This window comes from Gluconacetobacter azotocaptans (assembly GCF_014174355.1).
Lineage (GTDB): Bacteria > Pseudomonadota > Alphaproteobacteria > Acetobacterales > Acetobacteraceae > Gluconacetobacter > Gluconacetobacter azotocaptans.
In genome coordinates this window covers 1-114,196 of record NZ_JABEQF010000007.1, presented here as the reverse complement: position 1 = coordinate 114,196, position 114,196 = coordinate 1, and the positions used below count along the sequence as shown (strand labels likewise).

General features: G+C 66.8%; 105 protein-coding genes, 1 tRNA gene, 1 other RNA gene and 1 pseudogene (1 of these 108 cut by a window edge). 44 read left to right on the top strand and 64 right to left on the bottom strand.

The window, feature by feature from the left end; all coding sequences use genetic code 11:
- The 23 genes from HLH34_RS11520 to rnpB all read right to left on the bottom strand — a co-directional run.
- A protein-coding gene (locus HLH34_RS11520) for a hypothetical protein (RefSeq protein WP_220792146.1) crosses the window boundary here: on the bottom strand, positions 1-456 show its 5' portion. Its footprint begins 102 nt before the window's first position; 456 of the gene's 558 nt are visible here — the first part of the coding sequence; the start codon lies at positions 454-456; its stop codon lies off the left edge, out of view.
- A 10-nt stretch (positions 457-466) separates the two neighbouring features.
- The gene (locus HLH34_RS11515) at positions 467-1,813 is read right to left on the bottom strand and encodes a hemolysin family protein (RefSeq protein ID WP_183119721.1); all 1,347 of its coding nucleotides are present in this window, start codon (positions 1,811-1,813) and stop codon (positions 467-469) included.
- A gap of 163 nt (positions 1,814-1,976) precedes the next feature.
- The gene (gene ligA, locus HLH34_RS11510) at positions 1,977-4,091 is read right to left on the bottom strand and encodes an NAD-dependent DNA ligase LigA (RefSeq protein WP_183119720.1); all 2,115 of its coding nucleotides are present in this window, start codon (positions 4,089-4,091) and stop codon (positions 1,977-1,979) included.
- A gap of 7 nt (positions 4,092-4,098) precedes the next feature.
- Positions 4,099-5,823 (bottom strand): DNA repair protein RecN, encoded by a 1,725-nt coding sequence (gene recN / locus HLH34_RS11505; protein ID WP_183119719.1) that lies wholly within the window; start codon positions 5,821-5,823, stop codon positions 4,099-4,101.
- 40 nt (positions 5,824-5,863) lie between these two features.
- Complete coding sequence (locus HLH34_RS11500) at positions 5,864-6,685, bottom strand: outer membrane protein assembly factor BamD (RefSeq protein WP_240162070.1); 822 nt, start codon at positions 6,683-6,685, stop codon at positions 5,864-5,866.
- A gap of 177 nt (positions 6,686-6,862) precedes the next feature.
- Positions 6,863-7,771 carry a UDP-3-O-acyl-N-acetylglucosamine deacetylase gene (lpxC, locus tag HLH34_RS11495; protein WP_373318617.1) on the bottom strand — a complete coding sequence of 303 codons (909 nt, stop codon included), beginning with the start codon at positions 7,769-7,771 and terminating at the stop codon, positions 6,863-6,865.
- 284 nt (positions 7,772-8,055) lie between these two features.
- Entirely contained in the window at positions 8,056-9,486 is a 1,431-nt protein-coding gene (ftsZ, locus tag HLH34_RS11490; protein ID WP_183119717.1) for a cell division protein FtsZ, read from the bottom strand.
- Between the two features lie 78 nt (positions 9,487-9,564).
- Positions 9,565-10,965, bottom strand: coding sequence for a cell division protein FtsA (ftsA, locus tag HLH34_RS11485; RefSeq protein WP_183119716.1), 1,401 nt, complete (start codon positions 10,963-10,965; stop codon positions 9,565-9,567).
- The gene (locus tag HLH34_RS11480; protein ID WP_183119715.1) at positions 10,962-11,894 is read right to left on the bottom strand and encodes a cell division protein FtsQ/DivIB; all 933 of its coding nucleotides are present in this window, start codon (positions 11,892-11,894) and stop codon (positions 10,962-10,964) included. The genes ftsA and HLH34_RS11480 overlap by 4 nt, the downstream gene beginning before the upstream one ends.
- Positions 11,891-12,847, bottom strand: a complete 957-nt coding sequence (locus HLH34_RS11475; protein WP_183119714.1) for a D-alanine--D-alanine ligase — start codon at positions 12,845-12,847, stop codon at positions 11,891-11,893. The genes HLH34_RS11480 and HLH34_RS11475 overlap by 4 nt, the downstream gene beginning before the upstream one ends.
- A complete protein-coding gene (gene murB / locus HLH34_RS11470) occupies positions 12,844-13,782 on the bottom strand; it encodes a UDP-N-acetylmuramate dehydrogenase (RefSeq protein WP_183119713.1) in 939 nt (312 codons plus the stop codon). The genes HLH34_RS11475 and murB overlap by 4 nt, the downstream gene beginning before the upstream one ends.
- Positions 13,779-15,224, bottom strand: coding sequence for a UDP-N-acetylmuramate--L-alanine ligase (gene murC, locus HLH34_RS11465; protein WP_183119712.1), 1,446 nt, complete (start codon positions 15,222-15,224; stop codon positions 13,779-13,781). Before murC ends, murB begins: the two co-directional genes overlap by 4 nt.
- Complete coding sequence (gene murG / locus HLH34_RS11460; protein ID WP_183119711.1) at positions 15,221-16,390, bottom strand: undecaprenyldiphospho-muramoylpentapeptide beta-N-acetylglucosaminyltransferase; 1,170 nt, start codon at positions 16,388-16,390, stop codon at positions 15,221-15,223. Before murG ends, murC begins: the two co-directional genes overlap by 4 nt.
- A complete protein-coding gene (locus HLH34_RS11455) occupies positions 16,387-17,562 on the bottom strand; it encodes an FtsW/RodA/SpoVE family cell cycle protein (RefSeq protein WP_183119774.1) in 1,176 nt (391 codons plus the stop codon). The genes murG and HLH34_RS11455 overlap by 4 nt, the downstream gene beginning before the upstream one ends.
- Complete coding sequence (gene murD / locus HLH34_RS11450; RefSeq protein WP_183119710.1) at positions 17,562-18,944, bottom strand: UDP-N-acetylmuramoyl-L-alanine--D-glutamate ligase; 1,383 nt, start codon at positions 18,942-18,944, stop codon at positions 17,562-17,564. The genes HLH34_RS11455 and murD overlap by 1 nt, the downstream gene beginning before the upstream one ends.
- Positions 18,941-20,032 carry a phospho-N-acetylmuramoyl-pentapeptide-transferase gene (gene mraY / locus HLH34_RS11445; RefSeq protein WP_183119709.1) on the bottom strand — a complete coding sequence of 364 codons (1,092 nt, stop codon included), beginning with the start codon at positions 20,030-20,032 and terminating at the stop codon, positions 18,941-18,943. The genes murD and mraY overlap by 4 nt, the downstream gene beginning before the upstream one ends.
- Complete coding sequence (locus HLH34_RS11440; RefSeq protein WP_183119708.1) at positions 20,032-21,420, bottom strand: UDP-N-acetylmuramoyl-tripeptide--D-alanyl-D-alanine ligase; 1,389 nt, start codon at positions 21,418-21,420, stop codon at positions 20,032-20,034. The genes mraY and HLH34_RS11440 overlap by 1 nt, the downstream gene beginning before the upstream one ends.
- The gene (locus HLH34_RS11435) at positions 21,417-22,898 is read right to left on the bottom strand and encodes a UDP-N-acetylmuramoyl-L-alanyl-D-glutamate--2,6-diaminopimelate ligase (protein ID WP_183119707.1); all 1,482 of its coding nucleotides are present in this window, start codon (positions 22,896-22,898) and stop codon (positions 21,417-21,419) included. Before HLH34_RS11435 ends, HLH34_RS11440 begins: the two co-directional genes overlap by 4 nt.
- Entirely contained in the window at positions 22,895-24,925 is a 2,031-nt protein-coding gene (locus tag HLH34_RS11430) for a peptidoglycan D,D-transpeptidase FtsI family protein (protein WP_244959887.1), read from the bottom strand. Before HLH34_RS11430 ends, HLH34_RS11435 begins: the two co-directional genes overlap by 4 nt.
- Positions 24,926-25,015: 90 nt before the next feature.
- Positions 25,016-25,864 carry a cell division protein FtsL gene (gene ftsL, locus HLH34_RS11425; RefSeq protein ID WP_183119705.1) on the bottom strand — a complete coding sequence of 283 codons (849 nt, stop codon included), beginning with the start codon at positions 25,862-25,864 and terminating at the stop codon, positions 25,016-25,018.
- Positions 25,861-26,868 (bottom strand): 16S rRNA (cytosine(1402)-N(4))-methyltransferase RsmH, encoded by a 1,008-nt coding sequence (rsmH, locus tag HLH34_RS11420; RefSeq protein ID WP_183119704.1) that lies wholly within the window; start codon positions 26,866-26,868, stop codon positions 25,861-25,863. The genes ftsL and rsmH overlap by 4 nt, the downstream gene beginning before the upstream one ends.
- Complete coding sequence (gene mraZ / locus HLH34_RS11415; RefSeq protein WP_183119703.1) at positions 26,865-27,338, bottom strand: division/cell wall cluster transcriptional repressor MraZ; 474 nt, start codon at positions 27,336-27,338, stop codon at positions 26,865-26,867. The genes rsmH and mraZ overlap by 4 nt, the downstream gene beginning before the upstream one ends.
- Before the next feature lie 318 nt (positions 27,339-27,656).
- Positions 27,657-28,071: RNase P RNA component class A (gene rnpB, locus HLH34_RS11410), an RNA gene on the bottom strand.
- Between the two features lie 86 nt (positions 28,072-28,157).
- Between rnpB and HLH34_RS11405 the strand changes: the two genes are divergently transcribed.
- Entirely contained in the window at positions 28,158-29,117 is a 960-nt protein-coding gene (locus HLH34_RS11405; protein WP_183119702.1) for an alpha/beta hydrolase, read from the top strand.
- A 27-nt stretch (positions 29,118-29,144) separates the two neighbouring features.
- Here HLH34_RS11405 and petA read toward each other — a convergent pair whose 3' ends face one another.
- The 3 genes from petA to zwf form a co-directional block, all read right to left on the bottom strand.
- Positions 29,145-29,807 (bottom strand): ubiquinol-cytochrome c reductase iron-sulfur subunit, encoded by a 663-nt coding sequence (gene petA, locus HLH34_RS11400; RefSeq protein WP_183119701.1) that lies wholly within the window; start codon positions 29,805-29,807, stop codon positions 29,145-29,147.
- Between the two features lie 83 nt (positions 29,808-29,890).
- Positions 29,891-30,331, bottom strand: a complete 441-nt coding sequence (locus tag HLH34_RS11395; protein ID WP_183119700.1) for a hypothetical protein — start codon at positions 30,329-30,331, stop codon at positions 29,891-29,893.
- Positions 30,332-30,336: 5 nt separating this feature from the next.
- A complete protein-coding gene (gene zwf, locus HLH34_RS11390) occupies positions 30,337-31,815 on the bottom strand; it encodes a glucose-6-phosphate dehydrogenase (protein ID WP_183119699.1) in 1,479 nt (492 codons plus the stop codon).
- Between the two features lie 254 nt (positions 31,816-32,069).
- On the opposite strand from zwf, the gene HLH34_RS11385 reads away from it, so the two are divergent.
- Together HLH34_RS11385 and HLH34_RS11380 are read left to right on the top strand one after the other, a co-directional pair.
- On the top strand, positions 32,070-32,342 hold the full coding sequence (locus HLH34_RS11385; protein ID WP_182944311.1) for a DUF2312 domain-containing protein: 273 nt from the start codon (positions 32,070-32,072) through the stop codon (positions 32,340-32,342).
- A gap of 98 nt (positions 32,343-32,440) precedes the next feature.
- Positions 32,441-33,145: a hypothetical protein gene (locus tag HLH34_RS11380; RefSeq protein WP_183119698.1), complete on the top strand. Its 705-nt coding sequence runs from the start codon at positions 32,441-32,443 to the stop codon at positions 33,143-33,145.
- Positions 33,146-33,280: 135 nt separating this feature from the next.
- Here the strand turns inward: HLH34_RS11380 and proB are convergent, their stop codons facing one another.
- From proB to rplU, 4 genes are all read right to left on the bottom strand, one after another.
- Positions 33,281-34,408 carry a glutamate 5-kinase gene (proB, locus tag HLH34_RS11375; protein WP_183119697.1) on the bottom strand — a complete coding sequence of 376 codons (1,128 nt, stop codon included), beginning with the start codon at positions 34,406-34,408 and terminating at the stop codon, positions 33,281-33,283.
- Complete coding sequence (gene obgE / locus HLH34_RS11370) at positions 34,405-35,472, bottom strand: GTPase ObgE (RefSeq protein ID WP_183119696.1); 1,068 nt, start codon at positions 35,470-35,472, stop codon at positions 34,405-34,407. Before obgE ends, proB begins: the two co-directional genes overlap by 4 nt.
- Positions 35,473-35,596: 124 nt before the next feature.
- Positions 35,597-35,866, bottom strand: a complete 270-nt coding sequence (rpmA, locus tag HLH34_RS11365; RefSeq protein WP_182944307.1) for a 50S ribosomal protein L27 — start codon at positions 35,864-35,866, stop codon at positions 35,597-35,599.
- Between the two features lie 69 nt (positions 35,867-35,935).
- Positions 35,936-36,250 (bottom strand): 50S ribosomal protein L21, encoded by a 315-nt coding sequence (gene rplU, locus HLH34_RS11360; protein ID WP_183119695.1) that lies wholly within the window; start codon positions 36,248-36,250, stop codon positions 35,936-35,938.
- Positions 36,251-36,520: 270 nt separating this feature from the next.
- On the opposite strand from rplU, the gene HLH34_RS11355 reads away from it, so the two are divergent.
- A tRNA-Ser gene (locus HLH34_RS11355) sits at positions 36,521-36,610 on the top strand.
- 97 nt (positions 36,611-36,707) lie between these two features.
- Here the strand turns inward: HLH34_RS11355 and HLH34_RS11350 are convergent.
- Positions 36,708-37,468: pseudogene (locus tag HLH34_RS11350) on the bottom strand (aldo/keto reductase).
- 98 nt (positions 37,469-37,566) lie between these two features.
- Positions 37,567-39,108, bottom strand: coding sequence for a hopanoid C-3 methylase HpnR (gene hpnR / locus HLH34_RS11345; protein WP_183119694.1), 1,542 nt, complete (start codon positions 39,106-39,108; stop codon positions 37,567-37,569).
- Between the two features lie 434 nt (positions 39,109-39,542).
- Here hpnR and HLH34_RS11340 point away from each other — a divergent pair, with 434 nt between their 5' ends.
- A complete protein-coding gene (locus tag HLH34_RS11340) occupies positions 39,543-39,935 on the top strand; it encodes an ArsC/Spx/MgsR family protein (protein WP_183119693.1) in 393 nt (130 codons plus the stop codon).
- Positions 39,936-39,963: 28 nt separating this feature from the next.
- Here HLH34_RS11340 and guaD read toward each other — a convergent pair whose 3' ends face one another.
- From guaD to HLH34_RS11320, 4 genes are all read right to left on the bottom strand, one after another.
- Positions 39,964-41,328: a guanine deaminase gene (gene guaD / locus HLH34_RS11335; RefSeq protein ID WP_183119692.1), complete on the bottom strand. Its 1,365-nt coding sequence runs from the start codon at positions 41,326-41,328 to the stop codon at positions 39,964-39,966.
- A 69-nt stretch (positions 41,329-41,397) separates the two neighbouring features.
- Positions 41,398-43,557: an FUSC family protein gene (locus HLH34_RS11330; RefSeq protein WP_373318579.1), complete on the bottom strand. Its 2,160-nt coding sequence runs from the start codon at positions 43,555-43,557 to the stop codon at positions 41,398-41,400.
- Between the two features lie 234 nt (positions 43,558-43,791).
- Positions 43,792-44,481 (bottom strand): glutathione binding-like protein, encoded by a 690-nt coding sequence (locus HLH34_RS11325; RefSeq protein WP_183119690.1) that lies wholly within the window; start codon positions 44,479-44,481, stop codon positions 43,792-43,794.
- An 89-nt stretch (positions 44,482-44,570) separates the two neighbouring features.
- Positions 44,571-45,518: a ribokinase gene (locus HLH34_RS11320; protein WP_183119773.1), complete on the bottom strand. Its 948-nt coding sequence runs from the start codon at positions 45,516-45,518 to the stop codon at positions 44,571-44,573.
- A gap of 133 nt (positions 45,519-45,651) precedes the next feature.
- Between HLH34_RS11320 and HLH34_RS11315 the strand changes: the two genes are divergently transcribed.
- From HLH34_RS11315 to HLH34_RS11295, 5 genes are all read left to right on the top strand, one after another.
- Complete coding sequence (locus HLH34_RS11315) at positions 45,652-46,128, top strand: MucR family transcriptional regulator (protein WP_183119689.1); 477 nt, start codon at positions 45,652-45,654, stop codon at positions 46,126-46,128.
- Between the two features lie 42 nt (positions 46,129-46,170).
- The gene (gene sppA / locus HLH34_RS11310; protein WP_183119688.1) at positions 46,171-47,112 is read left to right on the top strand and encodes a signal peptide peptidase SppA; all 942 of its coding nucleotides are present in this window, start codon (positions 46,171-46,173) and stop codon (positions 47,110-47,112) included.
- 20 nt (positions 47,113-47,132) lie between these two features.
- The gene (gene ihfB, locus HLH34_RS11305) at positions 47,133-47,432 is read left to right on the top strand and encodes an integration host factor subunit beta (protein ID WP_183119687.1); all 300 of its coding nucleotides are present in this window, start codon (positions 47,133-47,135) and stop codon (positions 47,430-47,432) included.
- A 155-nt stretch (positions 47,433-47,587) separates the two neighbouring features.
- Complete coding sequence (locus HLH34_RS11300; RefSeq protein ID WP_183119686.1) at positions 47,588-47,878, top strand: hypothetical protein; 291 nt, start codon at positions 47,588-47,590, stop codon at positions 47,876-47,878.
- Positions 47,879-48,037: 159 nt separating this feature from the next.
- Complete coding sequence (locus tag HLH34_RS11295) at positions 48,038-48,247, top strand: hypothetical protein (protein WP_183119685.1); 210 nt, start codon at positions 48,038-48,040, stop codon at positions 48,245-48,247.
- Positions 48,248-48,414: 167 nt separating this feature from the next.
- On the opposite strand, the gene HLH34_RS11290 is transcribed toward HLH34_RS11295, so the two are convergent.
- Together HLH34_RS11290 and trxB are read right to left on the bottom strand one after the other, a co-directional pair.
- A complete protein-coding gene (locus HLH34_RS11290; RefSeq protein ID WP_183119684.1) occupies positions 48,415-49,299 on the bottom strand; it encodes a LysR family transcriptional regulator in 885 nt (294 codons plus the stop codon).
- 88 nt (positions 49,300-49,387) lie between these two features.
- Entirely contained in the window at positions 49,388-50,350 is a 963-nt protein-coding gene (gene trxB, locus HLH34_RS11285; RefSeq protein ID WP_183119683.1) for a thioredoxin-disulfide reductase, read from the bottom strand.
- Positions 50,351-50,488: 138 nt separating this feature from the next.
- Here trxB and HLH34_RS11280 point away from each other — a divergent pair, with 138 nt between their 5' ends.
- Genes HLH34_RS11280 through HLH34_RS11270 form a run of 3 tightly spaced genes read left to right on the top strand, consistent with a single transcriptional unit; the run spans position 50,489 to position 53,654 of the window.
- Complete coding sequence (locus HLH34_RS11280) at positions 50,489-50,980, top strand: Lrp/AsnC family transcriptional regulator (protein WP_183119682.1); 492 nt, start codon at positions 50,489-50,491, stop codon at positions 50,978-50,980.
- A gap of 41 nt (positions 50,981-51,021) precedes the next feature.
- Positions 51,022-52,161, top strand: a complete 1,140-nt coding sequence (locus tag HLH34_RS11275; protein WP_244959892.1) for a glycosyltransferase — start codon at positions 51,022-51,024, stop codon at positions 52,159-52,161.
- Positions 52,158-53,654 (top strand): glycosyltransferase family 39 protein, encoded by a 1,497-nt coding sequence (locus HLH34_RS11270; RefSeq protein WP_244959885.1) that lies wholly within the window; start codon positions 52,158-52,160, stop codon positions 53,652-53,654. The genes HLH34_RS11275 and HLH34_RS11270 overlap by 4 nt, the downstream gene beginning before the upstream one ends.
- Positions 53,655-53,664: 10 nt before the next feature.
- Here the strand turns inward: HLH34_RS11270 and HLH34_RS11265 are convergent, their stop codons facing one another.
- From HLH34_RS11265 to HLH34_RS11250, 4 genes are all read right to left on the bottom strand, one after another.
- Entirely contained in the window at positions 53,665-54,018 is a 354-nt protein-coding gene (locus HLH34_RS11265) for a response regulator transcription factor (RefSeq protein WP_183119680.1), read from the bottom strand.
- Complete coding sequence (locus HLH34_RS11260; RefSeq protein WP_183119679.1) at positions 54,015-54,533, bottom strand: NUDIX hydrolase; 519 nt, start codon at positions 54,531-54,533, stop codon at positions 54,015-54,017. The genes HLH34_RS11265 and HLH34_RS11260 overlap by 4 nt, the downstream gene beginning before the upstream one ends.
- Before the next feature lie 85 nt (positions 54,534-54,618).
- Positions 54,619-56,601, bottom strand: a complete 1,983-nt coding sequence (locus HLH34_RS11255) for a CocE/NonD family hydrolase (RefSeq protein ID WP_183119678.1) — start codon at positions 56,599-56,601, stop codon at positions 54,619-54,621.
- A 72-nt stretch (positions 56,602-56,673) separates the two neighbouring features.
- The gene (locus HLH34_RS11250; RefSeq protein WP_244959883.1) at positions 56,674-57,132 is read right to left on the bottom strand and encodes a hypothetical protein; all 459 of its coding nucleotides are present in this window, start codon (positions 57,130-57,132) and stop codon (positions 56,674-56,676) included.
- 197 nt (positions 57,133-57,329) lie between these two features.
- On the opposite strand from HLH34_RS11250, the gene guaA reads away from it, so the two are divergent.
- The 4 genes from guaA to HLH34_RS11230 all read left to right on the top strand — a co-directional run bounded on the left by guaA (position 57,330) and on the right by HLH34_RS11230 (position 60,376).
- Positions 57,330-58,943, top strand: coding sequence for a glutamine-hydrolyzing GMP synthase (guaA, locus tag HLH34_RS11245; protein WP_244959881.1), 1,614 nt, complete (start codon positions 57,330-57,332; stop codon positions 58,941-58,943).
- 221 nt (positions 58,944-59,164) lie between these two features.
- Positions 59,165-59,863 carry an Arm DNA-binding domain-containing protein gene (locus HLH34_RS19430; RefSeq protein ID WP_244959879.1) on the top strand — a complete coding sequence of 233 codons (699 nt, stop codon included), beginning with the start codon at positions 59,165-59,167 and terminating at the stop codon, positions 59,861-59,863.
- On the top strand, positions 59,830-60,156 hold the full coding sequence (locus HLH34_RS11235; RefSeq protein WP_183119677.1) for a conjugal transfer protein TraD: 327 nt from the start codon (positions 59,830-59,832) through the stop codon (positions 60,154-60,156). Before HLH34_RS19430 ends, HLH34_RS11235 begins: the two co-directional genes overlap by 34 nt.
- A gap of 1 nt (position 60,157) precedes the next feature.
- Positions 60,158-60,376, top strand: coding sequence for a conjugal transfer protein TraD (locus HLH34_RS11230; protein ID WP_183119676.1), 219 nt, complete (start codon positions 60,158-60,160; stop codon positions 60,374-60,376).
- Positions 60,377-60,421: 45 nt separating this feature from the next.
- On the opposite strand, the gene HLH34_RS11225 is transcribed toward HLH34_RS11230, so the two are convergent.
- Positions 60,422-61,348 carry a nucleotidyl transferase AbiEii/AbiGii toxin family protein gene (locus tag HLH34_RS11225; RefSeq protein ID WP_183119675.1) on the bottom strand — a complete coding sequence of 309 codons (927 nt, stop codon included), beginning with the start codon at positions 61,346-61,348 and terminating at the stop codon, positions 60,422-60,424.
- Positions 61,345-62,133, bottom strand: coding sequence for a type IV toxin-antitoxin system AbiEi family antitoxin (locus HLH34_RS11220; RefSeq protein WP_183119674.1), 789 nt, complete (start codon positions 62,131-62,133; stop codon positions 61,345-61,347). The genes HLH34_RS11225 and HLH34_RS11220 overlap by 4 nt, the downstream gene beginning before the upstream one ends.
- Before the next feature lie 349 nt (positions 62,134-62,482).
- Between HLH34_RS11220 and HLH34_RS11215 the strand changes: the two genes are divergently transcribed.
- From HLH34_RS11215 to HLH34_RS11170, 10 genes are all read left to right on the top strand, one after another.
- Positions 62,483-62,689: a type II toxin-antitoxin system Phd/YefM family antitoxin gene (locus tag HLH34_RS11215; protein WP_183119673.1), complete on the top strand. Its 207-nt coding sequence runs from the start codon at positions 62,483-62,485 to the stop codon at positions 62,687-62,689.
- Positions 62,690-62,791: 102 nt separating this feature from the next.
- The gene (locus HLH34_RS11210; protein WP_183119672.1) at positions 62,792-65,551 is read left to right on the top strand and encodes a type I restriction endonuclease subunit R; all 2,760 of its coding nucleotides are present in this window, start codon (positions 62,792-62,794) and stop codon (positions 65,549-65,551) included.
- On the top strand, positions 65,548-67,035 hold the full coding sequence (locus HLH34_RS11205) for a restriction endonuclease subunit S (RefSeq protein ID WP_183119671.1): 1,488 nt from the start codon (positions 65,548-65,550) through the stop codon (positions 67,033-67,035). Before HLH34_RS11210 ends, HLH34_RS11205 begins: the two co-directional genes overlap by 4 nt.
- Entirely contained in the window at positions 67,032-68,522 is a 1,491-nt protein-coding gene (locus tag HLH34_RS11200; protein WP_183119670.1) for a type I restriction-modification system subunit M, read from the top strand. Before HLH34_RS11205 ends, HLH34_RS11200 begins: the two co-directional genes overlap by 4 nt.
- 39 nt (positions 68,523-68,561) lie before the next feature.
- A complete protein-coding gene (locus HLH34_RS11195; RefSeq protein WP_183119669.1) occupies positions 68,562-68,798 on the top strand; it encodes a hypothetical protein in 237 nt (78 codons plus the stop codon).
- A 126-nt stretch (positions 68,799-68,924) separates the two neighbouring features.
- Complete coding sequence (locus HLH34_RS11190; RefSeq protein WP_183119668.1) at positions 68,925-69,527, top strand: DUF6680 family protein; 603 nt, start codon at positions 68,925-68,927, stop codon at positions 69,525-69,527.
- Between the two features lie 913 nt (positions 69,528-70,440).
- Positions 70,441-71,481, top strand: coding sequence for an NAD(P)-dependent alcohol dehydrogenase (locus tag HLH34_RS11185; RefSeq protein WP_183119769.1), 1,041 nt, complete (start codon positions 70,441-70,443; stop codon positions 71,479-71,481).
- A 62-nt stretch (positions 71,482-71,543) separates the two neighbouring features.
- Positions 71,544-72,512 carry an AraC family transcriptional regulator gene (locus tag HLH34_RS11180; RefSeq protein ID WP_183119667.1) on the top strand — a complete coding sequence of 323 codons (969 nt, stop codon included), beginning with the start codon at positions 71,544-71,546 and terminating at the stop codon, positions 72,510-72,512.
- Positions 72,513-72,532: 20 nt separating this feature from the next.
- The gene (locus HLH34_RS11175) at positions 72,533-73,324 is read left to right on the top strand and encodes an SDR family NAD(P)-dependent oxidoreductase (protein ID WP_183119666.1); all 792 of its coding nucleotides are present in this window, start codon (positions 72,533-72,535) and stop codon (positions 73,322-73,324) included.
- A 63-nt stretch (positions 73,325-73,387) separates the two neighbouring features.
- The gene (locus tag HLH34_RS11170; protein WP_183119665.1) at positions 73,388-74,311 is read left to right on the top strand and encodes an ABC transporter substrate-binding protein; all 924 of its coding nucleotides are present in this window, start codon (positions 73,388-73,390) and stop codon (positions 74,309-74,311) included.
- 236 nt (positions 74,312-74,547) lie between these two features.
- On the opposite strand, the gene HLH34_RS11165 is transcribed toward HLH34_RS11170, so the two are convergent.
- The 4 genes from HLH34_RS11165 to HLH34_RS11150 form a co-directional block, all read right to left on the bottom strand.
- Positions 74,548-76,845 (bottom strand): TonB-dependent receptor, encoded by a 2,298-nt coding sequence (locus HLH34_RS11165; protein ID WP_183119664.1) that lies wholly within the window; start codon positions 76,843-76,845, stop codon positions 74,548-74,550.
- 163 nt (positions 76,846-77,008) lie between these two features.
- Positions 77,009-78,259 carry an oxalate/formate MFS antiporter gene (oxlT, locus tag HLH34_RS11160; protein WP_183119663.1) on the bottom strand — a complete coding sequence of 417 codons (1,251 nt, stop codon included), beginning with the start codon at positions 78,257-78,259 and terminating at the stop codon, positions 77,009-77,011.
- Positions 78,260-78,493: 234 nt separating this feature from the next.
- On the bottom strand, positions 78,494-79,297 hold the full coding sequence (locus HLH34_RS11155; RefSeq protein WP_183119768.1) for an SDR family NAD(P)-dependent oxidoreductase: 804 nt from the start codon (positions 79,295-79,297) through the stop codon (positions 78,494-78,496).
- Between the two features lie 281 nt (positions 79,298-79,578).
- Complete coding sequence (locus tag HLH34_RS11150; protein ID WP_183119767.1) at positions 79,579-80,265, bottom strand: HAD-IA family hydrolase; 687 nt, start codon at positions 80,263-80,265, stop codon at positions 79,579-79,581.
- Between the two features lie 236 nt (positions 80,266-80,501).
- On the opposite strand from HLH34_RS11150, the gene HLH34_RS11145 reads away from it, so the two are divergent.
- Positions 80,502-80,855: an arsenate reductase gene (locus HLH34_RS11145; protein ID WP_183119662.1), complete on the top strand. Its 354-nt coding sequence runs from the start codon at positions 80,502-80,504 to the stop codon at positions 80,853-80,855.
- Positions 80,856-80,887: 32 nt separating this feature from the next.
- On the opposite strand, the gene HLH34_RS11140 is transcribed toward HLH34_RS11145, so the two are convergent.
- Positions 80,888-81,100, bottom strand: coding sequence for a heavy-metal-associated domain-containing protein (locus HLH34_RS11140; RefSeq protein WP_304608203.1), 213 nt, complete (start codon positions 81,098-81,100; stop codon positions 80,888-80,890).
- A 50-nt stretch (positions 81,101-81,150) separates the two neighbouring features.
- Positions 81,151-83,562 carry a heavy metal translocating P-type ATPase gene (locus HLH34_RS11135; RefSeq protein ID WP_183119661.1) on the bottom strand — a complete coding sequence of 804 codons (2,412 nt, stop codon included), beginning with the start codon at positions 83,560-83,562 and terminating at the stop codon, positions 81,151-81,153.
- 267 nt (positions 83,563-83,829) lie between these two features.
- On the opposite strand from HLH34_RS11135, the gene HLH34_RS11130 reads away from it, so the two are divergent.
- Entirely contained in the window at positions 83,830-84,126 is a 297-nt protein-coding gene (locus HLH34_RS11130) for a hypothetical protein (protein ID WP_182944283.1), read from the top strand.
- 9 nt (positions 84,127-84,135) lie between these two features.
- On the opposite strand, the gene HLH34_RS11125 is transcribed toward HLH34_RS11130, so the two are convergent.
- On the bottom strand, positions 84,136-84,705 hold the full coding sequence (locus tag HLH34_RS11125; RefSeq protein ID WP_183119660.1) for an HNH endonuclease: 570 nt from the start codon (positions 84,703-84,705) through the stop codon (positions 84,136-84,138).
- Positions 84,706-84,879: 174 nt separating this feature from the next.
- Here HLH34_RS11125 and gluQRS point away from each other — a divergent pair, with 174 nt between their 5' ends.
- The 3 genes from gluQRS (at position 84,880) to HLH34_RS11110 (ending at position 88,318) form a co-directional block, all read left to right on the top strand.
- Complete coding sequence (gene gluQRS, locus HLH34_RS11120; RefSeq protein ID WP_183119659.1) at positions 84,880-85,782, top strand: tRNA glutamyl-Q(34) synthetase GluQRS; 903 nt, start codon at positions 84,880-84,882, stop codon at positions 85,780-85,782.
- 106 nt (positions 85,783-85,888) lie between these two features.
- Positions 85,889-87,091 carry a pyridoxal phosphate-dependent aminotransferase gene (locus HLH34_RS11115; protein WP_183119658.1) on the top strand — a complete coding sequence of 401 codons (1,203 nt, stop codon included), beginning with the start codon at positions 85,889-85,891 and terminating at the stop codon, positions 87,089-87,091.
- A gap of 12 nt (positions 87,092-87,103) precedes the next feature.
- Positions 87,104-88,318, top strand: a complete 1,215-nt coding sequence (locus HLH34_RS11110) for a pyridoxal phosphate-dependent aminotransferase (protein WP_220792142.1) — start codon at positions 87,104-87,106, stop codon at positions 88,316-88,318.
- Positions 88,319-88,424: 106 nt separating this feature from the next.
- Here HLH34_RS11110 and mtnK read toward each other — a convergent pair whose 3' ends face one another.
- The 4 genes from mtnK to HLH34_RS11090 form a co-directional block, all read right to left on the bottom strand.
- Positions 88,425-89,678 carry an S-methyl-5-thioribose kinase gene (gene mtnK / locus HLH34_RS11105; protein WP_183119657.1) on the bottom strand — a complete coding sequence of 418 codons (1,254 nt, stop codon included), beginning with the start codon at positions 89,676-89,678 and terminating at the stop codon, positions 88,425-88,427.
- A gap of 20 nt (positions 89,679-89,698) precedes the next feature.
- Positions 89,699-91,186, bottom strand: coding sequence for an MFS transporter (locus HLH34_RS11100; RefSeq protein ID WP_183119656.1), 1,488 nt, complete (start codon positions 91,184-91,186; stop codon positions 89,699-89,701).
- A gap of 147 nt (positions 91,187-91,333) precedes the next feature.
- Positions 91,334-91,786: a hypothetical protein gene (locus HLH34_RS11095; protein WP_244959877.1), complete on the bottom strand. Its 453-nt coding sequence runs from the start codon at positions 91,784-91,786 to the stop codon at positions 91,334-91,336.
- A gap of 31 nt (positions 91,787-91,817) precedes the next feature.
- Entirely contained in the window at positions 91,818-92,492 is a 675-nt protein-coding gene (locus HLH34_RS11090) for a hypothetical protein (RefSeq protein WP_183119655.1), read from the bottom strand.
- Between the two features lie 776 nt (positions 92,493-93,268).
- Between HLH34_RS11090 and HLH34_RS11085 the strand changes: the two genes are divergently transcribed.
- Entirely contained in the window at positions 93,269-93,817 is a 549-nt protein-coding gene (locus HLH34_RS11085) for a gluconokinase (RefSeq protein WP_240161982.1), read from the top strand.
- A gap of 6 nt (positions 93,818-93,823) precedes the next feature.
- On the opposite strand, the gene HLH34_RS11080 is transcribed toward HLH34_RS11085, so the two are convergent.
- From HLH34_RS11080 to pip, 4 genes are all read right to left on the bottom strand, one after another.
- Positions 93,824-95,317, bottom strand: coding sequence for a hypothetical protein (locus HLH34_RS11080; protein ID WP_183119653.1), 1,494 nt, complete (start codon positions 95,315-95,317; stop codon positions 93,824-93,826).
- 48 nt (positions 95,318-95,365) lie between these two features.
- Positions 95,366-95,938 carry a cob(I)yrinic acid a,c-diamide adenosyltransferase gene (locus HLH34_RS11075; protein WP_183119652.1) on the bottom strand — a complete coding sequence of 191 codons (573 nt, stop codon included), beginning with the start codon at positions 95,936-95,938 and terminating at the stop codon, positions 95,366-95,368.
- Positions 95,939-95,989: 51 nt separating this feature from the next.
- Entirely contained in the window at positions 95,990-96,553 is a 564-nt protein-coding gene (locus tag HLH34_RS11070; RefSeq protein WP_183119651.1) for a DUF4142 domain-containing protein, read from the bottom strand.
- 117 nt (positions 96,554-96,670) lie between these two features.
- Positions 96,671-97,618, bottom strand: coding sequence for a prolyl aminopeptidase (gene pip / locus HLH34_RS11065; protein WP_183119650.1), 948 nt, complete (start codon positions 97,616-97,618; stop codon positions 96,671-96,673).
- Positions 97,619-97,666: 48 nt separating this feature from the next.
- Between pip and HLH34_RS11060 the strand changes: the two genes are divergently transcribed.
- Entirely contained in the window at positions 97,667-98,074 is a 408-nt protein-coding gene (locus tag HLH34_RS11060; RefSeq protein ID WP_183119649.1) for a DUF423 domain-containing protein, read from the top strand.
- A gap of 4 nt (positions 98,075-98,078) precedes the next feature.
- Positions 98,079-99,053, top strand: coding sequence for an SAM-dependent methyltransferase (locus HLH34_RS11055; RefSeq protein WP_183119648.1), 975 nt, complete (start codon positions 98,079-98,081; stop codon positions 99,051-99,053).
- Here the strand turns inward: HLH34_RS11055 and HLH34_RS11050 are convergent.
- Positions 99,050-99,349, bottom strand: coding sequence for a hypothetical protein (locus tag HLH34_RS11050; RefSeq protein ID WP_183119647.1), 300 nt, complete (start codon positions 99,347-99,349; stop codon positions 99,050-99,052). The genes HLH34_RS11055 and HLH34_RS11050 overlap by 4 nt on opposite strands.
- A gap of 130 nt (positions 99,350-99,479) precedes the next feature.
- On the opposite strand from HLH34_RS11050, the gene HLH34_RS11045 reads away from it, so the two are divergent.
- Entirely contained in the window at positions 99,480-99,995 is a 516-nt protein-coding gene (locus tag HLH34_RS11045) for a thioredoxin family protein (RefSeq protein WP_244959875.1), read from the top strand.
- 31 nt (positions 99,996-100,026) lie between these two features.
- On the opposite strand, the gene HLH34_RS11040 is transcribed toward HLH34_RS11045, so the two are convergent.
- From HLH34_RS11040 to HLH34_RS11030, 3 genes are all read right to left on the bottom strand, one after another.
- Positions 100,027-101,703 (bottom strand): M3 family oligoendopeptidase, encoded by a 1,677-nt coding sequence (locus tag HLH34_RS11040; protein WP_183119646.1) that lies wholly within the window; start codon positions 101,701-101,703, stop codon positions 100,027-100,029.
- 63 nt (positions 101,704-101,766) lie between these two features.
- Positions 101,767-102,750, bottom strand: coding sequence for an LLM class flavin-dependent oxidoreductase (locus HLH34_RS11035; protein ID WP_183119645.1), 984 nt, complete (start codon positions 102,748-102,750; stop codon positions 101,767-101,769).
- Positions 102,751-102,792: 42 nt separating this feature from the next.
- Complete coding sequence (locus HLH34_RS11030; protein ID WP_244959873.1) at positions 102,793-104,712, bottom strand: OPT family oligopeptide transporter; 1,920 nt, start codon at positions 104,710-104,712, stop codon at positions 102,793-102,795.
- 418 nt (positions 104,713-105,130) lie between these two features.
- Here HLH34_RS11030 and HLH34_RS11025 point away from each other — a divergent pair, with 418 nt between their 5' ends.
- The gene (locus HLH34_RS11025; RefSeq protein ID WP_240161979.1) at positions 105,131-106,759 is read left to right on the top strand and encodes an OprO/OprP family phosphate-selective porin; all 1,629 of its coding nucleotides are present in this window, start codon (positions 105,131-105,133) and stop codon (positions 106,757-106,759) included.
- 141 nt (positions 106,760-106,900) lie between these two features.
- Positions 106,901-107,935 (top strand): sulfate ABC transporter substrate-binding protein, encoded by a 1,035-nt coding sequence (locus HLH34_RS11020; protein WP_183119642.1) that lies wholly within the window; start codon positions 106,901-106,903, stop codon positions 107,933-107,935.
- 72 nt (positions 107,936-108,007) lie between these two features.
- Here HLH34_RS11020 and HLH34_RS11015 read toward each other — a convergent pair whose 3' ends face one another.
- Entirely contained in the window at positions 108,008-108,655 is a 648-nt protein-coding gene (locus HLH34_RS11015) for a hypothetical protein (RefSeq protein WP_244959871.1), read from the bottom strand.
- 203 nt (positions 108,656-108,858) lie between these two features.
- On the opposite strand from HLH34_RS11015, the gene ispH reads away from it, so the two are divergent.
- The 6 genes from ispH to HLH34_RS10985 are packed head-to-tail and all read left to right on the top strand — an operon-like array spanning position 108,859 to position 113,860.
- A complete protein-coding gene (gene ispH / locus HLH34_RS11010; RefSeq protein WP_183119641.1) occupies positions 108,859-109,857 on the top strand; it encodes a 4-hydroxy-3-methylbut-2-enyl diphosphate reductase in 999 nt (332 codons plus the stop codon).
- Between the two features lie 15 nt (positions 109,858-109,872).
- The gene (locus HLH34_RS11005; RefSeq protein WP_183119640.1) at positions 109,873-110,850 is read left to right on the top strand and encodes a homoserine kinase; all 978 of its coding nucleotides are present in this window, start codon (positions 109,873-109,875) and stop codon (positions 110,848-110,850) included.
- Positions 110,840-111,346, top strand: coding sequence for a ribonuclease HI (gene rnhA / locus HLH34_RS11000; RefSeq protein WP_183119639.1), 507 nt, complete (start codon positions 110,840-110,842; stop codon positions 111,344-111,346). Before HLH34_RS11005 ends, rnhA begins: the two co-directional genes overlap by 11 nt.
- The gene (locus HLH34_RS10995) at positions 111,343-112,092 is read left to right on the top strand and encodes an ABC transporter ATP-binding protein (RefSeq protein WP_183119638.1); all 750 of its coding nucleotides are present in this window, start codon (positions 111,343-111,345) and stop codon (positions 112,090-112,092) included. The genes rnhA and HLH34_RS10995 overlap by 4 nt, the downstream gene beginning before the upstream one ends.
- Positions 112,089-112,859 carry an ABC transporter permease gene (locus HLH34_RS10990; RefSeq protein ID WP_183119637.1) on the top strand — a complete coding sequence of 257 codons (771 nt, stop codon included), beginning with the start codon at positions 112,089-112,091 and terminating at the stop codon, positions 112,857-112,859. Before HLH34_RS10995 ends, HLH34_RS10990 begins: the two co-directional genes overlap by 4 nt.
- Positions 112,860-112,912: 53 nt before the next feature.
- Positions 112,913-113,860 (top strand): nucleoside hydrolase, encoded by a 948-nt coding sequence (locus tag HLH34_RS10985; protein WP_183119636.1) that lies wholly within the window; start codon positions 112,913-112,915, stop codon positions 113,858-113,860.
- Positions 113,861-114,196 lie beyond the last annotated feature (336 nt).

The window sequence follows — 114,196 nt, the reverse complement described above, 5'->3', positions numbered from 1 at the left end:
ACCGCCAATCAGGCGCCACCGGTTCACGTAAGTATCTTCGGGATATCGATAGACCATCTCGAAGCCGTCTTTGTGACTGACGCCATTGCCAGTGGCCGTGAACGTTCCCCCGAAACTGTCCGCCCAGAAACCGACAATCTGCTCGGCGGCATTTCCTGTCGAAGGCTTGCCACCGCCGAAAATCAGATGGGCGGAGTAGCGATCATGAGCGTCGGCTTTCGCGCTGCTATCAACATCGACGACGAACATCGCGTCCTGCACGATGGGCTTCGCGCTGAGTGTGATGGTGACGGGCTTGCCCATCACTTCCCCATCACCTTGCCAGCAGCCCTTCAGGGCACTTACGGCGGGTGGCAGCTGTGCGGCGCCAGGTTCGGCCGCGTTCGCGACAGAGGCGGCCAACACGATCGTCGCCCATACGCTCCCCACCCGTCTCGGCGTCACTTTTCCCGCCACGACGGCCTCCTTACGGCAGATCGATGTCCAGGCGGCGGGGGCGGCGGGTGACCAGAAGCTGGTTGATGCGGAATCCTTCGACGTCCACGACCTCGAACAGGAAATGCGCGGCCTCGACGCGGTCGGCCTTGCGGGCCATACGGCGCAGGCGATGCATGACGAAACCGCCGATGGTATCGAAATTATGGCCGTCGGCCAGGGCGGCGATGCCCAGTTCGCGGGTCACGTCGCCGATCGGCGCGGCGCCGTCGATCAGCCAGGAATTTTCGTCGCGGCGGACGATCGCCTGTTCCTCGAACGGGTTGGCCAGTCCGTCCATCAGCGCGCCCATGATGTCCTTGAACGTGATCAGCCCGACGACCAGCCCGTACTCGTTGACGATCAGGGCGAAGCCCGCGCCGTGGGTGTCGAACTGCGCCAGCGTGTCCCACAGATTGAGCGTATCGGGCAGCGACAGCACGTCGCGGCGCATCCGGTAGATCTGGCCCGATGCCGGCAGGCTGGTGCCGGCGGGCTCGCTGACCGGCCCGTCCTCGACCACCGCCGCCAGAACGTCCTCGGCCCGGATCGAGCCGATGACATTGTCCAGGCCGCCGTCGCAGAGCGGGTAGCGCGAATAGGGGCGCACGCGAACCTTGTCGCGCTGGATCTCGGCGCTTTCCTGCACGTCGAGGAACACGATCTCGTCCCGGGGGGTCATCGCCGAGGTGACCGAACGGTCCTGCAGGCCCAGCACGTTCTGGATCATCTGGTGTTCCTGCTCCAGCAGGATGCCCGATGCCGTGCCGGCCGCCAGGATGGCGCGCAGATCCTCGGGCGTGACGGGATCGACCGCCGACGAGGCCGGGATCTTCAGCGCGCGCAGGATGACGTCCGAGATTTTGGAGAAGATCCAGACGGCCGGATAAAGCACCCGCAGCGCCAGCGCGGGAAACCAGCCGATGGCCAGGGCCACGCGGTCCGGCGCGTTCATCGCGATCCGCTTGGGCAGCAGGTCGGCGAACAGCACGAACAGGCCCGTCACCACCAGGAACGAGACGGTGGAGGCGACATGCCCGGCCAGCGTGTCCTCGAGGCCGAACGAATGCAGGATCTGCCCCAGCGGCGGCGTGATCAGTTCGCTGCTGATGACGCCGCCCAGCACGCCGACCGCGTTCAGGCAGATTTGCAGGACGGTCATCACCTGGCCGCTGTTGCGGCGCAGGCGCAGGAAATTGACCGCGCGGGTATCGCCGGCCTCGGCGCGGGTGCGCAGCCGCACATCGCGCGCCGCGGCGAACGAGATTTCGGACAGCGAGATCAGGATGCTGACGGCAATCAGCAGGACGATGGCGACCAGCCCGACAAGCAGGATCACGACCGTGCCCCCCGAATGCCGCCACGCCCGGTCGCGGGCGAGGGGACGGGGCGGCGCGGAAGGGGGGGACGGACGGTCCCGGCGACGGAATGAGGCATGCGGCACACAGCATAGCGCATCTTTCACCCCTGCCGCCAGTCGGCGCGGGCGCTTGTGCGATCTACTATGCCGGCGGCAGGCCCGCCAATTCGCGCCACCCGGCCTCGTCCAGCGTGTCGATGCCCAGTTCCGCCGCCTTGCGCGCCTTCGATCCGGCATCGGCGCCCAGCACCACAAGGTCGGTCTTCTTCGACACGCTGTCGGTTACGCGCGCGCCCAGGCGTTCGGCCACCGCCTTGGCTTCGGGGCGGGACATGGTCACAAGCGTGCCGGTGAAGACGATGGTGCGGCCGGACAGGGTGCCTTCGGCCGGGGTTTCCTCATCCTCGATGCGCGTCAGCATCGCCGTCAGGTCATGCAGGGTGGCGATGTTGTGGTCTTCGAGGAAGAAGGCCGCCAGTTCGTCGGCGATGGCCGATCCGATTCCGGTGATCGACCCCAGCGCCAGCCGTTCGTCCGACCCCACGGTGGTGGCGCGCCGCATCTGCTCGAACCAGTTGGCGTATGACCCGTAGTGCCGCGCCAGCAGGCGCGCGTTGCTGGCGCCGATCCGGCGGATGCCCAGCGCATAGATGAAGCGCGCCAGCCCAATGGTCTGCCGCGCCCGGACCGCGGCCGTCAGGTTGCGGGCGGAGAGCGGGCCCCAGCCCTCGCGCCGGGCGATCTCTTCTTCATGGTCGGGCAGGCGGAAGATGTCGGCCGGCGTCTTCAGCAGCCCGTCGGTATGGAATTCGACGATGGTGCGTGCGCCCAGCCCGTCGATGTCGAAGGCGTCGCGCGACACGAAATGGATCAGCCGTTCCACCACCTGTGCCGGGCAGGTCAGGCCGCCGGTGCAGCGCCAGACGACCTCGCCCGGCGGGCGCTCGGCCCGGGAGTGGCAGATCGGGCATTCGTGCGGGAAGACGAAGGGTTCCTCGCGCGGCGGATCGTCGGCGCCCGGCGGCACGACCCCCAGCACCTGCGGAATGACGTCGCCCGCGCGCTGGATCTGCACCAGATCGCCCTCGCGGATGTCCTTGCGGGCGATCTCGTCCTCGTTATGCAGGGTGGCGCGGGTGACGATGACGCCGCCGACATTCACCGGCTCCAGGGTCGCGACGGGGGTCAGGGCGCCGGTGCGGCCGACCTGGATGCCGATGCGCAGCAGGCGCGTGATCGCCTGTTCGGCCGGGAATTTCCACGCGATGGCCCAGCGCGGCGCGCGCCCGACGAAGCCCAGGCGATCCTGCAACGCCAGGTCGTCGATCTTGTACACCACGCCGTCGATATCGTATTCGAGGCCCGACCGTTCGCGGGCGATGTGGTCCATGAAGGATTCGGCGGCGACGGCGCTTTCGACGAGGCGCGACAGCGGATTGACGCTAAATCCCCATTGGCGCAGGCGCGCCAGATAGTCCCAATGCGTGCCGGCCACCCGGCCGCTGGCGAACCCCTGCGCGTAGGCGAACAGCGAAAGCGGCCTGCGGGCGGTGACGGCGGGGTCAAGCTGGCGCAGCGACCCGGCCGCCGCGTTGCGCGGATTGGCGAACAGCTTGTGCCCGGCGGCGGCCTGGTCGGCATTGATGGCCAGGAAGGCGGATTTGGACAGGAAGACCTCGCCCCGGATTTCGATCAGCGCGGGCGCGTCGCCTTTCAGCCGCAGGGGCAGGTCGCGCAGGGTGCGCAAATTGGCGGTGACGTCCTCGCCCTCGGTTCCGTCGCCGCGCGTGGTGCCCCGGACGAAGCGGCCGTTTTCATAGGTCAGGCTGATCGACAGCCCGTCGATCTTGGGTTCCGCGACGAAGCGCAGCGCCTGGGTGCGGTCCTCGTCCAGCCCCAGGAAGCGGGCGGCACGGGTGACGAAGGATTCGAAATCGGCGCGGTCGAACACATTGTCCAGCGACAGCATGGGCACCAGGTGGCGGTGCCGTCCGAATGCGGCGGCGGGGGCCGCGCCGAAGCGCAGCGACGGGCTGTCGTCGCGGCGCAGGCCGGGGAAGCGGGTTTCGATGTCATCGTTGCGGCGGCGCAGCGCGTCATACTGCGCGTCGGTGACCTCGGGGGCGTCTTCTTCGTAATAGGCGCGGTCCAGGCGGCGGATCTCGTGGGCCAGGCGCTCCAGTTCGGTGCGGGCCTGGTCCTCGCTCAGGCGGGCGGGGTCCAGCGTGGCCGGATCCGAGGCGGTGTCGGGGGACATTGCGTTCTCACCCTTGCAGAAGACTGTCGGCGGCCGCCCGCGCGGCCTCGGTAATGATGTCGCCGGCCAGCATCCGGGCAATTTCCTCGCGGCGCGCTTCTGCCGGCAACGGCTCGGCGCGGGTTTCCGTCCGCCCCTTCACGACCGATTTGCTGATGCGCAGATGGGCGTTGCCACGGGCCGCGACCTGCGGGCTGTGGGTGACGACCAGTACCTGCACGTCCTGACCGACCCGGGACAGCCTGTCGCCGATGGCCGAGGCCGTTGCCCCGCCCACGCCCGAATCGACCTCGTCGAACACCAGGGTCGGCACGGCGGAGCGCCCGGCCAGTACGACCTTGAGCGCCAGCATCAGGCGCGACAATTCGCCGCCCGACGCGACCTTTGCCAGCGGGCCGGGGGGCTGGCCGGGGTTGGCGGCGATCTGGAAGGCCGCCTGTTCGCGCCCGCGCACGTTCCAGGCCTCGGGCGCCAGCGGTACCAGCGAGATGATGAAGCGTGCGCGTTCCAGCCGCAAAGGGCGCAGTTCCGCCGTCACGGCCTGTTCCAGGCGGCGGGCGGTCTTCTCGCGCGCGGCGGTCAGGCCCTGGGCCGCGGCCTCGAAGCGGGCGCGGGTGTCGCGCATCGTGGCCTCCAGCGCGCCGATGCGGGCATTGCCCGAATCCAGCGCCGCCAGCCGGCTGGCGAAGGCGGCCAGCAATCCCGGCAGTTCGGGGACCGATACGCCGTGCTTGCGGGCGGCGGCACGCAGGGCGAACAGCCGTTCCTCGGTCTGTTCCAGCAGGCGGGGGTCGCCTTCGGACTCCGCGGCGAGGCGCGAGAGCATCGTCTCGGCCTCGGCCAGGGCTTCCTCGGCGCGTTCCAGTGCGGCGAGGGCATCCTGCGCCATGGCCTGCTGTTCGGCGCCCGGCTGGTCGTGCCCGCCATCGCCGGCACCCGGCGCGGGCAGCAGGCGCTGCAAGGTGCGGCTGGCGTTGCGCAGGGCGGCCGCCGGCCCGCTGGCGCGCCGGTCGCGCGGCGTCAGGTCCGCCAAGGCGGCCGCGATGGCCTCGGCGCGCCGTTCGCCCTGTTGCAGGGACTGGCGCAGGCCGGCCAGATGCGTTTCCTCGTCGTCCTGCGGGGCAAGGGCGGACAGATCGTCCACCGCCTGGCGCAGCCAGTCTTCCTCGCGCGCCGCACTTTCCATGGCGGCGCGGGCGGCGGCCAGTTCCGCCGTGGCCTCGATCCAGGCGCGGTAGGCGATGGCCGTGTCGTCGCGCAGCGCCTGCGGCACGCCGAACGCATCCAGCAGGTCCAGATGGGTGGACGGGTCGGCCAGCCCCATCTGTTCGTGCTGGCCCTGGATTTCGACCAGCAGCGCCGCTGCCCGGCGCAGCAGGTTCACGCCCGCCGGCTGGTCGTTGATATAGGCGCGCGATCGGCCGTCGGCGGCGACGATCCGGCGCAGGACGATCGGTTCGTGCGGGTCGTCGATCACGATGCCCTGTTCGCCCAGCAGGCCGTGCAGCGGATGGTCGGGCGCGATTTCGAAGCACGCCGACACGCTGGCCTGCTCGGCGCCGGCGCGGACCAGGCTGGCGCTGGCGCGGTCGCCCAGCGCCAGGCCCAGACTGTCCAGCAGGATGGACTTGCCCGCGCCGGTTTCGCCCGTCAGCACTGTCAGGCCGGGGGAAAAAGGCAGATCGAGCTTCTCGATCAGAACGACGTCCCGGATCGAGAGGCGGGTCAGCATGGGAAGGGCGCGCGCGAGAGGGGGCGGGGCCGCACGCGGGTCAGAAGACCGCGTGCCACGCGCGCGAGAAGAAGCCGCGCCGCGCGGGTGTGCCGCCATCGTGCTGCGACGAGGTCGGGGCCGGCATGTTGGCCGCCAGCAGATGTTCGCTGCGCAGCATGTTGTAGCTGTAGCGGTACCATTTGCTGCCAGGATAGTTGAAGGACAGCACCGACGCCGAGCGGCGCGCCTGTTCGGTCAGGCCCAGATCCAGATAGACTTCGACCAGCCGTTCGAGGGCCTCGGGGACATGGTTGGTGGTCTGGAAATCCTGGATCACGCGCTGGTAGCGATTGACCGCGGCCTCGTAATTGCGCTGCTGCTGGTAGAAGCGGCCGACCAGCATTTCCTTGCCGGCCAGATGGTCGCGGCAGAGATCGACCTTGAGCTGCGCATCGCGGGCGTAGGGCGACTGCGGGAAGCGGGTGATGACTTCTTCCAGCGCGTTCATGGCCTCGATGGTGCCCTGCTGGTCGCGCTGCACGTCGGCCACCTGTTCGTAGTAGCACAGGGCGCGCAGGTAGAAGGCGTAGGCGGCGTCGGGGCTGGTGGGATGCAGTTCCAGGAAGCGGTCCAGCTGCTGCACGGCATCGGGGTATTTATCCTGCAGATAGTCGGCATAGCCTTCCATCAGCTGCGCGTTGGCCGTGTAGCCCGAATAGGGATAATTCTGCTGCAGGACCTCGAACTCGGCCGCGGCAAGCGCGTAACGCTGGCTGCGCAGGGCGTCGATGCCGTTATTGTAGAGCGTGTCGGCCGACGCCATGTGCGACACCATCTCGTCCGCCGACTTCTTGCCGGCGCAGGCCGCAAGCAACAGCATGACGGAAAGTGAGGCGAGTCGGACGGCATTGCGGCCCGTCGGACGGTCAGCGAAGGGGGATCGAAATCTGCGCAATGACATGCCGGCTCTTCCAGTTCGGTCTGCCTTATATCATGCGGCGGGCCGGGGTGAAGGCCGTGTCGTCGTTTTCGTTGCCAGCGTGGCCGAATTTGCCCGTCATGCGGCCACACGCAGGGCCTGCGCCTGGGGGGGGCGGGTGCGGACGCGCCATGCACCGCGATCGGCGAACAATGTCCGCAGCAGCCGGTTGTTCAGGGCATGGCCGGATTTATGGCCCGCGAACACGCCGGTGAGCACGCCACCGGCCAGGTACAGGTCGCCGACCGCGTCGATCATCTTGTGACGGACGAATTCGTCCGGACGGCGCAGGCCGCACGGGTTGAGGACGGTATCGCCGTCCACCACGATCGCATTGTCCAGCGACCCGCCGCGCGCCAGGCCGGCGGCGTGCAGCGCCTCGATTTCCTGACGCAGGGTGAAGGTCCGGCAATTTGCGATGTCCCGCCGGAACACCTGCGGGTCGAAGCGCATGGCGAAGGTCTGCGCGCCGATCGCCGAGGCGGCAAAATCGATCGTCATCGTCATCGACAATCCGGCCTCGCGCCCCGGGCGGAGTTCGGCGAAGGCGTCGCCGTCGGCGACGCGGACCGGGCGCAGGATCTCGATGACCGTGCGGGGGGCCGTCTGTTCCACATGCCCCGCGCAGTCGAGCAGGAAAACGAAATCGGCGGCCGATCCGTCGAAGACCGGAACCTCGGGCCCGTCGACATCGACATAGGCATTGTCGACGCCGCCCGCCGACAGGGCGGACATCAGATGTTCGATCGTCGCGACCCGCAGGGCGGGATCGTGCGGATCGGCGATGACGGTGCTGAGGCGGGTGTCGGCGACACGGTCGAAGCGGGCGGGAATGCCGCGCCCGTCCATGTCGGTGCGCCGGAAGACGATGCCGGTATGCTCCGGCGCCGGATGCAGGGCCAGGGTGATCCGTCGCCCGGTATGCAGCCCGGTTCCGACACAGGAAATGGACTGACGCAGCGTCTGCTGGCGCGCCGTGCGGGACACGGGGCGGTTGGCGCCCTCACGGCCCGGTATGTCGGCCGTAGGGCTATCGGGAGGCGTCGGGCCACGGTTCGGGAGCGCCACCGAGGTTGCCAGCATACCGTCCATCTGCGTCCCCTGCGTTGATTATTGTTTAGTCGTTACAGGAACGACAGTCTGATCTCTAACGGGAACGGAGGGCTGCGGCCAGTCAATCATTATTGCCGTCTGTTACGGCGTAACATACTGATAAAGAACGAGATAAACCCGCAATGCCCAAGGTGGGCACTGCGGGTGCAAGACGGGGGTCAGGGCTGGCGGCGCAGGAAGGCCGGAATGTCCAGCCCGACCTCGTCGGCCGTGGCCTGCCGCACGGCCGGGGCGGGTTCATGCTCCGGCAGGGCGGGCTCGGCGCGCGGGGCCTCCGGCGCCGGGGGGCCGCCCCGGCGCAGTACGCCGGTGACGATGTTGAACAGGCTGTTGCCGCGCTGGGGCGCGGGCTGCGTGTCTTCGGGACGCGGGGCCTCGGAAAACAGGGGCGAACGCGGCGACGGGCGGGCGCCGTGCTGCGCCACCTGGGGCGGCACCGAATGGGGCGAAGGCGCGCCGACCGGCGCCGCGTTGACGAAGTTCGGCGTCTGGTGGCGCGGCGGGGCCTGCGGGGGCTCGGCCGAGGGATGGTGCGTGGCGGCATCAGGGGCCGCCGGGGCGGCCTGCGCCGCCTCGGGTGCGGCCTCGGGGTGAATCGGTTCGGCCGTACGGATCACCGGGGTGTCGATGCCGGTGGCCACGACCGAGACCCGGATGCTGCCGTTCAGCGAGGGGTCGATCGCCGAGCCGAAGATGATGTTGGCGTCGTCGGCGACTTCCTCGCGGATGCGGTTGGCGGCCTGGTCGACCTCGTACAGCGTCAGGTCCTCGCCGCCGGTGATGTTGATCAGCAGGCCGCGCGCGCCGGCCATCGAGGTGTCTTCCAGCAGCGGGTTGGAAATGGCGTCCTCGGCGGCGGAAATGGCTCGGTTCTCGCCCTCGGCTTCGCCGGTGCCCATCATCGCCTTGCCCATTTCGGCCATCACGGTCCGGATGTCGGCGAAATCGAGATTGACCAGGCCCGGCGCCATCATCAGGTCGGTCACGCCGCGCACGCCCATGTACAGGACGTTGTCGGCCATCTTGAACGCATCCTTCCAACTGGTGCGCTCGTTGGCCAGGCGGAAGAGGTTCTGGTTGGGGATGACGATCAGCGTATCGACATACTGCTGCAGTTCCGCGATGCCGCTGTCGGCGGATTTGGAACGGCGCACGCCTTCGAACGTGAAGGGCTTGGTGACGACGCCCACCGTCAGGATGCCGCGTTCGCGCGCCATGCGCGCGATCACCGGGGCCGCGCCGGTGCCCGTGCCGCCACCCATGCCGGCGGTGATGAACACCATGTGCGCGCCGTCGAGGTGCCGGGCGAGTTCGTCCGCCGCTTCCTCGGCCGCGGCGCGCCCGATTTCAGGCTTCGCCCCGGCGCCCAGGCCCTGCGTCAGATGCGGGCCGAGCTGAATCCGGCGATCGGCCTTGCTGTGGGACAATTGCTGCGCGTCGGTGTTCGCCACCACGAATTCCACGCCCTGCAACTGGGACTGGATCATGTTGTCGACCGCATTCGTGCCGCCCCCACCGACGCCGATCACGGTGATCCGCGGCGTGAAGTCGGAATGATTCTGCTGCGGGATGGAGAGGTTAAGGGTCATGGGCGTCTCCCGGGACGAGTCGTAAGAGTACGGTTACCGATTCGCGCGTTTTTAAGGGCAACAGTCTGAAGGATTTTACTATACCCTGTCGCGTATGAATTCGACGATGCGGCGCAGCATTCCTGGCGCGCGCGGTTCGGAAAAATCGATGTCGCCCAGCGCGCCGCCGCCGCCCGCCGCCCAGGCCAGCAGGCCGGCCGACGTGGCGAAGGACGGCCAGGCCGCCGGGTCTTCGGGCAGGCCGCGAATTCCGGTCGGCCGGCCCAGGCGGACCTGGCGGTTGAGGATGCGCGCGGCCATGTTGCCCACGCCATCCAGCAGCGATGCGCCGCCCGTCAGCACCACGCGCCCGTCGGTGGCTCGGCCCACGCCGGCGGATTCCAGCCTGTCGCGCACCATTTCAAGCGTTTCCTCGATTCGCGGTCGAATGATCGAAACGACTTTGGACCGGGAAATATTGACGAATTGATGGTCGTCGTCGCCGATCAGCTGCACCGGCAGAAGGTCCAGATCGTCGTCGGCGGACAGTTCGGCCGAGCCGTACATGGTCTTGAGCCATTCCGCGCTGTCGATGGAGGTGGACAGCACATGCGCGATGTCGCGGGTGACGTGCTGCCCGCCCACCGGCAGGCAGGCGGTGTGCAGCAGCTGCCCTTCGCCGAAGATGGCGATCGAGGTCGTGCCGCCGCCCATGTCCACCACCGTCACGCCCAGGTCGCGCTCGGTGGCGTCCAGCACCGACAGGCCCGAGGCGAGGGGGGCGGATACCAGTTCCTCGATCTTCAGTTCGGCCCGCGACAGCACCGTCTCCAGATTGCGCAGCGCGGTGGTCGAGGCGTCGATGACATGCAGCCGTGAGGTCAGCTGGTCGCACAGATGGCCGCGTGGATCGGCGACGCCGGCCGTTTCGTCCACCGAGAAATCGAGCGGCAGCGTATGGATGGTCGAGCGGCCCTCGCTCATCGCGCGCATCCGCCCTTCGGTGACCACGCGGCGGACGTCGGCTTCCGTGATCTCGCGCCCGCCGACCGGCCAGCGGACGTTGAACAGGCGGCTTTCGGGGTGGCCGCTGGACAGGTTGACGTAGATCTTGTCCAGCCGCCGTTCGGCCGCGTCCTCGGCCTGGCCGACGGCGGCGCGGATGGCGCCCTCGGCCGCGCGCAGATCGACGATGCCGCCCGACTTCACGCCGTGCGACCGGCGCCAGCCATGGCCCAGCACCCGCAGCGTGCCGTCGGGCTCGCCCCGGCCGATCAGGCAGATGACCTTGGTCGACCCGATATCCAGCACGCCGAACGTGCCCGGCCGCCAGATGCGCGGCGGCGTCGGTTCGTCCGGCGGCGGCAGGGCGATGACCCGGCCGCCCGCAGGGCCGGCCACCAGGGCGGTCTGCTGGTCCTTGCGGCGCGCGCGGCGGCGGCGGGCGGGCCGCGTCGGCGTCTGCTCCGAGGTCGGGGGGGCGACGATCAGATCGTTCATGTGCGCCTCCGTGGGGCGGGATCGGCGCCGGCGGGCGGCGGGTTCGGGGCGGTGGGGGGCGCCGCGCCGTCGGCCGTCTTGCCGGCGGCCGGCTTTCCGTCGGGGCCGGGGGCGGCGTCGGCGGGGGGCTGCTGCACCACCAGGCGGTCCGGCAGGCGCATGTCGATGCTGATGACCGGGCGGTCCAGCAGCTTCATGCCGGCCTGCAAATCGGCAAGGCGGCGCAGGGCCGGAATTTCCTCGCCCTCGGGCAGCAGGACCGTCGTGCCGTCGCGCAGCAGCAGGTTCCAGCGGCGCTGGCCGACGCGGATCGCGGCGGTGACATGGCTCTGGACCACCGGTTGGGCGGTCAGCGCGTCGAACAGGGCGGCCGCCGCGACGTTGGCGTCCGGCCCGACCACCAGCGGCAGCTGAAGGAACGCCTGCGCGTCCTTGCCGGTCATGCCCTGGTCGCGCACCTGGGCGCCGGCACGGTCGATCAGCATGAAGCGGCCCTGATTCTGCCAGACGGCAAAGGGGCGGCGTTCGGTCAGGCGCACCACGATGGTGCCGGGCAGATGCCGCTCGACCACCGACCGGTCGACGAAGGGCAGCGCGTCGATTCGCCGGCGGGCGGCCTCGACGGAAAAGCCCAGCACGGGATCGCCGACCCGCACGCCCAGCGCGTCCTGCAAGGCGGCCTCGGTCGTCAGGTTGCGGCCGCTGATGGTGATCGCGGTGATGCGCAGCGGCAGCAGGCTGACCAGCTTCGCGCGGATCGGGGCGAAGCGCTCTTCGGAGCGCATGTCGCGCAGCACGGCGGCGGCGCCGACTGCACCGGCGGCCAGCACGAGGACAAGCAGGACCGGCCGCACCATCCGGCGTTGCCGCCGGACGAAGATCGACAGCCGTGACGGCCGGTCATTGCGATTGTCCCCGTGGCGCGTCATGTGCGGCAGGTTGCGTGCTCGACCATCCAGCGGCACAGCGTGCCGTAGGAAATGCCGCAGGCATTGGCCTGTTCGGGCAGCAGCGAGGTGGCGGTCATGCCGGGCTGGGTGTTGACCTCCAGGATCACCAGCCGCCCCGGCCCGTCGCCGCAGGCGGTGTCGTCATAGCGGAAATCGGTGCGCGACGCGCCGGCACAGCCAAGTGCCTGGTGCGCGACGACGGCGATGCGCAGGGCCTGGGCGAACGCATCGGGATGGATCTGCGCGGGCAGGACGTGGCGCGAGCCACCTTCCTGGTATTTCGCGGCATAGTCGTAGAATTCGTGCGCGGCGCCGGGGTTGGGCGTGATGTCGGTGACCGTCAGCGCCCGGTCGCCCATCACGCCCACCGTCAGTTCGCGGCCGGGGATGAATTCCTCGACCAGCGCCTTCGGGCCATAGGTCCAGGCGTCGGCGATGGCGGCGCGGCGGTTGGAGCCCGGGCGCACGATGTCCACCCCCACCGACGACCCCTCGTTCAGCGGCTTGATGACGTAGGGCGTGGGCAGGGGGTCGGCGGCCGGAAAATCGGCGATGTCGATGACGCCGCCCGCCGCGACGGGCAGGCCGGCGGCGGTGAACACCGCGCGGGCGGCGGCCTTGTCCATCGCCACCGCGGACGCGCGGACGCCGGAATGGGTGTAGGGGATGTTCATCCAGTCCAGCACGCCCTGGATGGACCCGTCCTCGCCGAAGCGGCCGTGCAGGGCGTTGAACACGACGTCGGGTCGGTGGGCGGTCAGGTCGGCGACGATGGCGCCCAGGTCGGTGCCGGCGTCCAGCACGCGGACGTCGTAGCCTTCCTCGCGCAGGGCGGCGCTGATGCCCCGGCCGCTGGACAGGCTGACCTCGCGTTCGGCGGACAGGCCGCCGGTCAGGACGGTGATGCTCCGGGCCGGGTGCGGGGCGGTCATGGCGCGTCTCCTGTCGTCGGGGCGGCGGGGCGGCCGATCCGCTTGATTTCCCAGTCCAGCGTCACGCCGGTCCGTTCGCGGACGCGCCGGCGGACGGTCTCGCCCAGCGTTTCCAGGTCGGCGGCGGTCGCCGAACCGGTGTTGAGCATGAAATTGCAGTGCTTCTCGCTGATCTGCGCGCCGCCCAGGGTCAGGCCCCGGCAGCCCGCCGCGTCGATCAGTTCCCACGCCTTGCGGTCCGAGATCGCGGCGTCGGGATTGCGGAAGGTCGACCCGCCGGTCCGGGCCCGCGTGGGCTGGGCGGCCTCGCGCGAGTCGCGGATCTGGGCGATGGCCTGCCGGATGGCGGCCGGCGCGGCAGGGGTGCCGTGCAGGCGGGCGCGGGTGACGACCGACCCGGCCGGCAGGGCCGAACGGCGATAGCCGAAGCCCAGCGCGGGCCCGGACAGCCGTACGCCGTTGCCGTCGCGCGTCACGATGTCGGCCCAATCCAGTACGGTCGCGATGTCCGACCCGTAGGCCCCGGCATTCATCGCCACGGCCCCGCCGATCGAGCCGGGGATGCCGGCCAGGAATTCCAGGCCTTTCAGCCCGGCGTCCGCCGCGTGTTCGGCAACGGTCATGTCCAGGCAGGCGCCGCCGACCACCAGCCCGTTGTCCTCGACCACGATGTCCGAGAACCCGCGGCCCAGGCGGATGACGACCCCGTCGATGCCGCCGTCGCGCACGATGACGTTGGAGCACGCGCCGAGCACGGTCACCGGCATGTCGGGCGGCAAATGGCCCAGGCAGGTGGCCAGATCCCGCGCGTCGGCCGGTTGCAGCAGCGCCTCGGCGGCCCCGCCGACGCGGAACCAGGTGCGCGGACCCAACGGCGCGTCGTCGGCCAGGCGGCCGCGCAGGTCCGGCAGCAGGGCGCGCAATCCCGCCATCATGCCGCGAAATCCCCCTTTCGCCCTGGGCTGGCCGGCGCCTGGAGGGCCGCGAGTTCCTTCGGCAGGGCCTGCGCCCAGTTGGTGATGTTTCCCGCACCCAGGCAGACGACGAAATCGCCGGGGCGGGCGACGGCGTGGATCATTTCCGCCAGATGTTCCGGGCCCGGCAGCGGCACGACCGAGCGATGGCCGCGTTCGCGCAGGCCCTCGACCAGCGCGTCGCGGTCTATGCCCGCGATCGGGGCCTCGCCCGCCGCGTAGACGTCGGCCACCACCACCGTGCCGGCGTCGTTCATGCAGGTGCAGAACTCGCCGAACAGGGTTTGCAGGCGGGAATAGCGATGGGGCTGGACCACCGCGATGACGTTGCGCGCGCCCGCCTGCCGCGCGGCCTTCAGCACGGCGGCGATTTCCACCGGATGGTGGCCGTAATCGTCGATGATGGTGATGCCCCCGGTTTCGCCCGTGCGGGTGAACCGCCGCTTGACGCCCCGGAACCCGGCGAAGGCCGAGCGGATGGTGGCGTCGTCGATTTCCATCTCCACCCCCACGGCGATCGCGGCCAGGGCGTTCTGCACGTTGTGATGGCCCAGCATCGGCAGGCGGAACGGCCCGGCGCGGCGGGTGCGGTTGCGGGTGCGGTTGGTCACCACGACCTCGAACGTCGCGCCCAGCTTGTCGGTGATGATCTTTTCCGCGCGGATGTCGGCCTGGGGCGAGAAGCCGTAGGTGACGATCCGGTGGTCCGACAGGCGGGGGATCATCTGCTGCACCGCCGGATGGTCGATGCACAGGACCGCGAAGCCGTAGAACGGGATGTTGGACACGAACTGGTCGTACGCGGCCTGCATTGCCTCGGCCGTGCCCCAATGGTCCAGATGCTCGGGGTCCATGTTGGTGACCACGGTGATGACCGAGGGCAGGCGCAGGAAGGATCCGTCGCTTTCGTCGGCCTCGACCACCATCCAGTCGCCCGAGCCCATGCGGGTGTTGGTGCCGTACGCCTCGATGATGCCGCCGTTGATGACGGTGGGGTCCAGGTGGGCGGCTTCCAGCACGGCGGCGACCAGGCTGGTCGTCGTCGTCTTGCCGTGGGTGCCGCCGACGGCCACCGACCAGCGCAGGCGCATCAGCTCGGCCAGCATTTCGGCCCGGCGGACGACGGGGATCAGGCGCGCGCGCGCCGCCACCACTTCGGGGTTGTCGCGGCGGACGGCGGTCGATGTCACCACGACCTGGGCCGCGCCCAGATTGGCGGCGTCATGGCCGATGGTCACCGCGATGCCGGCCGCGCGTAGGCGCAGCACATTGGCATTCTCGGCGATGTCCGAGCCCTGGACGGCATAGCCCAGCATGTGCAGCACCTCGGCGATGCCGGACATGCCGATGCCGCCGATCCCGACGAAATGGATGGTGCCGATGGAAAGGGGCAGGGCTCTCATGCGTGGGTCTCCGTCTTCGCGCCTGTCGGATAGGCGGGGCGGGGCTGCGGATGCAAGCATCCTTCGATCAGGTCGGCGAACAGGCGCGCGGCATCGGGGCGGGCAAGGGTGCGGGCGGCGCGGGCGGCGGCGGCCAGGCCGTCCGGTTCGTCCAGCAGGGCGCCGATCCGCGCCGCCAGGGCCGGGGGGGTGAAATCGGGCTGGCGGATCATCCAGGCGGCGCCGGCCTCGACCAGGGCGGCGGCGTTGGCGCCCTGTTCGTCGCTGGCCGCGATCGGCAGCGGCACCAGGATGGCGGGGCGCCCCGCATCGGCCAGTTCCGCGACCGACGAACCGCCCGCGCGCCCGATCACCAGATGCGCGGCCCCCAGCAGCCCGGCCACGTCCGAAAAGAACGGCGAGACCGTGGCCGGGATGCCCAGGTCCGCATAGGCGGCGCGGACCCGATCGACATCCTCGGCGCGGGCCTGCTGGGTGACGTGCAGGCGCGCGCGATGGGGGGCCGGCAGCAGCGCGAGGGCGGCGGGCACGACGTCGCTGAACACCCGCGCGCCCAGCGACCCGCCCCAGACCAGCAGCCGCACGGCCTCGCCCGGCGGGACATAGGGCTGGTCGTGCAGGGCCGCGATCGCATCGCGCACCGGCATGCCGGTCAGCGCCGGCGCGGCCCCGGCCGGCAGCCGGGCGACCCGCGCGAACGAGGTCGCGATGCCGTCGGCGAAGCGCGCCAGCATCGCGTTGGCCTGCCCCAGCACCGCGTTGCCTTCGTGGATGAAGATCAGCGGCCGTGTCCGGCCCAGCAGGCGCGCGCCCAGCAGCGGCGGGACCGACGGGTAGCCGCCGAACCCGACCACCGCCGCGGCATCCAGCCGACGCAGGATCGCCCGCGCCTGCACCGCGCCGCGCGCCAGCGCCACGGCGGCGCGCAGGCCGCGCGACAGGCCGCGCCCGGCGATGCCGGCCCCCGGCAGGACGAATTGCGGGCCACCGGCGAACACGCCCTCGGTCCGTTGGCCGGCGCGGCGGTCGGTCATCAGCGCGATGGCGTGGCCGCGCGACGCCAGTTCCCGTGCCAGGGCCTCGGCGGGGATGAAATGGCCGCCGGTTCCCCCGGCGGCGATGACGATCGGGCGGCGGCCCGTGGCGATATCCGGATGCGCGCTCATGCCGTGGCCCTTCGCAGCCCCGGGGCAGGGATCGGGGCCACGCGGCCGCGCGGAATCCGGCTTTCGCCCACGCGGTGGCGCGTCAGGGCCAGCACCATGCCGATGGTCAGCGCCACCGACATCGCCGACGACCCGCCATAGGAAATGAACGGCAGGGTCATGCCCTTGGTCGGGATCAGATGCAGGGTGGAGCCCATGTTGACGAAGGCCTGCAGGCCGAAGCCCGTGATGAGCCCGGTCGAGGCCACCACGACGAACGGATCGTCCTCGCGCAGCAGTTTCAGCAGGGTCCGCACGACGATCAGGCAGAACACGCCGATGATGAACAGGCAGATCAGCATGCCGAATTCCTCGCCCGCGACGGCGAAGACGAAATCGGCGTGCGCGTCGGGCAGCAGGTCCTTCACCCGGCCTTCGCCGGGGCCGCGTCCCATCAGGCCGCCGTTGCCGAAGGCGCGCAGTGCGGTGTCGATCTGGTAATGATCGCCGACATTGGGGTGCAGGAAGCGTTCCACGCGCGAGCGCACATGCGGAAACACCATGTAGGCGCCCAGGAACGCCGCGATCATGCAGCCGACGCCGGCGCCGACGAAAAACAGGTTCAGCCCGTCGATGAACAGCTGCGCCAGGAAGACGGTGGTGATGACGCTGAGCATGCCGATGTCGGGCTGCGATTTCAGCAGCAGCAGGATGGCGGCGAACAGGCCCAGCGCGATGGGCATGCCGGGGAACAGGCGACGCGTGCGGCGTTCGGTCAGCAGCCACGCGGTGACGACGGCGAAGCAGGGCTTGAGGAATTCCGACGGCTGGACCGACATCATCGGCAGGGCGATCCAGCGCCGGGCACCCTTGATCTCCACCCCATGGACCAGCGTCAGCGCGGTGGCGGCGACGGCCAGGACGAACCCCACGGCCGCCAGCCGCCTGACCCCCCGGGGCGAGAGCAGCGACGTACCCGTCACGATCAGCCCCGCCAGAGTCAGGAAGACCACCTGCTTCAGGATGAACATGTCGCGCGACGCGCCGATGCGGGTGGCGACCGCGGGGCTTGCCGCCAGCATCAGCACGTAGCCGAAGCCGATCAGCACGCCGACGCAGCACAGCGTCACCCGGTCGACATTGCGCCACCAGCGCGCGAGATAGGACGTGTCGACGCGCGACATGCCGGCCATCATTCGGTCTCCCCTGTCGGATGCAGCTTGCGGACCAAGTCCGCGAAATGCTGGCCGCGATGCTCGAAACTTCTGAACTGGTCGAAGCTGGCGCAGGCGGGCGACAGCAGAACCGCCGGCACATGGCCCGCGCGCGCGGCGGCGAAGGCGCCGGGCACCGCGCGGTCCAGCGTCTCGGCGATGGTGTGCGGCACGCCATGCGCGGCCAGCGTCCGGGCCAGTCCGGCGGCGTCCCGGCCGATCAGGAAGGCATGCGCGATGCGGGGGAAGAACGGCGCCAGATCCTCGATCCCGCCGGCCTTGGCGGTGCCGCCGGCGATCCAGACCAGCCGGTCGTAGCATCCCAGCGCCCGCGACGCCGCGTCGGCGTTCGTCGCCTTGCTGTCGTCGACGAAGCGGATACCGTCGATGGTGTCGATCAGCTTCTGCCGGTGCGCCAGGCCGGGGAAACTGCGCAGGGCGGCGGCGATGTCCGCGCGCGGCGCGCCCAGCGACAGCGCCATGACCACGGCGGCCGCCGCGTTTTCCGCATTATGGGCGCCGGGCAGGGAAGGGGCGTCGGCCAGGGTCGCGATCGGGCCGGCACCGTCGCGCAGCAGGCCGCCCGCGCCGGTCAGGTCGGCGGCCACGGTGCCGGACACGGTCATCGTCGGAATGCCCTGCGCCGCCAGTTCGTCGCGCAGCGCCGTATCCGAAACGTCGTCAGTGCCGATCACCGCCAGGTCGTCCGCTGTCTGCCGGTCGAAGATGTGCAGCTTGGCACGCCGGTAGCCGTCCATGTCGCCGTGGCGGTCCAGATGGTCCGGCGTCAGGTTCAGCAGGCACGCGGCGTCGAAGCGCAGGCTGTGCAGCCGTTCGAGCATGTAGGACGACATTTCCAGCACATACACGCCGTCGTCGGGCAGCAGCGGCAGCGACAAGGCGGCCGGGCCCAGATTGCCGCCGGCCGCGACCGGAATGCCGCAGGCCAGCAGAATATGGGCCAGCAGCGCAGTGGTGGTGGATTTGCCGTTCGTGCCGGTGATGCCGGCGAAGCGCGCGCGCGATCCTGCCCGGCGCACGGCCTGGAACAGCAGTTCCGCGTCCGACAGGATGGGGATAGCGGCCTGGCGCGCCATCAGGGCGACGGGATGGGGCTGGGGCAGCACATGCGCGATGCCGGGCGACAGCACCAGCGCGTCGAACCCTGCCAGCGTATCGAACGGCGCCACCCCGACGCCGGCGACATCGTCCACCGCCGCGCGGGCGGCGGGGCCGTCGTCCCAGGCCTGGACCCGGGCCCCCATCGCGACCAGCGCGCGGACGGCGGGCGCGCCGTTGCGGCCCAGGCCCAGGACCGCGAAGCGGCGTCCGGCGAACAGGTCGGGGGGGAAGGCGGTCATCGCAGCTTCAGCGTGGCAAGGCCACACAGCCCCAGGACGATGGAGACGATCCAGAACCGGATCACGATCTTCGGTTCCTGCCAGCCCTTCTTTTCGAAATGATGGTGCAGCGGCGCCATCAGGAACACCCGCCGTCCGGTGCGGCGGAACCAGAAGACCTGGATGATGACCGACAGGGTTTCGACCACGAACAGGCCGCCGACGATGCACAGCACCAGCTCGTGCTTCACCGCGACCGCGACCGCGCCCAGCGCGCCGCCCAGCGACAGCGACCCCGTGTCGCCCATGAACACGGCGGCCGGCGGCGCGTTGAACCACAGGAAGCCCAGGCCGGCCCCCACCAGGGCCGAGCAGAAGACGCACAGCTCCCCCGTCCCCGGCACGGCGTGCAGTTGCAGGTAATCGGCGAAGACATGGTTGCCGACCAGATAGGCGATCAGCGCGAACACCAGGGCTGCGATCACCACCGGCACGATGGCCAGCCCGTCCAGCCCGTCGGTGAAATTGACCGCGTTGCCGAAGCCCGTGATCGTGATCATGGCGAACAGCGGGAAGGCGAAGCCCAGCGGCAGCAGCCAGTCCTTCAGGAAGGGGAAGGCCAGATGGTTGGCCAGGTCGGCGGGCATCAGGCTTTGCAGCCAGAAACCGCCGACCAGCGACGCCGCGAATTCGCAGCCCAGGCGCATCCGCTTGGATACGCCCGCCGTGTTGCGGCGCGACAGCTTCAGGTAATCGTCGGCGAACCCCACGGCGCCGAAGCACAGCGTGACCAGCAGCACCGCCCAGACATAGCCGCTGGTCAGGTCGGCCCACAGCAGGGTTGAGCCGAACAGGGCGGCCAGGATCAGTACGCCGCCCATGGTGGGGGTGCCTGCCTTTTCCAGGATATGCCGTTCCGGCCCCAGGGCGCGGATCGGCTGGCCTTCGCGCTGGATCCGGCGCAGTTGCGCGATCAGCGGGTTGCCCAGCACCAGCGAGATCAGCAGCGCCGTCAGGCACGCCGACCCGGCGCGAAAGGTGATGTAGCGGAACAGGTTCAGGATGGAGACGTGGGCCGCGGCGTGATGCTGGATCAGGTTGTACAGCATCAGGCCGCGCCTCGCGCCGAAAGGACGGCGACGACGTCGCGCATGCGGCTGCCGAGGCTGCCCTTGACCAGGACGACATCGTCCTGGCCGAGCGCGTCACGGACCAGAGGCGCGAGCGTCGCCGCATCGGGCGCCCATGCGCCCCGGCGGGAGGGAGGGGTCAGGTCAAACAGATATTTCATATTGGGGCCGGCGCAGAAAACGAGGTCCGCATTGTCAAGGAGGGCGGGAAGGAGGGATTCATGTTCGGCGCGGGCGAAGGCGCCGAGTTCGCGAATATCGCCCAGCACCGCCACCCGCCGCGCGGCGGGCAGCAGGCCCAGTACCGCGAGCGACGCGCGGATGGACAGGGTGGAGGCATTGTAGCTTTCGTCCAGCAGGGCGGCCCGGCCGTCCAGGATGGACGCCAGCGCGCCGCGCCCCGATCCGGGCCGGAAATCGGCCAGCGTTGTGGCGGCACGGGCGACATCCGCGCCCAGCGCCGCGACGGCCGCCAGGGCCGTCGTGGCGTTGCGCGCCAGATGCCGCCCCGGCGCGTTCAGCCGGACCGGCATCGGCCGGCCGCCCATGGTGTTGCTGAGGGTAACAGTGAAGTCGCTGCCGTCGGCGGCCAGCCGCAGGTCGGACAGGCGGGCATCGCTGCCCGGTTGCGCGCCGCTGGTCCACAGGCGCGCGCCTGCCTGCGCCGCCCGTTCGGCGAAGACGGGCAGGCCGGTCGCGTCGTCGGGGACGATGGCCGTGCCGCCGGGCGGCAACGCCGCGATCAGGTCGGATTTTTCCAGTGCGATGGCGTCCAGGCTGCCCATATGGCCCAGATGCGCCCCGGCGATGGTGGTGACGATCGCGACCTCGGGCCGGATCAGGGCGGCCAGCGGTGCGATTTCGCCCGGATGGTTCATTCCGGCCTCGGCCACGCAGAACATCGCGTCGGCCGGCAGCCGCGCCAGGGTCAGCGGGACGCCCCAATGGTTGTTGTAGGACGCGACCGCACCATGGGTCGGGCCGATGGCCGCCAGCGCCAGGCGCAGCATGTCCTTGGTCGTGGTCTTGCCCACGCTGCCGGTGACGGCGATCATGCGCCCGCCGAAGCGCGCGCGGGCAAAGCGGCCCAGGTCGTGCAGGGCCGTCATCGTGTCGGCCACGCGCAGCAGGCGCGGATCGTCGATGCCGGTGGCATCATGCACCAGCACGGCGGCGGCGCCCTTGTCCAGCGCCGTGCGGACATGGGCGTGGCCGTCGCTGGCCTCGCCGACCAGGGCGATGAACAGGTCGCCCGGCGCCAGGGTGCGGGTATCGATCGACACGCCGGTCGCGGCGATGGCGGTGTCGCCTGCGAACGTGCCGCCTGTCGCCGCTTGCAAGGCGTCACGGGTCCACAACACGGTCATGCCGGCACGCCGGCCAGATGGCGGATGACCGACACGTCGTCGAACGGCAGGGTCGTGGTCCCGATGGTCTGGCCCTGTTCGTGGCCCTTGCCGGCGACGACCAGCACGTCGCCGGCGCGCAGCATCGACAGGCCCTCGGCGATGGCGCGGGCACGGTCGCCGATGTCCAGGGCGCCGGGGGCGCCGGCCAGGACCTCGCCCCGGATGAAGGCCGGATCCTCGGTGCGGGGGTTGTCGTCGGTCACGATGGCGATGTCGGCGCGCCGCGTCGCCTCCTGGCCCATCAGGGGGCGCTTGCCGCGATCGCGGTCCCCGCCGGCGCCGAAGACGGCGATCAGCCGGCCCGTCGCATGCGGCCGCAGCGCGTCCAGCAGCCGCGCCAGCGCGTCGGGTGTATGGGCATAATCGACATAGGCCGCCGCCCCGTTCGGCAGCAGGGCGGCGCGCTCCATCCGGCCGCGCACGCCGGTCAAGGCCGACAGTGCATCGATCGCACGCGCCAGCCCTTCGGCCCCCGGCGCGGCCAGGGCGGCGGCCAGCAGGGCGTTGTCGGCCTGGAATCGGCCGGGTAGCGCCAGGACGATGTCGCGCACCGTGCCGCCCACCGCTACCCGCAGGTGCTGGCCTTCCGGCAGCGGGCTGCTGTCCAGCAGGCGGATCGCGTCGCCGGCCTCGCCGACCAGACGCAAGTTCAGCCGGCGGCGGGTCGCGACGTCGCGCAGCGCGTCCAGTGTCGCGCCGTCCATGTCCGCGTTGGCGGCGGCCAGCGCGCCTTCGGGCAGCAGCGTGTCGAACAGGCGCAGCTTGGCGGCGCGATAGGCGTCCAGCGTGCCATGATAATCCAGATGGTCGCGCGTCAGGTTGGTGAAGCCCGCGGCCGCGAGGCGCAGCCCGTCCAGGCGGCACTGCTCCAGTCCGTGCGACGAGGCCTCGATCGCGACGTCGGTGACGCCGCCTTGCGCCATCGCGGCCAGGGCGGTCGCCAGCCCGACGCTGTCCGGGGTGGTCAGCGCCGGGCCGCAATCGGGCAGGGGAACGCCGGCGATCAGGCCCAGCGTGCCGATGCTGGCGGCCTGGCGCGCCTGATGCGTCCAGATCTGGCGCAGGAAATCGACGGTGCTGGTCTTGCCGTTGGTGCCGGTGACGGCGACCACATGCCCGGGCTGGGCCCCGGCGAACGACGCCGCCAGACGCGCCAGGGCCTGGCGTGGGTCGTCCACCCGGATCAGCGGGCGCGCCGGCACGTCCACCGGCCAGACGGTGTCGCGCGGGGCGATAATCGCGGCCGCCCCGGCGGCGACGGCGGCGGGAATGAAGGCGCGGCCGTCGGCCCGGGTGCCGGGAATGGCGACGAACAGCGTGCCCGGCCCGACGCGGCGGCTGTCGGCGGTGACGCCCGAAATCGCCGGATCGGCCGCGTCGGCGGGGGTCGCGATGGAAAAATCCGACTTGGCCAGCAACTGGAACAGGCGGGTCATCCGCGCGACTCCGCGATATCGGCCGGGGCCGCGCGTTCGGGCCGCTCGGCCCGCGCGGTGTGCAGGCGCGCACGCGGCGGGGCATCGGCCACCGTCAGGTCGCCATGCCGGCGGCCTTTCTTCTCGGGTTTCGGCAGGTTGCGCGGATCGCCCGGATCGTTGCCCGGCCCCAGCGGGCGATAACCGCGCGGCACCGCCGGTTCCATGGGAATGGCCAACGCGTCGTCCACGGCCTGCGCGTTGGCCGTATCGGGGAACAGGCCCAGCATCGGGCCGATGCGCGTCACGATCTTCGACACAGTGGGCGCGGCGTTCCATGCCGCTGTCGTCCAGCCATGGGTCTGCGGCGTGGCCTTGGGGCTGTCGAGCATGACATAGACCGCGTAATGCGGTGCGTTCATCGGGAAGATTCCAGTAAAAGCCGCGATGTTGACATGTTTCAGATAGCCGCCGTGCGGGCCGATCTTCTCGGCGGTACCGGTCTTGCCGCCAACGAAATAGCCGGGGGATTCGGCCGTCTTGCCGGTGCCCTTGGTCACGTCCAGGCGCAGCATGCGCCGCAGCAGCGCCGAATTTTCGGGCGAGATCACACGGCGGCCTTCCGGCGCGGGCACGGCATCTGATGCGGCATCCGGTGCGGTGGCCGGCAGGGCGCCGGGCTGGGCGGTCTGCGGGCCCAGGCTGGCCAGCGTGGCCTGCGGGCCGCTCTCCGCAGGCGCCGCGTCGCGTGACAGCAGGGTCGGACGGACCAGGATGCCGCCATTCACCGTCGCGGCGGTGCCGCGCACGATCGCCAGAGGCGGCTCGGCCATGCCATGGCCGAACCCCACCGTCATGACCGTGGCGATGCCCCAGTTGCGCAGGGCGGGCACGATGGGGTGGGCCGATTCCGGAAGTTCGATCGGTACCGGCGCGAAGAACCCCATGGCGCGCAGCCAGTCCTGCTGCCGCTGGGCGCCGACATCCAGCGCGATATGCGCCGCCGCAGGGTTGGACGAATAGGCCATCACCTCGGTCAGGGACAGCCACGGTGAGAAATGGTCCGACTTCATGTCCGAGATGGTGAAGCGGCCGATATGGATGGGGACGCTGGAAAACCGGTCCCAGATATGGGCGACGCCCAGTTGCAGGGCCATCGCGGCGGTCTGGAGCTTGAAGGTCGAACCGGGTTCGTACATGCCGGTGACGGCACGGTTGAAGCGCGCGTCGGGGTCGGCGCGGCCGAAATCGTTGGCGTCGTAGTCCGGCAGGCTGACCATGGCGACGATCTCGCCGGTGTTGACGTCCATGACGATGGCGCTGGCGCCGATGGCCTGGAACGTGTCCTTGGCCGCCGCCAGTTCGTCGCGCACCACGGCCTCGATCCGCACGTCCAGCGACAGGCGCAAGGGCGTGCGGTCGCCATCCAGGCGCTTGTCCAGGAAGCGTTCCACCCCGGCGACGCCGTGATCGTCGATGTCGACCGCGCCCAGGATGTGGCTGGCCACCTTGCCCAGCGGATAATGACGCCGCTCGCCCGGTTCGAAATAGATTCCGGGAATCCCCAGATTATTGATCGCGACTTCCTGCATCGGCGTGATGTCGCGCGCCAGGTAGATGAACTGTTTTTTGGTCGACAGGCGGCGGATCGTCTCGGTCACGTCCAGCGTGGGCAGGACGGTCTTGAGCTTGCGCGCCGCGTCCTCGGGTTCGATCATTTCCTGGGGGTTGGCGTAGACCTGGGCCACCGGCAGCGAAATGGCCAGGACCTGGCCATTGCGGTCGATGATCGAGGCGCGATGGACCTGCGGCAACGCGAAATCGCCGGCCATCATGCCCTTGGGGTCGCTTTTGGGGATGTCGGGGACCTGCGGGGCGATCTGCCGCCGTTCGGGCGCCATCGGCATGAGGACGGTGGCGGCCGCCAGCTTCAGCGCCACGGCGCCGAACAGCACGCAGAAACCGGCGGACACACCCAGCAGGCGCGTCTGCGTTCGTTCGCGCGCGGTGCGGGTGCGCAGATCGTCGCCCGTGACCCGCACGTCCATCCGCGGGGGGCGGGAGGGCCCGTTCCGCCTGGTATCTGGTGTGTCGGTCGGGCCGTTGATCATGTTGCCTGCGCGGTTTGCGTTAGGTCATCAGTTGCTGACGGGAACGGGTGGAGGAAGGGCGCCTGAACGGGTGAAACCCAGCGAGGACCCCATGCCATACCCCCTTGCCTCCTGATACGGGGCTGGGGGGGCGGCCGGTCGCCAGGCCGCCACGGCGATGGGCGCCGGATGCGGGGGATGGTAAGCCGCCATCCGGGTGGCCGGGGCGGCAGGCGGTAGCACGGGGCGCTGGGCACGGGCAACGGTAAGGGCGGCACGGTGGTCGATGCTATGCGCCAAATCGGGCGAAATGGCGGCGGGCCGGGCAGAATGAGGCGCGGCGCGCGACGCGACCTCCTGCACCGGGGGGGATGCGGCCTCGGCCATCATGACCGGGCGCTCGGGCCGGGCCGGACGAGCGGCGGCCACGCGGACGGGTTCGGCGACGGGCGCATGCGCCGCGGGCGGCAGCGCCGCCGAAATCGCGGGTGCGGCCTGGGCCGCGGCCATGCGTGCGGGCGCTTCGGCCGGTGCGTGCGACGGCGCGGCCGCCGCCAGGGTCGCGCCGATCGTCGCCCGCGGGTTGGCCACCGGCAGCGGCTTCGATCCGGGGGCGGGCAGGCGGTCAGCCAGCGACGCCATCTGAATGAACTGCGTCGGCGCCATCGGCCGGACCCCGGGCAGGAAACGGGCGGACAGCGTCTGAAGCCGATCCGGCTGGTTCAGCAGCGCCCATTCCGCGCGCATCATCGCGGTCTGTTCGCGGATATGCTGCGTGTCGGCGACGATGTGCGAGATCTGCTGGTCCAGCAGGGTCGTCTGATGCTTCTTGGAATAGAGGAACAGCCCGGACAGACCGGCCATCACGGCGCAGAGGAAGGTGAAGGACCGGATCATGGGCGGCGTTCCGTGCTCAGGGGGGCTGATGTCAGACTCTCGGCAGTCGGCAGGCGTTCGATCCCGCGCAGGCGCGCGCTGCGGGCGCGGGGGTTGGCGCGGCATTCCGCGTCGGTGGGGCGCAGGGCCTTGGTGGTCAGCAGCCGGAATTCCGGCACCTCCTGCCCCGCGCGCATGGCGCCGGGGTCGTGACGCGAGGGCGCGGGCACCCGACCGGCGGCGCGGTTCATCGCCCGCTTGACCAGGCGGTCTTCCAGCGAATGGAACGACACGACGACCAGCCGGCCGCCGGGCGACAGCATCTCCATGGCCTGTTCCAGGCCCGAGACGATCTGCCCCAGTTCGTCATTCACATGGATGCGGATGCCCTGGAACGACCGTGTGGCGGGGTCGATGCCCGAGCGGTCGCCCGGCACGACCGAGCGGATGATCTCGGCCAGGCGGAACGTGGTCAGGATCGGGGCTTCGGCCCGCGCGGCGACGATGGCGCCGGCGACGCGGCGCGAGCGTCGTTCCTCGCCATATTCATAGATGATGTTCGCCAGGTCGGTTTCCGCCATGGTGTTGACGATGTCGGCCGCCGTCGGGCCGGTGTCGCCCATGCGCATGTCCAGCGGCCCGTCCGTCCGGAACGAGAACCCACGCTCGACCTCGTCCAGCTGGAAGGACGACACGCCCAGGTCCAGCACGACGCCATCCAGCATCGGCGCGTCGCGCTGCGCCAGCAGGTCGCGCATCTCGCCGAAGCCGCCCTGCACCATATGCAGGCGCGATGTTCCGTCGGGCGCGCGCAGTTCGGCCTGCAGCGCCTCGCCCCGTCGGATGGCGGCCGGGTCGCGGTCGATGGCCCACAGCGTGCAGCGCGCGGCCGACAGGATGGCGCGGGCGTAGCCGCCACCGCCGAACGTGCCGTCCAGATAGGTCGCGCCGTCGCGGGGGGCCAGCATGTCCAGCACCTCGGGCAGCATGACCGGGATGTGGCCAGGGGTGGGCAGGGCGGTCATTGCGCCGTCTCTCCGTTGCCGCCCCGTGCCGGCAGCGCCACCTGGCGCGAGCGCGTCCGGGCTTCGGCGCGCCGGCGTTCGGCGGCGGCGGGTTCCCAGATCTGGAAGATGCGGCCCAGCCCCATGAACGCCACGCTGTCGGTCAGGCCGGCATGTTCCTTCAGCGTGTCGGGCAGGACGATCCGCCCCTCGCGGTCCGAATCCGCGGGATAGGCGTCGGCGTACAGCGCCGCGGCCATGTCGTCATGGTCGTCCGAGAACATGTCCAGCCGGTCGAGCGGCTGGCTGAGGGCGGCGAAGGTGGCGGGCGGCCAGGCCTCGATGCATGGATGCTGATGCGAGGGACGCAGGATGACCAGGGACTCGCCGGCGGCGGCCTGCGCACGCAACGCCGTACGGAAGCTCGCGGGGATCGAGACGCGCCCCTTGGCGTCGAGGCGGTTCTGGTGGGTGCCAAGGAACACACTCACGCTACGCGATGCCCCCCTTGGCTGATGTCGTGCGACGCGGCGCGTCAATTCCGTGCGCGTCGCGCGCTGCGGCTGTCGTCCGGGTTTTCATGGGATATCATGGGATTTTATGGGACGTCAAATTAAACACACCGAAATTCTGGCGGAAAACCGCTGTTTTTCGCTGGTCGGGCAAGTTCCCGTCTCAACCCCGTAAATTATGGTGCGTCCAGACGGGATCGGGGTGCCGCGAATACGGATGTTTACGTTATGTTCTATTTATGAACGCCCGGATAACGCGGTATCCGGGCCTGAAAAGGGAAGGGGAAAAGGGAGAAAAACGCCAGATGGTCTGTAAGCCGGGTTCTGTCCACCTTCTGACGAAGGGGGGCGACCATTCCTCTGGGACGCGCCTTGCGGCACGCCTCACGCGACCAACCCGAACGACGGGGCGGAGACCCCCGACGATCCCGCCCGAAGGCGACCCGTCTGTCGTTCCTATTCGGTCTTGCTCCCGGTGGGGTTTGCCCTGCCGCCTGCGTTACCGCACGCGCGGTGCGCTCTTACCGCACCGTTTCACCCTTGCCCGCACCATCTCCGGCGAACCGGAATGCCGTGGGGGCGGTTTGTTTTCTGTGGCACTTTCCCTGGGGTCGCCCCCGCCGGCCGTTAGCCGGCACCGTTCCTCCGTGGAGCCCGGACTTTCCTCCATCGCATGGAAAATCCATGCAACAGCGGTCGCCCGACCATCTGGCCTGCGGAAACTGACGATGCCGTCGGCTTGCGTCAAGGGGGAATGCGCCGCATCAAGGACGGGTAACGGGATGGAGGGGTGCTGGAATGGCTCTCGGACCGGAACGGCGCGCGGGGCCCGGCTTTGTGGCGCGCCTTCTGCTGCGGCATCTGGCCAGTCGGGCCACCACGCACGCACGCGTGCCCCATTCGCTGGAGAGTATCCGGCGATTGCTGGACCGTCCGTGCTTCCCGCAACGCCTGTCCAGCCTGCCGCTGCGTCGCGTGCTGCATCTGCGCGTGCCCGGCGCGACCGAACTGCGGCCCGCGCGGCTTTACATTCCCCATGGGCGCGTCCGGGGGGTGGTCCTGTTCATGCATGGCGGCGGATTCGTCCATTGCGGGCTGAATTCGCATCATGGGATCTGCTGTCGCCTGGCGCGGGCCTCGGGGGCCGCGGTCCTGTCATATGACTATCGCCTGGCGCCCGAACATCGCTTTCCCGCGGCGGTCGAGGATTGCCGGGCCGCGCTGGCGTGGCTGGCGGGCGAAGCCTGGCGCTGGGGTGGGCGCGTGGCGGTCGCGGGCGACAGCGCGGGCGGCAATCTGGCGGCCGTTCTGGCGCTGCTGGCGCGCGACGGGGGCGGCCCCGACCTGGCGATGCAGTTGCTGTACTACCCGTCCTTATATGGCGCGCGCGATGTGCCGTCGCGCCAGACCTACGGCCATGGCTATATGCTGACGACCCGGCTGCTGGAATGGTACGCGCAGCAATATGTCCGCACGCCCGACGATCTGCGCGATCCGCTGGTCGCGCCGATTTTCGCGCCGTCGCTGTCGGGGGTGGCGCCGGCGGTGATCGTGCCGGCCGAGTGCGACCCGCTACATGACGAGGGCACGGGTTATGCCGAGGCCCTGCGCGCGGTGGACGTGCCCGTGACGGTGCGATGCTTTCCCGGCACGATCCACGGCTATCTGAACCTGTATTCGGTCATGCCGTGGGGAAAGGCGGCCATCCGTTTCGGCGGCAGGCAGTTGCGCGCCGCCTTCGCTCCGAACCGGTCCTGAAAGTCGGTCTGTCGGCGATCCGGCGCGTCAGATCTGCAGGATGCTGGAAAAATCGAAATCCGATCCGGGCGGATTCTGCCCGATGCGGATCGTTGTCGGGTTGGGCATCGAATAAGGGGGGACGGGCAGGTTGTACGGCGCGGGCGCGCCGATGAAGACCCGTCCGGCCAGGTCGAATTTCGACCCGTGGCAGGGGCAGGCATAACCGCCCGGCCAGTTGGCGATGGGCGTGCTGGGGTCCGGCGTGGGGGCGTAGGTCGGCACGCAGCCCAGATGGGTGCAGATCCCCACTACGACCCCGAATTCGGGGGCGATGGAACGATGCCAGTTGGTGGCGTAGGGCGGCTGCTGGACCATGCCGGACGCCCCGTCGCGCAGGCGGCCCTTCAGCGAGGCTTCCTGCAGTCGCGCCAGGGACTCCGGCGTGCGGTGGGTGATGAAAACCGGGTTGCCGTGCCATACCACGGTAATCTGCTGGCCTGGCGGCAGCTTGGAGACATCGACGTCGATCGGCGCGTGCGCGGCGGCGGCGTCGCCCGGCCGCAGGCTGTCGAGGAACGGCCAGGCGAACGCGGCCACCCCCGCCCCGGCGGTGGCCACCGTCACCAGCGCCAGGAAATCGCGCCGCCCGGCGGCGGGGGCGGTGTCGGCCGGTAGCGGTCCGGTCCGGGTCTGTCCGGTCGTCGTCATCTATGTCCTGCAAGCCGTATGTCGGGGGCAACGCCCCTTAGGTAACTGTCTCGCCGCCCCCGCAGCAAGGGGGGCGGTCGAAGCTAGCGGGGAAGGGCGTGGAATTGCCCGGGCGAGCCCCAGTCGGTCTGCGCGGTCTGCCCCAGCCGGTCGATCTTCAGCGTGAACAGCTTGGGCAGCGTGCCCTTGGGGCCGGGGCAGTGTCCCGAATGCTTTTCCATCACGTCGAAGCGCACCGCGTCCGGCGGGTCGCTGCCGTTGACGATGAACAGCAGGCAATCCCCGCGCGTGTCGGTCATGCCGTTATGCGTCACCACGGTACGGAAATGTTCGACCAGCGCGGTGTCGTCGAACCAGTTGGCATGGCGGAAGGTGATCTGGTCCGCCGCCTGGTCCAGCCAGCCCATGCGCGCGCTGATCATCGCCAGCAGCGCCAGGGGCACGACCATCAACACACGCCTGATGATGCGCTTGCGCATCGTCAGGCGCGGGCGCCGTCCGGAAAGGGCAGGGTCGCGGGCCATGCCGGTTATACCATGTCCTCGTGCCACTGATGGCCGCTGCGCGCCAGCAGCGCGGTCGCCGCCGCCGGGCCCCAGCTACCGGCCGGATAGAGTTCCAGCGGCACCTTGTCCTCGCTCCAGCCCTTCAGGATCGGATCGGCCCAGCGCCATGCGGCCTCGACCTCGTCACGGCGGATGAACAGCACCGGGTCGCCGCGCACGACGTCCAGCAGCAGTCGCTCGTAGGCGTCGGGATAGCGGGTGCTGAACGCCGTTTCGAAGGCGATGTCGATGTCGGCCCGGCGCAGGGCCAGCGAATCGGTCGGCGTCGGGTCCTTGGTCGATACCGACAGGGTCACGCCCTCATCGGGCTGGATGCGGATGACCAGCCGGTTGGCGTCGGGGCGGGTCGGGAAGATCGACCACGGGGCGGCCTTGAACTGGATGACGATCTCGCTGCACTTCTCGGCCATCCGCTTGCCGGACCGCAGGTAGAACGGGACCGTGCCCCAGCGCCAGGAATGGATTTCCGCCCGGATGGCGACGTAGGTCTCGGTGGTGCTGGTCGCGTCCTGGCCCAGATCCTCCAAGTAGCTCGGCAGGGTCTTGTCGCCGTTCCGGCCGCGCGCGTACTGGCCGCGCACCGTATAGGTGGCGACGTCCTCGGGTGCGATGGGGCGCAGGGCGTGCAGCACTTTCAGCTTCTCGTTGCGCAGGCTGTCGGCTTCCAGCGAGCCCGGGGGGTCCATCGCCACCAGGCACAGCACCTGCAGAAGGTGATTCTGGATCATGTCGCGCAGCGCGCCGGACTTGTCATAGTACGGGCCGCGTCCCTCGACGCCCACCGTCTCGGCCGCCGTGATCTGGATGTACTCGATCGCATCGCTGGACCACAGCCGCTCGAACACCGGATTGGCGAAGCGCAGCGCGATCAGGTTCTGGACCGTTTCCTTGCCCAGATAATGGTCGATGCGGAAGATATGGTTTTCCGGGAAGTGCTTGCCGACGCCGTCGTTGATGGCGTCGGCGCTGGTCAGGTCGGTGCCGATCGGCTTTTCCAGCACCACGCGGGACTGCGGGGTCACCAGGCCCTGGTTGCTCAGGTTCTCGCAGATCTGGCCGTACAGGCCGGGCGCGGTCGCCAGGTAGTAGACGCGGATCCGGTCCTCGGGCGCGTCGGCCAGCAGGGATTTCAGCGCGGGCCAGGTGCTGTCGGCCTCGGCGCCGTTCAGGCTGACGTAATGGACCAGGTCCAGGAAACGGCGCGCCGTGTCTTCGTTCAGATCGTCCGGCTTGACGAAGCTCCGCAGCGCCTTCTCGGCGCGGGCCCGATAGTCCTCGCGCGACAGCGGCGAGCGCGCGGTGCCGATGATGCGGGACTCATCGGGGACCTGTCCGTCGCGATACCGGTAGTACAGCGCCGGCAGCAATTTGCGCATCGTCAGATCGCCGGTGGCCCCGAATACGATGTAGTCGAAAATATCCACGGGTGGGAGCTGAGCCATCGAAGCGGCCTCCTGCAAGGTTCTGATTGTTGCAATTGGGCGGCGCGCGGGCGCGCGTAGGCCGGCACCCTTGCCGTGGAGACGACCTGCCTTTGTCCGGTTTGGGCCGAGCCCCCCTTGGCTGTCAAGTTGCCATTGACCGGCCGCCACCGTCACGATAAGCCCGCCGTTCCCATCGCGCCCGGCCTGGTTTTTCATGCCTGCCGGGCCGGACGGGCGAGGTTCCAACCACGATGCTGGAGGCATGCGGTTCCATGGATGCGGAAAATTTTGCAGGCGACGACAAGGCTGCGGTCGGTGGAATCGCGGCAGACCGGCTGCGCAGCATCATCGAGCGGGTCGAGCGCCTGGAAGAAGAACGCAAGGCCCTGGCCGGCGACATCAAGGACATCTTCACCGAGGCGAAGTCCGCCGGTTTCGACGTGAAGGTCATCCGCCAGATCATCCGCCAGCGCAAGCAGGAGCCCGCCGAGGTGGAAGAGCAGGAGACCCTGCTGGATATCTATCGTCGCGCCCTGGGAATGTGACATTCTGGGCATGTGACGTTCAACGGGATCCTTGCGCCGGGCGAGGCTGATCTGGTCAGGCTGACGCGCGGATCCGTTCATTTCCTGGTCGTATGCCGATGCCGTTCCCGTTTTCCGACTGGATGCCCTGGTGGCTACAACTGGCGCTTCTGATTGGCGGTGCGCTGTTCGCGTTCGTCTGGCTGCTGATGCCCTTCGCCGTGTTCGGCCTCAAAGGCCGGCTGGATGCGATCGCGCTGCAGCTTGAAGATCTGCAGGCCGAATTGCGGGTCCTGGCCCTGCCGCCCGAGGACAGGCGCTCCGCAATGCCGGCCCCGCCGCGCGCGGCCCCCGCCCCGGTGGTGGAGCCCGTGCCCGTGCCGACGCGCCCGGCCGAGCCCCCGGTCGGCGGCCGGGCCAGCGATGCGTACGCGCCACGCCCCGAACGTCCGGCGGCGCCCCGTCCCACCCGGTTCGATCCCCCGCCTGTACCCGAGGCCCCACGCACGCCACCGGTGGAACCCCCGCCGGCCACGCCGCCGCGCCCCGTGATCCGGGCCCCGCTGGACGACGCCCGGCCCATGCCCTGGCACGACCGGCCGGTGGCTCCGCCGCGCGAACCTCCGCCGCCGGCCCGCCCGGCCCCGCCGGTCGAGCGCGCGCCAATGGCCGATCGTGGGGTCGACCCCCGGCACGCTGAACCGAGGCCGATCGATTCCAGGCAGATTGGCCGGGAGGCGGTCGATCGCGCCCGGGCCGATGACGAATGGGCCGCGCGGCGCCCCCGCTCGGAGCCGACCCTGCGCTGGCCGCCGCGCCCCTGAACCCCGCCAAAGGGCAGCGCCCTTTGGAGACCCAGTCGTTTATTTATGAGCGGGGTCCAGGGCCTCGGGCCCTGGTGGGTTCGGGCAACGTCCGACCTGTTCTGCCGGGTTTTCGTCGGCGTAGGCAGGTAGGGGCTATCTCAAGACCAGATCGTCGCGGTGGATCATTTCGTCGCGGCCGCGCCAGCCCAGCAGGCCCTCGATATCGTCCGAACGGTGGCCTGCGATCTGGCGGGCGTCGGCGGCGCTGTAGGCCGACAGGCCGCGTGCGACCTCCCGCCCGTCGCGATCCGTCACCAGCACCAGGTCCCCGCGGTCGAACGTGCCGGTGATGGTCTGGACGCCGGCCGGCAGCAGGGATGATCCGGCCGCCAGGGCCTGGCATGCGCCTTCGTCGATTCCAAGTCGTCCGGCCGGGGTCAGCCCACCCGCGATCCAGCGCTTGCGGGCCGATCGTCCGTCGGGCGCGGGCAGGAACCACGAACAGCGCGCGCCGTCCAGCAGGCGCGCCAGCGGCCGCATATCCTTGCCGATGGTGATGGCCATGGCGCACCCGGCCTGCGTCGCGATTCGCGCCGCCATCAGCTTGGTCCGCATTCCGCCCGAGGAATAGCCCGGCGGCGGCGCGCCGCCCATGGCCTCGATCTCGTCGGTCAGCGCGGCAATGACGGGCAGGTGTCGCGCGTCGGGGTCGGTGCGGGGGTCGGCGGTATACAACCCGTCGATGTCCGACAGCAGGACCAGCTGGTCGGCGCCCGTCATCTCGGCCACGCGGGCGGCGAGGCGGTCGTTGTCGCCGAAGCGGATCTCGGTCGTCGCGATCGCGTCGTTCTCGTTGATGATGGGAACGCAGCCCAGGCCCAGCAGTGTATCCAGCGTTGCGCGGGCATTGAGGTAGCGGCGCCGGTCCTCGGTATCGCCCGGGGTCAGCAGCAACTGGGCCGCGACCAGCCCATGGGTCGACAGCGCGTCGGCCCAGGCCTGGGCCAGGCGGATCTGTCCGACCGAGGCCGCGGCCTGCTTTTCCTCCAGCCGCAGGGTGGGGCGGGTCAGACCCAGGCTGTGCCGTGCCAGCGCGATCGCGCCGGAGGAGACGACGATGACATCCGTCCCGTTGGCCCGCAGGGCGGCGATGTCGCGGGCGACGCTGTCCAGCCATGCCGTGCGCGGCGCCGCTTGCTCGGGATCGACCACCAGCGCGCTGCCGATTTTCACGACGACGCGGCGGGCGGCCTTCAGCTCGGGCAGGGCAGGGGACGTCATGTCGCGGCGCCGTGGTCCGTGGCGGCATGGTCCGAGGTGCCGGGGGCGGTGCCTGCCTCGCGTTCTGCCGCGCGGGTGGCGGTGACGCGGTCCTGAAGCAGGCGCAGCACGGCGTCCACGCCCTGGTGGGTGGCGCCGGACAGAGTGACCACCGGCTGGCCGCTGGCCTTTTCCAGCGCCCGGCGGCGGCTGCTGATCTGCTGCGGCGTCATGGCGTCGGTCTTGTTCAGGGCGATGATTTCCGGCTTGTGGGCCAGGTTGCCGCCATATTCTTCCAGCTCGTGGCGGATGGTGCGCCAGGCCTCCACGACATTGCCTGCAGCCCCGTCGATCAGATGCAGCAGGACCGCGCAGCGTTCGACATGGCCCAGGAAGCGGTCGCCCAGCCCGGCACCTTCATGCGCGCCTTCGATCAGGCCGGGAATGTCGGCGATCACGAATTCCTCGGCCACCGACAGCCGTACGACGCCCAATTGGGGGTGCAGGGTGGTGAAGGGGTAATCCGCGATTTTGGGCCGCGCGGCGGACACGACCGACAGGAAGGTGGATTTCCCGGCATTCGGCAGGCCGACCAGCCCGACATCGGCGATCAGCTTCAGCCGTAGCCAGACCCAGCGTTCTTCGCCGGGCCATCCCTTGTCGGCGCGGCGGGGGGCGCGGTTGGTGCTGGTCTTGAAATGGGCGTTGCCGTGGCCGCCGTCGCCGCCGTGGCACAGGACGATGCGCTTGCCGGGCTGGTCGAGGTCGGCCAGCATGGTTTCGCGGTCCTCATCGAAGATCTGGGTGCCGATCGGCACCTGGATCACCACCGGCGGCGAGGCTGCGCCGGTCCGGTCGGAGCCTGCCCCGTTGCCGCCCTTGCGGGCGCGGAAATGCTGGGTGTAGCGGAAATCGATCAGGGTGTTCAGATTATCCGCGGCCTCGAACACGATGTCGCCGCCGCGTCCGCCGCGCCCACCGTCGGGACCGCCGAATTCGATGTATTTCTCGCGCCGGAAGGCGACGACGCCATCGCCGCCATCGCCGGATTTCACGTAGATTTTGGCTTGATCGAGGAATTTCATCGTCACTGATCCGGTCGGGATGAAACGGCGCAGGCCGCGTACATCCGGTATATAGGACGCAAAAAGGGCCGGTCACGAGGACCGGCCCTTTCCGGGTCGAAAGCGGTCCCGAAAGCGGGAGTGCTTATTCGGCGGCGATCGGCAGGGCTTCGACCGAGACGTGCACGCGGCCTTCGGCGCGACGCTCGAACTTCACCTGGCCGTCGACCAGCGCGAAGATCGTGTGGTCGCGGCCGAGGCCGACATTGCGGCCCGGCTTCATCTTCGTGCCGCGCTGGCGGATGATGATGTTGCCGGCGATCACGCTCTCGCCACCGAACTTCTTGACGCCGAGACGTCGGCCCGCGCTATCGCGGCCGTTGCGGGACGAACCGCCTGCCTTTTTTTGTGCCATTGCCTGAACTCCTGAATCTGGTCTGACCTGATGATCCTGTCCGGGGCGTCACTGCGCCCCGCGGCGGATTCAGGCGGCGTTGATCGCGGCGATGCGCAGCACGGTCACCGGCTGGCGATGGCCGTTCTTGCGGCGGCTGTTCTGCCGGCGGCGCTTCTTGAAGATGATGACCGTATCCAGACGGTCCTGCGCAATGACCGTCGCGGTGACGGTCGCGCCGGCAACAATCGGGGCGCCGATGGTGGTGCCGCCTTCGCCGCCGACGGCGAGGATTTCCGTGAAGGTCACGGTGGAACCGGCTTCGGCGTCGAGCTTCTCGACCTTGAGCACGGTGTCCGGGGAAACGCGATACTGCTTTCCGCCAGTGCGGATGACTGCGAACATCTTACCTGTCTTTCCGATCTCTCGGCGCGTGCGGCCCCGTGTGGAGCAGGCGACGCAACCCAGTCGCTTTTTATCTTTGGCCATGCGGACATGGCGGCCCCCCGTCTGCGCGGGGGCGAGGTGCGGCTTTTACGGCCACCGCCCCGTCCGCGTCAACCCGCTTTTGCCGGGCGGGGCGGGCGAGGGCGCATTATGCGGAAAAAACGCCCCAAGGTGTCTTGCGCGTGGTGCGGACCCACCCTATAAGCCCGATCCATCGTCGCTGCCAATGGAGAGGTGCCGGAGCGGTCGATCGGGGCGGTCTCGAAAACCGTTGTGCGTGCAAGCGTACCGTGGGTTCGAATCCCACCCTCTCCGCCATAATTTTTCTTTATATCAATGCGTCGGGCGGGCCAGGCTATCGGCTCTGGCGTACGCAGGACGGCACGGAAGCGCCGGCAATCAGCGCCGTCCCGGGTCAGAATTCCTCGTACCGTGCCGGATCCTGGTCGAACGTCCGCCCGTCTGGACGGGCCAGCGTCGCGATGGATGCCATGTCCTCGTCGGTCAGCGAAAAATCGAAAATCGACATGTTCTCGATCTGCCGCGCGCGTGACGCCGCCTTGGGAATCGGGATCACGCCCACCTGATGATGCCAGCGCAGCAGCACCTGCGGGATCGACTTGCCCAGACGTTTGGCGATGTCCCCCAGCAGCGGATCCGAGATCAGCTTGTTGGCGCGCCCCAGCGGGCTCCAGGCCTGGGTGGCGATGCCGTGCGCGGCATGCCAGGCGCGCAATTCATTCTGCGGGAAATAAGGCGATAGTTCGACCTGGTTGATGCTCGGGGCGACGCCGGTTTCGTCGATGAGGCGCTGGATGTAGTCCGGTAGGAAATTGCACACCGCAATCGAGCGGATCATCCCGCGCTTCCTGGCCTCGATCAGGGCGCGCCAGGCCTCGACGTAACGATCCTGCGCCGGATTGGGCCAGTGGATGTAATAGAGATCGTAATAGTCGAGCTGGGCGCGATACAGCGATTCCTCGACCGTCGCGATGGCCTCGTCGAAAGCGTGATGGCGTCCGGGCAGCTTGGAGGCGATCCGCAGATCCTGTCGCGCGATGCCGCTGTCGCGCCCCTGATGCTGTCCGCGCCGGACGCGCCATTCAGCCTGTATGTCCCGAAGGCAAGCGCAGGAACGGTCGTGTCGTCATTGAGGATGAGATCCGGAATGGTCATGCGGCATGCCCCTTTCATCGGTCTGATCGATCAATTGTCGTCTTCGCCCTGAACGATGACGGTCTTTCATGAAATGTCCAGCACTCGCGAGGTCGGCGCTATCCGGCCGGCGTCATGCGGGTTTCGTCTACGAACCGCTCGGTCGCATCGTCGATGGTGCGGCTGCGCCGTCCGACGGGGGCGTGGACGTACAGGGCCTTGCGGTCGATCTTTTCCGTTGCCTCGGGCTGCGGCGGCATTTCATAGCGCGGTACGCGGCGATGGTCGGCCAGTTGCAGCTTCGGATTGAAGACCGAATTGAATTTCCAGATCATGGTCAGGAAATTCGTCTGTCCGCGCAGGGCCAGGCGCAGGGCGATGCCCATCGTGTCCTTGATCGCGCTCCAGCCCAGATGCTTCTGGTTCAGCACCTGCTGCGTTTTTACCAGCTCCTCATAGAATTCTTCCAGCGGCAGGGTGGTGGGCAGCACCGCGTGCTGGATGTCGAACAGCCGATAATCCCGCGTCGTCAGGCGCCGGGCCTCGCGATGCCAGATTTCCGTGCCTGGGTACGGCGTCGTCACAGAGATATTCACGATATCCGGAATTTCCAGGCACCATTGGCGGATGACTTCGAAGCGCTGCCGGTCCCACGACGGATCGGCGATGATGTTGATCGCGACGATCAGGCCCAGCGACCGCGCGAATTCCAGCGCCTCGAAATTCCGGTCCAGCGACACGCGCTTGCGGAAATGCTTCAACCCTTCCTCATCCACGGCCTCCATGCCGATGAAGATGTAGCTGAGCCCGAGTTCCTTCCAGAACCGGAAGACCTCCTTGTTGCGCAGCAGCACGTCGGCGCGGGTTTCCAGGTAATATTCCTTGCGGATGCCGCGGCGCCTGATTTCCTCGCCGATGGCCATGCCGTGTTCGGCATGGACGAAGGCCACGTCGTCGACGATGAAAATGCCCGGTTCGCGGATCGCCTCCAGTTCGTCGGCGATCACGCGCGGGCTGGCGGTGCGGTAGGACCGGCCGTAAAAGGTCCAGGCGCTGCAGAAGGTGCAATCCCACGGGCATCCGCGCGCGAATTCGATCGACGCCGCCGGGTCGAGCGTGCCGATGAAATATTTCCGCCGGTGCCGCAGCAGGTCTCGTGCCGGCCTGATCTCGTCCAGCGAGGAGACGAAGACCGGTGGCGGCCCTTCGCCCGTCATGGTCACGACGCCGGGGACGGTGGTGATGTCCTCCCCGGCCTGCCGCGCGTCCAGCAGGCGTCCGATGGTGGCGTCGCCTTCGCCTTTCAGGATGCAGTCGATGGCGCCTTCGGCCAGGGTCAGTACGTCGCGGGCGATGAACGATACCGAATGGCCGCCGACGAACAGGAAAACACCGGGCATGCGGGCGCGCGTCTCGCGGCACAGATCGACGATTTCCGGGATGTTGGCCAGGTAACTCCCGGAAAAACAGACGGCGTGGGGCCGGAATTCCTCGATCATCCGCCAATAGTCGCGGTGTGTCTCCACCTGCAGGTCGATGATCTGTACGGTGTGACCGGCCTGCCGCGCCGCCCCTGCGACCAGTTCCAGCCCCAGCGGTTCCAGGCGCAGGAAAACCTTCGTGTACATCAGGGCGCTGGGATGGACGGCGAGTATTCTCATTTCTGACACCTCGATCTGCGCGAACCTGAGCGCAGCGGAATGAAGTGGAAGCAATGCCGGCAGGCACTATGTGCCCGTTCGGTCAATGACGTGTCGCAGACATGAGTATTTTTTTCAGACGGATCCGGATCTGTCATCCGGGCCATGCGTAATGGCACCTATGCGCAAGGGGCGGAAACCCGTATTTGAGGAATTTCCGTCCCGATTATTCTCTTAGGCGATCAATTTCGCCACTGTATATTGTGGCTTAAACCTGAAGGTCGCCAGTGAATTCATGAAGATGTGAACAGGCCATGCTGTTCTGTCATGCGGGGCGCCCTATCGTGGGGTGGACGACCCATGGCAGGATAAAAGCGGAAACGCGGTCGGCCCTATGAGAATATAGTTGTCCCGCGTGACGAGGCGACACGATTCAGCACGCTGCAGGAGGGGACGTGGAGATCGTTTTTTTCGAAAAGCCTGGTTGCGGGGGGAATGCCCGTCAGAAGGCGGCTTTATGTGCAGCCGGATACAAGGTCGTCCCCCGTAGCCTGTTGGCCGAACCCTGGACAGCCGCGCGTTTGCGCCTCTTCTTCGGTGATTTGCCGGTAAAAGAATGGTTCAACATGTCCGCACCGGCCGTCAAATCGGGGACGGTGCGGCCCGAAGCGCTGACCGCTGAAGCCGCCCTGTCATCGATGCTGCAGCAGCCGCTGCTTATTCGCCGCCCTCTGCTGGAGGCAGGCGAACGCCGGTGTGCGGGTTTTGCGGCAGCCGACCTTAAATCGCGATTGGGTCTGGAACTGTGCGAGACGGTACCCGATGGATGCGCGCACCCGTCCGCCTGATGGTTCGGCGGCGTCTCTCCACACGGCTTTATAACTGTCTCGCCAACCCGCTGGCCTGAGGGTCGTCCCGGTCGTGGACCAGTTCGCCGGCCACGTAGGTGGCGCGCACGCTGCGGTCGTCGCCCAGCATCATCAGCACGAACAGCAGGTCCTCGATCGTCTCGCAGGTCTCGGCGCGCTGGGCCAGCAAGGGGGTCGCCTTCGGGTCAAGCACGCACAGGTCGGCCTCCATGCCCACCGCCAGGGTGCCGATCCGGTCGTCCAGGTACAGCGACCGCGCGCCCCCCGCCGTAGCCAGCCAGAAAGCCTGTGCGGGATGCAGCTTGCGCCCGGTCGCCTGCGCGACCTTGTACGCCTCGTTCAGCGAACCGAGCTGCGACAGGCTTGTGCCCGCGCCGATATCGGTGCCCAGGCCGACGCGCACCGGGCGCCGGGCATCCACGGCGTCGAACAGGCGGAACGACCCGCTGCCCAGGAACAGGTTGGAGGTCGGGCAGTGCGCCAGCGCGCTGCCGGCGTGGTGGCAGGTGCAGAAATCGTCCTCGGCGACATGGACCGCGTGGCCCAGGACGCTGCGCGGCCCCACCAGGCCCGTATGGGCGTAGACATCCAGATAGGACCGCCGGTTCGGGAACAACTGGCGGATCCACTCGATTTCGGCCGTGTTCTCGGCCAGGTGGGTCTGCATGAACAGGCCCTCGCGCTGGCGCAGCAGGGTGCCGGCAAGGTCGAGCTGTTCCTCGGTGCTGGTGGCGGCGAAGCGCGGCGTCACGGCATACATCTGCCGCCCGCGTCCGTGCCATCGGTCGATCAGCGCCAGTGATTCGTCGTATCCCCCCTGCGCGGTGTCACGCAGATTGTCGGGAGCGTTGCGGTCCATCAGCACCTTGCCGGCCACCATGCGCGTGTTCAGGCGCGCCGATTCGGCGAAGAACGCTTCGACCGATTGCGGGTGGACGGTGCAGTAGACGGCGGCAGTGGTGGTGCCGGCGCGCAGCAGTTCGCGCAGGAAGCGGCGGGCGACGGTGCAGGCATGGGCCGGATCGGCGAATTTGGCCTCGGTGGGGAAGGTGTAGCGTTCCAGCCATTCCAGAAGCTGTTCGCCATAAGCCGCGATCATCGGCAACTGCGGGTAATGGACGTGCGTGTCCACGAATCCGGCCGACAGGATGGAGTTGGCATAGGTGGTGACCGGCGTGCCTGCGGGGATCGTATGGCGCAGGGCCTCGAACGGGCCGAACCGGCTGATCCGCCCGTCCTCGATCAGAATCAGGGCGTCGGCCTCGTGCACCAGGGCGTGGGCAGGGTCGTCCAGGAACGGGTCGGCGCGGAAGGTGATGGCCCGTCCGCGCAGGGCGCGGGTGGCGGGGCGGGACGGCGGGGGCTGGGTCATCTGTGGGGCTCGGCGCTGGATCGGCGATGAAGGGGTTGTGCCCGTTTCAGCGACCCGGCGAAAGCCGCGTCATGCCCCGGTGAGGCGATAGGGGCGGGAGGCGTCGAGGAAGGCGGCATTGGCGTCGAGTTCGTACGAAATCACCAGCAGGTAGGCGATGGCGCGGGTCATTTCGATGCGTGCGCTGATATTGGTCTCGCGCGCTTCGATCCGGCGCAGGCTGGCCGTGGCGGCGCGCGCGGTCCTGGCGGTCCGGCCGTAGCGGCCGGTGAACTGCGCCATGCGGCCCAGGACCAGCAGAAGGGGGCGACGCGCCTGAAGCGGCAACTGGTCCCGGGCCAGTACGGTACGCAGCCGGATGATGTTCAGGCCGATGGTCATCGCCGACAGGGTGCCTTGCAGATAGGCCTCGATCGTCGGCGTCGGCGTGGGGCCGGCATGCCGGATCAGGCGCGAAAACCGGTCGGTGTTGCGGCCGATCCAGTCCCGGACATGCGGCACGGGCGTCGCCGACGCCAGGTGGCGAAGATCGTGCAGGTTGCGGTTGCGCATCCGCCACCGTTCGTCGGCGCTGTCGAACGGCAGGATGGTCCTGAAGATCAGAACGGCGAAGCCGATGCTGCACAGCAGGGCGAAGGAGGCGTTGAAATACGCGATTTCGTTCAGGCGCCCCTGGTTGGACGGCCCTACCAGGTTCGGCAGGAACAGCGTGTAGGCCGCCGCCGCGCCGGCGGTCGCGGGGTTGCGGGTGGCCAGGCCGCCGGCGATCATCGGCAGCGTAAGACAGGCGGCCAGCATTTCATATTCGGCCGGGCGCGGCAGGATCAGCATCACCAGCACGAACGAGACCCCCACGGCCCAGACCGCGCCGCGCAGGAAGTTCATCGTGCCGACGACCGGATTTTCGCGCGTTGCGAACAGGCCGCAGGTGACGGCCACCATGGTGATGAAGCCCAGGCCGTTGGGCCAGGACGTGACCTCCCAGATCAGGCCGGCCGAGGTGATGGCGATGGCGGCGCGAATGCCGTTATGCGCCGCTTCCTTCAGGTCGCGGTGTGATTGCAGGCGGAAATGGAAATGATCGCCGCGTATGGTGTGCTGGCTGGCGTCGAATTCCTCGATCGCCTGCTGCAGTTCGGCCAGCAGTTCTTCCAGGGCGCTGTGCAGGATGCGCAGGTCCAGCAGGGCCTGGATTTCGGGGCTGGCGGGGGGATGCTGGCCGTTGGCCTCCTCGGTCAGGGCGTTGACGACCTGCTGGCGGCAGACGGCGCGCAACGATCGCAGATCCTCGATCACCAGGGGAACGTCGTCGTCATTTTGCAGGCGCGGCGCCAGGGCCAGCAGGAAGGTCCGTACCAGCAGCGACGTCTCGACGAAGGCCTGGGGGGGCGCGCCCAGCGCCTTCATGCGCGCCGTCATGCCCAGCCCGCGCGACAGCAGGACCGACACGGCCGCCAGCGCCGCGCGGGCATGGTCGCCCTCGTGCCCGTGCGGGCCCATTTCGATCTCGCTGAACTCGATCTGGTCGTTGATCGACAGCAGCGCGCCGAACAGGGCGCGGGATCGGACGAAAGCCTGCTCGTCCCCCGCCAGCAGGTCCGCGATGGCGACCGACGCGCTGGACAGCGCGGTCTGCAGCTTTTCGCGGATATTGCGGCGCGCGGTCTGGGCCAGATTGTGGGAGAACAGGCCCGCGATCAGGCTTTCGCAGACGAGGCCCAGGATGATGTAAGTCGAGCGCGACATCGCGATCATGAAGACGTCGTCCGGGCTGCGAATCGCATCCAGCGCAATGATGGCGCAAGTATAGCCCGACAGGACCAGCGCGTAGGACCGGAAGTTCCGCACCAGCGTCGCCAGCCCGCAGCACAGGCCGATCCAGATCCCGATGGCCGGGAAGAACAGCCAGGGCGCCTGGGGGAAGGCCGCGATCAGGGCCACGGCCGATACCGCGCCGACGGCCGTGCCCACCAGACGCCAGCGCGCCTTGGACAGGCTTTCGCCGCGCGACCCCTGGGCGACGATCCAGACCGTCATCGGTGCCCATTGCGGGCTGTCCAGTTCCATCCACAGCGCCACGACCAGCGCCAGCAGCGCCGCGACCGTGGTCCGGATGGCAAAACCCAGGGCGTCGGCCTTGGGGGCGTACAGCCATTTCAGGCGGTTCAACCGGTCATGGCCCGGTGGACGGATGGTACGCGGACGCCACAGTGACAGGCGAAGCAACAAGGCGGAAACGGAACTCTGGGCGACAGGCACGATGCACGGCTTCCGGCACGACGGGGGACATGTGGTGATAGAACAGAAGGCGTCGGGCGGTAACGATGGCGGGCGCGCATATCAGTCATCAGTCATCTGCGTCCAGGCATGTGCCCTGGAGCCGAAGTGGATGCGGATCATGACGCGGAAAGGGGGCAGGAGTTTGTCGGGCGGGCAAGGCAGCCCGCCCGACCGGGGGTGGGATCAGTCGAGGGTGGCGTAGATCGCCGCGCGGTCGGCGGGGTCGCGCACCGGGGGCGTGCCGTTGCGCACCGCATCGACCAGGCCGTACGCCCGCCGGGTCGCCGGGCGGGCCGCGATACGCTCGTGCCACAGGCGCAGATTGGGGAACTGCGTCAGGTCCTGACCCTGGTTCGTCGGCAGAATCCAGGGATAGCAGGCCATGTCGGCGATGGTGTAGCTGTCGCCGACGATGAAGTCGCGGCCTGTCAGATGGCGGTCGAGCACGCCGTACAGGCGCTGCGTTTCCTTGGTGTAGCGTTCGATCGCATAAGGGATCTTCTCGGGCGCATAGAGGCGGAAATGGTGGTTCTGCCCGGCCATGGGGCCCAGGCCGCCCATCTGCCAGAACAGCCAGGTCATGGTTTCCGTTTCCGCGCGCAGGCCGGTGGGCAGGAACTGGCCTGTCTTGCGGCCGAGGTAATAGAGAATCGATCCGGATTCGAACATCGGGATCGCCGGGCCGCCATCGGCCGGGTCATTGTCCACGATGGCGGGAATGCGGTTGTTCGGTGCGATCTTCAGGAAGTCCGGAGCGAATTGTTCCCCCTTGCCGATGTTCACCGGGAACAGCCGGTAGGGCAGGCCGGTTTCCTCGAGGAACAGCGTGATCTTGTGGCCGTTGGGCGTGGTCCAGTAGTACAGGTCGATCATGATGCCTCCTGACGCCTGCCGCGGCAGGCTTCCGGTGTGTCAGGCGGCGATCATGTACCCAAACGGCGCCCCCTGCCAAAGCCGGCCTTTCAAGGTTGACCGGCCAGCAGGGCTTCGACTTCCGCCAGGGTGGGGGCGGCTTCGGATGCACCCTTGCGGGTGGTGGCCAGGGCGCCGCAGGCGGCGGCGAAACGCGTCGCGTGGCCCAGGTCCATTCCCCGTGACAGGGCGACCGCCAGCCCGCCATTGAAGCAATCCCCCGCCGCCACGCTGTCGATGGCCGCCACCCGGAACGGCGGGACGAATCCGTGCCCCCCGGCGTCGGAGAACACGACGCCCCGGGCGCCGAGCTTGACGATGGCGCGTTCCAGGCCGCGCGCATGCAGGCGCCGCGCGGCTTCCAGCGCGCTGTCGACATCATGCGGGCGCAGGCCGGTCAGCAATTCGGTCTCGGTCTCGTTGGGGGTCATCACGCCGGCCAGCCCGAACAGCGCGTCGGGCAGGCCGGCGGCGGGGACCGGCGCCGGGTCCAGCACCAGCATCGCCCCGATCGCGGCGATTCGGCGGGCGGCGGCCAGGATGACATCCATCGGGATTTCGCATTGCATCAGCACGACGGCGTTCGCCGACAACAGTGGAACCAGCCGCTCGACGTCCGATTCGTCCATGGTCATGTTGGCGCCACCGGCAACGGCGATGCTGTTTTCCCCCGCGGCATCGGTGCAGATCATCGCCAGACCGGTCATGTCCTGAGGCGTGCGCAGCAGATGGTCGGAATTGACGCCCTCGCGCAGCAGGGCCGCACGCGCGTAATCGGCGAACATGTCGTCCCCCGTGCGGCCGGCGAGCACGACCGAGGCCCCCAGGCGCGCGACCGCGACCGCCTGGTTGGCGCCCTTGCCGCCCAGCCCCAGATGCGCGCCCAGGGCGTGCAGCGTTTCGCCGGGGGCCGGCAGGTGCTTCAGGCGCGCCACTACGTCGATATTGACGCTGCCGAATACAACCAAGGGTGGATTTATACTTTCAGGATGGGGTATGGTTATCATGGAATCCGCTGCAATCAGGAAAGGGCGTTGTATTAATTATTTGGTGTTGATACAATTTGAAAGTTGACCACAAAAAATTTCAATACGAAGAAACTTTAAACAGAATAACAGAATGGAAAACAGTATGTCTGAAATTGAGCAGGATGCCCCCTTGCTGGAGCTTACGGCGCAGATCGTGTCGGCTCATGTCTCGAATAACACTGTCGTGCCCGACGGGGTTCCGGACTTGATCCGGCAGGTTTACCAGGCGCTGACATCCCTGGGCCAGGTGGCGCCGGAACCCGAGAAGCTGCAGCCCGCGGTACCCATCAAGCGTTCGGTCTTCCCCGACTATATCGTCTGCCTGGAGGATGGAAAGAAGCTGAAGATGCTGAAGCGCCATCTGCAGAGCGCCTATGGCATGACGCCGGAACAGTATCGCGAGCGCTGGGGCCTGCCCTCGGATTATCCGATGGTCGCCCCCAACTATGCCGAGCGCCGGTCCACCCTGGCGCGCGAAATCGGGCTGGGTCGCAAGATCACCGCCGTGACCGAGGAGGCTCCGGCCGCCGAGGATGTGGGCAAGCCGGCCCGGCGCGGCCGCAAGGCCGCCGCGCAGTAATCGCGATGCGCGTTGGGCAGGTCCTGGGAGGGATCGGGCGCAATGGCGCCTGATCCCGACCTTGTCGTCGACCGGTTGCGCCTGAAACGGCGCCTGCTGGTGTGGCGGGTGGCGGCCGTCGCCGCCTTTGTGCTGGCGCTGGTCGGTGCCGGCAGCCATTCGCTGTTCCATGCGGGCGGCGTGGTGCAGCGCGATCGTCTTGTGCGCTTGCGAATCACCGGAGTGATCGGTGCCGACAATCGCAAGCAACTGGACCTGATCGACCGTGCGACGACCGAGAAGTCGGTCCGGGGCATGATTCTGGTCGTCGATAGTCCCGGTGGGTCGGTCAGCGGGGGCGAAGCCCTGCATGACGCGATTGCCCGGTTCGCCGCCCGCAAGCCGGTGGCGGTTTCGATGGGAGGAGTCGCGGCGTCGGCGGGGTACATGATCTCGGTTCCCGGCCAGCGCCTGTTCGCCGCGCAATCGACGCTGACGGGGTCGATCGGCGTGATCATGGAGGCGCCGGATGTCTCGGGCCTGCTGGACCGCGTCGGCGTCAAGGTGGATCAGCTGGTGTCCGGGCCGATGAAGGGGCAGCCTTCTGCGGTGCAGCCGCTGTCGCCCGAAGGGCGCCAGATGCTTCAGGGCGTGGTGGCCGATCTGTTCGACCAGTTCGTGACCATGGTGGCCCAGGGCCGCCATATGCCGGTCGAGCGGGTGCGGGCACTGGCGGATGGCCGTCCCTATACGGGGCGGCAGGCGCTGGCGCTGGGTCTGGTCGACCAGATCGGGACCGAGGCCGATGCGAAGGCGTGGCTGATCAAGACGCTGCATCTGCCGGAGGCCGTCGCCGTTACTGATCTGAGGATCCGTTCGGCACGGCCGTGGCTGCGCCGTGCGATCGGTGGTATGCTGGGTTTGATTCTGGATGACGAGTGGACAGGAAGTGTGCTTTCGCAAGGCGTTGCGCTTGACGGGGCCGTTGCGATCTGGAAACCTTAAGCCGCATTCGGGAGGGATGGATGACCAAATCGGAGCTGATCGCCGAACTTGCGGCGGCGAATCCGCACCTTCTCGGTCGTGACGTTGAATTGATCGTCCAGACGATCTTCAACGAGATCAGCGCCGCCCTGGCCCGGGGTGATCGGGTGGAATTGCGGGGCTTTGGTGCCTTTACGGTCAAGAAGCGTGATGCCCGCACCGGACGCAATCCCCGCACCGGCGACATGGTGTCGGTGGACGAAAAACTCGTCCCCTTCTTCAAGGCCGGCAAGGAATTGCGCGAGAGGGTGAATCATCAGACCCTCTCGACGGATGAGTGAGCGGCCGCTTCAACAAGCCTGCTGAGAAACGAATTTGGAACCGATCCCTGAGCCTTTCCGGTAACGGTTCCGGGGGGGCTGCTTTCCCCATGAATGTTCTTGGTATGTTCCCATTGCTGCTGCTATGAATCCTTTTCTATGGAAGAGGCTGGGCCATGAAAGGGCGCGGGGTGCGGGACGTGATCTCGGTTCTTCTTATGATTGCTGTCATGGCGGTGGGCGTCGTGGGGCCGGCGTGGGCAGGTCAGGTCCGGCATGTCCACACTCACAGGTCGGGTCTGGCCGCGCATCTGTGCGCGAGCCACGATGCCGTCATCGCGGCGCCGGGCCACAAGCTGCGTGTCATCGGTCGGCATCGTTACTTCGCGCCGATCGGGCAGGCGATGTTCTATCGCGACCTTTCGCGCCGTTGTCAGCTCAAGCGGACCGGTCACCGCCACAGCTAGGTCAGGTACCCGGGGACGCGCCGCGACGGGCATGATCCATGACGTGTGCTCTCTGGTTTTTTGTTTTATGAAGCCTCTTCAGATGGTTCGACGGGCCGTACCTGCCTTTGGGGCGAGGCCTGGACGCGGCCTGTTTTGACGGTGTGAGGGAGACGGACGATGGCCGATCAGCGCGCGCAGGGCAGTATGGGAAAGCAGGCATATGAGGCGCGGCGCGCCGCCAAGGCCGGGGTCAGCCTGGATAAATGGCTGACCCAGAAGGACGACCAGAAGATCGTCGTTGCGGCAGCGGCGCGGCCGAACCCGCTTTTGGTGCAGATCAAGGCCGGCTGGCGCCGCCTGATGGACCGGGCACATCGGCCGCTGTAGGGGGCCGAGGCCCTGGCCCCCGATCATGGATAACAGATCGGTTTCCAGAGGCCCGTGGCCTTTGGCGGGTTTCAGGGCAGAGCCCTGAGACGGCCTTCGGTCGAACAGTCACAAAAAGGGCGACCGATGCGGTCGCCCTTTCTTCAGACCGTGTGATGCTGCGCCGTTCAGTGGCGCCCGTTGATTTCCGCCAGCAGGAAATCACGGAAGACGGCGACGCGCTTGGAGGTGCGAAGTTCCTCGGGATACACGAAATAGGCGTCGACCGTCGGCACGGTGACCTCGGTCAGGATCTTGACCAGATTCGGGTGCTGCGCCGCCGCATACAGGGGAATCGACCCGATTCCGACGCCTGTGGCGATGGCGGAGGCCATGGCGGCGAGGCTGTTGACCTCGACCCGTGCGGGGCGCTTCTCGTCCGCCGGAACGCCGGCCTCGGCCAGCCAGTTGATGTGCGGGACCGGCGGGTGATAGCCGCCGAACAGGACCAGCTTGTGCTTCGACAAGTCGTCGAGCGTGGTGGGGGTGCCGAATTCCTCGAGATAGCTGGGGGAGGCATAGATCGGCAGCGGAAAATCCGCCAGATGGCGCTGGATCAGGTCTGGCTGGCGCGGCGGATGCATCCGCACCGCGACATCGGCTTCGCGCATGCCAAGGTCGAGATCATTGTCCTCGAGGATGAGGGTGATGATGATGTCGGGATTGGCGTCCATGAAGCGGTGCAGGCGCGGCGTCAGCCAGCAGGTTCCGAAGCCGGACGTGGTGGTCACGCGCAGGCGGCCGGCGGCCTTTTCCTTGCTTTCGGTCAGCAACGACTGGGTCATCGCCAGCTTGGAAAAGACTTCCCGCACCGTCTGGTTCAGGGTTTCGCCCTGTTCCGTCAGGATCAGCCCCCGCGCGTGCCGGTGGAAAAGGGGAACCTGGAGGGCTTCCTCCAGCGCCGAAATCTGACGGGAAACCGCAGACTGGCTCAGATTCAGCACATCACCCGCATGGGTGAACGACCCGGCTTCGGCCACCGCATGGAAAATCCGGAGTTTGTCCCAGTCCACGCATTTACTCCGATTCTGTCTGCGCCATTGGCGAATTCAATGTATCTTGGTGACGGAAGTAAAAGGTCGGGTCAAGGAATTAAGGTATTCAGTCCGAAATTCCCGCCAGGTAACGTTCCGCCTCCAGCGCCGCCATGCAGCCCGTTCCGGCGGCGGTCACCGCCTGGCGGAAAATGCGGTCCTGCACGTCGCCCGCCGCGAACACACCGGGAACCGAGGTGCGCGTGCCGCCCGGCGGGGTGACGATATACCCTTCGTCGTCTGTTTCGACCTGATCGCGGAATATTGCGGTGTTCGGGGTGTGGCCGATGGCGATGAAGACGCCGTCCACCGCCAGCTGTTCGCGCTGCCCGGTCACGGTGTCGCGCACGTTCAGCCCCGTAACGACGGCGGGGGTGGCGTCGGCGACGATGTCGTCGACGACGGTGTTCCATTTCACCGAGATCTTGGGGTTGGCGAACAGCCGGTCCTGCAGGATGCGTTCGGCGCGCAAATGGTCGCGACGGTGGATCAGCGTGACGTGGCTGGCGTGATGGGTGAGGTACAGGGCTTCCTCGACCGCGGTGTTGCCGCCGCCGACCACAGCCACCGTGCGCCCGCGATAGAAGAACCCGTCACAGGTGGCGCAGGCCGAAACCCCGGCGCCCTGATAGCGGGACTCGCCGGGGATGCCCAGCCACCGGGCCTGCGCGCCCGTCGCGATGACGACGGACCGCGCCAGGTAGACATCGCCCGAATCGCCGGTCAGCCGGAAGGGCGCATCCGGGCCGCCCCGGCCCTTCATGTCGCATTCGGTGATGATGTCGTGGACGATCCGCGTCCCCACATGGGCCGCCTGGGCGGCCATCTGCTCCATCAGTTCGGGGCCCTGGATGCCGCGGGCGAAGCCGGGATAATTCTCCACGTCCGTGGTGATCATCAGTTGCCCCCCGGGCTGGAGGCCGGCGACGAGGACGGGCTTGAGGTTGGCGCGCGCGGCATAGATCGCGGCCGTATAGCCGGCGGGTCCGGCCCCGATGACGAGCAGGTCGGTGGAGATTGTCTGGGTCATTGACTCGGCGTCGATGTGATCGTGATGCAGGGGATATGGCCGCCCAATGCGCGGGGCACAAGACGAATGACGTTTCGGGGTGGCCTTTTCCCGGCGGGACGCTTGCAATATCCTGCCGTCTGGATGTTTGAGACGGAAATGACTGAAGTGATGGACCTGGATGCGATTGACCGTCGGATCGTCGCCGAACTCCAGGCGGATGGCCGCATGACCAACGTGGAACTGGCGCGCCGGGTCGGGATTTCCGCCCCGCCCTGCCTGCGCCGCGTGCGGCGGCTGGAGGAAGAAGGGCTGATCCGCGGCTATCATGCCGATACCGATGCCGCGCTGCTGGGGTGGACGATCACGCTGTTCGCACTGATCGGGCTGGACAGCCAGAAGGAAAGCGTCCTGGCGGCCTTCGAGGCCCAGGTCGCCGACTGGCCGGAAGTCCGGGAATGCCACATGATCCGGGGCGGCGGCGATTTCCTGGTGCGGCTGGTGGCGCGCGACGCCGCGCATGAAAACCAGTTGACCCGCCGCCTGACCGAAAGCCCGCATGTCAGCCGGGTGCAGACCCTGCAGACCATCCGGACCTCGCTCAGCCGCGCGGGGGTGCCGGTGTCGCCGCACGGCATGGCGATGCCATGACGGCAATCGTACCTCCCATGGTCGACGATCCGACCGCAGGGATGCGGCGCGACGTGGACCCCCGGGGGGGGCACGGGGCGGCGGACACGGCACGCTCGCCCGTCGACATCAGCATCGTCGTTCCCTGCTACAACGAACGGGCGAATGTCCGGCCGCTGGTCGCCGCCCTGTCGGTGGCACTGCGGGGCCGGTCGTGGGAGGTGGTCTTCGTCGATGACAACTCGCCCGACGGTACGATCGACGAAATCCGTGCCCTTGCCGAAATGGACGCCCGCGTGCGCGGTATCCTGCGTATCGGCCGGCGCGGCCTGTCCTCGGCGGTGATCGAGGGGGTGCTGTCGTCCTCGGCGCCGATCGTCGCCGTCATGGACGGCGACATGCAGCATGACGAAACCTGCCTGGGCGCGCTGATCGATGCGGTGGCGCGGGACGGGTACGACATCGCCGTCGGCAGCCGGCATGTCCCGGGTGGTGACAATGCGGGGCTGGCGAACGGCTGGCGGACGTTCCTGTCGGATGGGGGCATCCGGCTGGTGCAGACGCTTCTGCCGGTGCGGCTGGGCGACCCGATGAGCGGCTTCTTCGCGATGCGGCGCGATGTGTTCGAACGCGCAGTGCCCCGCCTGTCGGGGACGGGCTTCAAGATCCTGCTCGACGTGTTCCTGTCGGCCGCTGAACGGCCGCGCGTGCTGGAGGTGCCCTTCATCTTCCGCCCCCGCGCGGCGGGGGAAAGCAAGCTGGACGCGCTGGTCCTGCTGCAGTTCCTGGCGATGATGCTGGACAAGTTCTGCCGGGGCTTCCTGCCGATCCGCTTCCTCGGCTTCTGCTGCGTCGGGCTGGTCGGCATCCTGGTCAATCTGGCGGTCCTGGGCATCGCGCACCGGTGCGGCGTCGGCTTTGCCGAGGGGCAGGGGATCGGGACCTTCGTCGCCATGGTCGCGAATTTCTGGATGAACAATGCGCTGACCTACCGCGACTGCCGCCTGCGCGGCGGGCGGATGTGGGGCGGGCTGGTGCTGTTCCTGCTGATCTGTTCGGTGGGGGCGGTCGCCGATATCGGCATCGCCCGCGCGATGTTCAGCAACGACGGCCGGTGGAACCAGGCGGGCGCGGCCGGGGCGGCGATTGCCGTGGTCTGGAACTATGCCGTGTCGTCCACCCTGATCTGGCGGGTGCGTTGAACCATTCCTGGGGCGGGCGGGTAGACATGCGGGTGTGGGGCGGGGTTGCCCTGCTGGCCCTGACCCTGGTGCGGTGCATCGTGGCCGCCCAGGCCCCGCTATCGCCGGACGAAGCCTATTACTGGGTGTGGTCGCGGGTGCCGGCGGCCGGATATCTGGACCATCCGCCGATGGTGGCGGTGTGGATCAGGGCGGGCACGGCCCTGCTGGGCGACACGCCGCTGGGCATCCGGCTGCTGGCGCCGCTTGCGGCGGCGATGGGGACCCTGCTGGTCGCCGCCGCCGCGCGGGACCTGGCGGCCGGCCCGGCGGGCACTGCAGCCACGGGGAACGGGGCGGCGGCCGGGCGGATGGTGCGTGCGGGCGTGCTGCTGAACGCCACGCTGGCGCTGGGGGTCGGCGCCGTGACCATGACCCCGGATACGCCGCTGCTGTTCTTCATCGTGCTGGCGTTGTGGGCGCTGGGGCGGCTGATGGCCACCGGGCGCGGGGCCTGGTGGCTGGTGGTGGGCATTGCGCTGGGGCTGGCCTGCGACAGCAAATATACCGCCGTCCTGCCCGGGGCGGGGCTGGCGCTGTGGCTGTTCGGCAGCCGGCAGGGGCGGCTGTGGCTGTGCACGCCCTATCCGTGGTGCGCGGGGCTGCTGGTGCTGGCGTTGTTCACGCCCGTTGTCCTGTGGAACGCGGGGCATCACTGGGCCAGCTTCGTCCGCCAGGGCGGGCGGGCCGGAGACTGGCGTCCGGCGCGGGCGGCGCAATTCCTGGGAGAACTGGCGGGCGGGCAGGTCGGCCTGGCGACGCCGCTGGTCTTCGTGTTCATGGCCGGGGGGCTGTGGCGGGCGGTGCGCCATGCGCGGCAGGCGCCCGTATCCGCACTGCTGGCCTGCTGGACCATCCTGCCGATCGTGGTGTTCGTGCAGCACGCGCTGGGCGACCGGGTGCAGGCGAACTGGCCGGTGCTGCTCTATCCCGGTCTGGCGATCGCGGCCGCGTCGCTGGCGTGGCGCGGCTGGATGGGGGCGTCGGCCCTGGGGCTGGCGCTGGGGGCAGTGGTTTATGTGCAATCCACGCTGGCGCCGTTTTCGCTGTCGCCGCATCTCGACATCACCCTGCGGCAGATGGCGGGCTGGCCGGATCTGGCCCGCGCGGTGGACGACATGACTCCGCCCGGCGGGTTCGTGGCGGCCGACGAGTACGGCATGGCATCGGAACTGGCGCTGGTGCTGCCGCACCGGCGGGTGATCGGGATCGAATCGCGCTGGGCCCTGTTCGACCTGCCGCGCGCCACGAGGGGCGAGGGCGTGTTCCTGTGCAGCATGCGGCGGGTGCGGGACCTGGATACCCAGGCCTTCGCCCGCATCACGCGGGTCGGCACCGTGGCGCGCGGACGGGCGGGGCGTGTGGCCGAACGCTATGCCGTGTTCCGCGTCGTCCTGGCCCCGCCGGCATCGGGGGATGGCGTGGCCGTGGTCCTGCCGTCCGGCCGTCCCTGAGCCTTTGCGGTCAGACGGGCGGCAGCAAGGCCTTGATCCGGTCCAGCAGGGCCCGGATCCGGAATGGTTTTTCCAGCGTTTGGCCGGCGGTGAACCGCGCCAGCCGGGCCGGGTCGCCGCTGATGGCGATCAGCGGGACCGACAGCCCCGTCAGCCGTTCCACCAGCAGGTCGGGCGGGCCGTCGGGCAGGGTCAGGTCGAGGATGGCCAGATCGACCGTGCCGTGGTCCAGCGCCTGTTCCGCCGCGCGCACGCCCGTGCAGAGCGTGACGCGGAACCCCGACGCGCCCAGCGCGGTCTCGATCAGCGTGGCGATGGCGGATTCGTCCTCGACCAGCAGGATGTGGCGGGGTGGCGGTGTCACGATGCGGTATTCCCTATGACAGGGGCGATCTGAGGAGGGGTGTGGGTGGAGTGCAGTCGGCCTGCCGGAGTGGGCCAGGGGGCGATCCCCCGGTCCGACAGGGCCAGCGTGGCCAGTTCCAGCAGGCCGGGGCTCATCCGCCCGGGGGCGGCGCGGATCTGTTCGAGCGTGAACCAGCCGACGTCCAGCGCGTCGTCGGCGGCGCACAGCGTTTGGTCCTCTGTGTCGGCGCAGCGCACGGCGACGATGACGTAATGGAACCGGATGGCGCCGGCATCGTCCCTGTCCAGCACGTCGAAGGCGGTCAGTACGCCCTGGGCCTGGCTGTCGCAGCCGGTTTCCTCGCGCAGTTCGCGCTCGGCCGCCTGCATGATCGTCTCGCCGCGTTCGATCCGCCCGCCGGGAAAACCCCACAGGCCCTGATCCGGCGGATTGGCCCGCCGGATCAGCAGCACATGCGACGCGCGGACGACAACGGACAGGATCGCGGCGGAAACCGGGGGACAGGCGGACATGGCCGCATTATACGCGGCCCCGCGCATATCACCACCATCGTGCCGGACAGTTGAAGAACCGGCCCCGCCAGTCCCTGCGTCGGCGTCAGGGAACGACCGGCAGCCACACCGCCGTCGCCTGCGCCCCGCCGCGATGGATGGATTGCGTCGCGGCGACATAATCCTTCGCCGTCGCACGCAGCACGTTCGGGACATAGGTCTGCGGGTTGCGGTCGTAGAGCGGAAACAGCGACGACTGGATCTGGACCATGATCCGGTGTCCCGGCTGGAACACATGGTTCACCGCCGGCAGGGTGAAGCGATAGCGCGCCACCGCACCGGGGACGGCGGCGGTGGGGTGGGCGAAGCCCGTGCGATAGCGGCCGCGGAAGATGTCCATGGACACCGCCAGTTCGTATCCGCCCATCGCCGGCCGGTCGCCGTCCGTTGCCGGCTGCACGTCGATCAGCTTCACCACCCAGTCCGAGTCGGTGCCGGTAGTCGCGGCGAACAGGTCGGCCACGGGTACGCCGCTGACGCGCACGGCATGGTCCAGCACCGGGGTTTCGTAGGTCAGGACGTCCGGACGGCTTTCCGCCTGGCGCTGGTCTTCGACCAGCCAGGTCTTCCAGCGCGCCTCGTCGGTGGCGAAGTTGAACGGACGCGGCAGGAAGGGCACCGGGTGGGCGGGGTCGGACACGTAGGAGTCCTGGCCCTCGGCCGCCGGGTGGTCGAAGGACAGGCTGTATCCGGGCTGGAGGTAGAGTGCCGTGCTGGGGTGGCCGCAGGCCCCGCCGTCACAGGCCAGAGGCCAGTGCGCGAAGCGATCCCAGCGGTTTTCGCCGGAATTGTAGATGATGGCCTCGGGCAGGTTGGCCGCCGGCGACCCCGGCCGCAGATACTGGTTGAAGAACGGCAGCAGGACATCGCGCCGGAACTGGTGCGCGGTATCGCCGTTCCAGTGCAGCGCGCCGAGTTCCGACCCGTCGTAATTCACCTGGCTGTGCCGCCACGGGCCCATCGCCAGCACGTTCGGCACATGGGTCCCGGCCGCCTTCAGCGCCTGCCAGGCATGGATCGCGCCCCACATGTCCTCCTGATCCCACAGGCCCTGTTCCCACAGGGTCGGCACGGTCAGCGGACGCCGGGTGATCAGTTTGTCCAGCGCCTGTTCCTGCCAGAAGGAATCGTAGTCCGGATGGGCCAGCATGCGCTGCCACCACGGGAACTGGTCCAAGCCGGCGGTGCGGGCGAAATCCTCGGCCGAACCCGCGCGCAGGAAGTTCGTGTAATCGTCGCGATCCACGCGCGGAATGCTGCTGCCTTCGCCGCGCACGGTCATCTGGTCGGTGAAATAATCCAGGCCGCCCTGGCGGAAGGCGCCGTAATGGTACCAGTCGTCGCCCATCCAGCCGTCGACCATCGGGCTTTCGGGGGCCGCGACCTTCAGCGCCGGATGAGGGTCCAGCAGGGCCATGACGACCGTGAACCCCTCGTAGGACGAGCCCAGCATGCCGACCCGGCCGTTGGATTCATGGATATTCTTGACCAGCCAGTCGATGGTGTCCCACGCATCGGTGACTTCGTCCGTCTTCGTCGGGTTCAGCGGACCACGAACGGGGCGGGTCATCACGAAATCGCCTTCGGACCCGTACTTGCCCCGGATATCCTGGAAGACGCGGATATAGCCGGCGCCGACGAACACGTCGTCGCCCTGGGGCAGCAGCGCGCGCATGCTCGGCGCGTCTTCCACGCGGTTCAGGCGTTCGGACGCGTGATAAGGGGTGCGGGTCAGCACGATCGGCGCATCATGCGCGCCCTTGGGGATGACGATGACGGTGTGCAGCTTCACGCCGTCGCGCATCGGGATCATGAGGTCGCGCTTGATGTAGTCGCGATTGTCGGTCGGGAAGGTCACGTGGGCGGGGATGTCGCTGCCGGTCTGGACTGTCAGCGCGGGGTCGGGGGCGGCCCGGCCGATGCTGCCGGCCAGCGTCAGGGCAACAAGGAAGGCAAGTGCCCCGGCCGGGCGGGGGGAAGGAAGGGTCAAGCCGTGTGCTCCTGCGGGTCCGCCATGCCCGGCGGCCATTGATGACGATGGTGTCGGACCATGTCGCACCCGGGACGATCGGGCAACCGGCCCCCGCCCTGTCACCCCGTCCTAATGCCCCAGGAAATGGGACAGGCCATGACTTTCGGGCCGTGTCATCACCACATGCGCGCGGCAGCGGGGGGTGCCGTAGGTTCCGGCCATCGTGGCGCCGCTGGGGCGGGCCTCGAACACCATGGGGAACGGCTTGTGGTTCATGTCGCTCAACACCAGTTGGGCGTGGAAATTCCCCGGGGTGCCGTCGCGCGTGCCATGCAGGGTCTGCGCCCCGTCGGCGGGGGTGAAGGCGATCCTTTTGGTGCCGATCTGCAAGGTGGACGGCGCGCGCGTCTCGGGGCAGATCCCGCGATCGGCGACCAGCGTGCCGGTCCAGATCCCGATCGGGTCGTCCGCGGCGCTGCCGGCCGCCCGGGCGGGGGATATGGGGGCCGGCATCAGGACGGACAGGGCAACGCCGAGGGCGAGGGCCCATGCGCGTCCGCCGTGGCGCGGCGCGGTCGGAAGGGTCAAGTTCATGCTCCGTGACGAAAGGGAACGGACCCCAATATGGGCGCGCGCGTCGCCGTGGGCCATAGGGTCCCGCCGGGTGCGAACTTGCGCTATGCTCGTCCGCGACGCATATCCCGCGCTTGCATTGCCCGCCCGGCTCATGCAGCAAGCCCTGTGACCGTAGCGCCGCGACCGAAAGACCGATGATGAGCGATGATATGAAAGCTGGTGGATCCGATCTGACCGCACAGGGGGGCGACGTGGCTGCCCTGGACGGTGCGCTGCATGGGGACCGGGTCCTGATCCTGGATTTCGGCAGCCAGGTGACGCAGTTGATCGCCCGGCGCGTGCGCGAAAGCGGCGTGTATTGCGAGATCTGGCCGTTCTCCTCGGCGCCCGAGAAGATCCGCGCCTTCGCCCCCCGGGGCATCATCCTGTCCGGCGGCCCGGCCAGCGTGCTGGACGAAAACGCGCCCGCCATCCCCGATGTCGTCTTCGCCCTGGCGGTGCCCGTGCTGGGCATCTGCTACGGACAGCAGGCGATGTGCCACCAGTTGGGCGGCCTGGTGGAAACGCACGAGCATCGTGAATTCGGGCGTGCGCATATCGACATCATCGAGGATTGCGCCCTGTTCCGCGGCACCTGGGCGCGCGGCGGCCGCGAGCAGGTGTGGATGAGCCACGGCGACCGCGTGACGAAGCTGCCGCCCGGCTTCCGCGCCGTCGCGGTCAGCGAGGGTGCGCCATTCGCCATCATCGCTGACGAAGGCCGGCGCCTGTATGGCGTGCAGTTCCACCCCGAGGTCGTGCATACGCCCCACGGCGCTGCCCTGCTGCGGAACTTTACCCATGATGTCGTGGGGTGCCGCGGCACGTGGACGATGGCCGGGTTCCGCGACATGGAAATCGCCCGCATCCGCGAGCAGGTCGGGTCGGGCCGGGTGATCTGCGGCCTGTCGGGCGGGGTCGATTCCTCGGTCGCGGCCGTGCTGATCCACGAGGCGATCGGCGACCAGCTGACCTGCATCTTCGTCGATCCGGGCATCCTGCGCGCCGGCGAGGCCGAGGAGGTGGTCAAGACCTTCCGGGGCCGCTTCAATATCAAGCTGATCCATCGCGATGCGTCGGACCTGTTCCTGTCGGCCCTGGAGGGCGTCACGGACCCCGAGATCAAGCGCAAGACCATCGGCCGCCTGTTCGTCGAGGTGTTCGAGGAAGAGGCTGCGAAGCTGGGCGGCGCGGACTTCCTGGCGCAGGGCACGCTGTACCCGGACGTGATCGAGAGCGTCAGCTTCACCGGCGGCCCGTCGGTGACCATCAAGTCGCATCATAATGTCGGCGGCCTGCCCGATCGGATGAAGATGCAACTGGTCGAGCCGCTGCGCGAACTGTTCAAGGACGAAGTCCGCGAACTGGGCCGCGAGATGGGCATTCCCGAACATATCGTCGGGCGTCATCCGTTCCCCGGGCCGGGTCTTGCGATCCGCATTCCCGGCGCCGTGGACCGCGACAAGCTGGCGCTGCTGCGCCGGGTGGACACGATCTTCCTCGAGGAAATCCGTAGCGCGGGCCTGTATGATGCGATCTGGCAGGCCTTCGCGGTGCTGCTGCCGGTACGCACGGTCGGCGTCATGGGGGACGGGCGCACCTATGACTACGCCTGTGCGCTGCGCGCCGTGACCAGCACGGACGGCATGACCGCCGACGTGTTCCCCTTCGATATCGGCTTCCTGAACCGCGTGGCCAGCCGCATCGTCAACGAGGTTCAGGGCGTGAACCGCGTGACCTACGACATTACCTCCAAGCCGCCCGGCACGATCGAGTGGGAGTGATCTAGGGTCGTTTCAGACCATCCCGCTCCGTGCCGGAAATCGCACGATCCATTTGATTAGTAAGGATTATTTTTCCTACCCCGTATCGCTGCATGTCACCCCGACCTGGCCACTTTGTTGGTAGCGATGTTGGTATGGCGCAGGATGGTCGAGAAACGGGCTTTCGCTAGCAACATCCCCTCTTGTTGGTATCCGTTCGCCCTCCGACCGGATGCGGATTTATGGGCGATCTTACTGATAAAGAAGTGAAAAATCTGAAGCCGAGGGCCAAGCTCTACAAGGTGACGGACCGCGACGGGATGCACGCCGCCGTCACGCCGACCGGCGTCATCTCGTTCCGGTATCAGTACCGGGTGAACGGGCGGCAAGAGGTATTGACCATTGGCCGATATAGCGCCGAGGCGGCGCGCAAGCTGACACGGGCGCCCGACGTGCTGGAATACGGCATGGAGGTGTCGCTTGCGGAGGCAAGGTCGTTGCTTGCGCGCGCCCGGCGTCAGGTCGAGCGGGGTGAGTCGCCGTCGAAAGCCAAGGTGGAAAAGCGCACTGCCTCAGCCGAGGCGTTGACGTTTGGCGGATGGGCGGAAGTTTATTTCAAGCACAAAGCCGATCCCAAGTCTGGGGCCGAGAAACTTGCCGACAGCACCCTGGCGATGCGCCGATCGGTCTATGATCGCGCTATCGCGGGCGCGTTGTCGAAGCTCAAGTTGAGGGAGGTAACGCCGCAACGTCTCAAACGCCTGTGCGACGAGGTTAAGGAGAAGCGTGCCCTCCCTCGAAAAATTCTCAGGAGGGATCGGGTCGTGCCACGCTGTCCCGGCGACCTTACAGCATTTCGTCGGGTGCTCAACTATCATTACTCCATCGACAGCTTATGGAGGATAGGATGCGCAAACCACGGGACTTCGACGCGGACCTGAAGGCGCTGGAGGACAAGGCGCGAGACTTGAAAGCCCGAAAGGTGGAACAGCTTGGCGAGTTGGTCATCGCGACTGGCGCCGATGCTCTCAGCGCGGACGAACTGGCGGGCGCGCTGATCGTGCTGGCCGAAACGAAAGAGGCCGGAAAGAGGGAGGCATGGGCGAAGCGAGGCGCCGCGTTCTTTCAGCGCCGGTCGCGCGGAACGGCGCAAGCGCCTGACCGCGACGCTGGCAGCGCTCAAACGCAACCGGGCGGCGTGCAACCGACACCAGGCAGCGCAGGCGAGGCATGACATGCGCGACTGGCAGATCAAGCGTCGCCACCGCACGCACCGTCTGATCGAGCTCGGCGGTCTCGTCGTCAAGGCCGGGATCGTGGAGCTGACCGGCGACAACCGCGCCATGATCTACGGCGCGCTCCTCTGGATGGCCGATAAGCTCCAGAGCGAGGACGGCGAACGCGCGCGGGAAATCTGGGCCGGAAAGGGAAGACTTGCTTTCAAGGAGAAGTGAGCATCGGCGTCGCCAACGGACACGCCTCTTCGGTGGGCGTTACGGTCAGGGAAAGAGCACACGCTCCAACGCATTGATCAACTCGCGTCGCTTTGCAGCGGTCAGTTTGGCGAGGTTACGCTGCTTCCACATGACGGCGGGTAGATGCCGCGCTTCGGGTATCCCGAGAAGCTCCCAATCCGGCTCGCTTCGCTTGAAACCGACGAGGAAGCGCCGATGATCCTCGGGCATGGCGGCGACCATCGCGGCGATGATCGCTTCCCGCGCGGTCTCAAGGTCCGAAAGCGCGACAGGCTCCTGCGTCATGCCGGTGAAACCCCGCGCGAACTCCTCGCTCAGCGGCTTGCGGGTCGGGGCGAGAACTTCGGCCATCGGACGGTTGTGGCTGATGACGTACACCAGAAAGGCGCGGCGCAGCTCGTCATTGATGCCCTCGTTCGCCAACAGGCCGCGCACGTCGAAGAGGTCGCGCGGATGCTGTCGGTCGAAGGCCGCCACGATCTTGCCCGCATAGAGGTCGGCGAATGACACGATCTGCATTTCGGCGAAGCCGAAGGCGTCTTCGACAACGGGAACCACGCTCATTACGACGGGATCATAGACCGCACCGCGGAGCACCGGCGTCACCTCGATCTTGATCTGCACGCCGCTCGCCCGAACGATCAGCTTGGTGACGATCTTCTCATCGGCGGAACGCGAAGCATTGACTCTCGCGGCGGGGAGGACTCGTTCGATCCGTTCCTTGATCCGCAGCATGGCGGCGTCGATTGCCACGAGCGATGTGGCTCGATCTTCAACCGGCAGATAGGTCAGGTCGATGTCCACGGAGAGGCGTGGCATGTCGCGCACGAACAGGTTGATCGCGGTGCCGCCCTTGAGCGCGAAAGCCCGCTCCTCCGCGACGAAAGGAAGGACGCGAATGAGCAGGGCGACCTGCTGCCGATATGTCTCCAGGAAGGCCATGAACTTCATGGGCCTCCAAGGTCGGACGGCACGGTGATGTTGTAGTGCGTATCGAGCTTGCCGCCTTTGGCGAGGACGCGCTTGCCCGAACCCAGATCGACGCGGGACATGTCGAGCCGGGATCGCCACGCATGGCGGTGGCGGTCGGCGAAGAACAGAAAGAGCCGCTTCACCTTCACGCTGGCGCAAGCCTCCAGCAGCGTTTGCAGGCGGCGCGGGCTCAGATCACTCATCCCTTCCATCAAGGCATCGGCTTGATGGAAGCTCTCATGCTCGGGCAGTTCGTCGAGTAATTCGAGAACGGCGCGCTCCTTGCTGGAATAGCGGAGTGGCAGGATCAGGCCGCCGGCGCCGACCATGACGGGGCTTGGCTCGGGCGGTGCGCCGGTGTCGCCGGGAAACAGCCGCAGGTTGTTGTGCCAATGAAAGGTCACGTTGAGCGGCAGGCTTGCCAGCCAGGTCGGCGGACGCTTCGGCCCGTAAAGATGAATCTCGCGCATGGCTGTCGAAAGGTAATGGGCGTAACCCTGCTGTTCGAGCGCGGTACGCCCGCCAACGGTGAGCGGAAGGTCCAGCACCGTCTGGAGCGAGACGACCACCTGCTGCCAGGTGAGTGGTGTGCGCGAGCGGCGATAGACCCGCCGGGTGGGGCTATCGAGCCAGCCCGCGCGAACATACTGGCTGCGCAGCGCCGACGAGTAGCCGTGAGCCTCCATCCAGGCGGCGTCGGCCAGGAGACCCTCGGGGAGTTCCTGCTGGAGTCGGTTTAGTTTGCCGCCAGAACGTATACTCATGCTTGACATTCTGGCATATTTTTAAACCGATGTCGAGTTCATATTTTTCGATATTAGCTAAGTCACGCTTAGCGTTTCGTACAATCTAAAAACCATCCTCCAAGATCAATGAAGGGACCGCCTACATCGGATCATCCTTAAAACTCCGCTTTCAAGACCGGTTTTCCGATATGATGCTGCGACTCGCCGAGTCATCACCATGCAGATCTGCGGTAGCGAAAGGGCGGCACGAAACCCCGCGTAGCGCAGCGACATCCTTTTGCGGTCTATGTCCACGTCGCCAAAGTCAGCATTGCCAATAAGAGCTACTTTAGCCTAAATGCGTTATCGGTTTGCGGCGGGACGGACCATGAAAACCATGTCGGCACGCGATGCTAAGAACGGCTTTGGGCTGCTGATCGACACCGCGCGCGCGGAGCCGGTGCTGATCGAGAAGCACGGGCGCGGCGTTGTGGTGGTCGTCTCGGCAGAAGAATATGAACGGCTTTCCATGCACTCTGGGCGCACGGACAAGGGGGAAACGAGGGCCAAGGGGGCGTCGAAAGGTGGCCAGTGAAGCGTTCACGCGCGTTAAGATAGGCCAGCTTTTGAAGGACCCCGGCCGGCCGCTTACGGACGGCTACACCGTGCGCCTGCTTCTTGACGGGTTGCGGGGACGATGACGCCAGCCGCCAACCAGAACCCGGAACAGCTCGCGCGCGACCAGATCGACAAGCACCTGGCCGATGCGGGCTGGCATGTTCAGAACATGAAGGACCTCGACTGGTCCGTCGGTCAGGGCATCGCCGTCCGGGAATACCAGACCGACACCGGCCCCGCCGATTACGTGCTCTTTGTGGATCGCCGTGCCGTCGGCGTGATTGAGGCCAAGCCCAAGGATTGGGGCCACAAGATCACGACAGTCGAGGATCAATCGTCCGGTTACGCCTCCGCCAAGCTCAAGTGGGTCAACAACAAGGAACCGCTGCCTTACGTGTACGAAAGTACGGGCGTCATCACGCGGTTCACGGACGGGCGCGATCCCAAGCCCCGCTCGCGCGAAGTGTTCACCTTCCACCGGCCCGAGACAATGGCCGAATGGCTGTCCAAGCCCAAATCCCTGCGGGCACGGCTGCACGACATTCCGCCGCTTGATCCCGCAGGCTTGCGCGATTGCCAGATCACGGCGATTCGGAATCTGGAGAAATCGTTCCGGGAAGACCGCCCACGTGCGCTTGTGCAAATGGCGACCGGATCGGGCAAGACCTTCACCGCCATCACGTCCGTTTATCGCCTGCTCAAGTTCGCGGACGCCAAGCGCATTCTGTTTTTGGTCGACACGAAAAACCTCGGCGAACAGGCCGAGCAGGAGTTCATGTCCTACCTTCCGAACGACGACAACAGGAAGTTCACCGAGCTATACAACGTGCAGCGCCTGCGCTCGCCGTTCATCGCGGGCAGCAGCCAAGTGTGCATCAGCACCATCCAGCGGATGTATTCCATCCTCAAGGACGAGCCGCTGGATGAAAGCGTCGAGGAAGGCAACCCTGCCGAACGCCTCGTGCGCGGCAAAGCACCGTTGCCGGTCGTCTATAACCCGAAGATTCCGCCGGAGTTCTTCGACTTCATCGTCATCGATGAGTGCCACCGCTCCATTTACAATTTATGGCGGCAGGTGCTGGAGTATTTCGACGCCACGCTGATCGGCCTCACGGCCACACCGGACAACCGCACCTACGGTTTCTTCCACAAGAACGTTGTCAGCGAATACGGCCACGAACGCGCCGTGGCCGATGGCGTCAATGTCGGCAACGAGGTCTATGTCATCGATACGCAGATCACGCGCCAGGGCGCGCAGATCAAGGCGCAGCAGCAGGTCGAAAAGCGCGAACGCCTGACGCGCCAGAAGCGCTGGGAGCGTCAGGACGAAGACGAGCAATACAGCGCCACCCGGCTTGACCGCGACGTGGTGAACCCCGACCAAATCCGCACGGTCGTTCGCGCTTTCTGCGACAGCCTGCCCGTGATCTTCCCCGGCCGCGAAGAGGTTCCCAAAACCCTGATCTTCGCCAAGACCGACAGCCACGCCGACGACATCATCAACATCGTCCGCCAGGAGTTCGGGCAGGGCAACGACTTCTGCAAGAAGATCACCTACCAGGCCACGGAAGACCCGAAATCCGTCCTCGCGCAGTTCCGCAATAACTACAACCCGCGCATCGCCGTGACCGTGGACATGATCGCCACGGGAACGGACGTGAAGCCACTCGAATGCCTCCTCTTCATGCGCGACGTGAAGAGTCGCAACTACTTCGAGCAGATGAAGGGACGCGGCACCCGCACCCTTGACGCCGACAGCCTCAAGAAGGTTACGCCGTCGGCCAAGACCGCCAAGACGCACTACGTCATCGTCGATGCCATCGGCGTCACCAAATCCTGCAAGACGGCCAGCGAGCCGATCATCACCAAGCCCCATGTGCCCCTGAAAGACCTCGCCACCGGCGTGATGATGGGCGTTCGCGACGAGGACACCGTAAGCTCACTGGCGGGTCGTCTGGCGCGGCTCGACAAGCAGCTCGACGACAAGGAACAGGCCCGTATCGCGGAAACGGCGGGCGGCGTCCCCCTCCATGAAATCGTGCGCCGCCTGTTCGACGCCATCGACCCCGACCGCATTGAGGAAGAGGCGGTCAAAGCGGCGGGTGGTGAGCCGACCGACGCGCAGCGCGAACAGGCCCGGGACAAGCTCGTTGGACAGGCGGCAAACGTGTTCACCGGGCCGCTCATCAACCTGATCGACGGCATCCGCCGCGAGAAGGAACAGACCATCGACCACGACAATCTCGATACCGTGATCGGCCAGGGCTGGGACGGCGACGCCAAGGAAAACGCCGAGGCGATGGCCAAGGAATTTGCCGATTATCTTGCGGAGCATCGCGACGCGATTGAGGCGCTGACCATCTTCTACAGCCAGCCGGCACGCCGCTCGCACGTCACCTACGCGATGGTTAAGGCTGTCCTCGATGCGCTCAAAACCGACCGGCCCAAACTTGCTCCGCTCCGGGTCTGGCGGGCCTATGCGCTGCTCGACGAATACAAAGGCAGCGATCCGGTGAACGAACTGACCGCGCTGGTGGCGCTGATCCGCCGTGTCTGTGGGATCGACGCCAAGCTCGCGCCCTATGCCGACAAGGTACGACGCAACTTCCAGAACTGGATTTTGAAGCGCCACAGCGGTGCGGGCGAGAAATTCACCGAGGAGCAGATGGACTGGCTGCGCATGGTCCGCGACCACATCGCCACATCGTTCCATGTCGAGCACGACGACCTCGACATGTCGCCCTTCGACGCCAAGGGCGGCCTTGGAAAAATGTATCAGCTTTTCGGTGCGGGCATGAATAGCGTCATCGACGAATTGAACGAAGCGTTAGCGGTATGAATTCCGAGCAAGGAGCGCACAAACTCCTCCCGACGTCCTGGGCCACGGTGCGCCTTGGCGAGTTTGTGCAAAGCGAAAAGGGGAAGAAGCCAAAGCGCGAAAGTGAACAACCAAACGAGCGCTTTCGCTTTCCCTATATCGACATTGCGGCCTTTGAAGAAGGTAAGGTGAAGAGTTGGACCGACGGTGACGAATGCAGGTTCTGCGACGAGGGCGACTTCCTCATGGTGTGGGACGGTTCCCGGTCCGGGTTGGTTGGACGAGGAGTAAAGGGTGCGCTTGGCAGCACGTTAGTGCGAATCCGATTTGACGGAATGATCAATGATTACGCTTATTATTTTCTTCAATCCAAATACCTTGAGATAAATTCAAGGGCAAAGGGCAGCGGAACACCACATGTCGACCCTGATTTGTTGTGGAATTATGCTTTCCCGATTGCTCCGATAAATGAACAGCGTCGGATCGTAGAAAGAATTGAGACTCTTCTAACCCAGCAGGACAGCGCGCGCGACGCTCTCCTGCTAGCACAAAAGCAGCTAAAATTGTATCGGCATGTAGTGTTACGATCTGCTTATGAGGGAGAACTCACGAAAGAATGGCGGACTCATCAGAACTCTGCTTTCGAGACAGCCCAAGAGCTGGTGGCTCGCATACAGGCTGAGCGTGCCCCTAGACAAGGGAAGCGCCTGAGCACCCGTAAGGCCGCGCGCAATCCGAAGGACACGGATGCCTTGTCTACTGAAGAACGTGAAAAGCTTACAACGTTGCCGGATGTATGGGCTTGGATTCGGCTCGGCGAGCTTTTCGACGTATACGTTGGGGCGACGCCAAGTCGCAGCCGAAGTGAGTTTTGGGGCGGCAGTGTTAGCTGGGTGAGCAGTGGTGAAGTTCGCTTTGAGCGAATTCAAAAGACCAAAGAGCAAATTACCGATCTCGGCCTCGCCCACACATCGACCGTGGTCCACCCCCCTGGTACCGTTATGCTTGCCATGATTGGTGAAGGTAAGACACGTGGGCAGGCCGCTATTCTAGACATCTCAGCGTGCCACAACCAAAATACCGCTGCCATCCGCATCTCTGAGACCGACTGCGTCCCTGAATATTTATTTTGGTATCTACAATACCAATACCAAGTCACTCGCACGTTAGGCTCAGGGAATAATCAGAAAGCCCTTAATAAAGAGCGCGTCTCAAACATAACGCTTCCGCTTGCTCCCGTTAAAGAGCAACAGAAAATCGTCAATGAGTTAGCGGCAAAAATTTCGATTATCGAGCGGCTGGAAGATGAGGTACAGGCCGGGCTTCAACGAGACGAAATGCTACGCTTGGCGATATTCAAGAGGGCGTTTTCGGGGCGGTTGGTCGCTCAAGATAGTCGAGATGAGCCAGCCTCTGAGCTTCTGAGCCGGATACGCGAACAGGCTATTAGGTTGAAGTCGAAGAAGCAGCCTGCCAACAAGAACGGCAAGAAGGAGGCCGCATGAGCACCGCCCCCATCGTCTCCAAGGTCTGGAGCTTCTGCAACACGCTACGCGACGATGGCGTGGGCTATGGCGACTATCTGGAGCAGCTTACCTATCTGATCTTCCTGAAGATGGCGGATGAATACGCCAAGCCGCCTTACAAGCGCGATGTGGGCATCCCGCCCCAATACACCTGGCCGAACCTGAAGGCCAAGCGCGGGGCGGAGCTGGAAACCCATTATCTTTCGCTTTTGCGCGAATTGGGTACGCGCAAGGATGTGCTCGGGCAGATTTTCACCAAGGCCCAGAACAAGATTCAGGACCCGGCGAAGCTCTACCGCCTCATCGACATGATCGACGAGGTGCAGTGGGTGAGCATGGGAGCCGATGTCAAAGGCGACATTTACGAGGGCCTACTCGAAAAGAATGCCGAGGACACCAAATCCGGTGCGGGGCAATATTTCACGCCGCGCGCGCTCATCAAGGCGATGGTCGAATGCGTTCGGCCGGAACCGGGTAAGTCCATCGCCGATCCGGCCTGCGGCACGGGCGGATTTTTCCTCGCCGCATACGATTTCCTGACCAACCCCGCGAATTACAGGCTGGATCGGGATCAAAAAACTTTCCTCAAGCACAAGACCTTTTACGGTAACGAGATCGTCGCCAACACGCGCCGCCTGTGCCTGATGAACATGTTTTTGCACAACATCGGCGAGATCGACGGCGATGTGTTGATTTCGCCCAACGATGCCCTGGTCGCGCCCAGCGCGCAGAGCTTCGACTATGTGCTCGCCAATCCGCCCTTCGGCAAGAAAAGCTCCATGAGCTTCACCAACGAGGCTGGCGAGGAGGAGACGGACGACCTCACCTATAACCGACAGGATTTCTGGGCCACGACTTCGAACAAGCAGCTTAATTTCGTTCAGCACATCCGCACGATGCTGAAAACCACGGGCCGCGCCGCCGTTGTCGTGCCCGACAACGTGCTGTTCGAGGGCGGGGCGGGCGAAACCGTGCGTCAGAACCTGCTCAAGACCACGGAACTGCACACCATCCTGCGCCTGCCGACAGGAATCTTCTACGCCAACGGCGTGAAGGCCAACGTGATCTTTTTCGACAACCGCGAGGCAGCCAAAGCCCCCTGGACGAAGGAGGTCTGGTATTACGACTATCGCACCAACATCCATCACACGCTGAAAAAGAAACCGCTGCGCTTCGAGCATCTGGCGGAATTCATCAAATGCTACAACCCGCAGAACCGCCACAAGCGCAAGGCGACATGGGATGCGGTGAAGAACCCCGAAGGCCGCTGGCGTAAGTTCACCTATGACGAACTGACCGCACGCGACAAGACGAGCCTCGATGTCTTCTGGCTCAAGGACAAGAGCCTCACCGACCTCGACAACCTCCCCGAGCCGGACGAGCTGGCTGAAGAGATCATCGAGAACCTTGAAGCAGGGTTGGCCAGCTTCCGGCAGGTCTTAGCCGGGCTCGGGAAAGTGGCATGAAGGGGTGCTAAGGTCTCGGCTGAAATCAGGAGAGCACGCATGACCAAAATGATTGACGGCGTGTATGCGGCCTACATGACCGGCGCTAATGGACAGGGCTTTGCGATGTTCGTTTTTCAAAGTGGGATCATCGTTGGTGCTGACCCGCTCGGAGTGCTCTATGACGGTGAATATTTACCCGGTGCTGACTCGGAGCCGATAACCGGCAAAGTCACCGTGCGGGTGCCGCCCAATGGCACCGTTATCCAGGGGGTACGTCGGGGCCGTCGGGGATGAGTTATGAAGTCCCGCTTGCGCTGGTGCGCGAGTTTGAACAACTCGATTTCTTGAAAATCGAGACGCCGCTTGGTCCTGTCAATGTCAAGCTGAAAAAGATGCGGTCTCTAACACGAGAAAGCTAACATGAGCTGGAACGATCCGGCCGTCATTGCGGCGGGGCTTAGCGCCATCGCTGCCGTCGCGGCAGCCATTGCCACTTGGCGAGCCCCACTTTCCGCCGCGAAAATGGCGGAGACGCTGCGACGGGTGGGCGATATTGCCCAGGATGTCCGCCGCTTTAAGCTCAATATCTTCACGACCATCATGCAGGCGCGCGCGACAATCTACGCTGACGATTCGGTGCGAGCTCTAAATTCGATTGACGTGGCGTTTGCGCATTCTACGGCAGTGCGTGAAGCCTGGGCGGAGCTTTTCCAAGCTTTGGGTGCCCCCAATGTTCCGCCTCATGTGATGGATGAGCGCATCCGTAAATTGCTCCGCGAGATGGCCATCGATCTCGGCATAGCGGATCAGTTGCGGATGGATGATTTTAGTCGCGTCTACTATCCAAATGCACTGCAACAGCAACGTCAAATCGAAGACCTCCAAAGGCGTGAGGCATTAGCGAGGTTGACGGGTCAAGCTCAACCGGCTGCCAATACCGTCACGACGGCCGCGACGACCACTGCAATCGGGTCGCCCTGGCCCCCTCCGCCTGATGCCTCGACACCAGGAATTACCGGATGATCCTCACAGTCATTGTTGGAGTCATAGGGGCCACGATATGGTTCTAACCCATTGTCGGATCGGGCTCACCGCGAAGCTCAGCCCTATGGTCCGCATTCTCGCGAAGCTCGTTTACAATGCGCGCACGTTTATGATGGGAAGGATCACCATATAGAATCCACGAATCCAGCGCCCTTACCCTGGTGGTATCGCAGTTGGTATGGGTTTGGAGCGAGGGCGGAAAGCTCAATACTTACAACGCGCACTCAAACCCATTGACCATCGAGTGGAGTGATTCTTGCCGATCCCCGAGTACCCTGTCCCGTCCGGGAGCGGCGCATAAATATTTGATATCTCATGACAATCCATCCGATGGGGTTTGTGGACCATCGGATGGAAGAGATCGCCGACATATTTCCTGACGGGGCGCTTCTCTGTTGCAACAGCCGACTTTGCCGAATACCTGCAGGATATGAATGCCCTTTGACGGCCGGATTATCCGATGAACGGATGGCGCGAGACCGTTGCATTCGGCAAGTCCGGTCCAATTGGACTGTTATTCGCGCGTGCGCGAACTATGCCTCGACGCCTCAGGGGTGGCGGCAGGTCCACGAGATCCTGCGCCAGGCTTCTGTGCCTCCCTGTAGCCCTGTTGGATTAGGTCCGCAGGGCCGCATCATTCGAGATGACAGGCCGCGGCAATTCCGGGGCGGGTTACTTCCCGATGTTCCAAATCTGCGGCGACGATCCCGCCAGGAGCGGTAGTCAAACCGAACGGAATTTCCATTCCGGATCACGATTTGAGGAGTACGCAAAAGAGTATCAGCCGTCGGAAGAAAACGATCTAGACGCCTGCGTCGGCGCTCGTCTCTAAATTGGGGCAACAACAAGCGGCCCCGACAGACCCGTCGAAAAGGCCGCGGGAGGAAAGATGATGGCCGTCGCTCTCGTTCTCGAACGCAAGGACGTTCTCTCCTTGCGCGACATCGACATTCCCGAAACGCTAGGGCCGCGCGACGTGCGGGTGCAGATCAGCACGGTGGGCATCTGCGGCAGTGATGTGCATTATTACACCCATGGCCGGATCGGCCATTTCGTGGTCGAGGAACCGATGGTGCTGGGCCACGAGGGCTCGGGCGTCGTGGTGGAGATCGGCGCGGCGGTCACAAATCTGAAGGTCGGCGATCGGGTCTGCATGGAGCCGGGCATCCCCGACCCGACCTCGCGCGCATCGAAGCTCGGTATCTATAACGTCGATCCCGCCGTCACCTTCTGGGCGACGCCGCCGGTGCATGGATGTCTCACCCCGCTGGTGGTGCACCCTGCCGCCTTCACCTACCGCCTGCCGGACAATGTCAGCTTTGCCGACGGTGCGATGGTCGAACCCTTTGCGATCGGCGTGCAGGCCGCCGTGAAGGCGAAGATCAAGCCCGGCGATACCTGCGTGGTGACGGGCTGCGGGCCGATCGGGATAATGGTGGCGTTGGCGGCCCTTGGCGCCGGCGCAGGCAAAGTCATCGTGTCGGACATTGCGGCCCCGAAGCTGGAAATCGCGGGACGCTATGCCGGCATCATCCCCGTCAATGTCGCGCAAAGTTCGCTGCGCGATGCCGTGCGGGCGGAATGTGGTGAAGGCTGGGGCGCGGACGTGGTGTTCGAGGCCAGCGGCAGCCCGCGCGTCTATGACGATGCACTGGCCGTCGTGCATCCCGGCGGTACGCTGGTGCTGGTGGGGATGCCGGTGGACAAGGTGTCATTCGACATCGTTGCCGCCCAGGCCAAGGAAATCACAATCGAGACCGTGTTCCGCTACGCCAATGTCTATGACCGGGCAATCGCGCTGATCGCGTCGGGCAAGGTCGACCTGAAGCCGCTGATTTCAGGGACCTACAATTTCGCGGACTCGATCGAGGCGTTCGAGCGCGCGGCGTCTGGCCGACCTGCGGATGTGAAGTTGCAGATTCGGATGATGTAGGGTCCGTAACCGGAAAACGCCCATCGAAATCTATCCTGTGCTCGGGAAGAAGAACAGAAACAATGGTATACAGCACTTCTTCGGCCCGAAAGGCGCGTGCGGAGATACCTGTATTTGAAATTGTGCGTCGCGAGCCGCGCAATAGCTTTGTCTGGCATACGCATGATTATCCGGCGCCATGTGCCCGATGGAATTATCACCCCGAATATGAACTGCATCTGATCACCAAGGGAGGTGGTCAGTATGTGGTTGGCGACTATTTCGGATTTTTCACGCCGGGAAATCTTGTTCTGATCGGGCCGAATGTGCCGCACGGCTGGTTTAGTGACGTGACACCGGGCGAGGTCGTGCAGGACCGCAATGTGGTTCTGCAGGTCAGCCGTTCATGGTTTGACGGGCTTATGACGCTCTGCCCGGAACTTGATGTCCTGCAGGATCTTCTCTCGGCGTCACGATATGGGGTCGAATTCCTTGGCCCGGCGGTTGCTTGCCTTGGTACGCGCCTTATCGAAATCGGCACGATGGATGATGCCGCGCGGATTCCTGCCCTTATCGATCTGTTGCTCGATCTGGCCCGGTGCCCGCGTCGAACATTATGCAGCGCAGGACTGAATCTGTCTTTGGATAACATGGAGACAGAAAAAATAGATTTGATAATAAGGAACATAATAGAGAATAACGTCGTTTTCTATAATCAAGCCGAAATGGCGAAAGAGGTGGGGCTATCCGCGTCGGCGTTCTCTCGGCAGTTCCGGCGCGCCACTGGCGACACGTTCGTATCTTTTATGAAAAAGCTGAGGATCGGAAGGGCATGTCAGTTGCTGATGACAACGGACCAATCGGTTTCCGACATCAGCGCGGCCACCGGGTTCAGTAACCTGTCCAATTTTAACAGGCAGTTTCTCCAGCTTCGCCAGACAACCCCTTCACGATACAGGCGAGACGTCCGTCGCCTGATGAAACATGAGGCGGGATCAGGCGAAATCCACGGCGAGAAGTCGGCCGGCGTGCACGGCCAGCACCTGCAATAGAGAAAATCAGGAGAATTATTATGGATTTGGGCCTGAAAGGTAAGGTTGCGGTCATTACGGGCGCCAGTGTCGGTATCGGGCTGGCTGTAGCGAAGGGGTTGGCCGCTGAAGGCGTCGACCTTGTGCTGGTAGCGCGGCACAAGGACCGGCTGGACGAGGCGGCAGGGCAATTGTCTGCGGATTTCGGCGTGCGGGCGATAGGTATAGCGGCGGATGTGGCGACCGCGGAGGGGGTCGATGCGGTTCTTCGGGGCGTCGACGACGGGTTTGGCGGCACGGACATACTGATCAACAACGCGGGTACCGGCTCCAATGAAACGGTCATGGAGGCGGAAGATGCGAAATGGCAATTCTATTGGGACCTGCATGTCATGGCTGCCGTACGTCTGGCGCGCGGTCTTGTACCAGGCATGAAAAGACGCGGCGGGGGCGTCATTCTTCATAATGCGTCGATCTGTGCGACGCAGCCTCTGTGGTACGAGCCGATCTACAATGTCACGAAGGCGGCATTACAGATGTTTTCCAAGACGCTCTCTACGGAGGTTATTGGCGACAATATCCGCGTCAATTGCATAAATCCGGGCCTGATTCTGACACCCGATTGGATCAAGACGGCCAAGGAGCTGACGGCGCAATCGGGTGGCGACTGGGAAGCCTATCTCCAGGGCGTTGCGAACGAGCACGCGCCCATCAAGCGCTTTGGCACGCCGGAGGAACTGGCGAATTTCTTCGTGTTCCAATGTTCGGAGAAGGCGAGCTACAGCGTCGGCTCCACCTATTTTGTTGATGGCGGCATGCTCAAGACCCTCTGATCTGCCGCGTGGCGGCATCAATCACGCGTCGCACTCTGCGGCGCTAAGGATAAGAGAAAAAACATGAAGTGCCTGAAAGAAATCGCGCTGATTGGAACGATGCTGGCCTGCGGTGCGCATATGGCCAATGCCAAGGAATTGCGCACCGTAGGGGTGTCGGTCGGTTCGCTGGGTAATCCGTATTTCCTGTCCCTTGTGAAGGGGGCAACTGATGCCGCGCACAAGATCAATCCGGACGCGCGGGTGTCGGCGGTATCGTCGGATTACGACCTTGGCAAACAAGCGTCGCAACTCGACAATTTCATTGCCTCCGGCGTTGATCTCATCCTGCTGGCTGCCGCCGATCCTCATGCGGTCAACGCGGCGGTAAAACGGGCGAAGGCGGCCGGGATCGTCGTGGTGGCGGTGGATGTGGAGGCCGATGGCGCCGACGCCACGATCCAGACCGACAATACGCAGGCGGGAAGGGCATCATGCGCCTATCTTGCCTCCGCCATCGGGGGCAAGGGAAATGTCATTATCCAGAACGGCCCGCAGACCTCGTCGGTGATCGAGCGCGTCAGCGGATGCAAGGAATCCCTGGTCAAGTATCCGGATATCAAGATCCTGTCCGACAACCAGAACGGCAAGATCTCCCGCGACGGGGGAATGGATGTCATGATGGGGTCTCTGACGCGCTACCCTGATTTTCAGGGTTTGTTTACCGTATCCGATCCGCAGGCGATCGGCTCCAATCTTGCGGCCCGCCAGTTGCAGCGGACAGGTATTGTCATCACGTCGGTCGACGGCTCGCCGGACGTCGTCAACGCGCTGAAGACCGATACCTTGATTCAGGCCACCGCCAGCCAAAGTCCGGCCGAACAGGGGGCCCTGGGCGTTCAGACGGGCTACGGCCTCATGAACGGGAAGAAACCCGCGCAGACTGTGACACTGCTGGCGCCACAACTCGTCGATCGCAAGAATGTCGCCTCCTACAAGGGATGGTGACGCGCGTCCGAACGGCGGCCGACATCGTGGAGTGGCAAGGCAGCGGACGTCTTTGATGGCTCTTTTGACGATATCAACGAGACCGCGAGATCCATGACATGCACTCTTTCATCGGACGGTCTCGCAAAGCCATCGCGTGGAAATGTTACTCAGAATGCCGTCAGGTGCCGACGGCGCTTATTCCCGTTTTCAGCAGTTCGTCGGGCTGTTCCCGAGGGACGCAGATGGATATGGCGTCAGAAGTCGGCTTCTAACGTGAAGTGAAACGTGCGCGGCAGGCCGGCGTAAGCGCTGCTGCCTGCTTGCGTGGTGCTCAGCGAGCCGTTGTTGGTCGCAGGATAGAGGGACGACCAGTACTGCTCGTTTGTGACATTGCTCACGCCGAAGCGGGCCGCCCAGGGGTGGCGTGCCACGAAAAAGGGATAACGCGTGCCGAGATCAAGGGTGACGTAAGAATCGGCGAATGCCGAATTCGTCACGGTGGCGGCACGACGGCCCACGTAATGGACGTTTGCATTGACCGCCAGGCCCGAAGCAAATGCACCGTGCGGTATCGGCAACCGGTAATCCAGCAGAATGTTCGACTGAATGGGCGGCGCGCCTACGACCTGCTTGTTGTCGGTGGCGGCATTGCCGGTATCGCCGATCTGCGCGTCAAGCCAGGTCATGCCAGCCAGAACCGACAGGCGCGGGGTAATATATCCCTGCACCATAGCCTCGACACCATAGTTGGTCTGCATGCCGAAGGTGCCGAATTCTCCCGCCTCGTTCATGAATGCATAAGGCCGGTTCATGCGAAACCCGTCGACGGTGAACAGCAGCTTCCGGTAGCTGACCTTGTAGCCGACTTCATATTCCTCGCTGCGGAAAGGCTGGGTCATCTGGTTCGCATTCGTGGCCGAGACGGGCGCCTGAACGCCGGCCTGGATAGCGCGGCCATAGGTAAAATAGGCTGTCTGGTTATCGACCGGCTTGTAAAGCAGGCTGGCCATGGGGCTGAACGCGGCATCAATGTGCTTGCTGCTCCAGCCAAGTGGCGTCGTGTACGAATATGAGGTGTTGCCATCCTTTACCGAGGTGGCTTTCGAGAGCCGGTTATCCTGGCTCAGCCAGTTCCAGGTCAGCGTGCCCATGATGGACCAGTGCCGGTCGAAATGCAGGGTATCGCCCAGGATCATCGCCTGGTTGCGCACGTAAGCCGATTCATAGCGCCCATGATAATAGGGCTGCCGTCCGGGCAGAACGGTGGGCGCATACATGTTGGACTTGCCCAGGGTAAAGCTCTGGCCCGAGGTCGGGTTGTAATTCCCCATCATGTAGCCGTTTGTACCGATAACGATGTCGTGCGAAATGAAGCCTGTATGAAAATGCCCGTTGATATAGGCTAGGTTGCTGCCCACCCGGAAGTCATTCGCGGTCGTCGCGGCCGCGATGGTCTGGGTATACTGGCCGACGGGGCCGGTCGCAGCCAAGGCATTCGTATTGCCGAAGCTCTGCCGGAGCGAATCCTCATAAAGGCCGCCTAGGGTGAAGCTCCAGTCCTTGTTGATGGTATGTTTTATCTTCGCCAGGTACATATTTGTTTCCATATTGTAGCCGGCGTAGTCCTGGCCCAGATGGGGCTTGCTGAGATCGGGCGCCTTTGGCAGGTAGGTCATGCCAAAGGGGATATTGAAGCCGGGAGCGGTGCCGCGCTGGACATAGGTATAGTGGCTGGCATCAAGCTCCAGGACCGTCTTGGAATCGAAATGGATGTCGAAATCGGCGCTGACGAGATTTCGGCGCATCCAGCTGTCCTGGACATAGGTCGTGCCGTCGCCATGCAGCAGATTGATCCGGTATCCAAACCATTTGTTCTTGCCGATCCGGCCCGACACATCGGCATTTTCCATCAACTGTCCGATTGAATCGACGCCAACGACCAGGCGGTTGATCGGCGTGTCTGTCGGCCGCTTCGCCGTATAGGAGAATGTGCCTGCCGGGTTCTGCGCCCCGTATAGTGCGCCGGCCACGCCGTTGAGAACCTGCACATCCTCGAACATTTCCGCCGCATACGGCGTGGTCGAGGTCATATTCAGCCCGTCGATACGGGTATTCGCGACGACGTCCGCCTCGAAGCCGCGTGATTGAGGACGGCTGGTATTCGGGTCGCCGCGGACTTCCAACTGTACCGAAGGCATATAACCCATCAGGTCATTCAGGTTGCGTGCCTGCTGATTGACGAGGACGTCGTGTGGTACAGATTGAATCGACATCGGCGTATCCAGGGCACTCTTGTTGCCCAGGGGGCCGAGATAGGCCGACTTCTTGTTATAATCGGCCACGGCGCCTGAGACATTGCGCCCCGTTACGAGAATATGCTGGGCAGTAGGCGTGTATTGCGAGGCAGGCGCATGCTGTTGCGGACCTGACACGGGCGGGCGGGAAGGGTTGGCAGGTTTATTTTCAGCAGCGTGCGAGGCAGATGACAGCAGGACGAGGCCAACTCCAGCAATAGTAAAGGGCTGCCCGCTTTTGCGCTCTTTCCAGTTCATATCGTGCGCCTCCCGCCGCCTGCCGTTTGTCGATATACAGACGGATATAGACGATTTCGGCCATTTGTCTATATCGGGGCGGATATTATTCCCCAGGAATGTTTTGTCGTTTCATTTTGAAGTGGCACACTTCTTGTCTTGTATTGATCGAGGTATTGGTCCGTCACGCGGGACGCATTGGCAGGCCCACGCCTGAAACAGCCTGCGCGTCCCGTCGCCGCGCGAAGCGGCGGCGCATCGGGCGCAGCAGGGCAATTGCCAGCAGCGCGGTCAGCAGGTCTCCGCCGATGGCGCAGGCGAAGACTGGAAACCAGGTGTCGCTGGCCTGATGCAGCCATGCGGCCAGCGGACCGCCCAGCACCGCGCCGACGCCCTGGGCGATATACAGCATCCCGTAGTTGCGCGCGGCGTCCCGCGTGCCGAAAATATCGGTCAGCGTCGCCGGAAACAGGGAAAAGATCTCGCCCCAGCCCAGGAACACGACCCCGGAAAGCAGCACGAAGGCCACCGGGTGGTGCGCCAGGGCCAGCCAACAGCTCAGCGCCACGGCCTCGAGCGTGAAGGCGAGGGCCATCGTCCGTTCGCGCCCCATCAGATCGGATATCCAGCCGAACAGGGGCCGTGTCACGCCGTTGGCGACCCGGTCCAGCGTCATGGCCAGCGGCAGTGCCGCCATGCCGGCGACGGTCAGATGAGCCACCTTGAAATCGCTGGCGATCTGCGCGAGTTGCGAGGTGACCATCAGGCCCGAGGTCGCCATCGTCGCCATCATGAAAAACATGACCCAGAACACAGGCGTTTTCACGGCCACCGACGTGGGATAGCCACTAGCGTTCTCGGCGATGTCCTCAGAGGCATCCGGGGTGCGCAGGAACCAGGCCGCCATGATGCCGGCGACGGCGATCAGGGCGCCGAATGCGGTCATCGTGCCCCGCCACCCCGACCCCGCCAGCATGTGCGAGATCGGAAACGTGGTCAGCATCGCGCCCATGCCGTACCCGGCCGCCGCCGCGCCGGCCGCCATGCCCCGGCGTTGCGGAAACCATTGCATCAACAGCGACACCACGCCGACATAGACCGTGCCGGTGCCGATCCCGCCTGCCACGCCATATGTCAGATAGAGCATGGTCAGGCTGTGCGCCTGCGCCGCGGCGACCCAGCTCAGACCGGTCAGCACGATCCCCGCCATGATCAGGCTGCGGGACGGAACATGCCGCGCGATCCATCCCTGTACGGGTGAAAACAGCGTCTGCAGGATGATGAGCAGCGAAAAGGTGACCTGAAGGGCGGCGGCGCTGACGCCGAATTCCGTCCTCAGCATCGGTGTGAACAGGGTCCAGACATATTGCGGGGAGGATATGGCCGCCATGCAGGCCAACCCGGCGATCATCTGGCGCCATCTGGGTTCGATCATGACTCTATCCTCTTGCGGAGATTCTGGGGCGCCAGCCCGATCCTTCCCGTGGGGGCGGGTTGGACCGGATGCTCAGCATGGGGCCTGCCCGCACGGTTGCACAGGGCGGATCACAAGAGGTTCGGCAGTCTTTTCTTCTCTGCGGCCTGTTTGTATCGGGGAGGCGGCCGCAGGGCCGCTCCGTTTCGGTGCTCGGCAACGCGCGTGCAGAGAAAATCGTTTTTTGACAGACGGTTAGAGAATTCCGCCGGCAATCGGCAGATTGACGCCCGTCATGTAGCTGGAATCGTCACTCATAAGAAATGAGACGACACCGGGTATTTCGGAAATGTCGCCGTAGCGTCGCATAGGGACGCTGGCGATCATCTGCTTCGCCACTTCCGCGGGGTCCGAGGAAAAGTACTGCGTGCCGGCTTCGGCCTGGAGTTCAACCTGGCGGTCCCACATATAGCCAGGCCCCATGAAGGCGGGGCTGATCGCATTCACACGAATGTTGTAGGGCGCAAGATCCTTGGATGCGATCTGGGTGAGGCCGACGATGCTGAATTTGGAGGCGCCGTAGGCGAGCATGTTCGGCGGCCCCTGTACACCGGCCATGCTGGCCGTGTTGACGATACGGCCGAACCGGCGCGCCACCATGTGCTTCGAGACGGCCTTGAGGACATAGAACGCCCCGAAGACATTGATCTTCATGACCTTTTCGAAGTCGTCCTCGGGATATTCATGGATGGGCCTGAATGCGCCCTGAAAGCCCGCATTGTTGAACAGCAGGTCCACCGCGCCGAAATCGCCAATGACCTGATCCACGATCGCAGCTACCGCCGCCCGATCTGCGATATTGCAGGTATAGGCCTCTACCCGGACATCATGCGCGGCGAATGCTTCCTTCGCCTGCGAGAGTTTGTCGGGATCTATGTCGACAAGAGCAATGGCGGCCCCTTCGCTGGCCAGGCGCAGGGCCGTCGCCAGGCCGATATTGCCCCCGGCACCCGTGACCAGAGCGGTTCTGCCGTGGAACCTTCCCTCATTTTGGGGCATCCGTGCCTCCTGCGCATGTGGTGGGTCCATTTCCCGGCGATAGTGTAGCCGAGACCATTGGCGGCACGTCCATCATGGATCGGGGGATGCGCTGGTCGCGGGGCACAATTAATCGTAATCGGATGACCGGAAACGGGCCAGGTTAACCCCGGGCCAGCCTGTCGATTCCCGCACCGGCGTGTGGCGGGGGGGGGGGGCGGCAACCGGGGTTGCCACCCCCCACGCGGATCATGATTTGGGAAATCGCCCTGCCTGCGACAATGTCGCGGACAGGGAAGGGATCAGGCTGCCTGCTTCTGATCCATGAGCGTTTCCAGCAGCGGGGGAAACTCGGACAGGTGCGCGATGCGGAACAGGCCCGGCCATTCCGGCCCCGGTTTGTCGGGCGCGCGCAGCAGCACGCAGGCCATTCCCGCCCGGCGGGCAGCTTCGACACCGGCATCGGAATCTTCCAGGACGATGCATTCTTCCGGCGCCACACCCTCGGCCTGCGCGGCATGGAGATAGATGTCGGGGCGCGGCTTGGGCATGTCGAGGTCGCGTCCGGAATGGATGCGTTCCTTTTCCAGAACCTCGTCCAGGCCCGTATTCTGGAATTTGGCGTCCATTTCAGCGCCCGACGAGTTGGACCCGACGCGGATGGGCAGGCCGAGCTGAATGACGGACTCCAGCATGGCTTCGGCCCCGTCGACGGTCTCGGCGTCGGTCTTCATCATGTCGACGATGCGGTTCTGCATCATCATGTCCCAGTCGGCAGGAATGTCCTTCCCGGTCTTCTGGCCGATCAGTTCGCCGATCTTTGCCAGTTCGCCGCCGGTAAAAATCCGGTGGGCCTGGCCGTCCGTCAGGTCCCAGCCGTATTTCCGAGCTTCCTGCGCCATGAGGGCTGTGGACTGGCGTTCTCCGTCAATAAGGACGCCATCACAATCAAATATAACGAGACTAATCTTTCCGTCAGCACACGGGATGGGGGATGAGGATGAGGGTGTAAGTGTCGGATAAGTCAATATATTCTCCTGAAACGGAATAACAATGAGAAGAAATTCATAATATATTTTATTTGCACAAAGATATTTTGTTGGGCGCGTCATTTCAAGGCTTGAATTATGTTTGTTTTTTCGCTATCAAGGTAGCATCGCCTTGATGTCAAAATCGGCACATGGCGCGATTTCGCGTCGATCATGAAGCAGGAGCAGGCGAGCCTATGCCGCGTTTGGTTACGATCCATGGCATCAAGGCCTGCGATACCATGAAGAAGGCCCGTGCATGGCTGGACGCGCATGGTGTGGTCTACGCTTTTCACGACTACAAGACCCAGGGCATCGCGCGGGACGTGCTGGAGGGCTGGGTGCGCCAGGTCGGGTGGCCCACGCTGTTGAACCGCGCCGGCACGACATTTCGCAAATTGCCCGATGCGGACAAGACCGACGTGGATGAGGGGCGGGCCGTGACGCTGATGCTGGCCCAGCCGTCGATGATCAAGCGGCCGGTGCTGGATGTGGACGGCGCGCTGACCGTGGGCTTCAAACCCGAGATTTATGCGGCGGTATTCGGCTGAGGGGCCGCATGGCGGCCCCCGGGGGGCCATATTCAGGCGGCGACGTCGTAGCCCGCGTCCTCGACCGCCGCGCGCAGGCGCGCCGGCGTGGTGCGGGTGGCATCGTAGGTGACGCGGGCATTCCCCGTGTCCAGCGCGACATCGGCGGATGAGACGCCGTCCGTACGTTCCAATGCCTTCTTCACCGCGCTGACGCAGCCGTTGCAGGTCATGCCCTCGATCTTCAGCGTTGCCGTTTCCATCATCGTTTTCCCGTTCCTGTTCCTGTCGCCGGTTCGGATGGTCGTCCGTTCCTTCAGCTATGCGCCGGCGGGGCCTTTCGCAAGGCCGGCTTCCACCGGTTGAGCAGCAGCGAGTTGGACACCACCGACACCGAACTCATGGCCATCGCCGCCCCGGCGATGGCGGGGTTCAGCAGGCCCAGGGCCGCCAGCGGAATGCCCAGCACGTTATAGACGAAGGCGAAGAACAGGTTCTGGCGCACCTTGCCCAGCGTGGCGCGCGACAGATCCATCGCGTCGATCAGGCTGGCCAGTTCGCTGCGCATCAGTACGATTTCGGCGGTATCCAGCGCGATATCCGATCCGCTGCCCATCGCGATGCCGATATCGGCGGCGGCCAGCGCGGGCGCGTCGTTGATGCCGTCGCCCACCATGCCGACGATCCGGCCGGGGCCGCGACGCTTTTCGACTTCGTGCGCCTTGTCCTCGGGCAGGACGCCGGCGATGACGTCGTCCAGTCCCAGCGTGCCGGCCACGACCGACGCCGTGCGGGCATTGTCGCCGGTCAGCATCACCAGGTGCAGCCCCCGGGCCCGCAGGGACGCCACGCTGGCGGCGGCATCCGGGCGGATGCGGTCGGCCAGGGCGATATAGCCCAGGATGGTCGCGCCGTCCGCCACCCCGATCACCGTCTTGCCCTGCTGCTCCAGCCGTTCGACGGTCGCTATATCGCCGGTGCAGCCGCCCTCGGCCAGGAAACGGGGCGAACCCAGGCGCAGCACGTCACCCGCGCCATCGGCTCTCATCCCCTGCACGCCGCGCCCCGGTATGGCCCGCACATCGTGGACCGCATCCCCCGTTGCACCTGCCTCCATGGCGTGGGCGACGATGGCGCGGGCCAGCGGATGTTCCGAATCCCGTTCCAGCGCGTAGGCGGCCGACAGCAGGCGGCCGGCGGATATGCCGTCGCCGGGGACGATGTCGGTCACGCCGGGCCGGCCTTCGGTCAGGGTGCCGGTCTTGTCCATGATCAGGGTGGTGACCGTGTGGGCGCGTTCCAGGGCTTCGGCCGTGCGGAACAGCAGGCCTGCCCGCGCGCCCAGGCCCGTGCCCACCATGATCGCCGTCGGCGTCGCCAGGCCCAGCGCGCAGGGGCAGGCGATCACCAACACTGCGATCGTGCCGGTCAGCGCCCCGGCCGGATGGCCGGTCGCCACCCAGCCGGCGACGAAGGTCAGCAACGCGATCGCCAGCACCGCGGGAACGAAGACGGCCGAGACCCGGTCCACCAGATGCTGCACCGGGTCCTTGGTGCCCTGCGCCTGCTGCACCATGCGGACGATCCGCGACAGGGTGGTGTCGGCGCCGACGCGCCGGGCGCGGACATGCAGGACGCCGTCGCGGTTGATGGTGGCACCGAAGACCGCATCGCCCGCCTGCTTGCCCACGGGGATACCCTCGCCGGTCAGCATCGATTCGTCGATATCCGACCGGCCGTCGACGATGGTGCCGTCCACCGGGATGCTCTCGCCCGGCCGGACGACGAACAGGTCGCCGACGCGCAGGGACGCCACCGGACGGTCTTCCACCGTGCCGTCCACTTCAACATGCGCGATCTGGGGTTGCAGGCGCATCAGGCCTTCGATGCCCGCGCGGGTGCGGTCGCGGGCGCGGGATTCCAGCACCCGGCCCAGCAGCACCAGCGTGATGACCGTGGCGCCGGATTCGAAATAGACCGGCCCCGGCAGCGACAGCACCAGCGTCGCCGTGCTGGCCAGCCAGGCGACGCTGGTGCCCAGGACAACCAGCACGTCCATGTTCGCCCCGCCGCCGCGCAGCGCGTTCCAGGCATGGCGATAGAACGACCGGCCGCAGACGAACTGCACCACCGTCGCCAACGCCCATTGCAGCCACAGCGGCAGCAGGTCGTGCACGCCCGCCAGCATGGCCGCCATCCCGGCCAGCAGGGGCGCGGTCAGGATGGCGGACAGGACGAACAGGCGGATCTGCCGCCGCCCTGTCGCGGCATGGCGCGCCGTCTGATCGTCCGGTGTCTCGTCGCGGGGCAGGCTGGCGCCGTATCCCGCCTTTTCGACCTGGCCGATCAGGGCGTTGGGGTCGGCCAGGCCGGGGATGTAGTCGATCTCGGCCCGGCCGCTGGCGAAATTCACATGGGCGTCCACCCCCGGCAGGCGGTTCAGCACCTTCTCGATCCGGGTCGCGCAGGCGACGCAGGTCATGCCCTCGACCGTCAGGCCGACATGGCGGGCGGGGACGTCATATCCGGCCTTGCGGATCGCGCCGATCACGTTGTCCAGCGATGCCGGGTCGTCCGGCAGGCCCACCGTCGCGGTCCCGGCCGCGAAATGGACCTGGGGCGTGACGCCGGGCAGGCGGGTCAGCACTTTTTCGATGCGGGTGGCGCAGGCGGCGCAGGTCATGCCGTCGATCGGCAGGGTAACCGCCCGCCCGATGCTGATGTCCATGACGCGCCCTCCGGCTATGGAACCGTTGGAAAAATGCGACCGGGGCAGGGTGCCGTCAACCGCCGTGGCCGGATGGTCCCGGGGCGAGTGTACCCTGTCATGCACCGGGCGGGATGGGCACCCGGGGGCGGCGGTCTATCGTCAGGTGGCGATCCATGGCAGGTTGCGCCGGTAGAGCGGGTGGCGCCCCGGCAACAGGGCGCCGCATCCGGATTCGGTGATGTGGTGGGCGGCCTCGCTTTGCGGGGAACCCTGACGGCGGTCGAGATGAAGCGGAAGAACTGGGCGGGCCTGGGTATGATCGCGTGTGGCGCGGTCCTGTTGACGGGGTGTTCGTCGGAAATGGGGCGGCGTCCGTGGGACAGCGACGTCTCGTGCCTGCGCGCCCAGATGGGGGCCGATCTGAAGCTGAGTTTCCCGCTGGCGGCGAACACCTGCCAGAGGATGACCGATCATGGTGTGGTCATCGGATCGAAGAACCCGCAGCCGATCCCGTTGAATCTGCGCGGTGCGCCGGATCTGCAGAAGCTGGCCGACCAGTACGGCTACAGCTACCGGCAGTAGGACGGGGTCTCAGGTATCCAGTTCGCTGTCCCAGTAGAGGTAGTCCCGCCAGCTTTCATGCAGGTAGTTGGGCGGGAAAGACCGGCCGTTTTCCTGCAATTCCCATGTCGAGGGCTGGGACGGGGGGCGGCGGGGATACATGTGCAGTTCGTGCGGCATGCGCGACCCCTTGATGAGGTTGCACGGGCTACAGGCGGTGACGACATTTTCCCAGGTGGTGCGGCCGCCCTTGCAGCGCGGAATGACGTGATCGAACGTCAGGTCGTGGGTGGGCAGCCGGTCGTGGCAGTACTGGCAGGAAAAATTGTCGCGCAGGAAGACGTTGAAGCGGGTAAAGGCCGGCCGCCGGGCGGTGGGGATGTAGTCCTTCAGGGCGATGACGCTGGGCAGGCGAAGCGCCCGGCTGGGCGAGCGGACTTCCTCGTCATACTCGCTCAGGACCGAGACGCGGTCGAGGAAGACCGCCTTGATCGCGTCCTGCCAGGACCACAGCGACAGCGGGAAATAGGATAGTGGCCTGAAATCGGCATTAAGGACCAGGGCCGGATAGTGCGGACTGCCAGCAAGCAAGGGGCGCATCCTTTCGCGATGCCGCCACACCATCATTTGGCGTTGTACTCAGAACCGAACGCCGAATGATATGCGCCGTTGAGAACCTGCCGCCTATATCGCAAACATTCCCCGTTCTCGCAAGGGCGTGACCGTCGCGTGGTCGCCTTCGTGCGGCGGGGCGCAGCCAAGGGAGGCCAGGTAATGGCGGCATCATCCTGTTTTCAGGGCATAAAGGATGGAATCGTCACCCGCTTTGCCCCCAGTCCCACGGGGTATCTGCATCTGGGCCACGCTGCGTCGGCCCTGGCGGGCTGGCGTCTGGCGCGCGAGTCGGGTGGGCGGTTCCTGCTGCGGATCGAGGATATCGACCCGGTGCGCTGCCGCCCCGACTACATCGACGCGATCGTCGAGGATCTGGCCTGGATCGGCGTTACATCCGACGGCCCCGTCCGCCGCCAGTCCGCGCATCTGCCCGACTATCGCCGGGTTCTGGACGCGCTGTCGGCGCGCGGCCTGCTGTATCCGTGTTTCTGCACGCGCGCCGCCATCGCCCGAGAGGCGCAGGAGGCCGCGCATGCGCCGCATCGCGCGCCGGACGGCACGCTGGCCTACGCCGGTACCTGCCGCGCCCTGTCGCCCGGGCAGCGCGCGGAGTGGATACGGGAGGGCCGGCCGTACGTGCTGCGCCTGGACATGGCACGGGCGCTGCACATCGCGGGGGGCGACTGCGTAACGTGGCGCGAGCGCGGCCAGGGCGTGCAGACCGGACGGCCGGGCCTGTTCGGCGACGTGGTGCTGGCCCGCAAGGATATCCCGGCCTCCTATCACCTCTGCGTCACCCATGACGATGCGGCGCAGGACGTCACCCTGGTCAGCCGGGGCGAGGATCTGCGGCCGGCCACGGCGATCCATCGCCTGTTGCAGATCCTGATGGGCTGGCCCGAACCCGAATACGTTCATCACGCGCTGCTGCTGGACGGCGAGGGGCGGCGCCTGGCCAAGCGCGACCGCGCCCTGACGCTGCGCGCGATGCGCGCGGCGGGCATGACGCCGGACGCGGTCCGGGACGCGGCGCTGGGCCGGCCTGCGCCTCAATCAGCGTAGGATCGGCGTGCCGTTTGCGCCGCACGCCGATCTGCGGTTTCCTCGCCCGCCGGTTCGCACTACGGTGTAGCCCCTTTGTTTTCCGCTTCTCTGGATCTTCGGTGTCATGGATCTTATCGCCGCCCGTCTGAACAAGGTCAGCCCCAGCCAGACCATCGCCATTTCGACCAAGGCGCGGGCCTTGAAGGCCGCAGGAAAGGACATCATCAGCCTGTCCGCCGGCGAGCCCGATTTCGACACGCCGCAGAACATCAAGGACGCCGCGATTCGCGCGATCGCCGAAGGGCAGACCAAATATACCGACGTCGCCGGCACCCTGCCGCTGCGCCGCGCGGTGGCCGAACGGTTCCGCCTCGATTCCGGCCTGGACTACACGCCCGACGAGATCATCGTGTCGACCGGCGGCAAGCAGGTGATCTTCAACGCCATGGTGGCGACGATGAACCCGGGGGACGAGGCGATCATTCCCGCCCCCTGCTGGGTGTCCTATCCCGATATCGTGGCGCTGGCCGACGGTACGCCCGTCATCGTGCCGTGCCCCGCCGAAACCGGGTTCAAGCTGCGGGCCGAGGACCTGGAGGCGGCGATCACGCCGCGCACCAAATGGTTCTTCCTGAACTCGCCGAACAATCCGACCGGGGCCGCCTATTCGGCCGAAGACCTGCGGCCGATCTGCGACGTGCTGCTGCGGCATCCGGATATCTGGATCTTCACCGACGATATCTACGACAAGCTGGTCTATGACGGGTTCGTCCCGGCGACGGTCGTGCAGGTCGAACCCCGCCTGCGCGACCGGACGGTGACCATGAACGGCGTGTCCAAGGCCTATGCCATGACGGGCTGGCGCATCGGGTTTTCGGGCGCGCCGGCGGTCCTGACCCGCGCCATGAACAAATTGCAGAGCCAGTCGACGTCGGGTACCTGCTCGATCAGCCAGGCGGCGGCGCTGGAGGCCCTGTCCGGCCCGCAGGATTTCATCGGCGACATGGTGCAGGCCTATCAGGGGCGGCGCGACCTGGTGGTCAGCATGCTCAACCAGGCGAAGGGCCTGCGGTGCCAGAAGCCGGAAGGCGCGTTCTATGTCTACCCGTCGCTGGAAGGGTGCCTGGGCAAGACCAGCGCCGGCGGGACGGCGATCGTCGATGACGAAGCCTTCGTGACGGCCCTGCTGGAGGAAGAAGGTGTCGCGGCCGTTCACGGCGCGGCCTTCATGTTCCCCGGCCATTTCCGCATTTCCTACGCCACCGACACCGACAGTCTGCGCGAGGCCTGCGCGCGCATCCAGCGCTTCTGCGCCGGCTTGCGCTGACGGGTGGGGACGATGACGGGGATCGAACCGGGTTTCGCCGGCCGTACCGAGCGGCTGACGTCACCCGCCACCATCGCCATGGCCGTCAGCGCCCGCGCGTTGCGCGCCCAGGGGCATCAGGTCCTGTCGCTGGCGCTGGGCGAACCCGATTTCGCCACGCCCCCGGCGGTGATCGAGGCCGCGCATCGCGCGGCGCTGGACGGGCAGACGAAATATCCGCCCGTCGACGGCACCCCGGCATTGAAGGCCGCGATCGCGCGGAAATTCGCGCGCGAAAACGGCCTGACCTACGCGCCGGCGGAACTGATGGTGTCGAACGGCGGCAAGCAGGTGATCTTCAACGCCTTCATGGCGACGATCGACGCCGGGGATGAAATCGTCATCCCTGCGCCGTACTGGGTCAGCTATCCGCTGGCCGCCCGGTTGTTCGGCGGTGTCCCGGTCTTCGCCGATTGCCGCGAGGAGGACGGATTCCGCCTGTCCGCCGCTGCGCTGGAGGCCGCGATCACGCCCCGCACGCGCTGGGTCGTACTGAATTTCCCCAGCAACCCGACCGGTGCGGTGATCACCCTGGCCGATCTGGAAGCGATCGCCGACGTGCTGCGCCGGCATCCCCGGATCTGGATCCTGTCCGACGAGATCTACGAACATCTGGTCTTCGACGGGGCACGGCACCATTCCATCGCCGCTGTCGCGCCCGACCTGAAATCGCGGGTCCTGACGCTGAACGGCGTGTCGAAATCCTACGCCATGACCGGCTGGCGCGTCGGCTATGCCGGCGGGCCGGAACGGCTGATCCGCATGATGACGCGGGTGCAGGGGAATGCGACGTCGGGCGTGTGTTCCATCAGCCAGGCCGCCGCCGCCGCCGCGCTGGACGGTCCGGCAGAACTGATCGCCGAAATGCGCGACACCTACGCCCGCCGCCGCACTATGGTGGTCGAGGCATTGCGCGCCATTCCCGGCGTGACCTGCGCGATGCCGCAGGGGGCATTCTACGCCTATCCCGGCATTGCGGCCTGCTTGGGCCGGACCAGCCGGGGCGGCCGCATGCTGGAAACGGACGAGGATTTCGCCTTCGCCCTGCTGGACGAACAGCATGTCGCCTGCGTCCACGGCAGCGCCTTCGGCAAAGGGCCCTATCTGCGGCTGTCCTGCGCCACGGATGACGAGACCCTGCGCGAAGCCTGCGCCCGCATCGCGGCGTTCGTGGATGGGCTGGCCTGAAGGCAAGGGCTTCGCCCTTGACCCACCAGAGGATTTTATAAAACGAAGAGGATGCAAGGGCCGAGGCCCTTGCCGGGTTCGGGCCAGAGCCCGACTTTCCTTTTTCCTAACCGGTGCGATCCCGGGCCAACGACGCCAGATCCGCGATCGACGTCACCAGGCCCGGGTCGGCCAGCAGGTCGCGCGCCAGCGCCAGGGCCGCGCCCTGTCGGCCGGCGCGGGCGGCGAGGTCGGGGATCGTGTCGAAATCCGGCACGTGGGCGTACCCTACGAGGCGACGAATGACTTCCATCGCCGCGAAGGCGATCGTGTCGGTCGTTACGTCCTGCATGAAATCCGCCTGCGCCTGCCGCAGGCCGGACGGGTCGTTGCGAAACAAGGTGGTGGCATAGGCGTCGCCATTCCCGTCCTGCCGGGCAGAGGTACGCCATAATTCCAGGAACGTGTCGTGGAAGCTGGTCCAGAATTGGACGATGTTCCGCACCGCACGGTCCTGTCCGCCGGAATCGCGGCAGGCGAACAGATGAAGCAGCAGATTGCCGATGAACAGGCCGCAATCGAAGCCGATGGGGCCGGGGCATGCGAATTCGCCGTCGATGACCCGGGTATCGTCGTCCGACACCATGATCGAACCGGTGTGCAGGTCGCCATGCAGCAGGGCCTGCCGGCAGGTCAGGAAGCGGGCCTGCATCGCGCCCACGCGTCGGCGGACACGGGGATCGGTGCGGATTTCCGCTGCGATGCTGTCCAGTTCGGGGCTGATCCAGTGGTTGCGCGGATGGTCGCGGTACGGGTCGGTCAGGATCAGGTCGACCGTGATCCGCGTCAGGGTACGATTGCCCGAAAACACGTCAAGGCGGTGCGTGATCTCCTCGAACGGGGCGGCCAGCAGCGACGTGCGGAAGGTGCCGTGCGCCACGAATTCGCCGACGGCGCGGGCGGCGTCGGGCCAGTCGCCGCCCGCCATCAGGCCGCGCCGCAGGACGACGTGCCGGTCCAGGCTTTCCACCACCAGCACGTACAGATCCGGGTCGAAATGCAGGATGTCGGTCGTCAGCGCGCCGACGCAGGGCCGGATTTCGCGCAGATAGGCGGCCTCGTAGAATGTGCGGTCCAGCGGCATCTTCCACGCCGGGTCCACGCGCACATGAGGCAGGGATTGCTTGAAGCAGACGCCGCACTGGGGGCCGTCGATCAGGAAGACGTTGTTCAGATTGCCGTCGCTGACCTCACGGATGCGCCAATGCGCGGCGGGGCCGCCCAGGCGCGCGGCCAGGGCGGGCACGCCGGCCAGGAACGCGCGGATACCGTCGGTATCGAGCGTGTGGTACGCCGCTGGCGCTGGGGAATGCGGGCTCATGCTGTAATCCGGACAGTCTATCACATCATCGACGACAGGGGGGGCGCGATCCGCTCCAGCGACTGTCCTTCGGCGTCGACGCCCCAGCGGGCGGTCACGGCGGCGGCTATCAGCATCAGCAGCGCCGCCGCGCCATAGCCGGTGGCCAGCGACAGCAGGCTGCCCCGGCCGATCAGCCACCCGAACAGGAAGGGCGCGGCCACCCCGCCGAACAGCGTGCCCAGCGCATAGAACAGCGCGATCGTCAGCGCGCGGATTTCCAGCGGAAAGATCTCGCTGGCGGTCAGGTAGGCGGCGCTGGCCGCCGCCGAGGCGAAGAAGAAGATCACCACCCACAGCGTCGTCTGCAGGCGGGCATCCAGCATCCCGGCGGCGAACAGCACGGACACGACGAACATCAGGATACCCGCCAGGCTATAGGTCAGCACGATCATGCGCCGCCGGCCCAGCGTGTCGAACCATTTGCCCAGCGCCAGCGGCCCCAGGAAATTGCCGACGGCCAGCGGCAGGATATACAGCCCGACCGAGGCGTCCGCCACATGGTCGTACCGGGTCAGGACCAGCCCGTAGGTGAAGAACACCGCATTGTACAGGAACGCCTGCGCGATCATCAGGACCAGGACGTACCCTGCCCGGCCGCGATAGGGGCCGGAAAGGACCCTCAGGGCCTCGCGCAGCCCGAAGGTGCCGGCGGGGTGGATGGACACCGTATCCAGCGTCTCGGTCAGCCGGACCGTCGATCCGCCATGCCGGGCTTCGATCTGCACCACGATCCGGGTCGCTTCCTCGACCCGCCGATGGGTCATCAGCCAGCGTGGGCTTTCCGGAACCCAGCGACGCAGGGCGATGACCCCCAGCCCCATGAGGGCGCCGATGCCGAAGATGAGCCGCCACGCCAGCGTGACCGGCAGGACCGTCCCCTGCAGCAGCAGCATCGACCCTGCCGCCCCCAGCGCCGCACCGGCCCAGAACGTGCCGTTGACGATCAGGTCGACACGGCCGCGCAGGCGGGCGGGCATCAGTTCGTCGATGGCGGAGTTGATGGCCGAATACTCGCCGCCGATCCCAAGCCCGGTAATAAGGCGGAACAGCGCGAAGCTGGCCAGGTTCCACGACAGCGCGGTCAGGCCGACGCCCAGGATATACAGCCCCAGCGTCACGGTGAAGATCTGCCGCCTGCCCAGCCGGTCGCTCATCCACCCGAACAGCAGCGCGCCGATGACGGCGCCCGCCACATAGGATGATGCTGCCGCCCCGACACCTTCCGCCGACAGGCCCAGCGTGTCGCTGCGTTGCAGCACGGGGGCCACGGACCCGACGATCGTGACCTCCAGCCCGTCCAGGATCCAGGTGATGCCCAGCGCGATGACCACCAGCACATGGAAACGCGACCAGGGCAGGCGATCGAGGCGGGCCGGAATGTCGGTGATGATGGGGGCGTGTGGGGCTGCCCGATTCAACGCCACGGGGCGACCGAAAGCCGCCGGGCGAGACTGCGTTCCTGCCATGTCCTGGGTCCTGCTGACGTGATTGCCGTTTTTGTTATTTTTATATGGTCGTCAGTGAGAACGCGCTTCTGTCGAGCGCGGGTACATGCCGCGTTATCATGTTTTCGCGGGCGGCTGGAAGCCCCTAGGAGCCGATGCCCCTGTGGGTCAGCGTGCGGCCGGCCGGACGGCGCACAGGCATTCGGTGACGAATCCGGGCGCGAGGACCAGCGCCACCGGATAACCGCCCAGCCACGCGGCCCCGACGCTGGCCGTCGCCGCACCGACCAGCATGGCCCGCGCCCCCCGGCCGCGGGCCAGAATGAACAGCACCGCGCTGGCGCCGCACAAGGCAGCCGCGCAAAGCGCACGCACCGGATGACGCAGCAGGTCCGATCCCATCGCGCCGACCACATGGCCCAGCGCCGCCGCATGGTCGTCGCGGCCCGCCATGCCGAACAGGAGCGAGAACGGCAGGGTCAGCGCGCCGAAGACGTCGCGTAACAGGACGAACAACCCACCGATCAGCGGCGCCGTCATCAGGACCGCGATGGCGCAGCCCATGCTGGCGATGACGATCGCCTGCGCAATCCGGCCCGTGGAGACGGGCAGGTCGAACATGGTGCCGGAACCAGGCCGGATGTTTCGCCGATTATTTCTTCTTGATCCACCATTTCACGGGCTCGGGCTCGTCCTCAGGCTCTTCGACCCGGGCGACGGTCCTGCGCGTGCGGCGGAGGGGGGCAGGGCCGGGAGGAGCCGCAGGCGTCGTCGTCGCCCGGCTGCGGAGCTGGGCCAGTTCGGCCTCCAGCCTCGTCGTCTCGGCCTGGGCTGTCAGCAGGGCAGCCTTCAGCGTGTGGATTTCGTCGTCACGGTGTTCGATCTGCGACTTGGCTTCGGCCAGGATGATGTCGGCGTGACCGATGCGCGTTTCCAGCGAACGCAGGCTGGCGTGCGCGTCATGGCTGGCGCGTTCGGCATCCTCGCGCAGCTTCTGTTCGTGGCGGATCTGCTGGCGCAGGCGTTCGACCTCCCCGCCGTCGTCCGTCTGGACATGCAGCGTACGGGGGGTGGGGCGGGACATGGCGTGGTGCTCGACGCGAACCTCGCCATCCTGCACGAACTTTCGCCGCCGCTGCGCGGGATCGTGGGCGCGTGGCAGGCGCGTGGAGGCCGCCGGCGCGGGAGAGGGCGAGGCGGCGCCCCGTTTCGACCCCAGTCGCGACAGGGCCAGGCGCAAGGCCTGTTCGCTGACTTCGTCGCGGTTATCAGTATCGGCCTGTTCCGTCTCGCCGGAAAAGGGAAGCGATTCGTTATATACGGACACGGCAAGAACTCTCGAAAAATACGAAAGGACAAACGACTTCGGGTTTTGTCCCGGACTGAACATTACATTTGCATGTCAGCGTGTGTCGGTCTGGCTTTCAGCGGGGGCTCAGAATCGAAATGTATAATTGATTTTGTTTTGCATAGCCTCTTTCGGAAAGAAAATGCAAGGCCATTGTGCGGGAAATTCTTGGTTCAGTAGCTTTTATATGTTGAAACACGTACCCAAGCGCCCGCCGGGGCAGTGTCTTTGACATGTGAACGGGATATATCTGATCTGTCATTACAGCTTGGACAGGTTGGGCGTCGTGGGCTTTGTGTATTGAACGGCGCGCGCGTATGTCGGGTATTGCGCAAATGACGAAAAACGAAGAAACCGTTATCGGATGATCGAGGCAATGTTACGGCCTAAGTCATTCTTTTTCGTTAACCGTGATTCTATTCCTGACCCTGGGTTGTCATATGGTGATCGGCGTCCGATCGCTGCGCGGCAGACCCATATAGCAGGTTCACTTTTATGTGATATCTTGCCTGAATGCTTGCTCTGCCCGGGTGGCGGGGACACCACTATAGGGGTAGTTCGGTATTGCCCCGTCCATAGGCGCCACAAAAAGCGCGACGGCGGCTCTGGCCGGCTTTCTGACCGGACAGCCGATAATCAAGAAAACTAAAAAAGGAAAAACGTTCATCATGGCACAACATGCCCCCCTTACCGCGCCTACTGTCGCGCCCTCGTTCGCGGCGCCACCTGTTCCACTCGCGAAACCGTCGACTCGCATGAAGCAGGTCGGCGCACCGCGCGTTCTGGTCGTGATGGGGGTTTCGGGGTCGGGCAAATCCACCCTGGCGCAGCTTCTGGCCCGCCGGCTGGGCTGGCCGATCGTCGAGGGCGACGAACTGCACCCCGAGACGAATATCGCCAAGATGAGCGCCGGCATCCCCCTGACCGACGACGACCGTGCCCCGTGGCTGGAAAAGATCGCCGAGGTGGCACGGGTGTGGCTGTCCTCGGGCGGGTATGGGATCGTGACCTGTTCTTCCCTGAAGCGGCATTATCGCGAAGTCATATCGGGCGGGAATCCCGAGGTCGGCTTCGTCTATCTCAAGGGCCGGAAAGAAGACATCGCGCCGCGCCTGGGGCAGCGGACGGGCCATTTCATGCCGTCGACGATGCTGGACAGCCAGTTCGACGCGCTGGAGGAACCGGACGACGGCGAGGTGCTGCTGGAACTCGACGTGACGGCCGGCCGCAGCCGGCTGGTTGACGCAGCCTACGAGGCCCTGCGCGATCTGGCGCCCGAGGGCCATCCGCTGACGCGGGCCTGACCGGCGTCAGGGCGCCGCGCCGGGCAATGGCGCGGCCTCGGCGTGGACGTGGATGACGGCGATTTTGTCGGCATACATGCGGCGCCAGCCCGGCAGCGTATCCAGCAGGCCGACAAGGGGCGCGCCGGGCGGCAGGATCGTCCAGCGAATGCCATGGCGGGCGACGATCCGCGCGAAGGCGTCCCGGTCCGACATATCCATCGCCGCCTGGTAGGCGGTCATGAAAGCGGCGCCGTACATGTCGGCCCGGCCGTCGATGAACGGCCGGATGCCGCTGAAGATCAGATACCCGCCGAAGGCGTAGGAATTGAACACCGGCTGGCGGGCCAGATCGGCGGGCACGTGCAACAGGGCGGAAACCGGGGCGGACTGCCTGTCCCTCAGGACGAACGGATGAAACGTGCGGCCCATCGTCAGCAGGGCGAAGGCGATCGTGCCGGCGAAAAGACAGGGGCGTGCGGCACGGGGTACCGCACTGGTGGTGCTGTCATGCGTGACGGCCCGGCCCAGGGGCCGCGCCAGGATCAACGCACCGACGACCCCGGCCACCATCTGGTCGCGTTCATGACGAAGGGCGAGATACAGCAGGCCCATCAGGACCAGCAGCCGGATTGCCGGCACCCGGACGGTGCGTGTCATGGACACGTACAGTATCGCGAACAGCGCGTATTCCAGCGGCTGGATCGTGGCGAAATGCATGGGCTGCCATTCCCCGATGCCGGCGAGCTGCGGCATCCGCACCAGCCTGAACGGAAAGAGCAGCCCTTGCCGGCCGTTCGGCGTCACCAGGCTTGTCGCGGTTGACAGCAGGATGAACCGGCCCCAGTGCAGGGCTGTCGGGATGGGATCGGCCTCCGGATCAGTTCTTGAGTCGATCACCGCCTCGATCGCAAAGGGGATGGCCAGGGCCAGCCCGAAGGCGAAGCTGCCGTGCAGGTTCGCCCACAGCAGCATGACCGTCAGGACGGAAAGCGGCGGAGGCGCCGTTCCGCTCTCGCGTGCGCGTAGAAGAGCGATCGTCCAGGCAGCCAGGCAGGGCAGCGCCAGCAGGTGCGGGCGGGCCAGCAGGCTGGGGAAGGTGCAGGCCATGGCGAGCATGGTGGTGACGATCGCGGCCAATCCGCCGGCCCGGCGCGCGACGAAGGCGGCGACCATGCCGCAGGTCAGGGCAAAGGCCAGGCCGGTCAGGACCAGCACCCCGTCCCATCGGGCCACGTCGAAAGCGGCAGCCATCAGAAGCTCGGACAGCCATTCGTGCGCGACCCAGGGGTGCTGGGCGAAGGTGGCGGAAAACGGGTCGGCGTGCGGAACGGCCCTGTGATGCAGGATCCAGTTGCCTGCCGCGATATGCCAGAAACTGTCGCCGTCGTTCAGCAGTGCCGGGTGGAACAGGACGATGGCATAGGCGAGCAGGGCGCCGGAAACGACCAGGATGGGCGACAGGTTGCGCGTCGTCTTCGGGGCTGGAAGCGGAGCCGGCGGCTGGCGGGTGGCCGGCATGAACGGCCCGGCGTCGGGCCGAAAATCGTCAGGACACACGGGGGTGCATTAACGGCCCGGTTCCCACAGGACATCCTGGCGACCGTCATCGTTCAGGTGACGGGCCAGCACGAACAGATAGTCGGACAGCCGGTTCAGGCAGCGCAGGACCGACGGGCTGACTGCTGCCTCGCGCCGCAGCGCCAGGACACGGCGTTCGGCACGGCGGACCACGGTGCGGGCCAGGTGGGCGTGGGCCGCCCCCGCGCTGCCGGCGGGTAGCACGAAGCTGCGCAGTGGTTCCTGGCGGGCACGCAGGCGTTCGGTCGCGTCTTCCAGGGTGGCGACGGCGTCGTCTCCACCCCGGAAATTGTCGGCCTCGGCGTCCGGTTCGCCCGGTTCGGGAACGCACAGCACCCCGCCGATATCGAACAGCAGGGATTGCACGCGCGCCAGGCACGCGGCGTCGGGCGACGGTGGGCGGACATGCAGGCGCAGAACGCCGATCGTCGCGTTGGCCTCGTCGACCGCCCCCAGCGCCTCGATGCGGGGGCAGGTCTTGTCGACGCGCGTGCCGTCGCCCAGCGATGTCCGCCCGCCGTCGCCGCCGCGTGTGACGATCCGGTCGATTCTGATGCTCATAGGTCGTTCGTCGTCCGTTTCGTTACGATTGGCGCGGCGTGGGCCGTGCCGTCAGTGGGGGTGGCGCCGGCCCCGATGGGGGTGGGCGGGGGAACTCAGGTTCTTGGCGATGTTCAGGTGGGATTGCACTGCCGCCGCGGTCTCGGCAGCGTAGGATTTCAGGTCGGGGTCCGTGGTGTTCTGGGCCTCGGTCTGGAACAGGGGCAGGGCGTCGGTATGGCCCTGTACCTGCACGGCCAGGAAATCGCGGTCGAATTTGCGCCCGGTTTCGGCCTTCAGTTCGTCGATGGTCTTTTCCTCGTCGGTGCTGAGGTCGGTCGGCAGGGTCACGCCGTGCTGCGTCGCGATGGCGCTCAGCTTGTCCTGGTTGGCGCTATGGTCGGACACCAACTGGGTTGCGAACGCCTTGACCTTCGCATTGTGCGACCGGGTGTCGGCCAGGCGGGCGGTCGCGATTTCGAAGGTGTTCGTGGCGGATGCCTTTTCGACGAACGTGGCGTCGGCCTGGGCGAACGGCGGCGGCGGAGGGGGGGCGGGCGGGGCCTTCGGCGCCCCGGCGCAGGCCGCCAGGGGCAGGACCGATGCGGCGAAGAGCCAGCGTGCGTATGTCTTCATGAACGCGATTCCAGTCAGAATGGCCCGGTAGGGGGAGGTGGATGAACCGCTACCGAACGTTTTGGAGCATCGCTGGTTTTGCCGGGCCCGGCAATGCGCGGGCCGGCCGTGCAACCGTCACGTGTCGCGCAGTTCCTCGACGCAGGTGACCAGCCGGCGGCGGATGCCTGGTTCCAGGGCCGAATGACCCGCATCGGGCACCATCGCCAGGTTGGCCTGGGGCCAGTGGCGCGCCAGTTCCCATGCCGACTGGCTGGGGCAGACCATATCGTACCGCCCCTGGACGATGCGGCCGGGGATGTGGGCGATCCGCGACATGCCCGCCAGCAACCCCTCGGGCGGCAGGAACAGGCCGTGGCGGAAATAATGGGCCTCGATCCGGGCCAGGCCGACGACGGCGCGGTCATGGGCGAATCCCGCGACGGCGGCCGGGGCGGGGATCAGGGTGGAACATGTGCCCTCGTACGCCGACCAGGCCCGGGCCGCCGGCAGGTGGACGTGCGGGTCGGGGTCGAACAGCAGGCGCATATAGGCGGCCAGCGGATCGTGCCGGTCGTGGACCGGCAGGTGCGACAGGAAGGCGTCGTGCGCGTCGGGGAAGACATTGGCCAACCCGTGGAAAAACCAGTCGAGTTCCCGCGCTCGCCCCAGGAAAATGCCGCGCAGGACCATCGCCCGCACCCGTTGGGGGTAGGTCTGCGCATACATGAGGGCAAGGGTCGACCCCCATGACCCGCCGAACAGCATCCAGTCGTCGATTCCCAGGAAACGGCGCAGGGTTTCTATGTCACCCACCAGATGGGGGGTCGTGTTGGCGGTGACCGACGCGTGGGGGCGCGATCGCCCCGCGCCGCGCTGGTCGAACAGGATCACGCGCCAGAAGGCGGGGTCGAAGAAGCGCCGGTGCACAGCCCCGGCCCCGGCCCCCGGCCCGCCATGCAGGAACAGCACGGGCCGGCCCCTGGGGTTGCCTGCCTGCTCCCAGTACACTTCATGTCCATCGCCGACGGACAGGTATCCGCTTTCGTAGGGCGCGATGTCGGGGAACAGATCATGGCGTGGCATGGGGCGACTATACGTCAACCGGGCGGCGCGGCTACACTGTGGCGCATCATGACGCTTCTGCCTGTTTTTCCCTTTTCTCCGCCCCGGTCCGCCCGGTCGTTCCAGGCTGCCGGCGGTCTGGCCGGGTTACTGTCGGCCGCCGGCGGCGCGCTGGCGGCGCACCTGCCCGACCCGGCCTTCGCCCCCGGTGGCCGCACCCTGGCGCGCGAGGCCGTGCAGATGGGCATGTGGCACGCGCTGGCGCTGCTGGCGGTGGGCGTGCTGCTGGCCCAGCGCGGACGGCGCATCCTGCTGCTGCTGTCGGGGTTCGGATTCGGGGCGGGGACCGTCCTGTTCTGCGGGGCGGTGGCCTGGACCGGGGTGACGGGCGTTCATCTCGGACCCATGGCCCCGATCGGCGGCAGCACGCTGATGCTGGCATGGCTGCTGCTGGCCGTGGACGCGATGCGCGCCTGACCGCATGACGACGATACCCTCATCGGAACAGCCGGGCGCATCGCCGCTCGTGCTGCCGCACCCCGTCCGCGCCGCCTATCTGGCGGCCGAGGGATTCGAAGCCCCCCTGACCGAGGAATTGCGCCGCAAGGGTGTCGCGCCGATGGGCTGGCACGGACGGCTGGCGCTGTCCTCGACCTCGCCGGTTGCTGCGGTCTGGGCGCTGGATACCTGGCTGGAGCCCGAACTGCACCCCGTGCCGTCGATCGGCGCCGCCGCCGCGCTGCTGCGTGCCCGGCAGCGGAACTGGGCCTGCCATGCGGTCGCCCATCATCGCCGGGCGGCGCTGATCGAGGCGCGGCTGCCGCCGGTGCGTGCGCGGCCGCTGGTGTTTCCGGCGGCGGCGCCGACGGGGCACCTGGGGGCGTGGACACTGCTCGCCCCCGACATGATGTTGCTGTCGACGCGCAAGACGTCGCCCTTCGTCAACGGCACGGTCCAGTTCATCGAGGACCGGGTGGGGCCGCCGTCACGGGCCTATCTGAAGCTGTGGGAGGCCTGCGCCCGGCTGGGCGTCTGGCCATGCCCGGGTGAGTCCTGCGTCGATCTGGGCGCGTCGCCGGGTGGCTGGACATGGGCGATCGCGCAGTGCGGGGCAGGGGTCACGGCGGTGGATCGTGCCGACCTCGACCCCCGTGTCGCCGCGATGCCGGGGGTGGCGGCCCGGCGGGACAGCGCCTTCGGGATCGAGCCGGCCGATCTGGGGCCGGTCGACTGGATGTTTTCCGATATCATCGCCTATCCGCCGCGCCTGCTGGCGCTGGCGCGGCGCTGGGTCGCGGCCGGGACCGCCCGTCGCATCGTGATGACCATCAAGTTCCAGGGCGGAACCGACCACGAGACCGCCGAGGCGTTCGCGGCGATCCCGGGCGGCCACGTGCTGCATCTGTGGCACAACAAGCACGAGCTGACATTCTTCTGGGAGCGCGATCCGTCCTAACTCCGGCGGTCCCGGACGCGGTCCACGCACCACTCGCCGGCCTGGACGATCGGAAGCGCCAGCAGGAAGCAGGCGACGGCGACGCCCATCAGGATCAGGCGTTCGCGCGATAGCGCGTCCGACGCACCGGCCAGGCTGTACAGGCTGCTCCACAGCCGGGTTCCGGCAATCCGGTCGACCCAGCCGGCCACGGCGGCGCTGAAGCGCAGGCTGGCCATCAGCGCGCCCGTCACGGTGACAAGGGCCAGGGTCTTGATCAGGGTGCGTGCGACGCTGGGCTGCGGGGCCACTGTCATGCGGGGGATGAATCCTTCTTCGTGTCGGGCGCGCGTTCGCCGGAATGAGGGCCTGTATGGCGACCCTTGCCTATGGTCCATGTTAACGCGACATTATGCCTCGTTCACCCTTCGTCATCGGATCCTGGTCATGATGCCCCTGCGTCGCCTTCTGCCCCTGTCCGCCCTGCTGGGCCTTGCCATGGCCCTGCCGGCGCGGGCCGCCGTGCCGCCGATGCCGGTGCCCCAGGTCGGGCAGGCCACGCCGACCGCCGTTGCCGCCCCCTACGGCCCGCCCGCCGACGCCCAGGCGCAGGTCGCGGCCGCCTTTCGCGCTGCGCAGGCCAGCGGGAAGAACGTGCTGCTGGATTTCGGGGGGAACTGGTGCCCCGATTGCCGCCTGATGGCCGGCGTGCTGCGCCTGCCGCAGGTCGCGCCGTGGATCGATTCGCGTTTCGTCACGGTGGCGATCAATGTCGGGCGTATCGACACCAATCTGGATATCGCGCAGCGCTATGGCGTGACGATCAAGGCCGTGCCGACCGTCCTGGTCGTCACGCCGCAGGGCCGGTTGCTGAACCCCGACGGGGCGCTGGCGCTGGGCGACGCACGGCATATGTCGGCGCAGGCGGTGGTGGACCTGCTGGTCGAATGGGACGCGCGATAACGCGCGTCCACCCTCCGCCAGGGTCTCGCCGTCAACGCATCTGCAGGACGCGTTCGGCCTCCTGCACGATGTCGGCCAAGGTGCCCGGCTCGAACGGGCTGGCCAGGCCGGCGGCGGCGACCAGTCCGGTGAAGGGCTGCGAGCCGCCCAGCGCGCACAGGTCGGTATAGACCGCCATCGCCCCAGCGTGGTCGGTACGGCTGCGCAGCCAGAACTGCATCGCGCAGCACAGCGCCAGCGTATAGTCGATGTAATAGAAGGGCGAGCGGTAGATATGGCCCTGCGCCTGCCACCGGCCCCCCTTGGACGGCCAGGCGAGGTCGCCGTAGTCCCGCCAGGGCAGATAGAGTTTTTCCAGCCGTTGCCACGTCGCATGGCGTTCGTCCGGCGTCATGTCCGGCCTGGCGTAGATCTCGTGCTGGAAGTGATCGACGCATGCGCCGTAGGGCAGGAAGGACAGCGACCCGATCAGGTGCATGCGGCGGAAGCGGTCGGCCAGCCCGTCCTCGACCATCAGGTCCATCTGCGGCCAGGTCAGGAATTCCAGCGCCATCGAATTGATCTCGGCCGCGTCCATCGTCGGCCAGAGCAGGTCGATGCCCGGCAGGTCCCGGCTTTTCCAGTTCTGGTAGGCGTGCCCCATTTCGTGGGTGAAGACGTTGATGTCGTGCTGCGTGCCGTTGAAATTGGCGAAGATGAACGGCATGCCCATGCTGGGGAACGCGGTGCAGAACCCGCCGCCGGCCTTGCCCGCGCGATTGCGCAGGTCGAGGAACCCGCCCTCGGCCATCTGGCGGTAGAATCCGCCCAGATCGCCGCCCAGCCGGTCGAACATGGTCTGGGCGCGCGCGACCAGCACATCGTGATCGCCGACGGGTCTGGGGTTGCCCAACGGGTCGATCAGCGGTTCGTCCCAGGCGCGCAGCCGGTCCCAGTTCATGGTCAGGCGCCGGTTTTCCAGGATGGCCTGCACCAGCGGCACGACATGATTCAGCACGTCGTCGCGGAAGCGGGCGACTTCGGCCGGGCCGTAATCGACCCGGCGCATCCGCCGGTAGCCCAGCGGGGTATAGCTGTCATAGCCCAGTGTCGTCGCCATGCCGTGGCGGACATGGACCAGCCGGTCGTACAGCGAATCGAGTTCCGCCCCGTGCTGGGCGAAGAACGCCCAGCGCGCCTGTTCGGCCTCGTGCCGGGTGGCGCGGTCCAGGCTTTCGGCGAACGGCGCCAGCCCCGACAGGTTGACCGTCTGTCCCGCGACGGTCACGCGGGCCGAGGCCAGCAGGGCGGTGTATTCGCCGCCCAGCCGGGCTTCTTCCTCCAGCGCGTCGCGGATGCGCGGGTCGAAGGTCGTGATGTCGGTTTCCCACAGCTTGACGGCGTGGGTGCCGATGGCCGCCGTCAGGCCGGGCCGGTCGGGATCGTCCAGCAGGCGGCGCTTGATCGCGACCTCGTGCCCGGTGACCAGGGGCGTCAGGCTGTCGGCCAGGTCGCGGTCGGCCTTTGCCTTTGGATCGGTCGTATCCTGCGCGAACCGCAGCGCGACCAGCGACGCCCAACTGTCGTAGGCGCGGCGTTGGGTGTCGAACAGGGCCAGGGCATCGCCCCGCCGGCCGTCGTCCAGCAGGGCCGTGACGCGGGCGAAGGCGGTGGCCAGGCTGTCGGCCGTGGGCGACGGGAAATCGAGGTCTTCGAACTGGATGGACATGCCCCGATCATCGCATCGCCGGGTCAGGCCGTCCATCATCGTCTTTGACCCGCAAGGGGGTGTTCAGTCCTGCCGGGCCGATGCCGCGATCTCGAACGAGCGCAGGCGCGCCGTCTGGTCGTGGATGGCGCCGACGATCATCAGTTCGTCCGGGCGATGCCGGGCGATGAAGGCGTGGATGCCCGCGCGCGCGGCCGCCGGCCCGCCCACCACCGAACACGCCAGCGCCCGGTCGATGCCTGCCTGTTCAGCCGGCGTCCACAACCCTTCGATCGAGGCGACAGGGGGCGGAAACTGCCCCGGCATGCCCCGGCGCAGGGCCACGAACTGCTGCTGGTGCGAGGTGAACAGCAGGCGCGCCGCGTCGTCGCTGTCGGCCGCCACCACGTTCAGCGCCAGCATGACATAGGGCGCGTCCAGATGCCGGGACGGGGTGAAGCGCTGGCGATACAGGGCCACCGCTTCCTCCATCTGGTCGGGCGCGAAATGCGAGGCGAAGGAGAAGGGCAGGCCCAGCGACGCCGCCAGGTGCGCCGAGAACAGCGAGGACCCCAGCAGCCAGACCGGAATATCCAGCCCGGCGCCCGGCACCGCGCGCACCCGTTGGCCGGGGGCGGGCGGGTCGAAATAATGCAGCAGTTCCACCACGTCCTGCGGAAAGCGGTCGGCACTGGCCGGGTCGCGGCGCAGGGCGCGCATCGTCTCCTGGTCCGATCCAGGCGCGCGGCCCAGCCCCAGGTCGATGCGGCCGGGGAACAGGCTTTCCAGCGTGCCGAACTGCTCGGCGATCGCCAGCGGCGCGTGGTTGGGCAGCATGATCCCGCCCGAGCCCACCCGGATGGTGCGCGTCCCCGCCGCAAGGTGCCCGATCAGCACCGCCGTCGCGGCCGAGGCGATGGCCGGCATGGAGTGATGTTCCGCCACCCAGTAGCGGTTGAAGCCCAGAGCCTCGGCATGCCGGGCCAGGGCCAGGCTGTTGCGGAACGCCGTGGCGGCATCGCTGCCTCGGACGATAAGCGACAGGTCGAGCACCGAGAAGGGAATCACCGGATCAGTCCTTTGCCAGTTCTTGCGCGATGTCTTGCGCGATCACCCGCGCCGTATGCTGCGGCCGAACCAGATACATATGGCAACGAACACTCCGAAGCCCAGCAGTGCAGGCATCATGCCGGCTTCCGCCGGCAGGATGGACAGCGTGTCGTCCCGTCCCGTCGCCCCGGCGATCGCGGCCAGCAGCACGCCGGTCAGGCTTTCGCCGACGATGAAGCCCGAGGCCAGCATGGTGCCGGCTCCGGTTTCGGCATGGGTGCTGCGGCCGCCTTGCGGCTGCCGGGTGCAGGCCCATCCCAGCACGGCGCCGATCGCCAGCGTCACGCTGACGGCGGGGGGCAGGTACAGGCCGATGCCGACCGCCAGCGGCGGCAGGGCACCCCCGCGCCGGCGCAGCAGCAGGTCGGTCGCGATCAGGGCAATGCCCAGCCCGACCCCCAGCAGGATCATCGTCCAGTCCAGGTGATGCAGGAAGATGCCGGTCGTCAGCGTCACCAGCAGGGCGGGCTGCGGCGCGGCCAGGGCGTGGCTGGCATCCATGCCGGGGCGCGGCATCGCGCCGACGAAGCCGTAGGCCTGGTACAGCAGTTCCAGCACCGGCGGGATGACGATGGCGCCGCTGGCGCAGCCGACCAGCAGGGCGGCCTGCTGCCGCCAGGGGGACGCGCCCACCAGTTGCCCGGTCTTCAGATCCTGCAGATTGTCATTGGAAATGGCTGTCGATGCGACGATCGCCGACAGCAGGAACAGGGCGAAGGCGATGGCCAGGTGATGGTTGTTCGCCGCCATTTCGGCCGGCAGCAGGCCTAGCCCCTCCAGCAGCAGCAGGAACGAGGCGATCATGACCGTCGCGATGATGGCGATACCCGACAGCGGCGACGAGGACGACCCCACGATCCCGGCCATGTAGCCGCAGGCGGCCGCCACCAGGAAGCCGAACAGCGCGCAGAACGCGACGGCGGCCAGCGCCGCCGTGACGATGGCATGGCCGTTCGTCGCCGCCGGCATCTGGAAGACGATGAACAGGCCAAACAGCACCAGCAACAGCACCCCCGCCAGCAGGCCCAGCGTGCGGGGCGCCAGGTCGCGGTCGTCGCCTGCGTCGCCGATCGCCGCCCCGGCGCGAAGCATGTCGCGGATACCGGCAGCCACCGGGCGGGCCAGCACCGCCAGCGTCCAGACGGCCGCGATCGAGATCGTGCCCGCGCCCAGGAAGCGGACCTTCTGCGCCCACAGCGCGGTGGCGAAATCCGCCGGCGCCAGGTGCGAGGGGTTGGGCAGGATGGTGGTGAGGACCGGGACGGCCACACCCCATGCGATGATGGCGCCCAGCAGCATGGCGATGCCGCCGGCGATGCCGACCAGATAGCCCGCCCCCAGCAGCGCCAGCGAAAAACCGGTCGAGGCCCTGAAGATGGCGCCGCCCCATGTCGCCGTCATGGCGGCCCCGTCGGCCAGCAGGCGCAACCCGCCCGTGGCCAGCGTCACCACCGCAGACACCAGGCCGCCGGTCAGCAGGGCCTTCAGGCTGTCGGGGTCGCCGGTCTCGGACCCGGCCTTGAGGATTTCGGCCGCCGCCACGCCCTCGGGGTAGGGCAGGGAACTGTGCGTCACCATCGCGCGGCGCAGCGGGACCGTGAACAGGACCCCCGTCATTCCTCCGGCCATCGAAAGCAGCATCGTCTCCAGATACGGGAAATGCTGCCAGTAGCCGATCATGACCAGGCACGGGAACGAGATGAACACGCATGACAGCGTGCCCGCCGCCGAGGCCTGGGTCTGGACCAGATTGTTTTCCAAGATCGTCGCGCCGCCCATCATGCGCAGGACGGACATCGAAATCACCGCCGCCGGGATCGAGGATGCGACCGTCAGGCCGATCTTCAGGCCCAGATAGATGTTCGAGGCCGTGAAGACCACGGTGATGAGGGCGCCCAGGATCAGGCCCCGAATCGTCATTTCCCGCTGGGATGCAGGGGAGGAGGGAGAGGTGGATGTCATATTCGTCATGATGTCGCCGTATCGTTCGCCGGTACCCTAGACCATCGTTGGACGTCGGTCAGCGGTCGTCGTTCCGGCCCCGAGACGTGATTGTTTTCTGCCTGTCGACCGGTTGTGCCAGCGGGCGGGGAACCGGAGCGACTAAATCACGTACAACAAATGTTCAATTTATGTTGCGCATTTTGATGGTGCAATTGACAACCGATTCGATGTGGTGTTGATTTCAAAAATAAACTTTTTATACGGTGAAATATCATATCACCGAGCCGGCGTGGGTAGGGTGGGCGGTTTCACCAGTCATGCGTCGGCCTGAAGGGATCGGTTTGGGATGCGTTTTCGTGCGCGGTTGCGGGATGCCATGCTTCTGACAACCATTATGAGCAGTGTTGCCGTGCCCGAAGCGGCCATGGCATCGCCGCAGGATGACGAGATCCGCGCATTGCGCCGCGAAATGGCCGAGATGCGGCGCGACATGCTGGGCGAGATCGGGCAGTTGCGCGCGCGCGTCGCCCGGGCCGAGGGCAATGCCCGCACGGCGCATGCGCACACGCCCGCCGCGCAGGACGTGCGTCACGCCCAGGCCCGGCCCCAGCACCAGCCCTGGACCGGCCCCCTGCCCACGATCGGCGAGCCCCAGGGCGCCGGCCCGCACCGTCTGCGATCCGACGCCGACTCACGCCTGGCCGCGCTGGAAGGATCGATAGCCTCGTGGGAGGAATTCAAGGCCGCGACCAAGAAGGACGAAAGCGTTCATATCGGCGGCATCCGCATCGGTTTCCCGTCCGGCCGCCCCACCATCTCGTCGGATGACGGGGTATACAGCTTCTCGGTCGGCCTGCTGGCGCAGGAGGATATCGGCGGCTTTATGGGGGCCGGCCCGAAAGCCGGCGAGGCCAGGGGTAATTTCAACAACTTTACCCAGAATGCGCGCCGGCTGCGTCTGTACTTCACCTGGCGGTACAAGGACTGGGTGGCCAACGTCACCCCCGATTTCGGCTCCAGTTCGGTCGACGGGTCGGTGGGACTGTTCGAGGCCAACCTGAACTATACCGGGCTGCGCAACACGACGCTGACCGCCGGTTATTTCCAGCCGCGCATGGAAGAGGAAAGCGCCGAGCGTTCCGGCGCGTTCGAATTCCTCGAACGTCCGACGATCGTCGACCTGGTGCGCAATCTGGCCGGCGGCGTCGCGCGCTTCAGCGTCGGGGGCGAGCATTACGAAAAGCGCTGGCTCGCGGCGGCCTATTTCACCGGACAGAAGTTCGGCGACCGGTCGAAGGACACGACGATCACCGACAGCCAGACCGGCGGGGTGGTGCGCGTCGCCGGGCGCCCCTATGTCAGCAAAGACATCGACGTCCATGTCGGCGCGGGCGCGACAAGCGCCTTCAAGGTCAACGAGAATTCGAAGGGGCGCAGCTATACCTTCAGCGACAATGTCGAAATCCCGCTGGGCGAGACGTCGCTGCTGACATCGGGCGCCCTGACCAACGTCTCGCAGATCTGGGCCGCCGGTCCGCAGCTGGGCTTCCGGTGGCGGCGCTTCCTGCTGAAGGGCGAATATTACCATATCGGCGTGCAGCGCAGTCATGATGCCGGCGCTTCCCCGCTGCCGTCTCTGGGTTTCGACGGCTGGTATGTCGCGGCCAACTATACCCTGTTCGGCAAGCCGCGCGTCTATAACTCCAAGATCGCCGCCTTCACGACGCCCGGCGTCGAGTACGATTTCGATCCGCTGCACGATCATTGGGGCGCGTTGGAACTCAACGGCCGCTGGAGCGTGACGGACCTGGACGATGTCGCGGGCCAGGGTGGAACGGGAATCAACGGCAACCAGCAGACGGTCTGGCAGGGCGGGCTGAACTGGTACCCGAACCCGCATGTGAAGTTCATGCTGGATTACGACCATTTCATCGTCAGCCGTTCGAAAGGCGTCTCGGGCGGCGTCAATGTCTTCGGGCGGACCGGCAATGCCGTCGCGGGCCGGATCCAGGCGGCCTTCTGATCTTTCCGGCGTCTTCAACCGGACCCTCGGGCGTGGTGTGACCGGACCGGTCACGCACGTGCCGAGCCTTTGTCTCAACGCACCTCGTTTCGCGATCGAGTCTCCTGCCGCATCGCGATCGGCTTGCAACAGGGTGGTATCATGACCAACACGCCTTTCTCTTCGTCGCGCCGGACGTTTCTTGCCGGCGCCGCGGTCGCGGGTGCGGCCTCCATCGTGGGGTTGCGGCCCCGGGCGGCCCAGGCGGCGGACACGCTGCTGAACGTGTCGTACGATCCGACGCGCGAGCTTTATGCCGACATCAACCGCGCCTTCGCCGCGTCATGGGCGAAAAGCCACAATGGCGCCGCGGTTGCGGTCCGGACGTCGAACGGCGGGTCCGGCGCCCAGTCGCGCGCGGTGCTGGAGGGGGCGCCGGCGGATGTGGTCACGCTGGGGCTGGCCTATGACATCGACGTGCTGGCCACGCACGGGCTTCTGGCGGCGGACTGGCAGAAGCGCCTGCCGCATAATTCCACGCCCTATACCAGCACGATCGTCTTCCTGGTCCGCAAGGGCAACCCCAAGGGGATTCATGACTGGCCCGACCTGATCCGCGACGGGGTGCAGGTCATCACCCCCAACCCCAAGACTTCGGGCGGCGCGCGCTGGAACTATCTGGCGGCGTGGGGCTGGGCGGTGAACCAGCCTGGCGGGTCCGAGACCTCGGCCCGCGCCTATCTGAAATCGCTGTTCGCCCATGTGCCGGTGCTGGACACCGGCGCGCGCGGCGCGACCAACAGTTTCGTGCAGCGCGGCCTGGGTGACGTGCTACTGGCATGGGAGGACGAGGCCCTGCTGGCGGCGCGGGATATCGGGCCGGATTCGTTCGATATCGTCGTGCCGCCCCAGACCATCCTGGCCGAACCGCCGGTGGCGGTGGTGGACCGCAACGCCACTGCCCACGGCACCACCGAGGTGGCGCGTGCCTATCTGGAATTCCTGTTCACCCCCGAAGGCCAGCGGATCGGGGCGAAGCATTATTTCCGGCCTGTGGACCCGGCGATCCTGGCCGGGACCGGCGACCTGTTCCCCAAGGTCAAGACGTTCGACATCGCCAGCCTGGGGGGATGGACGGTGGTGCAGAAGGCCCATTTTGCCGACGGCGGGGTATTCGACAGCATTTACGTCAAATAACGGCGTCGAATAACGGGGCCGGATAACAGGCCGGCCCCCCGCGGCGGCCCCGGAGGGGGCCGGGCGAACCCGTCAGAGCGGGTGGAACGACGGCGTGATCAGGTGGCTGCGATTGTAGGCCAGCTGGTCCGGCGTCAGCTGGAATCCGACCTCGATATGGTAGCCGTCGATCGTGACGCGATGGGACACCGGCAGGTCGATGGGGACGATGCGCGTGTGCGTCAGCATGTGCGTCACGTTCGGCGGAAATGTAACGGTTTCCACGAACTGCTTCTTGCTCTTGATCTCGCCATCATAGACGACGGCGATGAAATACGGGATTTCGACGCTCCGGCCCTTCGTCGCCGGGCCGCGCGTGACGTCCATGCCCATGCTGATATTGGTGGTGATCGACCGCGCCCGGCCCTTGCCGCCGCGGCTGCCCTGCTGGCAGTTGCCGGTGACGCGGGTCAGGCCGACGCGCGTCGTCATGTGGGCGATGTCGTGCGCATCGCCGGCATAGGCCACCAGGTCCGCGGCCTCGCCCGGGACCTCGACGACCGGGCAGGCCGGCGCGAACGCGTTCGGATCGTCCATCTGGCAGGCCGAGGGCAGGAGGGCGAGCGACAGGAGCGCCAATCGGAGCGCCACTCCACGAAAGGCGACGGGACGGCAGAGGCGGCGCAGGCCGTTCGGGATGGCGATGGTCATGCTGGGTTCCGGGGTCTCGTTCTCGGTCATGGTGGCGCGGCTCCGCCGATGGACGGATTTCTTGTGTGGCTCCGGCCGGACGGGTAAGTCCAAATGCACCAGGGTCGCAGGAAAATGGCTTGCGCCATGGTCCCGGTTTGCGTAGGGCCGGACCAGCACCAGGATGCGCGGCCGGCCGGTAAGCTGCCCCCGGCTCGTATCCTATACCGCCCGCCGGACGTTTGGGGAACACCATGCCCGACCAGATGATTCAGACACCCGATTCCGTCCCTGTCGATGCGTCGATCCGCTCGCTGAAGGTCCTGCTGGCCGGCCCGCGCGGGTTCTGCGCCGGCGTGGACCGCGCCATCCGGGTGGTCGAGGAAGCCATCCGCCGCTATGGCGCGCCGGTCTACGTCCGGCACGAGATCGTGCATAACCGCACCGTCGTCGAGGAACTGGAGGCCCAGGGCGCCATCTTCGTCGAGGAACTGGACGAGGTTCCGCCCGACGGCCATGTGGTCTTTTCCGCGCATGGCGTGCCCAAGACCGTCCCGGCCGAGGCCGAGCGCCGCAACCTTCTGTATCTGGATGCGACCTGCCCGCTGGTGTCCAAGGTCCATCGCGAGGCCGAGCGTCATTTCGCCGATGGCGGGCCCGACAGCCGCCACATCCTGATGATCGGCCATGCCGGCCACCCCGAGGTCGTCGGCACGATGGGCCAGCTTCCGGCCGGCGCGGTGACCCTGATCAACGATGCCGAGGAGGCCCGCACCGTCCAGCCGGCGGACCCGTCGCGCCTGGCCTTCATCACCCAGACCACGCTGTCGGTCGACGACACGGCCGAGATCGTGGACATCCTGCGCAGCCGTTTCCCCCTGATCGAGGGGCCGAAGCGCGAGGACATCTGCTACGCCACCACCAACCGGCAGGAAGCGGTGAAGGCCATCGCCCCGGGATGCGACCTGGTGATCGTGATCGGTTCGCCCAATTCCTCGAACTCGCAGCGCCTGCGCGAGGTGGCGGAACGTTCCGGTGCGCCGCGCGCCCTGCTGGTGCCGCGCCTGAGCGACCTGGACTGGTCCGTGCTGGACGGCGTGAACACGCTGGGCATCACCGCCGGCGCCTCGGCGCCCGAGGCGCTGGTGCAGGAAATGGTGGCGGCCCTGGCCAAGCGCTACACGCTTGAAATCGAGGAACGGACCGTCAAGGAAGAAAACGTGACGTTCCGCCTGCCGGCCCCCCTGGGCTGAGCCGACCCCTTATCGATGGCCGTCTACACGGATGTTTCGGACGGGGCGCTGCGCGCGTTCCTGTCCGAGTACCAGATCGGTGACCTCACGGCGTTCCGGGGGATCGCCGAAGGGGTGGAAAACAGCAATTTCGTCCTGCGCACGACGGGCGGCGATTTTATCCTGACGCTGTACGAGCGTCGGGTCGATCCCGGCGACCTGCCGTGGTTCCTGGGGCTGATGGGCTATCTGTCGGATCATGGCCTGTCCTGCCCGCGTCCGGTGCCGGCGCGCGACGGGGCGGCGCTGCGTACCCTGGCCGGCCGTCCGGCGGCGGTGACGACCTTCCTGTCGGGCGTCTGGCCCCGGCAGGTCCTGCCTGCCCATTGTGCGCCCGTGGGGGCGGCCCTGGCGACGCTGCACGCCGCGGGACGGGGCTATGACGCGGTGCGTCCCAACGCGCTGGGGCCTGCTGCGTGGCCCGCGCTGGTGGCGGCCTGCCGGGCCGACGGGGACTCGTTCCAGCCCGGGCTGATGGCGGAACTGGACGCGGCGCTGGCCGACATCCTACCGGCATGGCCGGGGCAGGGCGGGCATGCCGACCTGCCGCGCGGGCAGATCCATGCCGATCTGTTCCCGGACAATGTTTTCTTCCTGGATGGCGGGGTCTCGGGGATCATCGATTTCTATTTCGCCTGCACCGATCTCCTGGCCTACGACATCGCGATCTGCCTGAATGCCTGGTGCTTCGATGCCGACGGGTCGTTCGACGTCGCGAAGTCGCGTGCGCTGATCGCCGGATACGAAAGCGTGCGTCCCCTGTCCGCGGCCGAACGCCGGGCGCTGCCGGTGCTGGCCTCGGGGGCCGCGCTGCGTTTCCTGCTGACCCGGCTGTACGACTGGCTGAATACGCCGGCGGGGGCGATGGTCACCCGCAAGGACCCGCTGGATTATCTGCGCCGCCTGCGGTTCCACCGCGCGGTGCGGGACGGGGGGGCGGCTTATGGCCTCTGATCCTGACCGGCCGGTCGAGGCCGATGCGGAAACGGATCTCGGGCTTGTCGAAATCTGGACCGACGGTGGTTGCAAGCCCAACCCGGGGCCGGGCGGCTGGGCGGCCCTGCTGGTCTTTCGCGGGCAGGAACGCGAGATCTCGGGCGGGGCGGCCGAGACGACCAACAACCGCATGGAACTGACGGCGGCCGCCGAGGCGCTGGAGGCGCTGAAGCGCCCGTGCCGCGTGGTGCTGCATACCGACAGCGAATATGTCCGCAACGGCATCACGCGCTGGCATACCGGCTGGGTGCGCCGGAACTGGCGCAATGCCTCGGGCGATCCGGTCGCCAACATGGACCTGTGGCGGCGCCTGCTGGATGTCAGCGCCCGGCACGAGGTAAGCTGGCGGTGGGTGCGCGGCCATTCGGGCGACGAGAACAACGAGCGTGTCGACCGGCTTGCCACCGCCGCGCGCGATGCACTGGGGATCGCCTACCCGGTTCGCGGCCGGTGACCCAGGCCCGCCCGGCGGCCCCCCCGGCGATCCGGCTGGAGGGGCTGGGTCTGTCCTATGCGGGAAGCCCGGTGTTCGAGGGGCTGGATTTCACCTTTTCCGCCGGGACGTTCAGCGTCCTGCTCGGCCCCAGCGGCGTGGGCAAGACCAGCCTGCTGCGCTCGATCGCGCTGCTGGACCGGCCCACGGCGGGGCGTGTGATGGCAGACGACGGGGCCTCGCTGGCCGGGCGCATCGCCTGGATGGGGCAGCAGGATCTGCTGCTGCCGTGGGCGCGGGTCATCGACAATGTGACGATGGGTGCGCGCCTGCGCGGCGAGCCCATTGCGCGCGGCCGGGCCGAGGCCCTGCTGCGCCGGGTGGGGCTGGGCGACCGCCTCGCGGCCCTGCCGTCGGAACTGTCGGGCGGCATGCGCCAGCGGGTGGCCCTGGCCCGCACGCTGTACGAGGATCGTCCCGTCGTGCTGATGGACGAACCCTTTTCCGCGCTGGACAGCGTGACGCGGGCCCGCATGCAGGACCTGGCCGCCGACATGCTGCGGGGCCGGACCGTGGTGCTGATTACCCATGATCCGCTGGAGGCCTGCCGGCTGGGGCAGGTGATCCTGCTGCTGGCGGGATCGCCGGCCCGCCTGTCGTCGGTCCCGGCGCCCGATGGCGCCACGCCGCGCCCGGCGGACGATCCCGGCGTGTTGCGCGGGCAGGGGCACCTGATGCGGCGGTTGCTGGACGGGGTCGCCGCGTGACCGCGCGGCGGGTCGCGGCCCGGACGGTGCGTCCGCTGGTCACGCTGGCCGGGCTGGCGGCCCTGTGGTGGGGGGTAGCGCGCCTGGGTGGTGTGCCGCCTTACCTGCTGCCGGCACCGGACGCGGTGGTGCGCACGATGTGGATGCAGCGGGGGCTTCTGGCGGATGCGGCCGGCACGACATTGCTGGAAACCGTCCTGGGGCTGGGCCTGGGCATGCTCGGCGGGGCTGCGCTGGCGCTGGCGATGACCGCCTCGGGGGTCATCCGGCGCTGGATGATGCCGCTGGTGCTGCTCAGCCAGGCAGTGCCGGTCTTCGCGCTGGCGCCGCTGCTGGTGCTGTGGTTCGGGTTCGGAATCGCGTCGAAGGTGGTGATGGCGGTGCTGGTGATCTTCTTTCCGATCACCTCGTCGTTCTTCGACGGCCTGCGGCGGACGCCGCCGGACTGGCTGGATCTGGCGCGCACGATGGGGGCCGCGCCGTGGCGGGTGCTGGTGCATGTCCGCCTGCCGGCGGCCCTGCCGGCCTTCGGGTCGGGCCTGCGGGTGGCGACGGCGATCGCGCCGATCGGGGCGGTGGTCGGGGAATGGGTCGGCGCCTCGTCGGGCCTGGGGTTCCTGATGCAGACGGCCAATACGCGATTCGAGACCGACCTGATGTTCGCCGCCCTGCTGGTGCTGGCGACGATGACGATACTGCTGTGGTGGGGCGTGGACCGGCTGCTGGCGCGGCTGCTGTACTGGGTGCCCGACAGCGTGGTTGACTGAGAAGATGTGGTGGGGGACGACAGGGCCCCGCAACGATCGAGGAAGGCCGCGTCATGATCCGCCCCATCATCATAGATACCGATCCTTCGCCGGACGACGCGGTGGCGTTCCTGATGGCCCTGGCGTCGCCTGGTGAGCTGGAGGTGCTGGCACTGACGACCGTCGGCGGGAACGTGCCCCTGCATCTGACCACCCGCAACGCGCTGATGGCGCTGGAGCTGGGAGGGCGGGGCGACGTGCCGGTCTATGCCGGGGCGGCCGGACCGCTGGCGGGGGCGTTGCGGACGGCCGAACATGTGCATGGCGTCACCGGATTCGACGGCTACGATCTGCCCGAACCCGCCCTGCGCGCCGCCGAGGGCTTCGCCCCCGACCGGATCGTCGAACTGGTGATGGCCCGGCCGGCCGGCAGCGTGACGCTCTGCTGCCTCGCGCCGTTGACCAATGTCGCACTGGCGATGATCCGCGAGCCCCGGCTGGCCGGTCATCTGCACGGCATCGTGCTGATGGGCGGTTCGCGCTCCGAAGGCGGGAACATCACTCCCGCCGCCGAATACAACATCCACGTGGACCCCGAAGCCGCGGCCCGCGTGTTCGCCTCGGGCGTGCCGATCACCATGATCCCGCTGGATTGCACGCACCGCGCACTGACGACGGCGGCGCGGATGGCGCGCCTGCGCGCGATCGGCACGCCGGTCGCCGAGGCGTTCTATCATCTGCTGCGTTTCAACAAGACCTTCAACGAACGCCAGTGGGGCACCGACGGCGGCCCGCTGCACGACCCCACTGTTATCGCGGCCCTGCTGCAGCCCCATCTGTTCAGCGGCCGCCTAGCCCATGTCGGGATCGAATGCCATGGGGAGCTGACGCGGGGCATGACGGTCATCGACTGGTGGGGCGTGACCGAGCGGCAGCCCAACGCACTGGTGTTGAACAGGGTGGATGCCGAGGGCTATTTCAATCTGGTGATCGACAGGCTGTCGCGCCTTCGTCCGGCGTGACCAGCGGCCTGCATGTGGCGATCGAAGGTTGCAGGGGGGCAGGGCGGTCCAGTAGGAGACTGCCGACGCGGGTCTGATTGCCGCCCGGGCCGCACAGGCCGGGCGCGACCCGGGATGGTTGACGAAGCGCCATATCTGGCCGGAGCCCGCATGGATCGTGTCCCGCATGAATAATTCAGTACCACCGGCCGCGCCGCTGGCCGCGCGCCGCGTGCCCGGACGTTCCGGGGACGCGGTATTTTCGGGCGTAGTGCGGCTGTCGGGGTGGCTGATCCTTGTCCTGATGGGCGGGTTGATCGGGGTTCTGGCCTGGGGCGGGGCGCAGGCGTGGGCGGC

Coding starts and splice junctions, on each gene's coding strand:
- ligA (WP_183119720.1), bottom strand. CDS start 4,091: ATGTCCCCCGACACCGCCTCGGATCCGGCCACGCTGGACCCCGCCCGC.
- recN (WP_183119719.1), bottom strand. CDS start 5,823: ATGCTGACCCGCCTCTCGATCCGGGACGTCGTTCTGATCGAGAAGCTC.
- HLH34_RS11500 (WP_240162070.1), bottom strand. CDS start 6,685: ATGCTGTTGCTTGCGGCCTGCGCCGGCAAGAAGTCGGCGGACGAGATG.
- ftsZ (WP_183119717.1), bottom strand. CDS start 9,486: ATGACCCTTAACCTCTCCATCCCGCAGCAGAATCATTCCGACTTCACG.
- ftsA (WP_183119716.1), bottom strand. CDS start 10,965: ATGAACGATCTGATCGTCGCCCCCCCGACCTCGGAGCAGACGCCGACG.
- HLH34_RS11480 (WP_183119715.1), bottom strand. CDS start 11,894: ATGACGCGCCACGGGGACAATCGCAATGACCGGCCGTCACGGCTGTCG.
- HLH34_RS11475 (WP_183119714.1), bottom strand. CDS start 12,847: ATGACCGCCCCGCACCCGGCCCGGAGCATCACCGTCCTGACCGGCGGC.
- murB (WP_183119713.1), bottom strand. CDS start 13,782: ATGATGGCGGGATTGCGCGCCCTGCTGCCGGACCTGCGCGGCCGCCTG.
- murC (WP_183119712.1), bottom strand. CDS start 15,224: ATGAGAGCCCTGCCCCTTTCCATCGGCACCATCCATTTCGTCGGGATC.
- murG (WP_183119711.1), bottom strand. CDS start 16,390: ATGAGCGCGCATCCGGATATCGCCACGGGCCGCCGCCCGATCGTCATC.
- HLH34_RS11455 (WP_183119774.1), bottom strand. CDS start 17,562: ATGGCCGGCATGTCGCGCGTCGACACGTCCTATCTCGCGCGCTGGTGG.
- murD (WP_183119710.1), bottom strand. CDS start 18,944: ATGACCGCCTTCCCCCCCGACCTGTTCGCCGGACGCCGCTTCGCGGTC.
- mraY (WP_183119709.1), bottom strand. CDS start 20,032: ATGCTGTACAACCTGATCCAGCATCACGCCGCGGCCCACGTCTCCATC.
- HLH34_RS11440 (WP_183119708.1), bottom strand. CDS start 21,420: ATGACCGTGTTGTGGACCCGTGACGCCTTGCAAGCGGCGACAGGCGGC.
- HLH34_RS11435 (WP_183119707.1), bottom strand. CDS start 22,898: ATGACCCGCCTGTTCCAGTTGCTGGCCAAGTCGGATTTTTCCATCGCG.
- HLH34_RS11430 (WP_244959887.1), bottom strand. CDS start 24,925: ATGGACGTGCGGGTCACGGGCGACGATCTGCGCACCCGCACCGCGCGC.
- ftsL (WP_183119705.1), bottom strand. CDS start 25,864: ATGATCCGGTCCTTCACCTTCCTCTGCGCCGTGATGGCCGGTCTGTCC.
- rsmH (WP_183119704.1), bottom strand. CDS start 26,868: ATGACCGCCCTGCCCACCCCTGGCCACATCCCGGTCATGCTGCCCGAG.
- HLH34_RS11405 (WP_183119702.1), top strand. CDS start 28,158: ATGGCTCTCGGACCGGAACGGCGCGCGGGGCCCGGCTTTGTGGCGCGC.
- petA (WP_183119701.1), bottom strand. CDS start 29,807: ATGACGACGACCGGACAGACCCGGACCGGACCGCTACCGGCCGACACC.
- HLH34_RS11395 (WP_183119700.1), bottom strand. CDS start 30,331: ATGGCCCGCGACCCTGCCCTTTCCGGACGGCGCCCGCGCCTGACGATG.
- zwf (WP_183119699.1), bottom strand. CDS start 31,815: ATGGCTCAGCTCCCACCCGTGGATATTTTCGACTACATCGTATTCGGG.
- HLH34_RS11385 (WP_182944311.1), top strand. CDS start 32,070: ATGGATGCGGAAAATTTTGCAGGCGACGACAAGGCTGCGGTCGGTGGA.
- HLH34_RS11380 (WP_183119698.1), top strand. CDS start 32,441: ATGCCGTTCCCGTTTTCCGACTGGATGCCCTGGTGGCTACAACTGGCG.
- proB (WP_183119697.1), bottom strand. CDS start 34,408: ATGACGTCCCCTGCCCTGCCCGAGCTGAAGGCCGCCCGCCGCGTCGTC.
- obgE (WP_183119696.1), bottom strand. CDS start 35,472: ATGAAATTCCTCGATCAAGCCAAAATCTACGTGAAATCCGGCGATGGC.
- rpmA (WP_182944307.1), bottom strand. CDS start 35,866: ATGGCACAAAAAAAGGCAGGCGGTTCGTCCCGCAACGGCCGCGATAGC.
- rplU (WP_183119695.1), bottom strand. CDS start 36,250: ATGTTCGCAGTCATCCGCACTGGCGGAAAGCAGTATCGCGTTTCCCCG.
- hpnR (WP_183119694.1), bottom strand. CDS start 39,108: ATGAGAATACTCGCCGTCCATCCCAGCGCCCTGATGTACACGAAGGTT.
- guaD (WP_183119692.1), bottom strand. CDS start 41,328: ATGACCCAGCCCCCGCCGTCCCGCCCCGCCACCCGCGCCCTGCGCGGA.
- HLH34_RS11325 (WP_183119690.1), bottom strand. CDS start 44,481: ATGATCGACCTGTACTACTGGACCACGCCCAACGGCCACAAGATCACG.
- HLH34_RS11315 (WP_183119689.1), top strand. CDS start 45,652: ATGTCTGAAATTGAGCAGGATGCCCCCTTGCTGGAGCTTACGGCGCAG.
- sppA (WP_183119688.1), top strand. CDS start 46,171: ATGGCGCCTGATCCCGACCTTGTCGTCGACCGGTTGCGCCTGAAACGG.
- ihfB (WP_183119687.1), top strand. CDS start 47,133: ATGACCAAATCGGAGCTGATCGCCGAACTTGCGGCGGCGAATCCGCAC.
- HLH34_RS11300 (WP_183119686.1), top strand. CDS start 47,588: ATGAAAGGGCGCGGGGTGCGGGACGTGATCTCGGTTCTTCTTATGATT.
- HLH34_RS11295 (WP_183119685.1), top strand. CDS start 48,038: ATGGCCGATCAGCGCGCGCAGGGCAGTATGGGAAAGCAGGCATATGAG.
- trxB (WP_183119683.1), bottom strand. CDS start 50,350: ATGACCCAGACAATCTCCACCGACCTGCTCGTCATCGGGGCCGGACCC.
- HLH34_RS11280 (WP_183119682.1), top strand. CDS start 50,489: ATGACTGAAGTGATGGACCTGGATGCGATTGACCGTCGGATCGTCGCC.
- HLH34_RS11275 (WP_244959892.1), top strand. CDS start 51,022: ATGCGGCGCGACGTGGACCCCCGGGGGGGGCACGGGGCGGCGGACACG.
- HLH34_RS11260 (WP_183119679.1), bottom strand. CDS start 54,533: ATGTCCGCCTGTCCCCCGGTTTCCGCCGCGATCCTGTCCGTTGTCGTC.
- HLH34_RS11255 (WP_183119678.1), bottom strand. CDS start 56,601: ATGGCCGCCGGGCATGGCGGACCCGCAGGAGCACACGGCTTGACCCTT.
- guaA (WP_244959881.1), top strand. CDS start 57,330: ATGAAAGCTGGTGGATCCGATCTGACCGCACAGGGGGGCGACGTGGCT.
- HLH34_RS19430 (WP_244959879.1), top strand. CDS start 59,165: ATGGGCGATCTTACTGATAAAGAAGTGAAAAATCTGAAGCCGAGGGCC.
- HLH34_RS11235 (WP_183119677.1), top strand. CDS start 59,830: ATGCGCAAACCACGGGACTTCGACGCGGACCTGAAGGCGCTGGAGGAC.
- HLH34_RS11230 (WP_183119676.1), top strand. CDS start 60,158: ATGCGCGACTGGCAGATCAAGCGTCGCCACCGCACGCACCGTCTGATC.
- HLH34_RS11225 (WP_183119675.1), bottom strand. CDS start 61,348: ATGAAGTTCATGGCCTTCCTGGAGACATATCGGCAGCAGGTCGCCCTG.
- HLH34_RS11220 (WP_183119674.1), bottom strand. CDS start 62,133: ATGAGTATACGTTCTGGCGGCAAACTAAACCGACTCCAGCAGGAACTC.
- HLH34_RS11215 (WP_183119673.1), top strand. CDS start 62,483: ATGAAAACCATGTCGGCACGCGATGCTAAGAACGGCTTTGGGCTGCTG.
- HLH34_RS11210 (WP_183119672.1), top strand. CDS start 62,792: ATGACGCCAGCCGCCAACCAGAACCCGGAACAGCTCGCGCGCGACCAG.
- HLH34_RS11205 (WP_183119671.1), top strand. CDS start 65,548: ATGAATTCCGAGCAAGGAGCGCACAAACTCCTCCCGACGTCCTGGGCC.
- HLH34_RS11200 (WP_183119670.1), top strand. CDS start 67,032: ATGAGCACCGCCCCCATCGTCTCCAAGGTCTGGAGCTTCTGCAACACG.
- HLH34_RS11195 (WP_183119669.1), top strand. CDS start 68,562: ATGACCAAAATGATTGACGGCGTGTATGCGGCCTACATGACCGGCGCT.
- HLH34_RS11190 (WP_183119668.1), top strand. CDS start 68,925: ATGAGCTGGAACGATCCGGCCGTCATTGCGGCGGGGCTTAGCGCCATC.
- HLH34_RS11185 (WP_183119769.1), top strand. CDS start 70,441: ATGGCCGTCGCTCTCGTTCTCGAACGCAAGGACGTTCTCTCCTTGCGC.
- HLH34_RS11180 (WP_183119667.1), top strand. CDS start 71,544: ATGGTATACAGCACTTCTTCGGCCCGAAAGGCGCGTGCGGAGATACCT.
- HLH34_RS11175 (WP_183119666.1), top strand. CDS start 72,533: ATGGATTTGGGCCTGAAAGGTAAGGTTGCGGTCATTACGGGCGCCAGT.
- HLH34_RS11170 (WP_183119665.1), top strand. CDS start 73,388: ATGAAGTGCCTGAAAGAAATCGCGCTGATTGGAACGATGCTGGCCTGC.
- HLH34_RS11165 (WP_183119664.1), bottom strand. CDS start 76,845: ATGAACTGGAAAGAGCGCAAAAGCGGGCAGCCCTTTACTATTGCTGGA.
- oxlT (WP_183119663.1), bottom strand. CDS start 78,259: ATGATCGAACCCAGATGGCGCCAGATGATCGCCGGGTTGGCCTGCATG.
- HLH34_RS11155 (WP_183119768.1), bottom strand. CDS start 79,297: ATGCCCCAAAATGAGGGAAGGTTCCACGGCAGAACCGCTCTGGTCACG.
- HLH34_RS11145 (WP_183119662.1), top strand. CDS start 80,502: ATGCCGCGTTTGGTTACGATCCATGGCATCAAGGCCTGCGATACCATG.
- HLH34_RS11140 (WP_304608203.1), bottom strand. CDS start 81,100: ATGATGGAAACGGCAACGCTGAAGATCGAGGGCATGACCTGCAACGGC.
- HLH34_RS11135 (WP_183119661.1), bottom strand. CDS start 83,562: ATGGACATCAGCATCGGGCGGGCGGTTACCCTGCCGATCGACGGCATG.
- HLH34_RS11130 (WP_182944283.1), top strand. CDS start 83,830: ATGAAGCGGAAGAACTGGGCGGGCCTGGGTATGATCGCGTGTGGCGCG.
- HLH34_RS11125 (WP_183119660.1), bottom strand. CDS start 84,705: ATGCGCCCCTTGCTTGCTGGCAGTCCGCACTATCCGGCCCTGGTCCTT.
- gluQRS (WP_183119659.1), top strand. CDS start 84,880: ATGGCGGCATCATCCTGTTTTCAGGGCATAAAGGATGGAATCGTCACC.
- HLH34_RS11115 (WP_183119658.1), top strand. CDS start 85,889: ATGGATCTTATCGCCGCCCGTCTGAACAAGGTCAGCCCCAGCCAGACC.
- HLH34_RS11110 (WP_220792142.1), top strand. CDS start 87,104: ATGACGGGGATCGAACCGGGTTTCGCCGGCCGTACCGAGCGGCTGACG.
- mtnK (WP_183119657.1), bottom strand. CDS start 89,678: ATGAGCCCGCATTCCCCAGCGCCAGCGGCGTACCACACGCTCGATACC.
- HLH34_RS11100 (WP_183119656.1), bottom strand. CDS start 91,186: ATGGCAGGAACGCAGTCTCGCCCGGCGGCTTTCGGTCGCCCCGTGGCG.
- HLH34_RS11095 (WP_244959877.1), bottom strand. CDS start 91,786: ATGTTCGACCTGCCCGTCTCCACGGGCCGGATTGCGCAGGCGATCGTC.
- HLH34_RS11085 (WP_240161982.1), top strand. CDS start 93,269: ATGAAGCAGGTCGGCGCACCGCGCGTTCTGGTCGTGATGGGGGTTTCG.
- HLH34_RS11080 (WP_183119653.1), bottom strand. CDS start 95,317: ATGCCGGCCACCCGCCAGCCGCCGGCTCCGCTTCCAGCCCCGAAGACG.
- HLH34_RS11075 (WP_183119652.1), bottom strand. CDS start 95,938: ATGAGCATCAGAATCGACCGGATCGTCACACGCGGCGGCGACGGCGGG.
- HLH34_RS11070 (WP_183119651.1), bottom strand. CDS start 96,553: ATGAAGACATACGCACGCTGGCTCTTCGCCGCATCGGTCCTGCCCCTG.
- pip (WP_183119650.1), bottom strand. CDS start 97,618: ATGCCACGCCATGATCTGTTCCCCGACATCGCGCCCTACGAAAGCGGA.
- HLH34_RS11060 (WP_183119649.1), top strand. CDS start 97,667: ATGACGCTTCTGCCTGTTTTTCCCTTTTCTCCGCCCCGGTCCGCCCGG.
- HLH34_RS11055 (WP_183119648.1), top strand. CDS start 98,079: ATGACGACGATACCCTCATCGGAACAGCCGGGCGCATCGCCGCTCGTG.
- HLH34_RS11050 (WP_183119647.1), bottom strand. CDS start 99,349: ATGACAGTGGCCCCGCAGCCCAGCGTCGCACGCACCCTGATCAAGACC.
- HLH34_RS11045 (WP_244959875.1), top strand. CDS start 99,480: ATGATGCCCCTGCGTCGCCTTCTGCCCCTGTCCGCCCTGCTGGGCCTT.
- HLH34_RS11040 (WP_183119646.1), bottom strand. CDS start 101,703: ATGTCCATCCAGTTCGAAGACCTCGATTTCCCGTCGCCCACGGCCGAC.
- HLH34_RS11030 (WP_244959873.1), bottom strand. CDS start 104,712: ATGACGATTCGGGGCCTGATCCTGGGCGCCCTCATCACCGTGGTCTTC.
- HLH34_RS11025 (WP_240161979.1), top strand. CDS start 105,131: ATGAGCAGTGTTGCCGTGCCCGAAGCGGCCATGGCATCGCCGCAGGAT.
- HLH34_RS11020 (WP_183119642.1), top strand. CDS start 106,901: ATGACCAACACGCCTTTCTCTTCGTCGCGCCGGACGTTTCTTGCCGGC.
- HLH34_RS11015 (WP_244959871.1), bottom strand. CDS start 108,655: ATGACCGAGAACGAGACCCCGGAACCCAGCATGACCATCGCCATCCCG.
- ispH (WP_183119641.1), top strand. CDS start 108,859: ATGCCCGACCAGATGATTCAGACACCCGATTCCGTCCCTGTCGATGCG.
- HLH34_RS11005 (WP_183119640.1), top strand. CDS start 109,873: ATGGCCGTCTACACGGATGTTTCGGACGGGGCGCTGCGCGCGTTCCTG.
- rnhA (WP_183119639.1), top strand. CDS start 110,840: ATGGCCTCTGATCCTGACCGGCCGGTCGAGGCCGATGCGGAAACGGAT.
- HLH34_RS10985 (WP_183119636.1), top strand. CDS start 112,913: ATGATCCGCCCCATCATCATAGATACCGATCCTTCGCCGGACGACGCG.